At 71.6% G+C, this 115,343-nt stretch carries 89 protein-coding genes (2 of these 89 cut by a window edge); 35 read left to right on the top strand and 54 right to left on the bottom strand.

From position 1 onward, the window contains the following. On the top strand, positions 1-1,539 hold the 3' end of the coding sequence (locus tag ACFYUV_RS06500) for a type ISP restriction/modification enzyme (protein ID WP_387667450.1). The gene continues 1,767 nt to the left of window position 1, outside the view; the window shows 1,539 of its 3,306 coding nt (coding positions 1,768-3,306); the start codon falls outside the window, past its left edge; its stop codon occupies positions 1,537-1,539. 131 nt (positions 1,540-1,670) lie between these two features. Here the strand turns inward: ACFYUV_RS06500 and ACFYUV_RS06495 are convergent, their stop codons facing one another. Continuing rightward, on the bottom strand, positions 1,671-5,846 hold the full coding sequence (locus ACFYUV_RS06495) for a hypothetical protein (RefSeq protein ID WP_387665674.1): 4,176 nt from the start codon (positions 5,844-5,846) through the stop codon (positions 1,671-1,673). 555 nt (positions 5,847-6,401) lie between these two features. Between ACFYUV_RS06495 and ACFYUV_RS06490 the strand changes: the two genes are divergently transcribed. Together ACFYUV_RS06490 and ACFYUV_RS06485 are read left to right on the top strand one after the other, a co-directional pair. Further along, a complete protein-coding gene (locus ACFYUV_RS06490) occupies positions 6,402-6,845 on the top strand; it encodes a hypothetical protein (protein ID WP_387665671.1) in 444 nt (147 codons plus the stop codon). Between the two features lie 56 nt (positions 6,846-6,901). Continuing rightward, a complete protein-coding gene (locus ACFYUV_RS06485; RefSeq protein WP_387665669.1) occupies positions 6,902-11,110 on the top strand; it encodes an NACHT domain-containing protein in 4,209 nt (1,402 codons plus the stop codon). Between the two features lie 1,058 nt (positions 11,111-12,168). Here the strand turns inward: ACFYUV_RS06485 and ACFYUV_RS06480 are convergent. Further along, complete coding sequence (locus ACFYUV_RS06480; RefSeq protein WP_387665667.1) at positions 12,169-13,809, bottom strand: ATP-binding cassette domain-containing protein; 1,641 nt, start codon at positions 13,807-13,809, stop codon at positions 12,169-12,171. Between the two features lie 99 nt (positions 13,810-13,908). Between ACFYUV_RS06480 and ACFYUV_RS06475 the strand changes: the two genes are divergently transcribed. Then, entirely contained in the window at positions 13,909-14,616 is a 708-nt protein-coding gene (locus tag ACFYUV_RS06475) for a TetR/AcrR family transcriptional regulator (RefSeq protein ID WP_387667447.1), read from the top strand. 13 nt (positions 14,617-14,629) lie between these two features. On the opposite strand, the gene ACFYUV_RS06470 is transcribed toward ACFYUV_RS06475, so the two are convergent. From ACFYUV_RS06470 to ACFYUV_RS06450, 5 genes are all read right to left on the bottom strand, one after another. Beyond that, entirely contained in the window at positions 14,630-15,460 is an 831-nt protein-coding gene (locus tag ACFYUV_RS06470) for a BTAD domain-containing putative transcriptional regulator (protein WP_387665664.1), read from the bottom strand. Between the two features lie 176 nt (positions 15,461-15,636). After that, positions 15,637-16,464 carry a TIM barrel protein gene (locus ACFYUV_RS06465; protein WP_387665661.1) on the bottom strand — a complete coding sequence of 276 codons (828 nt, stop codon included), beginning with the start codon at positions 16,462-16,464 and terminating at the stop codon, positions 15,637-15,639. Positions 16,465-16,481: 17 nt separating this feature from the next. Then, positions 16,482-17,303, bottom strand: a complete 822-nt coding sequence (locus ACFYUV_RS06460) for an SDR family NAD(P)-dependent oxidoreductase (protein ID WP_387665659.1) — start codon at positions 17,301-17,303, stop codon at positions 16,482-16,484. Then, a complete protein-coding gene (locus ACFYUV_RS06455; RefSeq protein ID WP_387665656.1) occupies positions 17,293-18,618 on the bottom strand; it encodes an alcohol dehydrogenase catalytic domain-containing protein in 1,326 nt (441 codons plus the stop codon). Before ACFYUV_RS06455 ends, ACFYUV_RS06460 begins: the two co-directional genes overlap by 11 nt. After that, positions 18,615-19,628, bottom strand: coding sequence for an ROK family protein (locus ACFYUV_RS06450; RefSeq protein WP_387665653.1), 1,014 nt, complete (start codon positions 19,626-19,628; stop codon positions 18,615-18,617). Before ACFYUV_RS06450 ends, ACFYUV_RS06455 begins: the two co-directional genes overlap by 4 nt. Positions 19,629-19,973: 345 nt before the next feature. Between ACFYUV_RS06450 and ACFYUV_RS06445 the strand changes: the two genes are divergently transcribed. Both ACFYUV_RS06445 and ACFYUV_RS06440 read left to right on the top strand, forming a co-directional pair. Further along, positions 19,974-21,110, top strand: coding sequence for a sedoheptulose 7-phosphate cyclase (locus tag ACFYUV_RS06445; protein ID WP_387665651.1), 1,137 nt, complete (start codon positions 19,974-19,976; stop codon positions 21,108-21,110). Between the two features lie 105 nt (positions 21,111-21,215). Further along, positions 21,216-21,773: an NUDIX domain-containing protein gene (locus ACFYUV_RS06440; RefSeq protein ID WP_387665648.1), complete on the top strand. Its 558-nt coding sequence runs from the start codon at positions 21,216-21,218 to the stop codon at positions 21,771-21,773. A 63-nt stretch (positions 21,774-21,836) separates the two neighbouring features. On the opposite strand, the gene ACFYUV_RS06435 is transcribed toward ACFYUV_RS06440, so the two are convergent. Beyond that, positions 21,837-22,460 carry a DNA-binding response regulator gene (locus ACFYUV_RS06435; protein WP_387665646.1) on the bottom strand — a complete coding sequence of 208 codons (624 nt, stop codon included), beginning with the start codon at positions 22,458-22,460 and terminating at the stop codon, positions 21,837-21,839. Positions 22,461-22,915: 455 nt separating this feature from the next. On the opposite strand from ACFYUV_RS06435, the gene ACFYUV_RS06430 reads away from it, so the two are divergent. From ACFYUV_RS06430 to ACFYUV_RS06420, 3 genes are all read left to right on the top strand, one after another. Then, on the top strand, positions 22,916-24,397 hold the full coding sequence (locus tag ACFYUV_RS06430) for a DHA2 family efflux MFS transporter permease subunit (protein WP_387665643.1): 1,482 nt from the start codon (positions 22,916-22,918) through the stop codon (positions 24,395-24,397). Then, positions 24,397-25,545, top strand: coding sequence for an ATP-binding cassette domain-containing protein (locus ACFYUV_RS06425; protein WP_387665641.1), 1,149 nt, complete (start codon positions 24,397-24,399; stop codon positions 25,543-25,545). Before ACFYUV_RS06430 ends, ACFYUV_RS06425 begins: the two co-directional genes overlap by 1 nt. Positions 25,546-25,637: 92 nt before the next feature. Further along, positions 25,638-26,474, top strand: coding sequence for a methyltransferase domain-containing protein (locus tag ACFYUV_RS06420; protein ID WP_387665639.1), 837 nt, complete (start codon positions 25,638-25,640; stop codon positions 26,472-26,474). Between the two features lie 51 nt (positions 26,475-26,525). On the opposite strand, the gene galT is transcribed toward ACFYUV_RS06420, so the two are convergent. Further along, on the bottom strand, positions 26,526-27,626 hold the full coding sequence (gene galT / locus ACFYUV_RS06415) for a galactose-1-phosphate uridylyltransferase (protein WP_387665637.1): 1,101 nt from the start codon (positions 27,624-27,626) through the stop codon (positions 26,526-26,528). Then, positions 27,623-28,945 carry a glycosyltransferase gene (locus tag ACFYUV_RS06410; protein ID WP_387665635.1) on the bottom strand — a complete coding sequence of 441 codons (1,323 nt, stop codon included), beginning with the start codon at positions 28,943-28,945 and terminating at the stop codon, positions 27,623-27,625. Before ACFYUV_RS06410 ends, galT begins: the two co-directional genes overlap by 4 nt. 180 nt (positions 28,946-29,125) lie before the next feature. Here ACFYUV_RS06410 and ACFYUV_RS06405 point away from each other — a divergent pair, with 180 nt between their 5' ends. Genes ACFYUV_RS06405 through ACFYUV_RS06390 form a run of 4 tightly spaced genes read left to right on the top strand, consistent with a single transcriptional unit; the run spans position 29,126 to position 33,650 of the window. Further along, positions 29,126-30,430, top strand: coding sequence for a cation:proton antiporter (locus tag ACFYUV_RS06405; protein WP_387665632.1), 1,305 nt, complete (start codon positions 29,126-29,128; stop codon positions 30,428-30,430). 12 nt (positions 30,431-30,442) lie between these two features. Further along, positions 30,443-31,585, top strand: a complete 1,143-nt coding sequence (locus tag ACFYUV_RS06400) for an acyl-CoA dehydrogenase family protein (RefSeq protein WP_387665629.1) — start codon at positions 30,443-30,445, stop codon at positions 31,583-31,585. Next, complete coding sequence (locus tag ACFYUV_RS06395; RefSeq protein WP_387665627.1) at positions 31,582-33,063, top strand: AMP-binding protein; 1,482 nt, start codon at positions 31,582-31,584, stop codon at positions 33,061-33,063. Before ACFYUV_RS06400 ends, ACFYUV_RS06395 begins: the two co-directional genes overlap by 4 nt. Then, the gene (locus tag ACFYUV_RS06390) at positions 33,060-33,650 is read left to right on the top strand and encodes a flavin reductase family protein (RefSeq protein WP_387665624.1); all 591 of its coding nucleotides are present in this window, start codon (positions 33,060-33,062) and stop codon (positions 33,648-33,650) included. Before ACFYUV_RS06395 ends, ACFYUV_RS06390 begins: the two co-directional genes overlap by 4 nt. A gap of 137 nt (positions 33,651-33,787) precedes the next feature. On the opposite strand, the gene ACFYUV_RS06385 is transcribed toward ACFYUV_RS06390, so the two are convergent. Genes ACFYUV_RS06385 through ACFYUV_RS06365 form a run of 5 tightly spaced genes read right to left on the bottom strand, consistent with a single transcriptional unit; the run spans position 33,788 to position 49,987 of the window. Further along, positions 33,788-35,422 carry an NAD(P)/FAD-dependent oxidoreductase gene (locus ACFYUV_RS06385; protein ID WP_387665621.1) on the bottom strand — a complete coding sequence of 545 codons (1,635 nt, stop codon included), beginning with the start codon at positions 35,420-35,422 and terminating at the stop codon, positions 33,788-33,790. A gap of 19 nt (positions 35,423-35,441) precedes the next feature. Continuing rightward, positions 35,442-37,109, bottom strand: coding sequence for an NAD(P)/FAD-dependent oxidoreductase (locus tag ACFYUV_RS06380; RefSeq protein ID WP_387665618.1), 1,668 nt, complete (start codon positions 37,107-37,109; stop codon positions 35,442-35,444). A gap of 31 nt (positions 37,110-37,140) precedes the next feature. Further along, complete coding sequence (locus ACFYUV_RS06375; protein WP_387665616.1) at positions 37,141-38,802, bottom strand: NAD(P)/FAD-dependent oxidoreductase; 1,662 nt, start codon at positions 38,800-38,802, stop codon at positions 37,141-37,143. Next, entirely contained in the window at positions 38,799-43,967 is a 5,169-nt protein-coding gene (locus tag ACFYUV_RS06370; RefSeq protein ID WP_387665613.1) for a type I polyketide synthase, read from the bottom strand. The genes ACFYUV_RS06375 and ACFYUV_RS06370 overlap by 4 nt, the downstream gene beginning before the upstream one ends. Beyond that, positions 43,964-49,987 carry a type I polyketide synthase gene (locus ACFYUV_RS06365; RefSeq protein ID WP_387665610.1) on the bottom strand — a complete coding sequence of 2,008 codons (6,024 nt, stop codon included), beginning with the start codon at positions 49,985-49,987 and terminating at the stop codon, positions 43,964-43,966. Before ACFYUV_RS06365 ends, ACFYUV_RS06370 begins: the two co-directional genes overlap by 4 nt. A gap of 154 nt (positions 49,988-50,141) precedes the next feature. On the opposite strand from ACFYUV_RS06365, the gene ACFYUV_RS06360 reads away from it, so the two are divergent. The 5 genes from ACFYUV_RS06360 to ACFYUV_RS06340 all read left to right on the top strand — a co-directional run bounded on the left by ACFYUV_RS06360 (position 50,142) and on the right by ACFYUV_RS06340 (position 55,450). Next, on the top strand, positions 50,142-50,885 hold the full coding sequence (locus tag ACFYUV_RS06360; RefSeq protein ID WP_387665607.1) for a thioesterase II family protein: 744 nt from the start codon (positions 50,142-50,144) through the stop codon (positions 50,883-50,885). 87 nt (positions 50,886-50,972) lie between these two features. Further along, positions 50,973-51,284: a hypothetical protein gene (locus tag ACFYUV_RS06355; protein WP_387665605.1), complete on the top strand. Its 312-nt coding sequence runs from the start codon at positions 50,973-50,975 to the stop codon at positions 51,282-51,284. A gap of 31 nt (positions 51,285-51,315) precedes the next feature. Further along, positions 51,316-52,656, top strand: a complete 1,341-nt coding sequence (locus tag ACFYUV_RS06350) for an NAD(P)/FAD-dependent oxidoreductase (protein ID WP_387665603.1) — start codon at positions 51,316-51,318, stop codon at positions 52,654-52,656. 707 nt (positions 52,657-53,363) lie between these two features. After that, entirely contained in the window at positions 53,364-54,236 is an 873-nt protein-coding gene (gene blaOXA, locus ACFYUV_RS06345; RefSeq protein ID WP_387665601.1) for a class D beta-lactamase, read from the top strand. Then, positions 54,233-55,450, top strand: coding sequence for an MFS transporter (locus tag ACFYUV_RS06340; protein ID WP_387665599.1), 1,218 nt, complete (start codon positions 54,233-54,235; stop codon positions 55,448-55,450). The genes blaOXA and ACFYUV_RS06340 overlap by 4 nt, the downstream gene beginning before the upstream one ends. A gap of 223 nt (positions 55,451-55,673) precedes the next feature. On the opposite strand, the gene ACFYUV_RS06335 is transcribed toward ACFYUV_RS06340, so the two are convergent. Next, entirely contained in the window at positions 55,674-56,882 is a 1,209-nt protein-coding gene (locus ACFYUV_RS06335; RefSeq protein WP_387665597.1) for a hypothetical protein, read from the bottom strand. A 706-nt stretch (positions 56,883-57,588) separates the two neighbouring features. On the opposite strand from ACFYUV_RS06335, the gene ACFYUV_RS06330 reads away from it, so the two are divergent. After that, the gene (locus ACFYUV_RS06330) at positions 57,589-57,972 is read left to right on the top strand and encodes a recombinase family protein (RefSeq protein WP_387665595.1); all 384 of its coding nucleotides are present in this window, start codon (positions 57,589-57,591) and stop codon (positions 57,970-57,972) included. Positions 57,973-58,102: 130 nt separating this feature from the next. Here the strand turns inward: ACFYUV_RS06330 and ACFYUV_RS06325 are convergent, their stop codons facing one another. From ACFYUV_RS06325 to ACFYUV_RS06315, 3 genes are read right to left on the bottom strand one after another with little or no spacing between them, the layout of a single operon-like run. Then, a complete protein-coding gene (locus ACFYUV_RS06325) occupies positions 58,103-58,762 on the bottom strand; it encodes a response regulator (RefSeq protein WP_387665593.1) in 660 nt (219 codons plus the stop codon). Beyond that, entirely contained in the window at positions 58,759-59,940 is a 1,182-nt protein-coding gene (locus ACFYUV_RS06320; RefSeq protein ID WP_387665591.1) for a sensor histidine kinase, read from the bottom strand. Before ACFYUV_RS06320 ends, ACFYUV_RS06325 begins: the two co-directional genes overlap by 4 nt. Before the next feature lie 7 nt (positions 59,941-59,947). Beyond that, complete coding sequence (locus ACFYUV_RS06315) at positions 59,948-61,423, bottom strand: alpha/beta fold hydrolase (protein ID WP_387667445.1); 1,476 nt, start codon at positions 61,421-61,423, stop codon at positions 59,948-59,950. A 104-nt stretch (positions 61,424-61,527) separates the two neighbouring features. Between ACFYUV_RS06315 and ACFYUV_RS06310 the strand changes: the two genes are divergently transcribed. Further along, complete coding sequence (locus ACFYUV_RS06310; RefSeq protein WP_387665588.1) at positions 61,528-62,367, top strand: isochorismatase family protein; 840 nt, start codon at positions 61,528-61,530, stop codon at positions 62,365-62,367. A 245-nt stretch (positions 62,368-62,612) separates the two neighbouring features. Here ACFYUV_RS06310 and ACFYUV_RS06305 read toward each other — a convergent pair whose 3' ends face one another. From ACFYUV_RS06305 to ACFYUV_RS06270, 8 genes are all read right to left on the bottom strand, one after another. Beyond that, positions 62,613-62,987 (bottom strand): hypothetical protein, encoded by a 375-nt coding sequence (locus ACFYUV_RS06305; protein ID WP_387665585.1) that lies wholly within the window; start codon positions 62,985-62,987, stop codon positions 62,613-62,615. Between the two features lie 227 nt (positions 62,988-63,214). Further along, entirely contained in the window at positions 63,215-63,562 is a 348-nt protein-coding gene (locus ACFYUV_RS06300; RefSeq protein WP_387665582.1) for a peptidase inhibitor family I36 protein, read from the bottom strand. Between the two features lie 254 nt (positions 63,563-63,816). After that, positions 63,817-65,262, bottom strand: coding sequence for a hypothetical protein (locus tag ACFYUV_RS06295; protein WP_387665580.1), 1,446 nt, complete (start codon positions 65,260-65,262; stop codon positions 63,817-63,819). A 36-nt stretch (positions 65,263-65,298) separates the two neighbouring features. Next, positions 65,299-65,985, bottom strand: a complete 687-nt coding sequence (locus ACFYUV_RS06290; protein WP_387665578.1) for a response regulator — start codon at positions 65,983-65,985, stop codon at positions 65,299-65,301. Positions 65,986-65,990: 5 nt separating this feature from the next. Further along, the gene (locus tag ACFYUV_RS06285) at positions 65,991-67,121 is read right to left on the bottom strand and encodes a sensor histidine kinase (protein ID WP_387665576.1); all 1,131 of its coding nucleotides are present in this window, start codon (positions 67,119-67,121) and stop codon (positions 65,991-65,993) included. A 51-nt stretch (positions 67,122-67,172) separates the two neighbouring features. Continuing rightward, on the bottom strand, positions 67,173-67,616 hold the full coding sequence (locus ACFYUV_RS06280; RefSeq protein ID WP_387665574.1) for a hypothetical protein: 444 nt from the start codon (positions 67,614-67,616) through the stop codon (positions 67,173-67,175). Positions 67,617-67,640: 24 nt separating this feature from the next. Continuing rightward, positions 67,641-67,952, bottom strand: a complete 312-nt coding sequence (locus tag ACFYUV_RS06275; RefSeq protein ID WP_387665571.1) for a hypothetical protein — start codon at positions 67,950-67,952, stop codon at positions 67,641-67,643. A 186-nt stretch (positions 67,953-68,138) separates the two neighbouring features. Further along, positions 68,139-69,782, bottom strand: a complete 1,644-nt coding sequence (locus ACFYUV_RS06270; protein WP_387665568.1) for a chitobiase/beta-hexosaminidase C-terminal domain-containing protein — start codon at positions 69,780-69,782, stop codon at positions 68,139-68,141. 294 nt (positions 69,783-70,076) lie between these two features. Here ACFYUV_RS06270 and ACFYUV_RS06265 point away from each other — a divergent pair, with 294 nt between their 5' ends. Then, entirely contained in the window at positions 70,077-70,547 is a 471-nt protein-coding gene (locus tag ACFYUV_RS06265; RefSeq protein ID WP_387665565.1) for a pyridoxamine 5'-phosphate oxidase family protein, read from the top strand. A 57-nt stretch (positions 70,548-70,604) separates the two neighbouring features. Here ACFYUV_RS06265 and ACFYUV_RS06260 read toward each other — a convergent pair whose 3' ends face one another. The 3 genes from ACFYUV_RS06260 to ACFYUV_RS06250 all read right to left on the bottom strand — a co-directional run bounded on the left by ACFYUV_RS06260 (position 70,605) and on the right by ACFYUV_RS06250 (position 72,310). Next, a complete protein-coding gene (locus ACFYUV_RS06260) occupies positions 70,605-70,988 on the bottom strand; it encodes a hypothetical protein (RefSeq protein WP_387665563.1) in 384 nt (127 codons plus the stop codon). 23 nt (positions 70,989-71,011) lie between these two features. After that, positions 71,012-71,173, bottom strand: coding sequence for a hypothetical protein (locus ACFYUV_RS06255; protein WP_387665561.1), 162 nt, complete (start codon positions 71,171-71,173; stop codon positions 71,012-71,014). Positions 71,174-71,302: 129 nt separating this feature from the next. Next, on the bottom strand, positions 71,303-72,310 hold the full coding sequence (locus tag ACFYUV_RS06250; protein ID WP_387665559.1) for a helix-turn-helix transcriptional regulator: 1,008 nt from the start codon (positions 72,308-72,310) through the stop codon (positions 71,303-71,305). Positions 72,311-72,413: 103 nt separating this feature from the next. Between ACFYUV_RS06250 and ACFYUV_RS06245 the strand changes: the two genes are divergently transcribed. Beyond that, complete coding sequence (locus ACFYUV_RS06245; protein WP_387665556.1) at positions 72,414-73,259, top strand: SDR family oxidoreductase; 846 nt, start codon at positions 72,414-72,416, stop codon at positions 73,257-73,259. A gap of 3 nt (positions 73,260-73,262) precedes the next feature. Here ACFYUV_RS06245 and ACFYUV_RS06240 read toward each other — a convergent pair whose 3' ends face one another. The 6 genes from ACFYUV_RS06240 to ACFYUV_RS06215 are packed head-to-tail and all read right to left on the bottom strand — an operon-like array spanning position 73,263 to position 79,772. Beyond that, the gene (locus ACFYUV_RS06240) at positions 73,263-74,630 is read right to left on the bottom strand and encodes a carboxylesterase/lipase family protein (protein ID WP_387665554.1); all 1,368 of its coding nucleotides are present in this window, start codon (positions 74,628-74,630) and stop codon (positions 73,263-73,265) included. Beyond that, complete coding sequence (locus tag ACFYUV_RS06235) at positions 74,615-75,937, bottom strand: M28 family metallopeptidase (RefSeq protein WP_387665552.1); 1,323 nt, start codon at positions 75,935-75,937, stop codon at positions 74,615-74,617. The genes ACFYUV_RS06240 and ACFYUV_RS06235 overlap by 16 nt, the downstream gene beginning before the upstream one ends. Continuing rightward, positions 75,934-76,734 (bottom strand): carbohydrate ABC transporter permease, encoded by an 801-nt coding sequence (locus ACFYUV_RS06230; protein ID WP_387665550.1) that lies wholly within the window; start codon positions 76,732-76,734, stop codon positions 75,934-75,936. Before ACFYUV_RS06230 ends, ACFYUV_RS06235 begins: the two co-directional genes overlap by 4 nt. Then, a complete protein-coding gene (locus ACFYUV_RS06225; protein WP_358298176.1) occupies positions 76,731-77,648 on the bottom strand; it encodes a sugar ABC transporter permease in 918 nt (305 codons plus the stop codon). The genes ACFYUV_RS06230 and ACFYUV_RS06225 overlap by 4 nt, the downstream gene beginning before the upstream one ends. Before the next feature lie 2 nt (positions 77,649-77,650). Further along, complete coding sequence (locus ACFYUV_RS06220) at positions 77,651-78,904, bottom strand: ABC transporter substrate-binding protein (RefSeq protein ID WP_387665547.1); 1,254 nt, start codon at positions 78,902-78,904, stop codon at positions 77,651-77,653. Positions 78,905-78,914: 10 nt separating this feature from the next. Beyond that, entirely contained in the window at positions 78,915-79,772 is an 858-nt protein-coding gene (locus ACFYUV_RS06215) for an alpha/beta hydrolase (RefSeq protein ID WP_387665545.1), read from the bottom strand. Between the two features lie 66 nt (positions 79,773-79,838). On the opposite strand from ACFYUV_RS06215, the gene ACFYUV_RS06210 reads away from it, so the two are divergent. Next, a complete protein-coding gene (locus tag ACFYUV_RS06210) occupies positions 79,839-80,525 on the top strand; it encodes a TetR/AcrR family transcriptional regulator (protein ID WP_387665543.1) in 687 nt (228 codons plus the stop codon). Here ACFYUV_RS06210 and ACFYUV_RS06205 read toward each other — a convergent pair. From ACFYUV_RS06205 to ACFYUV_RS06195, 3 genes are all read right to left on the bottom strand, one after another. Then, positions 80,495-82,393, bottom strand: coding sequence for a hypothetical protein (locus ACFYUV_RS06205; RefSeq protein WP_387665541.1), 1,899 nt, complete (start codon positions 82,391-82,393; stop codon positions 80,495-80,497). The two genes, ACFYUV_RS06210 and ACFYUV_RS06205, sit on opposite strands and share 31 nt — an antisense overlap. Continuing rightward, a complete protein-coding gene (locus tag ACFYUV_RS06200) occupies positions 82,390-83,970 on the bottom strand; it encodes a hypothetical protein (protein WP_358298186.1) in 1,581 nt (526 codons plus the stop codon). The genes ACFYUV_RS06205 and ACFYUV_RS06200 overlap by 4 nt, the downstream gene beginning before the upstream one ends. A gap of 70 nt (positions 83,971-84,040) precedes the next feature. Beyond that, entirely contained in the window at positions 84,041-85,051 is a 1,011-nt protein-coding gene (locus ACFYUV_RS06195) for a LacI family DNA-binding transcriptional regulator (protein WP_387665538.1), read from the bottom strand. A 156-nt stretch (positions 85,052-85,207) separates the two neighbouring features. Here ACFYUV_RS06195 and ACFYUV_RS06190 point away from each other — a divergent pair, with 156 nt between their 5' ends. Genes ACFYUV_RS06190 through ACFYUV_RS06170 form a run of 5 tightly spaced genes read left to right on the top strand, consistent with a single transcriptional unit; the run spans position 85,208 to position 91,764 of the window. Then, positions 85,208-86,497, top strand: a complete 1,290-nt coding sequence (locus ACFYUV_RS06190; protein WP_387665536.1) for an ABC transporter substrate-binding protein — start codon at positions 85,208-85,210, stop codon at positions 86,495-86,497. Continuing rightward, positions 86,497-87,345 (top strand): sugar ABC transporter permease, encoded by an 849-nt coding sequence (locus ACFYUV_RS06185; protein WP_358298191.1) that lies wholly within the window; start codon positions 86,497-86,499, stop codon positions 87,343-87,345. The genes ACFYUV_RS06190 and ACFYUV_RS06185 overlap by 1 nt, the downstream gene beginning before the upstream one ends. Further along, positions 87,342-88,160 (top strand): carbohydrate ABC transporter permease, encoded by an 819-nt coding sequence (locus ACFYUV_RS06180; RefSeq protein ID WP_352365036.1) that lies wholly within the window; start codon positions 87,342-87,344, stop codon positions 88,158-88,160. The genes ACFYUV_RS06185 and ACFYUV_RS06180 overlap by 4 nt, the downstream gene beginning before the upstream one ends. Next, positions 88,157-89,146, top strand: coding sequence for a serine hydrolase domain-containing protein (locus ACFYUV_RS06175; protein ID WP_387665532.1), 990 nt, complete (start codon positions 88,157-88,159; stop codon positions 89,144-89,146). Before ACFYUV_RS06180 ends, ACFYUV_RS06175 begins: the two co-directional genes overlap by 4 nt. Beyond that, a complete protein-coding gene (locus ACFYUV_RS06170; RefSeq protein ID WP_387665529.1) occupies positions 89,143-91,764 on the top strand; it encodes a family 78 glycoside hydrolase catalytic domain in 2,622 nt (873 codons plus the stop codon). The genes ACFYUV_RS06175 and ACFYUV_RS06170 overlap by 4 nt, the downstream gene beginning before the upstream one ends. A 4-nt stretch (positions 91,765-91,768) precedes the next feature. On the opposite strand, the gene ACFYUV_RS06165 is transcribed toward ACFYUV_RS06170, so the two are convergent. The 4 genes from ACFYUV_RS06165 to ACFYUV_RS06150 all read right to left on the bottom strand — a co-directional run bounded on the left by ACFYUV_RS06165 (position 91,769) and on the right by ACFYUV_RS06150 (position 95,750). Beyond that, positions 91,769-93,103 (bottom strand): Dyp-type peroxidase, encoded by a 1,335-nt coding sequence (locus tag ACFYUV_RS06165; protein WP_387665527.1) that lies wholly within the window; start codon positions 93,101-93,103, stop codon positions 91,769-91,771. A gap of 10 nt (positions 93,104-93,113) precedes the next feature. Further along, positions 93,114-94,133, bottom strand: a complete 1,020-nt coding sequence (locus ACFYUV_RS06160; protein WP_387665524.1) for a hypothetical protein — start codon at positions 94,131-94,133, stop codon at positions 93,114-93,116. Positions 94,134-94,159: 26 nt separating this feature from the next. Continuing rightward, positions 94,160-94,693, bottom strand: a complete 534-nt coding sequence (locus ACFYUV_RS06155; RefSeq protein ID WP_387665522.1) for a hypothetical protein — start codon at positions 94,691-94,693, stop codon at positions 94,160-94,162. A 106-nt stretch (positions 94,694-94,799) separates the two neighbouring features. After that, on the bottom strand, positions 94,800-95,750 hold the full coding sequence (locus ACFYUV_RS06150) for an acyl-CoA desaturase (protein ID WP_387665520.1): 951 nt from the start codon (positions 95,748-95,750) through the stop codon (positions 94,800-94,802). Between the two features lie 217 nt (positions 95,751-95,967). Between ACFYUV_RS06150 and ACFYUV_RS06145 the strand changes: the two genes are divergently transcribed. From ACFYUV_RS06145 to ACFYUV_RS06130, 4 genes are read left to right on the top strand one after another with little or no spacing between them, the layout of a single operon-like run. Then, positions 95,968-97,260 carry a cytochrome P450 gene (locus tag ACFYUV_RS06145; protein WP_387665518.1) on the top strand — a complete coding sequence of 431 codons (1,293 nt, stop codon included), beginning with the start codon at positions 95,968-95,970 and terminating at the stop codon, positions 97,258-97,260. Between the two features lie 2 nt (positions 97,261-97,262). After that, complete coding sequence (locus ACFYUV_RS06140; RefSeq protein WP_387665516.1) at positions 97,263-98,840, top strand: peroxidase family protein; 1,578 nt, start codon at positions 97,263-97,265, stop codon at positions 98,838-98,840. Then, positions 98,837-100,981 (top strand): hypothetical protein, encoded by a 2,145-nt coding sequence (locus ACFYUV_RS06135; RefSeq protein WP_387665513.1) that lies wholly within the window; start codon positions 98,837-98,839, stop codon positions 100,979-100,981. The genes ACFYUV_RS06140 and ACFYUV_RS06135 overlap by 4 nt, the downstream gene beginning before the upstream one ends. A 10-nt stretch (positions 100,982-100,991) precedes the next feature. Beyond that, complete coding sequence (locus tag ACFYUV_RS06130) at positions 100,992-101,279, top strand: hypothetical protein (RefSeq protein ID WP_387665510.1); 288 nt, start codon at positions 100,992-100,994, stop codon at positions 101,277-101,279. Positions 101,280-101,289: 10 nt separating this feature from the next. Here ACFYUV_RS06130 and ACFYUV_RS06125 read toward each other — a convergent pair whose 3' ends face one another. The 3 genes from ACFYUV_RS06125 to ACFYUV_RS06115 all read right to left on the bottom strand — a co-directional run bounded on the left by ACFYUV_RS06125 (position 101,290) and on the right by ACFYUV_RS06115 (position 102,624). Continuing rightward, positions 101,290-101,472, bottom strand: coding sequence for a hypothetical protein (locus tag ACFYUV_RS06125; RefSeq protein WP_387665508.1), 183 nt, complete (start codon positions 101,470-101,472; stop codon positions 101,290-101,292). Between the two features lie 82 nt (positions 101,473-101,554). Then, a complete protein-coding gene (locus tag ACFYUV_RS06120) occupies positions 101,555-102,271 on the bottom strand; it encodes a hypothetical protein (protein WP_387665505.1) in 717 nt (238 codons plus the stop codon). Further along, a complete protein-coding gene (locus tag ACFYUV_RS06115; RefSeq protein WP_387665503.1) occupies positions 102,268-102,624 on the bottom strand; it encodes a BlaI/MecI/CopY family transcriptional regulator in 357 nt (118 codons plus the stop codon). Before ACFYUV_RS06115 ends, ACFYUV_RS06120 begins: the two co-directional genes overlap by 4 nt. A gap of 164 nt (positions 102,625-102,788) precedes the next feature. On the opposite strand from ACFYUV_RS06115, the gene ACFYUV_RS06110 reads away from it, so the two are divergent. Both ACFYUV_RS06110 and ACFYUV_RS06105 read left to right on the top strand, forming a co-directional pair. Continuing rightward, a complete protein-coding gene (locus ACFYUV_RS06110; RefSeq protein WP_387665500.1) occupies positions 102,789-103,481 on the top strand; it encodes a DUF899 domain-containing protein in 693 nt (230 codons plus the stop codon). A 29-nt stretch (positions 103,482-103,510) separates the two neighbouring features. Continuing rightward, complete coding sequence (locus ACFYUV_RS06105) at positions 103,511-104,227, top strand: PIG-L deacetylase family protein (protein ID WP_387665498.1); 717 nt, start codon at positions 103,511-103,513, stop codon at positions 104,225-104,227. 117 nt (positions 104,228-104,344) lie between these two features. Here the strand turns inward: ACFYUV_RS06105 and ACFYUV_RS06100 are convergent, their stop codons facing one another. The 8 genes from ACFYUV_RS06100 to ACFYUV_RS06065 form a co-directional block, all read right to left on the bottom strand. Beyond that, positions 104,345-105,019 carry a Crp/Fnr family transcriptional regulator gene (locus ACFYUV_RS06100; protein WP_358298221.1) on the bottom strand — a complete coding sequence of 225 codons (675 nt, stop codon included), beginning with the start codon at positions 105,017-105,019 and terminating at the stop codon, positions 104,345-104,347. A gap of 124 nt (positions 105,020-105,143) precedes the next feature. Then, positions 105,144-106,268, bottom strand: coding sequence for an alpha/beta fold hydrolase (locus ACFYUV_RS06095; protein WP_387665495.1), 1,125 nt, complete (start codon positions 106,266-106,268; stop codon positions 105,144-105,146). A gap of 82 nt (positions 106,269-106,350) precedes the next feature. Beyond that, positions 106,351-107,295: a chlorinating enzyme gene (locus ACFYUV_RS06090; RefSeq protein WP_387665492.1), complete on the bottom strand. Its 945-nt coding sequence runs from the start codon at positions 107,293-107,295 to the stop codon at positions 106,351-106,353. A 3-nt stretch (positions 107,296-107,298) separates the two neighbouring features. Further along, entirely contained in the window at positions 107,299-109,035 is a 1,737-nt protein-coding gene (locus ACFYUV_RS06085) for an amino acid adenylation domain-containing protein (protein WP_387665490.1), read from the bottom strand. Beyond that, complete coding sequence (locus ACFYUV_RS06080; RefSeq protein ID WP_387665487.1) at positions 109,032-109,931, bottom strand: DUF6039 family protein; 900 nt, start codon at positions 109,929-109,931, stop codon at positions 109,032-109,034. The genes ACFYUV_RS06085 and ACFYUV_RS06080 overlap by 4 nt, the downstream gene beginning before the upstream one ends. A gap of 79 nt (positions 109,932-110,010) precedes the next feature. Further along, positions 110,011-111,393: an acyl-CoA carboxylase subunit beta gene (locus tag ACFYUV_RS06075; RefSeq protein WP_387665484.1), complete on the bottom strand. Its 1,383-nt coding sequence runs from the start codon at positions 111,391-111,393 to the stop codon at positions 110,011-110,013. Then, complete coding sequence (locus ACFYUV_RS06070) at positions 111,390-112,583, bottom strand: cytochrome P450 (protein WP_358298233.1); 1,194 nt, start codon at positions 112,581-112,583, stop codon at positions 111,390-111,392. The genes ACFYUV_RS06075 and ACFYUV_RS06070 overlap by 4 nt, the downstream gene beginning before the upstream one ends. A gap of 110 nt (positions 112,584-112,693) precedes the next feature. After that, positions 112,694-114,184: an MFS transporter gene (locus ACFYUV_RS06065; RefSeq protein WP_387665481.1), complete on the bottom strand. Its 1,491-nt coding sequence runs from the start codon at positions 114,182-114,184 to the stop codon at positions 112,694-112,696. 137 nt (positions 114,185-114,321) lie between these two features. Between ACFYUV_RS06065 and ACFYUV_RS06060 the strand changes: the two genes are divergently transcribed. Then, positions 114,322-115,343, top strand: partial view of a class I adenylate-forming enzyme family protein gene (locus ACFYUV_RS06060; RefSeq protein ID WP_387665479.1) — the 5' portion only. The gene runs 289 nt beyond the window's last position; 1,022 of the gene's 1,311 nt are visible here — the first part of the coding sequence; its start codon is at positions 114,322-114,324; its stop codon lies off the right edge, out of view.

Here is a 115,343-nt window from a genome sequence, read left to right as displayed (position 1 = left end):
ACAGCCGATGAGGGATGGATCATCGACCTCTCACCGGAGGGACACCAACCCGACGTGTCGACCCGTGTCTTCCCCGGTGTTCAGCAACCGCTCTGCATCGGAATCTTCGCCCGGTACGGCACGGGCAACCGAGAGACACCCGCGCTGATCAAACACATCAGCCTGGCGGGGCATCGCTCCGAGAAGTTCGCTCGCCTAGCGGGACTGGCCATCGACGGACCTGCATGGGCCGACTGCGCAACCGGTTGGCCGGATCGACTCCAGCCCGTCGAAGGTAAGGAGTGGCGTAGCTACCCGGCGCTCGGAAACCTGATGCCTTGGCAAGCTCCCGGCATCAAACCCAACCGGACATGGGTGTATGACCCGAGCCCCGACACCCTACGAACACGCTGGGAACGCCTGATCAAAGCTCCGGCCAACGACAAAGCCATCCTGTTCAAGGAGAGCGACGCCCGTAAGGTCGACAGCGTCGTACAACAGATCGCCGGTTTCGTCACACACAACGGAACGATCAAGGACGAGGCCGGCCCCTGTCCTGCGCCAGTCCGCGTCAGCTACCGATCCTTCGACCGGCAATGGGTGATCCCAGACAATCGCGTTCATCACCGCCCCAGCCCCGATCTGTGGAGAGTGGCAGGTGACGCCCAGATATTCGTGACCGAACAGCACGCACATACCATCGAGAACGGCCCTGGCCTAGTCTTCACCGCGCACATACCAGACATGGACCACACCAACGGCCGGGGCGGACGAGTACTCCCGCTCTACCGAGATCGCGCTGCCGGCTCACCCAACCTCGCTCCCGGCCTGACACGCCTACTCTCCCACCGTCTCGGCCTTCCCGTCACGGCACCCGACGTGCTGGCATACGTCGCGGCGGTGACCGCGCACGGCAGCTACACGACTCGCTTCGCCCAGGAACTTCGCACCCCGGGCGTCCGGGTACCGCTCACAGCCGACCCAGAGTTGTGGAACCGAGCCGTACGTCTAGGGAAACGCGTCATCTGGCTGCACACCTACGGCGAGCGCTTCGCTGACTCGGCCGAGGGCCGCCCCGCAGGACCCCCAAAACCGGACCCAGCCCACCGTGCAAAGTCACAAGTAGCAATCCCCGGAACAGCTGAAGAGATGCCCGATGACATCTCCTACGACCCCGAGACTGCGACCCTGCACGTCGGCACCGGCCGCATCTCACCCGTCCGCCCTGAGGTGTGGGCGTACGAGGTATCCGGGATGAAGATCGTCAAGAAGTGGTTCGGCTACCGCAAGAAAAACCCCGCAGGCCGAAAGTCTTCGCCCCTCGACAACATCCACAGCGAAGAATGGCCCGCCGAGTTCACCACAGAGCTGCTCCAACTCCTCCACGTACTCACGCTGTGCGTGGAGCTGGAACCCGACCAGACCGACCTACTGGAGAAGATCTGCAACAGCCCGCTCATTCCCGTCGCCGACCTCGAAAGAGCGAGCGTCTTGCCGGTTCCCCTCAGCGCTCGTAAAGCTCCGGCGCCCGAGTCCCCCGAAGCTCCGACCTTGTTGTGATCGCGTCCACTCGAGCTTGCTCGTCCTGGCAACTGCCTAAGCTGATCGCGTGACTTAGGAAGACGCTGCTGTCCCCGAGCGCGTAGGCCGTTCACTGCCATCGGTCTTCTGGAGTTCCCGCCGGTCGCAGTTCAGGAGGGGCTGGCAGCGACGCGGTACCAGCCGGGTGCGGCGGTCTGGATGCCTTCGCCGGGTGTCCAGGACCGCACTTGGGAGCGGGTCAGTCTCCCCGGGTGGTCACCTCCACGGCTGAAGTCTTTGTACACGTCCTTGCCGGTGTTCTCGACCCAGACGAGCGACTTCTGCTCGGCGATGAGCCACCGTTCGAGCCACTCTGCGTCGACAAGGAGTTCGTTCTGGCCAACGTTGACCGAGTGCCGAACGGTCGCGACGAGTTGGCCCGTGTCGTCGGTCCAGCCGTTGCGCCCGTTCCAGTGGAGCTCGCCTGGGGCGAGTCCGAAGAACTCGGGGGCGGGCATGTAGAGGGAGATGGTGTTCTGGTCCCCGGGGGCGTACTCGTACTCGCCGAGGATGCGCCAGGCGGCAGGCTGGGTTGGAACGGTGAGTGGCTCGGTCCATTCATGGCGCATCACGTGGAGCCCCTCTCCGTGGTGGTGGCCGTAAGGAAATTCTCCGATGTACCCATGGTGCATTTCAGGGTTGTTGGCGATGGACTTGCCGAGGAGATCGCGTCCTTCGAGTTCGCTGATGGCGGTAGCAAGGTCTTGGGTCGCGACCAGATGGGTGTAGAGGTGGGTCCAAATGCCTCTGGTGCGCTGCGTGGTGTCGGAGCCGTTGTTCCAGTCGTAGGTGCCAGACAGGACGATGTGGGGGCGGCCTTCGAGGATGGCTTCGTTGACTGCGACGTCTGGGAGGTCGGTGTCGTCGGCGATCCACTCGGCGTCGGTCTTCGCGACGGTGAGTGCCCAGTCGTAAGCGGGTACCCATGGGCGTGGGGTCTGGTCGGCGGGGGCGAACTCGACGATGGTCGGGTCGACTTGCCGGGAGATATGGGTGTGCGGGCCGGGGACGGCGGGCGCCGGCGGGTCCCACCTGTCGGGGGTTTTGGGGGCGTGGTCGGAGACGATGCCGATGAGGCGGTTGAGCGCTATCCACTGGTACTTCTTGCCGATGCGTTCAATCCATGCGGGCTTGGACCGGCCGATGCCGAACTTTCCGACGACGTACCCGTCGAAGGACGCGTGGAGTTGGGGCTGGTACCCGAGGCGGATGACTTCGGTGACTACCCATCGCGCGGCGGCAGGGAGGTCGAGGCCGGGCCGGTCTCGGAGCTCGGGGCTGAGCTGGTAGATGAAGAAGTCGTCGCCGGTGGCCGAGCGGACCAGCTTCGGGTAGTTGCTGGTGTCGTACGCGGCAATGTCTGTGTCGGTGGGCCAGGTGAGGGGCCAATCGCTGGTGTAGGGCGGACGGAACTGGTCGACGGTGACGCCAGCGGGGAGGGCTCCGCGGTTGTTGGCGGCTTCGAGGATGCTGCGGGCGGCATCACGCACGGCGGCGTTCGGGGTGACGGCCGCCGGCACAGAGAAGATGTTTTTCCACACCACCTCGGCCGCAGCAGCCCAGTCGTCTTGGGTGCCGTTCGCAAGGAGGGCCGCGTACGCGGCCTCGCAGGCTCGTTCGACGACCCACTCGTCATCGACCACGGTGAACCGGTCCAGCAGCCCGGCCGCTTGGCCTGGGTGGCGGGTCAGGAGACGGACGGCGGCGATGGCTGCCGGATCCCGGACGCGGCGGTCGCTGGCGCTGGTGGCCCACAGCAGCGCGGTCACCCACAGGCGGGTGGTGTGTTCACCGACGTGGTCCAGCGGCTTCTCCCTCGCCCACCGGATGAGCCGGTCGACTGCCCCACTGGTGCCGTGGGTGATGTGGCACCAGCCGAGCAGAAACGAGTCGCGGGCACCCATGTTCAGGCCGGTGAGGAACTCATGGAGCCAGTCGGCATTCAGGGGGTGATCGGGGCGGGCGGCGAGACGGAACAGCATCGTCAACGCGTCGGAGCACACGTCAGCCCGGCGGAGCGCGTCGACGACGACGTCGCGGGTGGCGTCGGTGATTGAGCTGTCGTTGCGCCATCCGATTCCGGCCACGACGGCTGCCGCGATGGCGTCGTCGTCACCGATTTCAGTGCGGAACTCGGTGAGCTCAAGCCCGAACCGTTCCGCGACCACGACGGACATTGCTTCGAGAAGACCCAGGTCGACCGTGCCACCGAGGCCGATGACTCTGCCGAGACAGCCGCCGAGCTCGGCCGTGATGCCGGCGGTCTCGGTGACGTCGGAGAGGGCGTCGGAGATGATGAGGTGGTGTCCGATGCGTTCGAACGTGATGGCGATGATGTCTGCGCCGAAGGGGCTGCCGTCGGGGACGACGTCCTCTTCGACGAGCCCTTGGGCGATGAGCGCGTCGAGGAGTGACTTCTCGGCACTCCGGTCGGACCAGATCGGTGCCAGCTGGGCTTGGGCCTGGGCACGAGTCAGCAACGGATCGCCGCCGCCGTCGGCGATCGCTGAGGCGAGGGCGTGCATAGCCTGGTGGACGAGGCGGTCGGACGGTGAGGCGTCGATCCGGTCGCTAACGATGTTGTTCGCATTGTCGAGGACCATCCGGGTCAGCTCGTCGAGGCCCATGTTGGCCTGGTCGAGGGACAGCCGGGTGTTGTTCTTGAGCGCTTCGCAGACCAGGCGCAGGTACAGCGGGTTGTCGAACTCGCCGTGGATGGGCGGCGACGTCGGCGGTTCGAGGCCGTAGAACGCGGCGTACTCGCTGACAGCTTCGAACTCGACCCCTTCGAATCCGGTGTGCTCGAACCGCGGCAGGGTGAGTCCGGGTGGGAGGACCTGGCCGACGTAGTGCGTGCGGGCGGTGAGGAGGAGCCGGAGGTTCGGGTACCGGCTGACAGTGGTGATGAGCCGTTCGAGGTTGTCGCGCCACGTGGACCGTGGACGGGTGTCGTTGAGCGCGTCGGTGACGAGGAGGGTCGGGACGCCTGCGACGCGGGCGCTCTCGTCGAGGAGCGCGATGGCTTCCTCGCTGGTGAGGTCGGACGGCATCTTGAGCACGTCGCGCAGGTGGGTCAGCGGGTCACGGTCGGTGAACCAGCGGCCGTGCATCATGACGCTGGGGCGGCCCTGGCCGAGGCGCCGGGCGACCGCGTCGATGGCGAGGTAGGTCTTCCCGATGCCGGCGGCACCAGTCATGAGTGCGACCTGGGCGGCGGCGAGCCGACCGACCGGGCTGATGAGGAGTCCGGTGGCGTCAGTGAGCTTTTCGCTGAGTTCGCGCAGGGCGTCGACGGGTGCTGCGGGGAACGACACCTGGTACTCGGCTTGGAACTGCCGCCAGCTCTGGGTGTCCCAGTTGTGGTCGGGGTACTTGGCGTTCATTGCTGCGGCTTCGACAGCTTCTTGGTCGCTGACGATTATCGACGCCTCGTCGAGCGCTTGAGCAAGGTCGTCTAGTCCAGTGGTCGTGCGCGAGGTGTGCCAGGCGGCTAGCGCGTCAGTGACCTTGGTGGCGGCGTCGAGGGCTGTGCTCAGGTCTGCGGCGAGTACTTCGTCCTTGGCGTTGTGCACGCGGCGAACGGAGTCGTTGACCTGATCGATCTGGTCCCTGACGACCGCCCACCACTCGTCGTCGGAGCAGAGCGCTGCGATGGATCTGGCGGCCGGCACCTCAACGTTCAACTCGGGCATGTACCGGGGCCGGGCGGCGTCTATCGCCTCCTGCAGCCGATCATTCCACCACTGGACGGCGAGGACGTCGGCGTCGAACCAGTACCGGCGCTGGATGCCGGTGGTGTCAAGGCGTTCGAGACGGACGATGATGTTCGTCGCCCACTCAAGCTCAAACTCCACCGTCATGCCGCGGGCGGTGGCCATGGATTTCCAGCCCTCGAGCCAGCCTCCCGGATCGTTGATCTTCTCCAGGAGCGACTTGCCGCGGCCTCCGGTGGGGCCGGTCGGGTCAACCGGGATTGCAATCACGTACTTGGTTAGATTCGGATGCTGGTCAAGGGCAGCCTTGACGGACTTGTCGAGCTGGGCCTTGTCGACGTCGGTGTGGGTGGTCCAGTACTTGGCCTGCCAGCCGTGCTCGGTGCCGCCGGGGAGCGTCCAGTAGCACTCGATGCCACCGTCGCCTCCGGCTCCATGCAGTGAGACGAACTTGGCGTCGGCCGCGGGTGACTCCTGTGCAACCTGTTCGCAGATGAACTGCTCGTACCCGTCGCGTTGCCCACCAGGGCCAAGTGACCGAATCCGCGTGAATTCGATATCGGGGATGTTCACGGGGGGGTGTCCTTCAGAATGCTGCCGGCCGGGGTCGGGAAGAAACGCTACCGGTCTGCCGCGGAATTCGCGGCCGGGCACTGACGCGCCCGGCCCCCTCTACGCTGGCCGTGGTATGACGTCGAGTGCACTCCTGTGACAGTGACCGCGAGCTGGACGCAAGATCTGCGCACAGACCTCTCGGACGTTGCATTTCGGGTCGGATTGATCAAGCTCGTGGTCGGCGCGGCCCTGGTTGGGGTTCGCAAGGCCTCACCAGGCGGGAAACCCGCCTTGCCCCCGGCGCCGGTGGACCGGGTGTGATGATCGGCGTGAACATCTTCTCGGCGGTCGAGCGAACCGACCCGTCCCTGGCCGAACACGGGGACAGCCACTTTCAGTTCATCGACTGTCTGGCAGGCCCATTCTGGGGCCAGGTCGGGACCTGATCGAGGACTGGTTCGCTCGGCTCTGCTCGGACGCCCATGCGGACGTCAGGGGACGGCTGCACTCCAGGAACAACCGGCATTCCAGGGAGCCTTCTTCGAGTTGTACCTGCATGAGTGCCTTCTCCGGATGGGCTACACCGTGACTTGCCATCCGGAAGTCGACGGGATCAATCACCGCCCGGACTTCCGCGCAGAGAAGGACGGCGGCGCGGTCTACGTCGAAACTCGATCAGCGTCGTCCAGCAACGTCGCAGTGGGCGCGGACGCGAGGGTCAACACCCTTTACGCGTCGCTCGACAAGCTCGACAGCCCGAACTTCTTCCTGTGGATCAACGTGGAGAGGCAAGGGGGCGGCCCGCTCCGGGCTCGCCCGCTGCGCTCCACTCCGGCTAGGTGGATCGACGACTGGGCGGGCGAGGTTTCTCTTCCACGCCAGCCATCGCGCTACGCCTTTGCCATGTACGACCACTTGCAGCAGGGTCACGGGGAACTCGACCTCGCCTCGATCCTCGCAGCTGCCGAGCTTTCAGGTCGATCGGGGATGTGGCAAATGAGGCGGAACGGCCACTAAAGTGACCACCTTGGACCGTGCCTAGCGTTGTTTCTGCCGCCGAAATGCGAGACTCCGTGACTCAACTCCCTGAGATCAACTGGCATCAGATCCGCGGCAAGGCGCCGTCAGGGTCGCGTCGTGACGGGTTCGAGGAGCTCGGTAACCAGCTAATGATTTACGGCGGTCTGGTCACGTGGCCGTCCAGCACGACGTTTACCACGTTTGGCAACCCCGACGGGGGACGGGAAGGACGAGGCGAACTGCCTGGCGGCGCGGTCTGGGGATGGCAGGCGAAGTACCTGTTCACGCTTGACGACGACGCTCTCGCGCAGATCGACAAGTCGATTCGCCGCGTCCTGACGACCGAGCCCACTCTTGAGCGATACTACGTGCTCATGCCGTACAACCGGCCCGGCGGTGATACCGCCAAGACGAAGAGCGCGTGGACGAAATGGAACGAGCACGTCAGGAGATGGGAAACCGCCGCCGTATCGGCAGGTAGGACAGTGACGTTCGAATACATCGGCGAGACCCAACTCAACGAGTGCTTGCTCCAGCCGTCGCAAGCGGGGCGACTGCGCTACTGGTTCGATCTGGACGTCTTCTCGAAAGATCGACTCCGCCAGATTGCGGCTCGGGCCGAAGCCGATGCAGGCGGTCGATATAGCCCCGCACTGAACGTGGAACTACCCATCCGCGCCGTCTTCGACGGCCTGGCCCACACCCCTGCGTTCGAACACGACATTCGGAACGCACTGGCTACCCTCCGCAAGGCCCGCGGCATCTATGGCCTGTCGGTGCCCAGAGAACGCCCAGACTTGTTCGAGCCTGCGATCGCGATGCTAAACGAGCGCCTCGATGGCCTCGAAGAGCTAGTTACCGAAGCCGCAAGGCAGGCCCGGCAACCACATGGGGTGCTGCCCGACTTCACCCCAGCGATCGTGGCCATGGAGGCTCCCTCAGCGAGCGTCTCGGACCTGCTCCGGCAGCATTGCCTCAAGGATCGCTATTACACCGACAACGCGGGCAGCCTCTACGGCCAGCTCGCGGCGATTCGATCAGCGGTTGCCGAGCTGAACGAGCTGCGCGCCGGTCGTGCATGGCGTGGCTTCGAGGCAGCAGCCATCCTCCTCACCGGCACGGGCGGCGCGGGAAAGACTCACCTACTGTGCGACCTCGCCAAAACGCGTGCCGCGAACGCCTTACCAACGATCATTGCGCTCGGTGAGCAGTTCGAACACGGTCCCATCGAAGCCGACCTGGGTAGGATCATCGGATTTCAAAACCCGGCAAGCCAGCTACTGACCACCTTTGACGCCGCCTGCCAGGCCATCGGCGAAATCGGCCTAATCGTCATCGACGGGTTGAATGAATCGGCCGACCGGCTGCTGTGGAACAAATACTTGTCCAGCTTCCTCAACGACGTCGCCAAGTACCGTCACATCAGACTTGCCCTCTCCTGTCGCACCGAATTTCTCGCCGACACGTTGTCGGATATATTGCAGGCTCGGCTCCCTGTGTTTCAACACACTGGATTCGAGGAGGTTCCTCGCGACGCAATTCGGCAGTTCCTCGACTGGCACGGCATCGAGCGGCCCTCATTCCCGATGATGGACCCCGAATTCACCAATCCGCTGTTCCTCAAACTCCTCTGCACGGCACTGATGACCAGCGGAAAGCGCCGCTTCCCTCGCACAGGCATCGGAACATCGTGGATCTACGACAGCTTTCTCGACGCGATGGACATTCGACTCTCAGCCGAGGAACGCTGCGACTATGACCGCACCAGCGAGCTCGTCCGCCGCGCCGTCGAGCAAATCGCCGCTGCCATGCACGCCCAAGGTCGCAGGCTGCTCAGGGCGGACGTCGACCGCATCACGTCAGCGCTACTTCCGGACCGTAAATGGAGCCAGAGTCTGCTCAACGGCCTGCTGAAGGAGGCCGTCCTAGCAAACCTCTCGATCGACGGGACCGAGTACATCAGATTCGGATACGAGCGGCTCGGTGACATCGCTCTGGCGAAGCTGATCGCGGCGGACGGCCTTGATGGGGCGAAGGCTGAAGTGAGCCGGCTGGCCGAGCGATGGTTCACCAATGCGGGGGTGTTGCAGGCCCTAGCCGCGGTTCTTCCCGAGGTGTTCGGCGTCGAATTGATCGACATACTGCAGATCTCGACCGCTGAGTATCATCCGGATGCTCATGCCGACTTTCTGCTCAGCCTCGGTTGGCGGAAGCTCGAAGCGGTCAGTGATCGCACTGCGGAGATCGTCATGGAGCTCCAACGCAACCCGGACTTCACCGATGACGCCAACGCCGCCGTGCTGCAGGTTGCCACCGTACCGGGCCATCCGCTCAACGCCGAGTGGCTGCACCGTCAACTCGCCGAGCTCACCCTGCCTGAACGGGACGTAACCTGGTCATACTTTTGTGACCGACAGGACGAGCTCGCCGGTCATCTCCCCGGTTTGATTGATTGGGCGTGGTCGGAGGCCAGCACCGATGCCAACGACGAGACCCGCTATCTCGCGGCACTCGCTCTCTGCTGGACGTTGTCATCCTCTCATCGCCCTACGCGAGACGACGCCACAAAAGGAATCATCGCACTGCTGGAGCCGGCGCCGCATCTCTACGACTCGATTCTGCAAGGCTTTGTCAACGGCGGCGACGACTACATCGAGGAGCGATTGCTGGCTGCCGGCTGCGGTATCGCCCAACGTACCTTGAGCCCGAATACCGCTATCGGCATCGCCAAAGCGGTACTCAACTTCACCCTTGGCCGACGATACTGGCCACAGAATTACCTCAGCCGAGACTATGCACGTCGCGCGATGGACGCTGCATTGGAACACGGCTGGCAGCCCAGTATTGAGGGCCTCGCCACGCGCGTCCACCCGCCGTATGTCTCGGACTGGATCGCGCCGCAACGGTCACCGGCCGAGGTCGAAGAGCTAGCCGGGCCACCGAACTATAGATATAGCGCTATCCACCATCCCGTGATGTCCGACTTCGACGATTTCCGCAAATACGTTGTCGGCTCCCTGGTCCGCAGCTTCAAGCTCGATGACGAGATCGATGCCGATTACCTCGGCACAATCCTATTCGAGCAGGCTCTTGAACTCGGATGGACACCGGAGCGCTTCGGCATCATCGACCGGAACCTTCCGCGAGCCTCCTCGCCGGATGGCAAGAAGCACGATGGATACGCACAGAAGTACCTCTGGATAGCCTTCAACCAACTCGTCGGTCGCATGACCGACCGTTATGGACTCAACCCGAGCCGCCGCGACGACCGGCGAACGCGCTACGAGACGCCCCTTGACATCCACGGCCACGACATCGATCCGACCATGCTGCAACGCCGAGCCGAGAATCGGGTCTACGCGGACACTCCCGCCACCTGGTACGCACCCGTCGCCGCAACCTTCCCAGAGCACCTCGATCCCGAGTGGGTGACCAACGACGAGCACAGCCCGCCGGTCGACCGTCTCCTCATCTGCACGAACGCGGCAGGCATAATCTGGCTGGTGCTGGAGGGCCATTATCAGTGGTCGCAGCCACAGAACCCAGACGACGCGGCCGCGGGCATCCCTCACCACACCATTTGGGCCCAAATCCGCTCATACCTCATCGACGCGACGGACGCCGACGTATGGGCGCAATGGGCCGAAGGTAAAGACTTCTATGGCCGATGGATGCCCGAGTCAGGGAGCCCGTCCGGTCTGCTCCTCGCCGATCACCCGTACAAGTCCGACTGGCCTGACCTGGAAGATCGAAACGGCACCCGCTACGGGGAAATGTCCTTGCCGGGGGGCCTCATTGTCGCGACGACCCGATACGGCGGCGTCAATGACTGGGACCAATCGGCAAGCAAACACCTCTACACATTTCTGCCGTCGACGGCGTTCTGCTCAGCGTTGGGCCTAGAGCGTATCGGCGACTTCCAGTGGGGAAGAGCGGGCACGTTGGCGGTGGAGAGCTTCGCGGCCCGCGGAGTGGGTCCCGACACCGTACATGTCACCGCTGAAGCACTTAGCGCGGCGCTCGCTGCGAGCGGGCAGTGCCTGCTGTGGACAGTTCTAGCGGAGAAGGAGACGACCATGTCCGAATATCAACGGCCCCCCGATGGGGAGCCGTTCTCTCGCAGCTACTCGGCGTCATATCTTTTTGACGGAACCAGCATTCGACTGCTTGACGCCAACGTGCGCACCCTGCACGTTGCTGGAGACAGCTCAAACGAGACTTCTTGGAACTTGCCTAGAGACATACCGCTTGAGCCAGCGTAGGTGAAGCAAACACTCACAGTCGGGGGCTCACGCCACTTAGTCTGATGTGGAACTGCAGTTGAGAGGCTCCACTCATGTGCCGATGAGAACGTTCCTCGACATCCTGCGCCGGGTCGCCCGGCTGCTCCATGGCTGCTCGCACATCTTGACCGTCACCGGACAGCCACCCTTTTTGCGACCACACCCAAAGGGATGAATTGGACATAATATCGACGGTCAAGAACGCATGGTTGCTCGGTGGTTGCTCGCGTGTACACGATACAGCGCGATACACATAGGCACAGGCCGACACTCCGGCCGTGAGGATCCCGCGCACAGCGATACAAAACAACACTCCGCGGCACTGGGCGACATCAAAAAAAACCACTCATAATCCGTGGGTCGTGGGTTCAAGTCCCACCCGCCCTACTCTTCAACACCGCATCCGACCTGGGGTTTCTGCTCTCGTGTGCGGACGGTGTACGCCGGTAGATCATTTAGACCGCCATCGTCAGCTCGGACCCCGGCGACGACCAAGACCAAGACAGAAGGCCTGCACGACCCCGCCCGTCAGCGATGACCTGTTGCAGGGGCAGGTCCCGCCCCAAGCCGCCCCGTCCGGGTTCGACAGGCATTTCCCACCAGCAGATGAAAGATCCGCTGTGGGCCAGGCGTTCGACGGCGGGTGCGTGGGCGCATCTGAACAGGCCGTGCGGCCAGGGAAGGCTCGGCAGCGGCACCAGCCGTATCCCGTTGACGCCGTGCAGCAGACGGCGGCGTTCGGCCGGGTCGGTGCAGCGCTGGGGGTAGAGGGCCGTTTCGTCGGCGGGCAGGCGCACGTCCTGGCGCAGCAGGTCAGCGTTCTGATCCTCGGCGGGGGTGAAGGCCGGGAGTCCGGCACTTCGGGGTCGAAGGTCAGGCCGCCGGCCATGGGCGATGCTCCACGTTCCCAGCCGCCGCTCCGGCGCAGCATCTGCCAGACCTGGCGCTTCTCAGCGCGGGCCGGGAGCGGCGAGCGGGGACGGCGCCGGATCCGCATGGGCGAGCGCGCCCGATGTTCTCCCTGGAGGGCGGGCGGCTCACGAGCCGATGGCCCGCTTCCCGGCGGCCCGGCTCTCGGTCCAGACCGGTTCGTCGCTCTCGTAGATGCTCCCGTCGCCGCCGAAGATGAGGAACCGGTCGAAGTCTGCGGCGAACCAGCGGTCGTGCGTGACGGCCAGGACCGTGCCGGAGAACCCGTTCAGCCCTTGCTGCAGCGCCTCGGCGCTGGCCAGGTCGAGGTTGTCGGTGGGCTCGTCGAGCAGCAGCAGGGTCGCGCCGGACAGTTCGAGCAGCAGGATCTGCAGACGGGCCTGCTGGCCGCCCGAAAGGGTCTCGAACCGCTGGTTGGCGGCCGGGGCCAGCTCGTAGCGGGCGAGAGCGGCCATCGCGTCGTTGAGGATGATCGGGTGCTCGGACATCACCAGCTCGACCGGGGTCCGGCCGTGCAGGGCAGGGTCGGTGTGCGTCTGCACGAACCGGCCCGGCACGACCCTGGCGCCCAGCCGGGCCGAGCCGCTGTGCCGCACCTTCGGCACCGCGCCGTCGGCGGCCTGCTCCAGCAGTTGCAGGAAGTGTGACTTGCCGGTGCCGTTGGAGCCGAGCACGCCGACGCGCTCGCCGTACCAGATCTCGGTGCTGAAGGGCCGCGTCAGGCCGGTGAGTTCCAGGCCATCGCAGATGACCGCGCGCTTGCCGGTGCGGCCGCCGCGCAGGCGCATCCGCACGTTCTGCGGCCTGGGCGGGCGCTCGGGCGGGCCGGCCTCCTCGAAGCGGCTCAGCCTGGTACGCGCGGCGCGGTAGGAGGAGGCCAGCGCGTCGTTGTTGGCTGCGGTCTGCTGCAGGGTGTTGACCATCTGCTTGAGCCTGGCGTGCTCCTCGTTCCAGCGGCGGCGCCGCTCCTCCAGACGGCTGATGCGTTCCTCGCGCGCCTTGGCGTAGCCGGCGAAGCTGCCGCCGTGCGTCCAGACCCCTCGGTCCTCCACGGTGACGATCCGGTCGGCGGCGTTGGCCAGGAGCTGGCGGTCGTGCGAGACCAGCAGCACGGTCTTGGGCGTGGCCTGCAACCGGCTCTCCAGCCACAGCTTGCCGGCCACGTCGAGGTAGTTGTCCGGCTCGTCCAGCAGCAGGACCTCGTCCGGGCCGCGCAGCAGCGCCTCCAGGACGATGCGCTTCTGCTCCCCGCCCGACAGTGTGGTGACCGGACGGTCCTTGACCTCGTCGTAGGACAGGCCCATGGCCTCGGTGGCGCAGACGTCCCAGACCACCTCCATGTCGTAGCCGCCGACGTCGGCATAGTCGGCGGCGGCCTGGGCGTAGGCGAGCTGAGCCGCCTCGTCGTCGCGGGCCGCCATCGCCGCCTCGGCCCGGACCAGGGCCGAGGCGGCGGCGCGGACGCGGTCGGGGGCCACCGACAGCAGCAGGTCGTGCACGCTGCGGTCGTCACGGATGCTGCCGATGAACTGCCGCATCACGCCCAGCCCGCCGGAGGAGACGACGCGGCCGTCGTCCGGCTGCACGTCGCCGGCGATCAGCCGCAACAGGGTGGTCTTGCCCGCGCCGTTCGGCCCGACCAGCCCGGCCTTCGCTCCGTCGCCGACGCGGAACGACACCTCGTGCAGGAGCAGCCGCCCGTCCGGCAGCACGTACGTCAGCCGGTCCACCTCTACATGTCCCGCCACAGCTGGCCCTTCTTGCGCTCGTCACTCTCTGGACCGATGGTCTAGTACAGGATCAGCGATCTGGAGTCCTGTCGTCATATTAGACTTCCGTCCGTGGATATGAGCAAGGCGGGACCGACGACAGGAGGCGCTGGGGGCGTATGGCTGCGGCCGGCCACTCGACCGGGGCGCGAAGGGCCGCCGCTCACCCGCGAGCGGATCATCGCCGAGGCGCTGGCCCTGCTCGACGAGGAGGGCGTCGACCGGCTGACCATGCGCCGGCTCGCCCAGCGGCTCGGCACCGGCTCCACCACCCTGTACTGGCACGTCAAGACCAAGGACGACGTGCTGGACCTGACGCTCGACATGATCTTCGGGGAGATCGAGATCCCCGCACGGGACAACGGCGACTGGCGCGGCGCCGTCATCACGCTTGCCAACCGGTGGCGTGCGGTGCTGCTCAAGCACCCCTGGTCGGCGGTGCTGCTGGGCCGCCCCATGCTCGGACCGAACGTGCTCACCCGCAGCGAGTTCCTGTACTCCACCCTGGTCAAGGCCGGTGTCACCGAACCCCACCTCACCGGCGCCGCCTACAGCCTGTCCAACTACATCATCGGATCGGCGCTGATGCAGGCCACCTGGTCCACCAACGCCGAGCCGGGCGTGCGGCAGGCCGCCGGCGAGCACCTGCGTGCCAACCAGGACAGCTACCCGATTCTCGCCACTCACGGCCCCCTGGTCGCCGGTGACGACTGGGACACCGGCTTCGGCTTCGGCCTCACCTGGCTGCTCGACGGCATCGCGAAGGTCGCCGGCGCCGGCGCGTGAAGCCGCCCGGCGCTCACGACACGCGCGGGACCATCAACTCCTGACGGGCCCGCCAGCCGCGGATGAAGTTGCCGCCGCACATCGGGCACTCCTGGTGCGAGGCCGCCCCCAACCGCCGCCGCCTGGCCGCCGGGACGTCCAGCTCCGGGGAGGAGGCGAGCACGGCCCGCTGCAACTCGCGCAGCCGGTCCGACGGTTCCAGGCCCAGTTCCTCGACCATGGTCCGGCGCAGGCGCTGGTAGGTCTCCAGCGCGTCGAGCGTGCGCCCCATCCGGTACAGGGCCACGATGAAGTGTCCCTGGATGGTCTCGTCCATCGGGTTGCTCCGGCTCAGCGCGGCCAGCTCGCCGAGCAGTTCGGCGTGCAGCCCTAGCTGCAGCCCGATCTCGTTGCGTTCGTGCAGCGTCTTGGTCCTGGTCTCCTCCAGGCGGACCACCTCGCGTTCGAGCGTGTGGCCGATCGGGACGTCCACCAGGGTCGATCCGCGCCACAGCGCCAGCGCCTGGTTGAACAGCCGGAAAGCCTCGGCCGGATCGCCGGCGCGCCTGGCCCGCCCGGTCAGGCGGTCGAAGTCCTCGATGTCGCGCGATCCGGCCGGCACCGAGAGGAGATAACCGCCGTTGGCGGTGACGAGCAGATCCTTCGGACTGCGGGACGCGTTCCGGCCCAGCGCGACGGCCAGCCGTTTGCGCAGTTGCAGGACGTAGGTCTGCAAGGTGGTGCCGGCACTGCGCGGCGGGCGTTCGCCCCACACCTCCTCGATGAGCACGCGAACGGGCACGATATTGTTCGCGTTCAGCGCCAGCACCGCGAATATCTGTCTCGGTTTTCCAGCAGTCGGCACGATATTCACATTGTTTTTACGGGCAATAAGCGGTCCAAGAATCTTGATTTCCAAGGCGAGAATGCCCCCTTGTCCGGTTCATCTCTTACAACTCATCCTGACAGATGGACAAGGGCCTGGCCAGTGATATCCTCATTCGCCGGTCCGGTCATTTTACCGGGTGCGGAATTAATCTCTCACGGGCCCGTTCCGCGGGTCTGATCCGCTGTCGCCAGCCGGTGGCGGGCGGCCGCGGCGCGCGCCCAGGCGAGGTCCGCGGCGATCCGGCCGGCGCGGCCGTCGCGGTAGTCGTTCTCAAGGACGAGCGCCCGGACGGGGTGCCGCTGCGCGCCCAGCGCGGCGAGCGTCTCCTCCAGCCGCGCCGTCCCCATGCCGAGGGCGGGCATGTCACCCACGGCCGGCGGGCCGTCCTTGAGGTGCACCTGGTCGGCGAGTGCCGGGCCCAGCGCCTTGACCAGCCGTGCCGCGTCGAGGCCGACGGTGACCGGGTTGTAGGTGTCCAGGGCGAGGCGGAAGGCCTGGGAGGCGACCTTCTCCACCAGTGCCCGGGCGTCCTCGTCGGCCAGCACGTTCTCGCTGGCCAGCAGCAGGCCGCGGGCGCCCGCCTCGGCAGCGGCCCAGGCCAGCAAGCGCGCCGTGCGCGCGAACGCCCTCGGTCCGTCGATGGCGCTGCGGCGGAAGCTCGGCACCAGGACCAGCGGGACGTGCAGCTCCCGCGCGGTGTCGAGCAGGCGGACCAGCACGCGCCGCACCCGTGACTCAGTCCGGCCGCCGGGCGATGCGGCCAGGCCCAGGTCGTTGAGCACGTTGCCGGCCACGGCCAGGAGGGCGACGCCGGTCGCCGACGACGTCTCCAGCAGCGCGCCGACCCGTCCCGGCGCGTCGGCCCACCCGCCCCGGCCGGGACCGCCGAACTCCAGCTGCACCCCCTCGGCGCCGACCCACGCCGCCAGCCGCAGCGCCTGCTCGCCCGAGCAGGGCAGCCGCCATTCCGCGAGGCCCACGACAGGCCCCTGCCCGTTCACGACCGCCCCCGGCGGCTCGGCGGCGTGGGCCGGGAGGGGGTGGGGGCGCTTCGGGGGGTGGGCTGGGGCGTGGGGCGGCTCTGGGAGCGGGGTGTTCGGGCGTGGGCCGGCCACCAGGTGCCGTCCTCGCCCACCACCAGGCTCTCGCCGTGATATTCGGGTCCCGGCGCGGTGCTCAGCGCCACGGCGAGCCGGGCGAAGGCGGCCGGCCGCATGTAGGAGCCGTAGTCGAAGCCGGGCGCGCGCCGTCTGCGGATGCCGGGCGTGTCGACCATCTCCGCGGGCAGCACCTGCACGATCCGCACCTCGGCGGGGTCCTCCTCCTGCGCCAGCGAATCAAGCAACGCCTTGGCCGCCGCCTTCGTTGCGGCGTAGCCACTGCGTTCCGGCCCCGCGTTGAACGCGACCTCCGAGGAGACCCCCACCATCAGGCCGGGCGCCGCGGCGCGGAGCGCGGGCAGGGTGGCGGCCAGGGTGAGCCAGAGCCCGGTGACGTTCACCTCGAGCTGGTGGCGCCACTCGGCCTCGGCGGTGTCGCAGAACCTGGCCCGCCGCTCGCCGTAGTGGACGGCCGAGAAGCACACCATGTCGAGCCGGCCGGAGCCGAGCCTGTTCAGGCGTTCCCGGGCCTGCCCCGGGTCGGCCAGGTCCACCTGGCACCACTCCCACGCCGCGTCGCGGGGCTCGGTGCGGCTGCAGACGACCACCTGCGCGCCGGCGTCGGACCAGGCCTGGGCGATCGCCCGGCCGATGCCGGTGGATCCGCCGACGACGAGGGCCCGCCGTCCGCGCAGCGGTTCCGCACGGTCAGCTATCATGATCGTTTCCTTCCTGGGGTGCGGAGGCGCCGACGTGGACGGCCAGCTTGATCAGGCGTTCGCCGTCGATCGTGCGGTCGGCGGATCCGGCGAGCGCCCGAAAGTGCCGGACGGCGCCGGCCAGGTCGCTCTCGTGGGTCAGCAGTTCGCGGTACCGTCCGGGGACGGCCCGCAGTTCCCTGACGGCCGTGGTGAGATGGCGGTTGGCCACGCCCCTGTGCCCGAACAGGAGGACGCGGCGGCCGGCGCCGGTGACCGTCTCGTGCACGACGGGCACGGCGGGGATCCCGCCGCAGTTCGCCGCCCGGACGGCGGCCATGTCGACCCCGGGCAGCAGCGGCGTGCGGGCCTCCGGCGGCACCCCGCCCACCAGGTCCACCACCGCCGTGCCCGCGCCCATGGCGAGCACCCGGTCCAGCATGGGGACCGTGGCGTCGCGGGGGGTGGCGAGCAGGACGGCGACCACGTCCCCGGTCCCGGCACGGGTCCGCCTGCCGGCCCCGGCACGGGCACGGCCGCCCGCCCGCGTGCCGGCATCGTCGCCGGCCCACCCACCGGGCGTTCCGGGGCGGCCGAGGTCGTCGGCGAGGATCAGCGCGTCGGCCGGGCTCGCGGCCTGCCTGCTCCAGGCCAGGCCGGCCGCCGTGTGATGCACGTGCACGACGCGCGCCGGGCCCAGCCACCTGCGGGCGGCGCGGACCGCCAGGTGCCCGACCGTCCCGTCCCCGACGACCACCAGCGTCCCTGGAGTGAAGCGGCGCAGGGTCTCCAGCGCGTAGCGGACGACGGCCAGCGGTTCGGCCAGGACGGCGAGCTTCGGCTCGGGGAGTTCGTCCTCCCCCACGGCGAGCACCATCCCGCCCGTCACGGCCGCGGACGGCAGGAGCACCCGCTCCTGGAAGAGCCCGTCCACGTTGTGCCCGAGGAGGAAGGACGGGTCGTGCGGATGGGTCGGGTTGACCAGGACCCGGGTTCCCGGCTCGATGTCCGTGCCGGGACCGGCCCGCACGACCCTGGCCAGCCCCTCGTGCCCGATGACGCACGCGCCGTCGTCGCGCAGGCCGCGCAGCATCTGGATGTCGGTGCCGCACAACCCCGCCACCTCCACAGCCACGCTCAGTTCGCCCGGCCCCGGTTCGGCCGTGACCCGGAGGCCGACGGCGAGCGAGCGTCCCGAGCGGACGATCGCACGATGCCGGCCGATCAGGAAGTCACGGCCGGTCGCCCGGTGGCCGGCGGTCGCGCTGTCCCGGCCGCCCGTGCCGTGCCCGCCGCTCGTGTCGTGCCCGAGGGCCGCGTCGTCCGGGGCCGTCATGAGCGGGCCGTCCGCTCGGCGGCGAGGCCCGCGCCGACCAGTGGATCGGCCTCTCCCTCACGGCACACGAGCAACCGCTCCGCGATCGACTCCGGGGCGAGCGCGCTGGTGAGGTAGATCCCCTGGGCGTTCAGGTGCGCCAGCAGCGCCCGGCGGTAGTGCGCGCCGAGCGCGTGGACGACGCCACCGGTGAACGCGACGACGTCCAACTCGGGGTCGAGGCACAGCGCGGAGCGGACGACGTCCGCGACGGGCCGCGTCGCCGCCCGCAGCAGCTCTTCGGCCACCGGGTCAGCCGCGTCGAGGGCGGCCGGCAGCAACGTCTCGAACGGCCCCGGGCCGTCGAGGGCGCTGCCGCGCCAGGCGTCCGGGTCCCGCTCCCGCAGGACAGCGGCGAGCCGGCGGATACCGGGCCCGGAGGAGTAGGAGGAGACGTGGTCCGGTTGCCCGCAGTCGCAGGCCAGCGTGACCGGGCGGCCGGCGATCGAGGTGGTGGCCGGCAGGTGGCCGATCTCGCCCTGGAGGCCGCAGCCGTCCACCGGGATCTCGCCGCTGCGCCGGTCGAGCGTCCGGCCGGCGATCCCGGTGCTGACGGTGACGAGCAGCAGCTTGCGGCAGCTCGCGCCGACCGGCCCGGCTGCCAGATGCAGCAGCGCCGCCGTCACGTCGTTGACGACGTGCCAGCGGACGTCCGGCCTGGCCCGGGCCAGCGCGCCGGCCAGGTCGAAGGGGCGGGTGCACGAGCCCCACAGCGGGGCGGAGGCGTAGACGATTCCCGAGCGGTGATCCAGGGCGGCGCCGAAGGCCACGCCGGCCACGCCGTCCGCCGGCACGGCCTGGGCCATGGCGGAGACCAGGCGCGCTCGGAGCTCGTCCACCGGCTCGGCGGCTCCGTTGGCCAGACTGGGTGTGGCCACCCGCCGGACGGCGGCCAGCCCGCCCCGCCGGCTCCACGTGGCCCAGCGCAGGTGCGTGCCTCCCACGTCCAGGACCGCGATCGACTGCGACAAGACCGGCTCCCCTACGTCGGCTGATCGGTCCGGCTGACGCTACGGCCGCCCGCTGGAGTACCGGTCGAACCACCGGGCCCGCGCGCCGGCTCCCCGCCCGACGCACCCGCCGCCCCGGAGTTGAGCTGAACTTGAGCAGCGGCGTCGAAACTCGCATCCGACACGGCCGGTTTGCTCGTCGGGACCGGCGCCGACAAGGAATCCGCACGGGCAGACGACTCGGCGGATGGCTGATGAGGGAGCGTCATGCCGGTATCGGCGCAGACTGATCAGATTCCCGAGCAGGGGTTGTTCGCATCCGAAGGGCCGGGTGGGCCATGGTGGCGGCTGAACACCAGGCAGCCCGTGAGCTACGAGGTGCGGCTGCACCCGCGGCTCCTCGACCCCGCAGACCCCACCCTGGCCGACGCGGGCGCCGCCGCCGCACAGCCGGCGGGACGAGAGCGCCGCAGGCTTCTCGTCGTCGAGAGCACCGTGTACGAGCTGTACGGTTACGAGATCTCCCGGTATTTCACCGAGCAGAAGGTGGACTACGAGGTCCTGGTCATCGACGCGCACGAGCGCGTCAAGACGATGGACCTGGTCATGAAGGTGGTCGCGGCCATGGACGGGTTCGGCATCGTCCGGCGCGCGGAGCCGGTCATCGCCTTCGGCGGCGGCGTGCTGACGGACGTGGCGGGGCTGGCCAGCAGCCTCTACCGGCGCTCCACGCCACACGTCCGGGTGCCGACGACGCTGGTGGGCATGATCGACGCGGGGATCGGCGCGAAGACCGGGGTCAACCTCGGCCAGCACAAGAACCGGCTGGGCGCCTACCACCCGGCGGTGACCACGCTGATCGACACGCAGTTCCTGCGCACCCTGGACGAGCGCCACATCGCCAACGGCCTGGCCGAGATCCTCAAGATCGCTCTCATCAAGGACGCCGGGTTGATGGAGCTGCTGGAGAGCGAGGGCGCGCGGCTCATCTCCGAGCGCATGCAGGCCACTGACAGTCTCGACCAGGGGCGGGGCGCCAAGGAGGTGATCCGGCGCGCTATCCAGGGCATGCTGTCGGAGCTCCAGCCGAACCTGTGGGAGCACCGCCTGACCCGGCTCGTGGACTACGGCCACTCCTTCTCCCCTGCCATCGAGATGCGCGCGCTGCCCGAACTGCTGCACGGCGAGGCCGTCTGCGTGGACATGGCGTTCTGCACGGTGCTGGCGCGGCATCGGGGCTGGCTGACCCGGGAACAGCAGGACCGCATCATCCGGCTGATGGGCGAGCTGCGGCTACCCTCCTGGCACCCCGTGTGCACGTCGGCGCTGATCACCCGAGCCCTGCAGGAAACCACGCGGCACCGGGACGGCCGCCAGCGGCTCCCGCTTCCCGTGGGCATCGGCCAGGCGTGCTTCGTGGACGACCTGACCGACACCGAACTGATCGCCGCTCTGGCCGAGCTGCGGGAGCTTGGGCACCTGCGCGAGGACGTCGCCCTCTGACGCCCGCGGGACGGCGGGGGCGGGCGGCTCGTGGCGGATCCGGGAACGCGCCTCGTACAGTGTTGAGGCCGATGATCGCCGTGACGCCGGGAGGTAGTCGTGCGTATGCTCCGTTCGCGTCTGATGTACCGCAACGCGTGGATGTCGGTGCGGGAGGACGACGTCGAGCTGCCGGACGGCTCGGTCGGCCTGTACGGCGTGGTCGACAAACAGGACTTCGCCCTGATCATTCCCGCCGAGAACGACGGTTTCCACATCGTGGAGCAGTTCCGCTACCCCGTCGCCGACCGCTGCTGGGAGTTTCCGCAAGGGTCCTGGCCTGCCCATGCCCCGGGCGAGCCCGGCCCCGGACGGTCGCTGCCGGCGGAGGCGGTCCGCCTGGCCGCCATGGAGCTGCGCGAGGAGACCGGCCTGTCCGCTTCGTCCTTCACCCACCTGGGGCGCGTCCACGCCGCGCACGGCTATTCCAGCCAGGGCTGTCACGTGTTCCTGGCCGAGGGGCTGACCCGGGGCCGGCCGCAGCGTGAGGCCACCGAGGCCGACATGCGGCAGCTCTGGGTGAGCGAGAGCGACCTCGACGACATGGTGGCCACGGGACGCTTCGTCGACGCCATGTCGCTGGCCGCGCTGGCCCTGCTCGGCCGGGCCCGCCGGGCCCGCTGAACCCGCCGCGCCCGGCCGCCGCACCCGCGGTCACCTGGCCGGTGTCCCCGGCCCGCCCGTCTGTCAGCAGGCGTCGAACAGGGCCTCGGACTCGTCCGCGGGCAGCAGCCAGCCCGACTCCTCGGCGATGCGGATCGCGTCCACCCGGTTGCGCGCGTCGAGCTTGGTCACGATGGTGGCCAGGTAGTTGCGCACGGTGCCGATGCTCAGACCGAGGCGCCTGGCCACCTCGCCGGGCTCGGCGCCCGTCGAGATCATCTGCAGGATGTCCGTCTCGCGCTTGGTCAGGGGGTTCGGCTCCGCGTTCAGCACCGCGATGACCAGCTCCTGGTCGACGACCTGCTCGCCGGCGGCTATCGCCTTGATCCCCCGGGCCAGCTCGTCCGTCGAGGAGTCCTTCAGCAAGATTCCTGAGACGTTCACCTTCATCGCCCGCCGCAGCAGCTCGGGCGATTTGTGCGCTGTGACCAGCAGGGCCCGGCAGGCGGGGGTGTGCTTGCGCAGCTGGGTGACGGCGGTGAGGGCCGAGCCGCCGCTCATGTCGGCGTCGATGACGACGACGTCCGGACGGCAGCGCTGAGCGGTGCGCTGCACGCATTCCCACCGATCAGTCTCGCCCACCACGGTGATGTCGGCTTCGAGCTCCAGCACGGCCGCGATGGCGCCGCGAATCAAGCGCGAATCCATTGCCAGCATCACACTGAGCATCTGTCCCCCAAGAGAAATCACTTGAAATTTCGGCAGCGCGTGATTGACAGACAATTATCAAGCCCTGACTCAATGTTAATTCCGACGTCCTCCTCCAGGCCACGGAGCTGCTGACACATAAGGGCCGAGGTATGGCAGTGCAGGGCCGAAGTTTAGTGATCTATTGCGGAGAATATGGAATGTCATACACCGATGTCAACCCTTACATGCACATATTGAGGTCAGCGGGAAATGTTGCGGTCACCGCAAAAACACGACGCACCGGGGACCGAAAGTCGGGATTGCCGCGAATACCGCATTTCCTCGTCCGCGCCCGACCTCCACAGCAAGTGCGTCCGGCCCACCGCGTTACTTGCTCCCAAAAGGCCGCACCAGTACATTGGTCCGCAACCGGATCAACGTTCCAGTGGTAGCTCAATGTTCAAGGAGCTCGTGTGAAGAGTGCGAGGAGCACGGGATCGACGGCGGCCGGCGCGACACGGTGGTGGGTCCTGGCCCTCGCCGGGACGGCCCAGCTGATGGTCGTGCTGGACTCCACGGTGGTCAACATCGCCCTCCCGTCCATGCAGGACGATCTGAAGATGTCCGACGCGACGCGCGGCTGGGTGGTGAGCGCCTACACCCTGGCGTTCGGCGGTCTTCTGCTGATCGGCGGCCGGCTGGCCGACCGCTTCGGGCAACGGCTCGCCTTCGTCGCGGGCCTGCTGGGCTTCGCCGCCGCCTCGGCGCTGGCCGGGCTGGCGCCCAACGCGCCGCTGCTGTTCGCCGGGCGGGCCGCGCAGGGCGCCTTCGCCGCCCTGCTGGCGCCCACCGCGCTGTCCCTCATCACCACGACGTTCACCGAGGCCCGCGAGCGCACCACGGCGTTCGGGGTGTTCGGGGCGCTCACAGGGGTGGGAGCGGCCATCGGGCTGCTGGTCGGCGGGCTGCTCACCCAGTACCTGTCGTGGAACTGGTGCCTGCTGATCAATGTCCCGATCACCGCGCTGGCGCTGGTGCGGGTGCCCGCCGTCATCCCGGCCACCACACCGGTGCGCGGCAGGCCGCTGGACCTGGCCGGGATGGCGCTGAGCATGCTGGGCATGCTGGCGATCGTCTATTCGCTGTCCGAGATGGCCACCCAGGGCTGGTCCAGCCCGCTCGTGCTGGCGTTGCTGGCCGTCGGCCCCCTGCTGCTGGTCGCCTTCATCGCCTGGGAGGCCAGAAGCAGGCATCCCCTCCTGCCGCTGCGCGTGCTGCGCGACAGGACGCGGGCCGGCGCCTTCCTGGCGATCGGGCTGCCGCAGGTCTCGATGTTCGGCTTCTTCCTCTTCCTGACCTACTACCTGCAGCAGATCCTGGGCTACAGCCCGCTGCAGACCGGCCTGGCCTTCCTGCCGCTGTCGCTGGCCATCGGCGTCGGCTCGACGGTGATCACCAAGATGCTCGAACCGAAGCTGAGCCCCCCGGCGCTCATCATCCCGGCCCTGCTCATGATGGCGGCCGGCATCGCGCTGCTCATCGGCGCGGGGCCCGGCGGGTTCTCCGTCTACCTGACGCTGCTGCTGCCCGCCGAGCTGCTCATCGGCCTCGGGCTCGGCTGCGTGATCGCGCCGTCGATCAGCATGGCCACGGCGGGCGTCGGCGCCGACGACGCCGGGGTGGCCTCGGCCACCGTCAACGTGGTGCAGCAGCTCGGCGGCGCGATCGGCATCGCGCTGCTCAACACCGTCGCCACCACCGCGGCCGCCGGTTACCTGGCGACGTCCGGCACGAGCGACGCCCGGGCCCGCGCAGACGCGATCATGCACGGGTTCAGCGTCTCGCTCGCCATCGCGGCCGCGATCGTCGTGGCGACCGCCGTGATCGCCGGCTTCATGCTGCGGTCCCGGGCCACCCTGCCGCTGCCGGAGAGCCGTGAGGAGGAGGTCGCTTAGTGGCCCGTCTGGACGTGGCCGGTCTCACGTACGTACTGCCCGACGGGCGCACGCTTCTGGACAGCGTCTCCTTCCAGCTCGGCCCGGGGATCACGGCCGGGCTGGTCGGTCCCGCCGGGTCCGGCAAGTCCCTGCTGCTGCGGCTGATCGCCCGAGAGCTGCGGCCCGCCGCCGGCCGGATCTCCACCGAGGGGGCGATCGGCTACCTGCCGCAGGAGCGCGGCGCGACGTCCGGGCGCAGACAGGCGGCGCTGGAGACGCTGTTACGCGGGTCGCACGAACTGCTCCTGCTCGACGAGCCCGACGACCACCTCGACGTGAGCGGCAAGGAACGGCTGGAGGACCAGCTGCGCGGCAGCGCCAAGACGGTGCTGCTGGTCTCCCGCGACCGCCAGCTGCTGGCCAACGCGGCCAACCGGATCATCTTCCTGGACCAGGGCCGCCTCGGCACGCACGGCGGCGGCTACGCCACCTACAGCGGCTCCCGGTGCCCCCGGCCGGCGGGCGCGGGTGCCGCCGAGCTCGGCGGCGAGCACGCCTTCACCTGCCGCCGGCTGCGGTTCGCCGGCCTGACTGCCCCTTTCGACCTGCGGGTCCGCTTCGGCGAGCGGGTCGCGCTGCTCGGCTCCGACGACGCGGGCCGGGCTGTCTTCCTGTCGCTCCTGGCCGACCCGCCCGGCCCGGGGCAGGCCGCGGCGCCGTACCGGGGGATCCTCGACGTCCACCCTCGGGCGCGGGCGATGCGCCTCGATCACCGGTGGCCCGGGCCCGGGCTGAAGGGCCGGAGCGTGGCGGGCATCGTGATGGACCAGCGCCGGTGCGGGCGCGAGGAGGCCATGGCCCTGCTGACCCGCTACGGCATCTCCAGGGAGTGGATGCGGCCCTACGAGACGCTGCGCACCGCCCAGCGCCGGGCGCTGCGCATCCTGCTGGCCGAGGTCGAGGGGGTGAACCTGCTCCTGCTGTCCGACCCCACCGGGGACCTGGACGTCCCCGGCGCGGAGACCGTGCAGCACGCCGTCCGCGGCTTTCCCGGCGCCGTGGTCGCCAGCACGTGCGACCGCTGGCTGACCGCGGAGTTCCCGCGCCTGCTGCACTTCTGCGCCGACGGCCGGGTGCGCGAACCCGGGGCCGGCGCCCGGTGCTGACCGCCGCCCCGCGCTCCACCTCGGCTCAAGCCCGCCGCTCTACGTTCACGGTGCACCCAGCCCCCTGCCACGACGCCTGGAAATGAGGAGCCATGAACCGGCAACGCCACGACGAGATCGCGCGCTTCTACGACGACGTCACCGACCCCTACGTCGAAGCGTGGGACGGCAACCTGCACATGGGCTACTGGGAGACGGCGGCGGCGCGGCCGTCCATCGCCGAGGCGACCGACCGCCTCACCGGCGAGGTGCTCGACCGGCTGCGGACGAGCCCCGGCGACCACGTACTCGACGTCGGCTGCGGCATCGGCAAGCCCGCGCTCCGGCTGGCCCAGGAGCGAAAGGTCGACGTCGTGGGCGTGTCGATCAGCGAGCAGCAGATCGAGATCGCCGCCGCGTCGGCGCGGGCCGTCCCGATGCCCACCCAGGTCACCTTCCGCACGGCCGACGCCATGGACCTGCCCTTCCCCGACTCCAGCTTCGACGCCGTCCTGTCCTTGGAGGTGCTCCACCACGTGGCCGACCGCGCCGGGGCGCTGCGCGAGATCGCCAGAGTGGTGCGGCCGGGCGGCTCGGTCGTCATCGCCGACTTCGCGCTGCGTGCCCCGGTGCCCGAGGAGCACCGCGAGCTGGTGGACCGGTTCGCCGCCGCCTGCAACCTGGTGACGCTGACCGAGATCGACGAGTACGTCGCGGAGTTCACCGGGGCGGGGCTGGAACTGGTCGAGGTGACGGACGTGAGCGAGCACGTACGGCCTTCCATGCGCCAGCACGCCGAGGCCATGGTGGCGGCCCGCGACCGCCTCGGCCCCGTCGTCGGGGCCGGCAACCTCGACCTGATGGTGGAGCTCACCGAGCGCTATGCCGAGCTGCCCCAGTTCGGCTACGTCATCCTGCGCGGCGAGGGCCGGCGGACAGCGGCGGCCTGAGGCGGGACGGCGGCGGGCCGCCCGCGGCCCGCCGCCGCGGGCGGCCCGCCGTCACCCCAGCTCGCGCAGCCTGGCCGCGGCCGACTCCGGCGGGATCTCGTTGACGAAGACGTCCATGAGCAGCTCGGAGCCGGCCAGGTGCTTGAGCTTGGCGGGTGTCCTGCGCACCGTGAACAGCTCCAGGTGCAGGGCGAACTCCTCCCGGTCGGAGATCGGTGCCTGGATCCAGGAGGAGATGTAGGGCGCCGGGCCGGCGGCGCCGAACAGCCGGTCGAAGCGGCGCAGCAGGTCGAGGTAGACGCCGGGGAACTCGGCCCGGGCGGCGTCGTCCAGCCCGGTCAGATCAGGCACCCGGCGGCGCGGGTACAGGTGCACCTCGTAGGGCCAGTGCGCGGCGTACGGCACGAACGCCGTCCAGTGCTCGGCCTCGACGACCAGGCGCCTGCCGTCGGACGACTCCTCGGCCACCAGGTCGTCGAAGAGGTTCCGGCCGGTCGCGGACCGGTGCCCGGCCACCGCCGCCAGCACCCGCCGGGTCCGCGGGGTGACGAACGGGTAGGCGTAGATCTGCCCGTGCGGGTGGACCAGGCTCATGCCGGTCTCTTTGCCGCGGTCCTCGAACAGGAACACCTGCTCGACGCCGGGCAGGTGCGACAGCTCGGCGGTGCGGTCGGTCCACACGTCGAGGACGAGCGCGACCTGTTCTGCGGGCAGGTCCGCGAAGGAGCGGTCGTGGTCGGCGCTGAAACACACCACCTCGCAGCGGCCCGCCCCGGGCGCCGCCCGCCACGCCTGGCCGGGCCGGCGCAGCGCGTGCAGGCGCTCGCGGGCGCTTTCTGCGTCGCCGTCGCCGGCCAGGGCCGGGAAGCGGTTCTCGAAGACGGCCACCTCGTAGTCGTCGGCCATGATCTCGCTGTTGCCCTCCGGGGACGGGCACAGCGGGCATTCCTCGGTCGGCGGGTGGTGGGTGCGTCCCTGCCTGTGGGCGGCGATCAGGACCCACTCCTCGCGCAGCGCGTCGTAGCGGATCTCGGTCGTCCTGGCCGGGGCGGTGGCCGGACGCGGGTCCACCGGGTCCCTGACCACGTCGTCGCGGGTGTCGTAGTAGATCAGCTCGCGGCCGTCGGGCAGCTTGGTCGTCGTCTTCCTCATCCGCGCACGCTCCCTTCGGCGGCGGGCCGGGACTGCGGCAGCCCGGCCAGGCTCTCGATCAGCGCGACCGCGCGCCGCGGCCCGTCGTGTCTGCGGTACTCCTCCTGCAACTGGCGGGCGCGGCGGCGGTAGGAGTCCGTGGCGAGCACCGTGCTGACCGCGCGGCGCAGCGCGTCGGCCGACAGGTTGCGGCGGCTGAGCCCGATGCCCACGCCCGCCCAGTCGACGCGGGCCGCGACCTCGTGCTTCTCCTCGGTGGCCGGCGCGACCACGAGCGGGACCCCGTGCGACAGCGCCGTGTTGACCCCGCCGTAGCCGCCGTTGGTGATCATGACGTCCACTCGGGGCAGCAGTTCGAAGTGCGGGACGAACCGCTCCAGCCGCACGTTGGCCGGCAGGGGGCCGAGGTCGAGCGTGTCCGGGGGGACACCCGTGGTCGCCACCACCGTCACGTCCAGGCCGGCCAGCGCCTTGAGGCCCGGCGTCAGCAGCCGGCCGGCGTCGTTGGCCACCGTGCCCTGGGTGAGGTGGACGACCGGGCGGCGCCCGTCCAGCTCGTCCCACCAGGCGGGCGGCTGGAACCCCTGGGGCGGCGGGCCGACGAAGGGCCCGACGAAGTGGGTCTGCGGCAGCATGTCGGTGCGGGGGTACTCGAAGGAGGGCACCGTCCCCATCAGGTACAGGTCGGGTGGGTGGACGATGTTCTCGAACGGGCCGGCGCCGATCGGTCTCAGCCCGGCCCGCGAGCGGGTCACGTCGGCGTCTCTGCGCACCTCCCGCAGGGGTTTCAGCAGCGTGCGGGAGAGCACCTTGAGCGCCCTGTTGCGCAGCCGGCCGGCCGGCGAGGCGGCAGGGGGCAGGCCCAGTCCGAGCGGAGCGGTGTCGCGGCTGCCGAAGATGTAGATGGAGGTGGCCACCCAGGCGATCGGGATGCCGCGCCGCTCGGCGGCGAAGTTGGCGCCGAAGATCGTCTCACCGGAGACGATCACGTCGGCGGGGAACTCGTCCAGGATCTCCAGGATGTCGACCATCTGACCGTAGGCGGCGCGGAAGAAGATGTCGCGGAAGGCCGCGACCATGCTCCGCACGCCGGTCAGCCCCGCGTGGTGCGGGAACGCCTCCTCCCTGGTCCTGCCGCCCCAGTCGTGCCCGCGCGACATGGGCACGAACACGGCCCCGGCGGCCTCGACCTTGGGACGGAAGGCCCGTCCCGTGTACCAGCGCACCTCGTGGCCGGCGCGGACGAGCGCGCGCGCCACCTCCACCATCCCGTTCACGTGACCTTCGCCCGGCGTGGTGGCGACGAGGATCCGTCCCATCGGCTCACGTCCCTTCTCGTCTCGTGGAAGTCCGCGTGTCGTGGAAGTCCACGTCTAGCCCTCGGCGGTGGAACTTCCCTCGAACGGGCCGGCGCCGTTTGACCGGATCTCAAGCGCGATTGCGGACAGTGGCCCCCGAGGCGCCGAACGGCCTCACCTCCCCAACGCCCTGGAGTAGCCGTGCCGAAGGAAAACGCCGAATGGCAGATCATGACGACTGTCGCGGGCATCGGAGTGATCCTGCTGGTCGCGACCATGGTCGTCGTCGTCGTCCGATCAGTGCGGCAGCCGGCGGTGATCGGCGAGATCCTGGCGGGCGTCATCCTGGGGCCCAGTGTGCTGGGGCTGTTCCCCGGGGACCTGACCGGGCTCCTCTTCCCCGCCGAGCTGCGGCCGCAGTTGTCGGTCGTGGCGCAGATCGGGGTCCTGCTCTTCCTGTTCGTCGTCGGCTGGGAGTTCACCCCCGCCACCATCCGCGGCCACCGGCGCAGCACGGGCCTGATCTGGCTGTCGTCGATCGTGACCCCGATGCTGCTCGGCGTGGCGATGGCCTGGCTGCTGTACCCGCGCTACGGCGTCGTGGACGGCCGCCAGGTGGGGCTGCTCGGCTTCACGCTCTACCTCAGCGTGGCCATGTCCGTGACGGCCTTCCCGGTGCTGGCCAGGATCATCTCCGAGTACCGGCTGCAGAGCAGCCGGGTAGGCGTGCTCGCCCTCGCGCTGGCCGCCGCCGACGACGTGTTCGCCTGGTGCGTGCTGGCCGCGGTCGTCGCCCTGGTCACCACCAGCGGCTCGGCGGCGCTCATCTCGGTACTGGCCTGGTCGGTGATCTACGTCGTGGCCATGTTCTGGGTGGTGCGGCCGCTGCTGGCCTGGGCGTTCCAGCGGATGAGCGCGGCCCAGCCGTGGCCGGTCATGGTCACCGCCGCGGGGGTCCTGCTGTCGGCCTACGTGACCTCGGTGATCGGCATCCACGCCATCTTCGGGGCCTTCATGTTCGGTCTGGTGATGCCGCGCTCCCTGGCGCCCGCGCTGCGCGCGGCGGTGCAGGTCCCGCTCGAACGCGTCGGCCAGCTGCTGATGCCGGTCTTCTTCGTGGTCACCGGGCTCTCGGTCGACCTGACGACGATCACCGGGATGACGCTGCTGATCACCGTCGGCATCGTGGTGGCGGCCTGCCTGGGCAAGCTGGGCGGGGTCACCGTGGCCGCCCGGCTCAGCGGGCTCAGCCCCAGCGGCTCACTGGTGCTGGGCCTGCTGATGAACACCCGGGGCCTGACCGAGCTCGTGGTGCTCAACGTCGGTCTCGGGCTGGGCCTGCTCAGCACCGAGCTGTTCAGCGCCATGGTCGTCATGGCCGTGGTCACCACGGCGATGGCCGCCCCGTTGCTCTCCCTGACCCTGCGGTCCTCGGCCGCCGTGTCGTCCCGGCCGGATCTGCGTCAGGACGCCGGTCCGGCGGCGCCGGCCCTGCCCACCCACTGATGGAGACGAGAGATGGTGGACTTCGGTTGGAACGCCGAGCAATCGGCCCGCTACGAGCACCTGCTGACCCGGCTGCGCCAGGTGTGCAAGGACTCGCACACCGAGCACCCCCTGGGGGGCCGGCGACGGCACTGGCGCTGCCTCGGGGAGCTGGGCGTGCTCGGCTCCTGCGTGCCCGCCGAGCACGGCGGGCAGGGGCTCGGTGCGCTCGACACGGCCCGGGTGTTCGAGGCGGCCGGGCGGGGCTGCCGCCACACCGGGCTGGTGTTCGGCGCGAGTGCGCACCTGTTCGCCTGCACGATGCCGATCGCCGAGTTCGGCGGGCCCGGCCTGCGCGCCGGGTTCCTGCCGCGCCTGTGCTCGGGCGAGGCGATCGCCGGCAACGCCATGACCGAGACCGAGGCCGGGTCGGACGTCTCGCGCCTGGCCACGAGCGCCCGCCGGGCGCCGGGCGGCTGGGTGCTCAACGGGAAGAAGTCGTTCGTCAGCAACGGGCCCGTCGCCGACGTGCTGCTCGCCTACGCCACCACCGACCCGCGGGCCGGCTACCTCGGGCAGACCGCCTTCGTTGTGGACGCCGGCTCCCCGGGCGTCCGGCTCGGCCCGACGATGGCGAAGATGGGCCTGGACGACTGCGTGGCCTGCGCGGTCCACTTCGAGGACTGCTTCGTCCCCGACGAGCGGGTGCTGGGCGAGCCGGGGCAGGGCGGCCCGATCTTCCAGCGCTCCATGGAATGGGAGCGGGCCTGCCTGTTCGCTGGTTACCTGGGGCTCGCCGACCGCCTGCTGGACCGGGTCAAGGAGCACGCCCGCGCCCGGCGGCAGTACGGCGCGCCCATCTCGCGGCTGCAGGCCGTCTCCCACCGCATAGCGGACATGGCCACCCAGGTCGAGAGCGCCCGCCTGCTGCTGTACCGCGCGTGCTGGCAACTGGATCGGGGCGAGCCGGCGGACCTGGCGATCGCCATGTCCAAGTTGGCCGTCTCCGAAGGGGTGCTGCACAGCGCCCTGGACGCCGTGAGGCTCTTCGGGGCCCGCGGCTACCTGTCCGAGGACGGCATCGAGGCGGCGCTCCGCGACACCGTGCCCGCAGTGATCTTCTCCGGCACCTCCGACATCCAGCGACAGCTCATCGCGAGGGAACTCCACCTGTGAAACTCCATCGGCTGCTCATCGAAAGCGCGCGGCGCACGCCTGAGGCCGTCGCCGTGCACGACCACGACGGCCCGGTGACCTACCGCGCCCTGGACGAACTGTCCGATCTCTACCTGTCCGCCCTGCGCCGGCGCGGCGTCAGCCGGGGCGATCGCGTCGTCATCTGGACCGGCAAGCACGTCCAGGCGATCGCGGTGATGCAGGCGGTGCTGCGCCTGGGCGCCGTCTACGTCCCGGTCGCCGGCGCCAACCCGGCGGCCCGGGTCGCCAGGATCGTCCGCGACGCCGCGCCCGCGCTGGTCGTCACCGACGAGGACGCTCCCGGACGGCTTCCCGCCGGGCACGGCCTGCCGCTCGTCCCCTGGCCGGAGCTGGTCGCCGGCGGCGACGCCGACGCCGACGCCGGCGGCGGCCGGGGCGGGCTCTCCGCAGGGGGCGACGATCCCGCCTACATCCTTTACACCTCAGGCTCGACCGGCACGCCCAAGGGGGTGTGCCTGAGCCACCGCAACGCGCTCGCGTTCGTCGAGTGGGCGGTGCGGGAAGTCCGGGTGGGGGCCGGTGACCGGCTCTCCAACCATGCGCCGTTCAACTTCGATCTGTCGGTTTTCGATCTGTATGCCGCTTTCGCGACAGGGGCCTCGGTCCACCTCGTACCTCCGGCGAGCGCCTACGCCCCGCACCAGCTCACGGACTTCCTCCACGAGCGCGCCATCACCGTCTGGTACTCCGTCCCCTCCGTCCTGACCCTGATGTGCCGCGAGGGGGGCCTGCTGGACCGGGAGCCGCCGCCGGGGTTGCGCGCCTGCGTCTTCGCCGGAGAGCCGTTCCCCCTGCAGCACGTGCGGGCGCTGCGCAAACACTGGCCCGGCGTCCGGCTGCTCAACTGGTACGGGCCGACGGAGACCAACGTCTGCACCTCCTACGAGGTGAGCGACGCGGACCTGGACCGCGACCGGCCGCTGCCCATCGGGCGCGCCTGCGCCGGGGACACGGTCACGCTGTCGTCCCCGGACGACGACGGAGTCGGGGAGATCGTCGTCGAGGGGCCGACCGTGATGCTGGGCTACTGGGGCGGCGAGAGGTTGACGGGCCCCTATCGGACGGGCGACTTCGGCCGTCTGGACGCCGACGGCGAGCTGAATTACGTCGGGCGGCGCGACCACCTGGTCAAGGTCCGCGGCAACCGGGTCGAGCTGGGCGAGATCGAGACGGCCCTGGGAGGGCTCGGCTCCGTCGCCGAGGTCGCCGTGCTGGCCGCCGGGGAGGGGGATCACGCGCGCCTGTACGCGTTCGTCGTCCCTGCGCCCGGCCGGCGCCCCTCCCTGTTGGAGGTCAAGCGTCACTGCGCGGGGCTGCTGCCCCCCTACATGAACGTCGACCGCCTGCGGCTGCTGGAGACGCTGCCCAGGACCCCGAACGGGAAGACCGATCGAGCTCTGCTGCTGGCCATGACGGAGGAGGGCGGCCCTCGATGAGCGGATGGGAGATGTTGCCGATGGCCCTGGCGGGACCCGAGCCGTGCGCGACGCACGTGTTCCCGATGAACGGCGCCACCCAGGAGCGCGCCGAGGAGCGATTGCCGTCGGTGGACGCCGACACCTTCCGCACGGTCATGGGCTCCTTCGCCAGCGGCGTCTGCGTGGTCACCACCACCGGCGGCGACGGATCACCGCGCGGGTTCACCTGCTCGGCGGTGTGCAGCGTGTCCGCCGACCCGCCGCTGCTGCTGTCGTGCGTGAGCAACAAGAGCGGCACGCTCACCGCCGTGCTGGCCAGGGGCAGGTTCGCGGTGAACATGCTGGACCATCGGGCCAGGCGGGTCTCCCAGGTCTTCGCCTCCCCGGTCCCGGACAAGTTCGACCGGGTGCGCTGGGACCGCGGCCCGGTCAGCGGGATGCCGGTGCTGGCCGACGTCGTCGCCTACGCCGAGTGCGAGCTGGAGCGGGCGGTGACCACGGGCGACCACACGCTGCTGGTGGGCCGGCTGGTCGGCGGAAACCTGCGGTCCCACCGCCACCCCCTGGCCTACTGGCGCGGCGGGTACGCCGAAGTCCTGCGCTGAGGTCCTGCGCTGAGGTCCTGCGCTGAGGTCCTGCGCCGGGCCAGGCGAAAGACGCCGGGCCGGCTCCCTCGGGCAGGGAGCCGGCCCGGCGCGTTTCCGTGCCCTTTTCAGTGCATCGCGTTTCAGTGCATCGCGTTTCAGTGCATCGCGGGAGGCGGCACGTTGGTGAGGTTCTCCTTGGTCATCATCGTCCGGAACTCGGCGGGCGCCACGGTCTTCGACCACAACAGCATGCGCAGCCGTCGCGCCGTGGAGAAGTGGTAGTAACGGGCGTCCGGATCGGCGAACCGGTAGACCGGCGGCACGAACGGCGCCCGGCGCAGCAGTGTGAACAGGCGGCCGGCGCAGGCGCTCGCCGAGCTCGTGCCGGCCTCGACCTCGGCCAGCTCTCCGAGCGCCCGGTCCAGCAGCCCGGGCAGCCCGTCAGGCGGGCGGAACCAGAACGCGTCGTCCCCGAAGCGCTCCACCTCCTCCCAGCGCCCCAGCGCCAGGCACCGGTTGCGGGCGCTCTTGAGCGACAGGGCCGAGAGCATCGACCACAGCAGCCACACCCGCGAGTAGGCGTTCCACAGCCGGAAGTCGGTGGTGGCGGTGCGGGCGCCGGCGAGCAGCCGGTCGTTGAAGTCGACCAGCCGCTCCTGGAACAGCGCCGCGCGCCGCAGCGCCGGTGTCGACCAGTCGTCGCGCCGCGCCGCCTCGACCAGCGCCGGCGCCAGCGCGTGGACCATCTCGGCCGTCATGGTGACGTCGCGTGACAGGAACAGGTCGTTGCGGCTGAAGGTGCGATCGAACAGGAACCACCCCTCGCCGAACGCCGGTCCCGCCGTGCGCTGCCAGACCCGGGCGGCGGTCCACGGCCGGGCGGCGACGGCGTCCTTGAACGAGCGGGCCAGGGTGGGGAAGCGGCGCACCAGCTCGCGGAATGCCTGCTCGGGCTCGCCCGGCAGGTCCGCGTACCGCCCCGGGTCCAGGCTGAGCACCACGCTGGTCAACGGGTTGACCGGGTCCTCGCCGTTGCCGAAGTGGGCCAGCTGGAGCCACCCGCCGGGGAACAGGTGGCTGATCGTGCCCATGGACCAGTCGGTGGCGCTGACGTAGTCCGCCTGCCGCACGCACTGCTCGAACGGCCGCACCCCGTACATGTGCGTGGCCAGCACCCGCGACCGGGAGCGCAGTTTCGGCGCCGCGTCCTCGGCCCCCAGCCGTCGTACCAGCGGGGAGCCCGCGCCGCTGCCGTCCACGACGAACCGGGCGCGGTGCAGGGAGCCGTCGGCCAGCAGCACGTCGGCGCCGCCGGCGCCGACGCGCACGTCCGCGACCGCGGGACGGTGCGGCACGACCACCGCGCCGTAGCGCCGGGCGATCGTCCAGGCGTGCTGGTCGACGTGCGGGCGATACAGGTGCCACTCGGCGTGCTCGCCCGGGACGTTGAACTGCACGGCCTGTTCGGGGACCTGCTGGCGGCCCTCGCTGTGGTGCAGGAAGCCCAGGCTGCGTTTGATCCCGCTGGAGCGCCGGATCTCCGACGGCAGCGCGCTGGTCAGCCCGAAGGCGGCGAGCTCGGGGATGTCGAAGCGGCGGGCGAGAGTGAAGAAGACCTCCGCCGTGTACGGCACCGTCGTCTCCCCGGCGAACTCCTCCTGGCCGGGGGCGGCGTCCACGAGGAGGACGCGCACTCCCTGCTTGGCCAGGATCGCCGCGAGCACGGCGCAGCCCAGGTGGGTGCCGAGGACGGCGACGTCGAATGGGGTGCTGGGAGTTTCCACGGTCATCGCGAGTTGCCTCCGGTGGTCAGAACAGCTTGCGTCCCTTGAGGAAGCGGGACTTCAACGCCGCCTTCCCGGTCTCGATCATGAGCGTGCCCAGCTCGGGGTCGGCCTCGGTCTTCGCCCAGCGCGCCATTTTGAAGAACGTCTTGGGGCCGGGGCTGATGAAACGCACGTCCCGCTCGGCGAAGCCGAAGTGCTTGGGCCAGAAGTCGGCGCGGTGCATCTGGTCGTACAGGTCGTCGGCCGCCTCGCGCGGGCTGAGGTGGCCGGCCTCGACCGCGTCCACCTGTTCGACCATGCTGTCGTAGGCCTTGGCGAAGCCGTCGTTGAAGCCCCAGTAGTGCCCGAGGTGCGGCGCCTTCTCCAGTTCCCTGAAGTGCTTGTCGTCGCCGTCCTGCGCGAACCGGCTGAGCGCACGCTGGATCTGGTAGCAGCCGGCGTTCGCGCCCCAGGCCCAGAAGCGGAACACCGCGGTCCACAGGTCGTACTCGCGCCAGGAGATGAAGGCGGCGTTGACCAGCGAGTCGTTGTAGTCGAACAGCTTCTGCTGCAGGCGCTCGACGAACGCGAAGCGCTCGGCGGAGAAGTCGTCCTCCTTGATCGCGGCCAGCAGCCGCCAGGCCAGCGCGTGCACCGCCTCGGCGGTGTTCGACAGGCCGCGGGAGAACAGCGGGTCGATGAAGCCGGCCGCGTGCGAGAGCAGGAACCAGCGGTCGCCGGCGCAGCGGCTGGAGGAGTACTGCAGCCGCGGCGTGGACACCCACTCGCGCACCGCCTTGGCCCCCTCGAACTGCCGGGCGATGTCGGGGTAGGGCGCGGCGAGCGCGTAGAAGTCCTCCTCGGGGGTCAGGTGCTCGGGCTTGGGATAGGTCCGGGGGTCGACGGTCATGCCCACGCTGCACAGCGGGTTGGTCGACCACTTGTTGTTGTCGAAGGCGATCACCCACGCCCAGCCACGCTCGAACATGTGGTGGACGGTGCCCTCGTACCAGGGGAACGGCGGCCGGTTCTCCTTGCCGTGCCGGAACAGGTCGTCGGTCGGAGTGACGTCGAGCATGTGGTTCCAGACCGAGCGCGAATGGTGCTTGAGCCGGCACGGGTTCTCCCGCAGGCCGAACTTGTCCGCCACCGGGGAACGGAAGCCGCTGGCGTCCACCAGGTAGCGGGCCCGGTACTGCGCGTCCGGGCCGGTGACGGTGACGCCGGAGTCGTCGAAGTCGATCTGCTCGACCCGGAAATTCTGCCTCGCCCGGCAGCCGTACTTGATCGCGACGTGGAACAGGTAGGCGTCGGTGTCCTGGCGGAAGTAGTGTGCGGCCTCGTTGAGCAGGTTCTTCGGCGTGTTGAACTCGTTGGTCTCGCGCGGGTTCTGCGGCTGACCCTCATGGTGCAGCAGGAACCCGAAGTGCCGCTTCACGCCGAACCGCTCCCCGAGCGTCTTCCTGGTCTGCGTGAAGGTGGCCAGCGCCTTGATCTCCGGGACGTCGTAGCGGTCGGCCAGGGCGCGCAGGTAGAGCAGGGTGTAGGGGATCGTGGACTCCCCTACCGCGAACCTGGGGTGCGAGGCGGCGTCCACCAGGAGGACCTTCGCGCCGTGCCGGGCCAGGATCGCGCCCAGCAACGTGCCGGCGATGCCCGATCCCAGGATCGCGACGTCGTAGAAGGTCTTCTCCATGCTGCTGTTTCTCATCGTGGCGATTCCTCTTCTCGGTGGGCGGACGTCAGTGGCGAGGGCTGAGCCGGGTGCGGACCACGCCCGCGATGGCCCCGCGGATGACCGCGCCGATGTGCGGCGGGGCCTGGGTCCTGCCCCAGCGGGCGGCGGCCAGCATCTTGGGCGGCGTGGCGTGGAAGAAGTGGTTGGCCGGGTCACCGAGGTTGAAGACCGGCGGGATGTAGTCGGCGTCCTCGATGTGGTGGAAGACCTTGGCGGCGGCGGCCGACGGGCTCAGCGAGCCGTTCTCCACGGCCAGGCACAGCTCGCGGGTGAGCGGGCCGAACCGGTTGAACTGGTCGCTGATGGGGAACGGGGAGCCAGGATGGTCGCTCTGCTCCAGCTCGCGGAAGAGGCCGTCGTCGCCGGTGCGCAGGAACGCGGTGTGGGCGTTCTCCAGGACCAGCGTGCCCAGCACGGTGCCGATCTTCCAGGTGCGGTAGACGGCGTTCCACAGCTCGTAGTCCCTGAACCCGACGAAGGAGCTGTAGACCAGGTCGTCATGGACGTCGAAGAGGCCCTGCTGCAGCGTCTCGACGTAGGAGAAGCGCTCGGTGGACCAGTCGTCCTCGCGGGCGGCCGCGATCAGCCGCCAGGCCAGGGCGTTGACCACGTCCAGGGTGTTGGTGAGCCCGCGCGAGTACAGGGCGTCGATGAAGCCGGCCGCGTGCGAGGTGAGGCAGAAGCGGTCGCCGACCAGGCGCTTGGCGGAGTACTGCAGCCGGCCGGTCGACACCCACGGGCGGGTGGCGACGGCGTCGGTGAACTGCCAGGCGATCTCGGGGAAGCGCTTGAGGAAGCCGTCGAACTCCCGCTGGGGGTCCGGCTCCTCCTGGGGGAAGCGCCGGGGGTCGAGCGTGAGCCCCACGCTGCACAGCGGGTTGGTCGAGCCGGGGTGGTTGTCGAAGGGGATGACCCAGAGCCAGCCGCCGTCGAAGACGTGGTGGAGCGTGCCGTTGTGCCAGGGGCTGGGCTGGCGGTGCAGCGCTGCCGCCGGGGCCGCGTCGAACGGGCGCACCCCGATCATGTGGGTGAACAGGCTGCGGGAGTGGTGGCGGGCGCGGGTGGGGTTCTCGCGCAGGTCGAAGCGGTCGGCCAGCGGCGAGCGGAAGCCGCCGGCGTCCACCACGTACTTGGCGCGGAAGCGTTCCCCGCCCGCCGCGCGCAGCTCGACCCCGGCGTCGGGGTCGATGTCCACCTCCTCGATACGGGTGCCGGGCCGGGGGTGGGCGCCGTGGCGGACGGCGACGGCGAACAGGTAGGCGTCGGTGTCCTGGCGGTAGAGGTGGGACTCGGTGCGCAGGGCGGTGGGAATCTTGAGCTGGTTGATCTCCTCCGGGTTCTGCGGGCGCCCTTCGCGATGGTAGACGAACCCAAAGTTCTGCTTAATACCGGAATTTCGCGAAATATGACGTTGTATGCCCTTGAAGCTGGCTAATGCCCCGATCTCCGGCACGCGGTAGCGGTCGGCGATGATCCGCGTCATGGCGGAGGTGTAGGGAATGGTCGACTCCCCCACCGCGAATCGCGGATGGGTGCCCTGATCGACCAGCAGCACCTCCACCCCGTTGCGGGCCAGGACGGCGGCGAGCATCGAGCCCGCCATCCCGCTGCCCAGGATCGCCACGTCGTACTGGCCGGACGTCTTGCCGCGCCTGGTCCCTGTCACCTGTCGTCACTCCCAACCTCGGTAGCGGACACATCGAACGCGTGGTGCTGTGCCGCCTGCCGGAGCAGGAGCGTGTCCCACTCGGCGGCGTCGGTGGCGAAGAAGTCCTTGGCCGGGCAGTCGATCCGCAGGTCTCGCCGCACCCGCTTGATCAGCTCCATCACCATCAGCGAGTCGATGCCCAGGTCGAGCAGGCGGAACTCGGTGTCGAGCCGCGACCGCTCCAGGCCGAGGATCTGCGCGAGCTGGTCACGCAGGTAGCCGGAGACGACGGCCGGCCGCTCGTCCGGCGGGCAGCCGCGCAGCTCCTCCAGCACCGGTGCCGCCTCGCCCGCCGGCTCCTCGGCCGCCCGGGCCGCCTCGACCTGCTCCAGCACGGGCTTGGGGCCGCGGATCTCCAGCGTCGCCTTGTAGGTGGGCCAGTCCGCCGCGCACACCACCGGCTGGACCCGGTCCGCCCCCAGCAAGGCGCCCAGCAGCCGGAGCCCCTGCCCGGCGGGCAGCGCCCGCAGCCCGCTGGCGGCCAGAAACGAGCGGACGTCCGCCCCGTACAGCTTGGACGGCAGCTCCCACTGCCCCCAGTCCACGCTCAGACCGGGCAACCCGCGCGCGCGGCGGTCCTGGGCCAGGCCGTCGAGAAAGGCGTTGGCGGCGGCGTAACCGGCCAGGTAGAGAGAGCCCCAGGCGGCAGCTATGGAGGAGAAGCCGAGAAAGAAGTCCAGCTCCGACTCCCGGGTGGCGCGGTGCAGCGCCCACCCGCCCAGCACCTTGGGCCGCCAGACCGCCGCGTAGCCCGCCCGGTCCACCTCGGCGAGAACCTGGGGTCTGGACACGCCGGCCGCGTGGACCACGCCGCGCAGCGGCACGCCGCCGGCCTCCAGGCGGGCCACGGCCGCGCGGACCGCGGCGGCGTCGGCCACGTCCGCCGCCTCGACGGTGACCTCGGCGCCGAGCGCCTCCAGCGCTCGCACCACGGCGATCCGCTCGGTCTGCGCCGCCGTCAGGCCAGGGTCGTCCCAGCGCTCCCGCTCCGGCAGCGCCGTCCGGCCGAGCAGCACCAGCCGCCGAGCGCCGTGCCCGGCCAGCCATCGGGCCACCGTGACGCCGATTCCGCCGAACGCCCCGGTGACCAGGTAGGCCCCGTCGGCGCGGATGGGCGGCGCCGCCTGGAGCCGCTCGGCCGGCAAGGGTCGCCGGACCAGCCGGCACACCAGCGCCCGGGCCTCACGCAGGGCGATCTGGTCCTCCGCGCTGTGCACGAGTGCGTCGAGCAGGCGCCCGGTCCCGTCGGCCGGTCCGGCCGGGTCCAGGTCCACGGCGCCGCCCCACAAGCCCGGATGTTCCAGCGCGATCACCCGGCCCAGCCCCCATAGCCCGGCGGCCGCCGCCCGGTGCTGCCGCCGGCCGGGGGCGGCGGGCACCGCGCCGCGCGTGACCAGGTGCACGGTGACGCCCGGCCGCTCGCGCAGCGCCTGGACGACCTCGACGGCCAGCAGCTCGGCTTGGTCGCGGAAGGCCACCAGCGCGTCCTCGTCGGCCTCGTCCAGGTCGGGCGCGTCGAGCCCGGTGAGGACGACGACCCGGTGCGGCCGCGCCTCGGCGAGCAGCCCCGCCACGCCCACCCCGGGCGCGTGGCGGACCAGCCGCGGGTGTCCGCCTTGCTCGCGCACCTGCTCGGCCAGCCGCTCCGCGACGCCGTGGCCGTCGCGGAACAGGAGCCAGCGCTCGCCGTCGAGGCCGCCCGCCGCGGGCAGGGGCGCCTCCTGCCAGTCCAGCTCGAACACCAGCTCGGCAGGGTCGCGCCAGCGCGCGGCGGCCTGTTCGCCCGGCTGCGCCGTCCGCAGCCCGGTGACCCGGCCGCTCACGCGGCCGCCGGGGGTGCGGAACTCGGCCTCGGCGCTCCGCCTGCGTACTCGCACGCTCGCCACGGGCGGGCCCGGGTCCCAGGCCAGTGTCTCGAATCCGGCCGGCGTGGCCGTCTCCGCGCCGCTCAGCGCCACGGCGGCGGCCACCAGCGGATGACGCTCACCGGCCGGCACCACCACGTCTTCGTCGCCGTCGATCCCGTCGCTCTCCCTGACCGCCCCGCCGTGGAGCACGCCGCGCGCGTGCAGGCGCCAGGGGGCCGACGCCGCCGCCTCGCCGTCGTCGCGGCCCCTCACGGTGAACGCGGCCGGGCCGTCGCCGTCCCGCTCGACCGTGACCTGAAGGGTCTGACCGGCGGCCACCGGCTCGGCCAGCTCCACAGCGGCGGCCCGGTGCCAAACGCCGCCGAACGCATCCGCCGCGGCCTGCCTGGCCAGCTCGACCAGCCGCTCCAGCCCCGCCTCGGCGTCCGCGGCGACCTCATAGGTGGGGAGCGCGACCGGCAGCCGGACGCCGGGGCCCGATGCGCCGGGCCGCCCGCGCATGACCGGGGCGCCCGGCTCCACCTCCGTGAACCAGTGCCGCGTCCGGTCCCACACGTGGGTGGGCAGCGGCACCCGATCGAACCCGGCTCCCCCGTGGACGGCGGCCCAGTCCACCGCGACGCCCCGCAGGTGCAGGGCGCCCAGCGCGGCGATCGTGCGCCGCCGTCCGTCATGGTTCTTGCGCAGGGACGGCAGCCAGAGGCAGCCGGGATCGTCCAGGGCCCGGGCGCCGAGGCCGAGCAGCACCGGCTGCGGGCCGATCTCCAGGAAGGTGCGCAGGCCGTCGCGGTGCAGCCGGCGGATCCCGTCGTGGAAGCGGACCGGCGCGAGCGCGTGCCGCACCCAGTACTCCGGGTCGCGCTGCTCCTCACCCCACTCGTCGCCGGTCACGTTCGACAGCAGCCGGATCTCCGGTTCGTGATGCCTGACGCCTCTGGCCACCGCGCGCAGGTCGTCCAGCATCGGCTTCAGCAGCGGCGAGTGGAAGGCGTGGGACACCTTCAGCAGGCGGTGCTTGACGCCCTCGGCCGCCAGCGCGTCGGTGATCCGGGCGACCTCGCGGGCCGGGCCCGCGATGACGGTGTCGGCGGGGCCGTTGATTGCCGCCACCGAGACCAGCTCCTCGAACCCCTGGATCGCCCGCAGCGCCCGCTCCTCGTCGCAGACCAGGGTCGCCATGACGCCACCCGCGGGCAGGGCCTGCATGAGCCGGCCGCGGGCGGCGACGAGCTCGACCGCGTCGGGCAGACTGAGCACCCCGGCCACGCAAGCCGCGGTGATCTCCCCGACGCTGTGCCCCATGACGACGGCGGGCCGCACCCCCCAGGACATCCACAGCCGCGACAGCGCGTACTCGACGGCGAACAGCGCCGGCTGGGTGTTGCCGGTCAGGTGGATCGGGGAGCCCGCGTCGTCCGGCAGGTCGAGCAGCGCGGCCAACGGCTGGTCGAGCAGCGGGTCCATCAGCTCGGCGACGCGCTCGATCGCCTCCCGGTAGGCCGGCTCGGCGCGCAGATCCTCGCCCATGCGCCCGTACTGCGCGCCCTGGCCGGTGAACAGCCAGGCCAGGCCGCGGTTGCGGTGCGGCGCGAGCGCAACGCCCGTCCAGCCGTCGTCGTGCTCGCCGCGGCCGAACGTCTCCAGCGCCCGCGCCAGCTCCGCGGACGAGTCGCCGACGACGGCCAGCCCCTTGGCCATCCTGCCGCGCCCGCTCTGGCTGGTGCGGCAGACGTCCTCGATCGACCCGGCGCCCGGCGTCCTGAGCCAGGAGGCGTACGCCTTGGCCAGCTCGCGCAGGCTGCCCTCGGTGCGCGCCGACAGCGTCAGCACGCCGTGCTCGCGCCGTGGCCCGGACGCCTGGGCGGGCACCGGACGCGGCGGCGGCTCGGTGACCACGGCGTGGGCGTTGGTCCCGCTGGCGCCGAAGCTGCTGATCCCGCCCGCGCGCACGCCGCCGCGCACCGGCCACGGCCGTCCCTCGTCGGCGACGCGGACGTGCAGCCCTGACCAGTCCACGTTCGGGTTGGGGTCGGTGAAGTGCAGATGCGGCGGGATCTCCCGGTGGTGCAGGGACAGCACCACCTTGAGCAGCCCGGCGACGCCCGCGGCGGCCTCCAGGTGGCCGATGTTCGTCTTGACCGAGCCGACCAGGAGCGGGGCGGCTCGGCTGTGCGCCTGCCCGATGACCGCCTGCAGCGCGCGCAGCTCGATCGGGTCGCCGAGCGCGGTTCCCGTGCCGTGGGCCTCCACGTAGTCGATGTCGGCCGGGGTCAGGCCGGCCTGCTTGAGCGCGTCCCTGATGACGGCCTGCTGGGAGGCCGGATTGGGCACCGTCATGCCGCTGCTGCGCCCGTCGTGCGCGACGGCGGTGCCGCGGACGACCGCCAGTACGTGGTCACGGTCCCGCTCTGCGTCGGAGAGCCGCTTGAGCACCACGATGCCGGCGCCCTCGCCGCGCCCGTACCCGTCGGCGGCGGCGTCGAAGGTCTTGCACCGCCCGTCGGGCGCCAGCCCGCGGAACTTGCTGAGCAGCACGAACGAGTACGGGCTGAGCATGAGGTTGACGCCGCCCGCCAGCGCCATGTCGCACTCGCCGAGCCGCAGCGCCTGGCAGGCGTCGTGCAGCGCCACCAGGGACGACGAGCAGGCGGTGTCCACGACCTGGCTCGGCCCCATCAGCCCGAGGACGAACGAGATCCGGCCGGCGGTGAAGCTGGGCTCGCCCATGAGCTGGTAGGCGTCCACGTCGGCGGGGTCGCCGCGCTCCTGCCGCAGCCGGACGTAGTCGGTGGTGCTCACCCCGAGGAACACGCCGGTGGCGCTGCCGGTGAGGGAGTCCGGCGCGTACCCCGCGTGCTCAAGGGCCTCCCAGGCGACCTCCAGGGCGAGCCGCTGCTGGGGGTCCATGCCGATGGCCTCGCGCGGGGAGATGCCGAAGACCTCGGGCTCGAACCGGTCCACCTGGTCGACGAAACAGCCGTGGCGCACGTAGGTGGTGCCGGGCCGGTCGGGGTCGGGGTCGTACCAGGCCGCCAGGTCGGCGCGGCCGGCGGGGAACTCGCTCACCGCGTCGGTTCCGTCGCTCAGCAGCTTCCAGAACGAGTCGGGCCCGTCGACGCCGCCGGGCAGGCGGCAGCCCGCCCCGACGACGGCGATCGGCTCCGGCGCGGACCCGCCTGCGGCGAGCCTGCCCTCCAGCTGTTCGATCACCCGCAACGCCTCGATGAGCCGGGCGCGAAGGTCGGCCTGTGTCATTCGTCGCTTCCCTTCGACGAGATCGGGTAGTGACCCGAGTCAACGTGCGGCTGCTCAAAGATGGCTTGAACCCCCGCGACCGGGGCCTCGGCCGATCGCAGCCGGGCCGAGGAGCCGGCGAGCACGTCCGCGACCCGGGCGGCGAGCGCGTCGTCGCTCAGCGCGGCGAGCTCGTCCACGGCCTCGTCCACGGTGTCGTCCACGGCCGGTGCCTCGTCCAGGCCGGCGACGATGAACTGGGCGAAGGAGCGGGGGGTGGGGCATTCGAAGAGGACGGTGTTGGGCAGGTCGATGCCGAGCGCCGCCTCGGTGGCGAGCTTGAGCCGCAGCGACAGGACCGAGTCCATGCCCATGTCGAAGAAGCCCTGGTCAGGATCGATGTCGTCGGCCCCGCCGAGCACCTCGGCGACCAGGTCGAGCAGCGGTGGCAGCAGCGCCTCCACCCGCGCCGGCGCGGGCGTGGCCCGGATGCGGCGCAGCAGCGCGGTCTCCACGGGCGGCCCCGGCTCCGATCCGCTGCCGGGCGGCCCGTCTGCACGCGGCCCGGCGGCCGGCGGCGGTGGCGTCTCGACGGCCTCCACCCAGTGCCGCGTGCGCTGCCACGGGTAGGCGGGCAGGGAGAGCACCCGCGGACGGGCAGGAGCCAGCCGCCTCCACTCAAGGCGCGCCCCCCGCACGTGCAGGGCGGCCAGCACATCGAGCGCCTCCGCCCCGCCGTCGGCCCCGACCCCACCGTCGGCTCCGGTGGCGGTTGGGGCTCCTGGATGGGCTGCCTCGCCGGTCAGCCTGACCGCGCACCCGTGCTCACCGAGGTCGAGCACCAGCTCGAACCCGGCGGCGGCGGCCAGGTCGGGGAAGGAGGCGACGCCGCCGGCGCGCGGCGGCGTCCCCTCGGCGAACGCCCGGGCCAGCTCCGCGACGGTGAGCTCACCGGCCGCGAAGGCCGCCAGGTAGGGACCGACGTCCGGAGGCGCAGCCACGGCGGCGGGCACCACGCCCAGCGCCCGCCACAGGCGAACGGCCGCCACGTGCCGAGCCAGCACCTCGATTCCCGCCGGCGACTCCGCCCCGGTCCCCGGCGCCGTCCCCGGCGCTGTCCCCGGCGCTGTCCCCGGCACGTTTCCGGGGGCGGTTCGCGGCGGGTTTCCGGAGGCGGTTCGCGGCGCGGCCACGGTGCGTAGTTCGGTCTCGGTGCGCTCCAGGATGCGCGTCGCGTCGATGCCCGGCAGCCCCCGCGTGACCTCGGCGAACCACTGCCGGCTCGGCGGGCTGGCACGGTGGTGGAACAGGACGGGGCGCTCCTCCCCCGCGGGCACGTGGCCGCGGTGCGGCCCCGCGCCCAGCGCCTCGGCCAGCTCCCGGACGGTCCGTCCCACCACGGCGATCCGGTGCTCGTGGTGGATCCGCCGGGCGACGGAGGTCCAGCACAGGTCCGCGCGGTCCGCCTCCGGCGTGGCGGCCAGCCGCTCGCGCAGCCGCGAGACGGCCTCCTCCAGCGCGGGCGCCGTCCGGGCCGAGACCGCCAGCAGCGCCGGGCCGGTCCCGGCGGCCGTGGACCTCTCGCCGGCGGGCGGCGGCTCCTGGACGAGGACATGGGCATTCGTACCGGTGAACCCGAAGGCGCTCACCCCGGCGACGCGCGTGCCGGACGCCCTCGGCCAGGGCACCCGCTCGGTGGTGACGCGCAACGGGAGCCGGTCCCAGGCGAGCTGCCGCGTCGGCACCTCGCAGTGCAGGTGGGCGGGGATCACCTCGCGGTCGAAGGTGAGCAGGACCTTGATCAGGCCGATGACCCCGGCGGCGGCCTCCAGATGACCGATGTTGGTCTTGACCGACCCGACGAGCAGCGACCGTTCCGCGGTGCCCTCCGGGCGGAGCGCGGCGGCCAGGGCCCGCAGTTCGATGGCGTCGCCGAGCCTGGTTCCGGTGCCGTGCGCCTCCACGTAGCCGACGTCCGCGGCCCGCAGCCCCGCCTGGCGCAGCGCATCGCCGATGACCTCCTCCTGGGCGGCACCGCTGGGCACGGTCAGTCCACCGCTGGCGCCGTCCTGGTTGACCGCGCTGCCGCGGATGAGGCCGAACACGCGGTCGCCGTCGCGCAGCGCGTCGGACAGGCGCTTCAGCACGACCACCCCCGCGCCCTCGCCCCGGCCGTAGCCGTCGGCGGCGTCGTCGAACGTCTTGCACCTGCCGTCCCTGGACAGCGCGCCGCCGGCCGACATGGCACGGAAGATCGTCGGCGTGGCCATCACGTTCGCCCCGCCCGCGACGGCGACCCGGCTCTCGCCCAGCCGCAGGCTCTGGCAGGCCAGGTGCACCGCGGTGAGCGAGGAGGAGCAGGCGGTGTCGACGGCCAGGCTCGGCCCGCGCAGCCCCAGCAGGTACGACAGCCGCCCGGCCGCCCCGGAGAAGGAGTTGCCGGTCCCGTAGTACAGGTCGACCTCGGCGCCGCCGCCCAGCAGGAGCTGCTGGTAGTCGGTGGAGTTGAGGCCGACGAACACCCCCGTGCGGCTGTCGCGCAGCTCTCGCAGGGTGAGGCCGGCGTGTTCGAGTGCCTCCCAGGCGGTCTCCAGGAAAAGCCGCTGCTGCGGGTCCATGCTGCGCGCCTCCCGGGCCGAGACCCGGAAGAAGCCGTGGTCGAAGCCGTCCACCGCGTCGAGGAAGCCGCCGCGCGTGGTGGCGACGGCTCCCTCGGCGAACAGGCGCTCGGCGTCCCAGCGCCCGGGCGGGACGGGGCCGGTCGCGTCCCGGCCGTCGCTCAGCAGGGACCAGAAGGCGTCGCTGTCCTGCGCGCCGGGGACCCGGCAGGCGAACCCGACGACCGCGACGGGGTCATCACCGGTCCACGCCCCATCCGCCGCCTGTGACGCCGTTCCGGACGCGACACCCGACGCGCCGCCCGACGGGCCGGACGTGGTCCTCGCCGTAGCGGTCCGCGGTCCCGCCACCGCGGCGCTCTCCCGTTCCGGTGCCGACGTGGCGGTCGCCGGTTGCGTCGCCGATCGCGACAGGTGCTCGGTCAGCGCGGCGAGGGTGGCGTGGGAGAGTACGTCGGCGGCGTCCAGCGGCCGGCCCGTCACCCGGGTCAGCCCTTCGGCGAGCTCCGCCGCGCCGACCGAGTCGAGTCCCAGCTCGGCCAGCCCGCGCCGTTCGGGGAAGCGCGTGCCTTCGGGGTGGCCGAGCACCCGCGCGAGCAACGCGTGCGCGGCGGCCCGCACGTCCGCCGCCTGTGACGCCGTTCCGGACGCGGCACCGGAGGCCGCCTCGGGGACGGCCTCGGGCCCGGCCACCGGCGCCGTCCCGGAGGCGACACCGGACGGTCCGGGTCCTGGGCCCGCCAGGGCGGGAGAGGGCGCGGACTGCGTTCCCCGCTCCACCCCCGCCAGCCAGTGACGATCGTCGGCCCAGCGCGGCGGCGGCAGGCTCACCGCGCGGACCGGCCCGTTCCAGACCCGGGCCCAGTCGACGGCCACGCCCGCGACGTGCAGCCGTGCCCGCGACCGGGCCAGCATCGCGGGGCCGCTCTCGCCGCGCACCAGCGAGCCCACCACGATCCCGCGCCGGCCGCGTCTGGCCAGCGCGTCGCGGACCGGGCGGGACAGCACCGGATGCGCCCCGATCTCCACGAACGCGGCGTCACGCTCGGCCAGCAGACGATCGATCGCGGGCCAGAACAGAACGGGCCGGCACAGGTTGCGCTCCCAGTACTCGGCGTCCGGCACGCCACCCGACGTCCCCGGATCGACCGTGGACAGGAAGGGGATCGCCGGCGCGGACGCGGCCAGGTCGGCCGTCGCCTGCCTGAGCCGCCGGCCGTAGGGCCGCATCAGAGGCCCGTGCGAGGGGTACTCGACCGACAGGGCGACGGCCCCGACCTTCTCCCGCTGCCAGTCGCGCACGGCCCGTGCGACGTCCTCGGCCGGGCCGCTGACGACGACCGAGCGCGGGCCGTTCACCGCCGCGACCGACACCTCCGGGGCGCGCCGGGCCAGCCACTCCCGGGCGGCGTCGGCGCCCAGGTCGACCGAGGCCATGGCGCCGCTCCCCTTGGCCTGCTCCAGCACCGTGCTGCGCTCGACGATCAGCCGCGCGGCCACCGGCAGCGACAGCGCCCCGGCCACGCACGCCGCCGCGATCTCGCCCATGCTGTGCCCGACGACCGCCGCCGGCCGCACTCCCCAGGAGCTCCACAGCCCGGCCAGGGCGAGCTGGAGCGCGAACAGCGCCGGTTGTCCGGTCGCGGTCGCCTGCAACCGGGCGGGGTCCGGGTCGCGTAGCACGTCCACCACCGACCAGCCGCTGTGCGCGCGTAGTTCGGCGTCGCACTCGTCGAGGATGTCGCGGAAGACGGGATTGTCGTCGTAGACGTCCATGCCGGCCCTCGGCCATTGCGCGCCGTGCCCGGAGAAGGCGTACACCACGGGGGCCTCGGCGAGCCGCGCCGCGCCGGTCATCACCGCGCTGTTCTTGCCGCCGCCGCGGAAGTCCGTCAGCCCGCCGCGCACCTGCGCCGCGTCGGCCCCGACGACGGCCAGCCGGTGCTCGCGGTGGGTACGGCGGGCCGCGGCGGCCGCGGCCGTCCCGTCCAGATCGGCGTCGTCGCGCAGCAGGTCCAGGTAGTCGCCCGCGAGCTCGCGCAGCCCTTCGGCGGTGGAGGCCGAGATCAGCAGCGTCACCGGGCCGGCGGGCGCGGACGGCGACGCCGGCTCGGCGGGGCTCGCCGCGCCGACGACGACGTGCACGTTCGTCCCCGACAGGCCGAAGGAGCTGACGCCCGCCACCCCGGGCCCGCGCAGCGGGACGTTCTCCTTGGGCACCTCAAGCCCGCTGTCGGCCCAGTCGATCATCGGGGTCGGGGTGTCGAAGTGGATCTGCCGCGGCACGACGCGGTGCTGGACCACCAGCAGGGCCTTCAGCAGGCCGGCCACGCCCGCGGTCGCGTCCAGATGCCCGAAGTTGGCCTTGAGCGAGCCGACGAGCAGCCGGTCCCCGGCGGCCCTGCCGCTGCCCAGGACGGCGGCCAGGGCCGACAGTTCCAGCGGATCGCCCAGGGGCGTGCCGGTGCCGTGCGCCTCCACAAAGCCCGGCACGCCGGCGTCCACGCCGGCCGAGGCCAGCGCGGCGCGCAGGAGGTCCTGCTGGGCCACCGCGCTCGGCACGGTCAGGCCCGCGCTGCGCCCGTCGTGGTTGACGGCACTGCCGAGGATGACGCCGTAGATCTGGTCGTGGTCACGCACCGCGTCGGCGTACCGCTTGAGCACCACGACCGCGCACCCCTCGCCGCGGACGATGCCGTCGCCCCGCGCGTCGAACGGCCGGCACCGCCCGCTCGGCGAGAACGCCTGGACCTTGCTCATGAAGATCGACAGCTCCGGCGTCAGCAGCGCGTTGACGCCGCCGGCCAGCGCGGTGTCCACCTCACCGTCGCGCAGAGCGCGGCAGGCCAGATGGACGGCGGTCAGCGAGGAGGAGCAGGCGGTGTTGACCGTCATGCACGGCCCGCGCAGGCCGAAGACGTAGGCGATCCGGCCGGCCGCGAAGCTGAACTCCTTGCCGGTGGCGAAGTGCGGCCCGATCGCCGCGGCGCCTGCGGTCTTGGTGTGCAGCAGGAGGTAGTCGGAGCCGAGCATTCCCAGGTGGACGCTGGTCCGGCTGCCCTCCCACCGCTGCATCGGCACGCCGGCGTCCTCCATCGCCTCGGCGGTCACCTCCAGCAACATCCGCTGCTGCGGGTCCATCTCGGCCGCCTCGCGCGGGGAGATGCCGAAGAAGGCGGCGTCGAACCTGTCGATGTCCGGCAGGAAACCGCCCTGGTCGGAGGTGATCGCGCCCGGCCGTCCGCGATCGGCGTGGTGGAAGCCACTTCCCCAGCGGTCGGCGGGCACCCGCTGCAGGACGTCCTTCCCGTCGCGGAGCGCGCGCCAGAACGCCTGCGGCGTCCGCACCCCGCCGGGGAAGCGGCATCCGACTCCGACCACCGCGACGTCATCGGGTCTCGGCTGCGTCGCGTATCCGGGCATCCGGGCTCCTCTCCGACCGGCGGGCTTCCGGCCGAGTCAGGGATGTTCTTATGCTGAAAGGGAGTGCGCAGATGTCGTTGACCGTCTCCCAGGCCGCTAGGGCGAGACTTGAACGCGCGGCGGCCGTGGGCGCCTGAAGGAAAGGACCACCACGGTGGATCTGCGTGCTGTCTCGAACCCGGCCGCGCCTGTCCCGGCCTCGGCCACGCCCCGGCTGACGCTCTACTGCCTGCCCCACGCGGGCGGGGGCGCCGCCCACTTCCATCGCTGGCGGGCCGTCCTGCCCGACGTCGAAGTCGTCCCGCTGGAACTGCCCGGCCACGGCGGCCGGCTGGCGGAGCCGGTGGTGACGGACCTGGACGAGCTCGTCGAGCTGCTGGTGGGCGAGCTGTCGGCCGCGCCGTTCGCGCTGCTCGGGCACAGCTTCGGGGCGCTGGCCGCCTACGAGCTGGCCAGGCGCGCCCGCGCGGCGGGCAATCCGCCCGCGGTGCTCATCGTCTGCGGGCGCAACGGGCCGGACACCCCGCCGGTCGAGAGCCGTCTGCACACGCTGCCGGACGATGAGCTGCTGGCCCGGCTGCGGCGCCTGGGTGGGATCCCCGACGAGGTGGCCGGGCAGGCGGATCTGCTCCGGCTCTACCTACCCGCGATCCGCGCCGACCTGGCCATGGCGCACGAGCACCGCGGGGCTGCCGGCCCGGCGCTCGACATCCCCGTCGCGGCCTTCGGGGCCAGGGACGACGTGCTGACCGAGCCCCGCCTGCTGGCCGCGTGGGCGCGGCAGACCACCGGGCCGTTCGAGCTGACGCTGCTACCGGGGTCGCATTTCTTCCTGCACGCACCGGCCTTCGTCGCCGCCCTGCGCGACCGGCTTGGGCGGCTGCCGGCCGCCGCGTAGCCCACTGGCAGCCGCGTAGGTCGCCGCGTGGCCTCCCGTGGCCGCCGCCCAAGCAAGACTCCAGCCGGACGTCCGAGCATGGCCGGCATGGAGCAGACACATCCGGACCTTCAGCGGGCGCCGGCCGGCGCCGTCGACCGCTCGCGGATCAACGCCGCGATCACCGATTACGTCAAGGTTCAGTTCCTTGACGAGGCCGAGCCGCTGTCCGAGCTCGACCAGGAGACCCCGCTGCTGGAGTGGGGGATCCTCACCAGCCTGAACACCACCATGCTGCTCAGTTTCATCCGCAGCGAGCTGGGGGTGCCCGTTCCGCTCACCCACATCACCTGGCGGAACTTCCAGAACGTGCGGGCCATCACGGACATGGTCTGCGAACTGTCCGCCCAGAACGCCTGACCCGGGTCGCCTCAAGAGGAAGGAAGAGCACGTGGACGCCGTTTTCGACATCGGCATCATCGGCGGTGGCCCGGGAGGCGCGACGGCCGCCGCGTATCTGGCCAAGGCAGGTCTTTCCGTCGCCGTCTTCGAACGCGAGACGTTCCCCCGGGAGCACGTCGGGGAGTCCCTGGTCCCCGCGACCACTCCGGTGCTGATCGAAACGGGCTGCATGGAGAAGGTCGAGCAGGCGGGATTCCCGCGCAAGTACGGCGCGGCGTGGACCTCGACCGAGCAGCGGGACATCGACCAGATGGGCTTCCGCAACCTGACCAACGGCTTCCGCTCGGCAGAGGTGCTCTTCGCCGAACGCGACCAGTTGGGGGTCGACCGCGACTACACCTTCCACGTCGACCGGGGGCTGTTCGACCAGATCCTGCTGAAGAACGCCGAGAGCCTGGGCGCGAACGTCTTCCAGGGGGTTTCGGTGGGCGAGGTCGACTTCTCCGCGGAGCTGCCGGTCATGCACGTCCGGCTCGGCCGCGTGACCACGCCCGTACCGGTGCGCATGGTGGTGGACGCCAGCGGCCGGCGCACCCACCTCGGCAACCAGCTCAGGACGAAGGTCGTCGACCCGGTCTTCAACCAGTACGCCGTGCACACCTGGTTCGACGGGCTGGACCGCGGCGCGCTGACGGTGAACAAGGAGCAGTCCGACTTCATCTTCATCCACTTCCTGCCCGTGGCCGACACCTGGGTCTGGCAGATCCCCATCACCGACACCATCACCTCGGTCGGTGTGGTGAGCCAGCGCTCGCGCCTGCGCTCCTTCGACGGCGACCGGGAGAAGTTCTTCTGGGGCACCGTCGCCAGCCACCCCGGCCTGCTCGACGTGCTGAAGAACGCCGAGCAGGTCAGGCCGCTGAAGGCCGAGGGCGACTACAGCTACGGCATGAAGCAGATCATCGGCGACCGGCACGTGCTCATCGGCGACGCGGCGCGCTTCGTCGACCCGATCTTCTCCAGCGGCGTGAGCGTGGCGCTCAACAGCGCCCGTCTGGCCTCGCAGGACATCATCGCCGCTGCCGAGGCGGGCGACTTCGGCCGGCACCGGTTCACCACCTACGAGTCCACCCTGCGCCGCGCCATGCGTAACTGGTACGAGTTCATCTCCATGTACTACCGGCTCAACATCCTGTTCACCGCCTTCGTCCAGGACGACCGCTACCGCATCGACGTGCTGAAGATGCTGCAGGGCGACGTGTACGAGGACGAGCCCGAGATCCTCGCCACGATGCGCGAGGTCGTGCGGACCGTGGAGGCGGACCCGCACCACCTCTGGCATCCCTACCTGGGTAACCTCCGGGCCCCCGCCGCGGCGCCCGGATTCTGAGCCGCCCGGGGTCCTGAGCGCGCCCGTGGGCCGCCCCGCGAGCGGCCCGTGACGGCCGTCAGGCGTCGGCGCGGTTCCACCGGCGCTGCTCGCGCAGCGCGCCAGGACGTCGGCTTCCGAATCCACATCACCGTGGGCCCCTACCTGTTGTCGGTCCCGCGCCCTGAATGCCTCGTGACCAAGGGGCGAGGAGTACACGCTGTGGGCGATGTGCAAGCCACCTGCGGACGTGCGAGCCGTCACCGTACAGATCCCCGGCTTCCAACCCGTCCCCGACTTGCCCATCCGATGACATCGCGTGGTGCACGGCGGAGTTTCTGCCTCCATGCGAAAGAAGATCTATGGCGTCACGAAGGTCATTCGTCCCGGGCAGCAATGGATATTCCGGCGTCGCAATGGATGGATCCACGAGCGCAGTATGAGCATCCCACCGAACTGCCCGAACGAGCGTCGTCGGCAGGGGTCCAGCATCTGGGCTTCATTGATCGCAGTCCCACCAACGCCCCTTCAGGGCGAACAGCCCTCGTCACCGAATCGTCGTCAAGATCGCCTTTGTAGCGTCCAGATCCGGTCCGATCCCCCCGCGGGCCCATCTGCCGCTCGCCTCCGTCGGCGGCTTCTCTGCCAGCGGGTATACGGATTCGAATATCGGTCGTCCCGTGATATCGATATTGGACAGTTCAGATGTCGCGTGATCTCCTCTGCGCATGAAGAAGGCAATCCCCCAGGCCCTCCGTTCCGGGCTGGGCGTCATCGTTTTCACCTCACTCCCCCTCATCTGTGCTCCCTCGTACGCGGCCACCGCCTCAGCCGGCGCCGCCACTGTGGCTGTCGAGGTGCGGCCGGGAACGACCGTGCGCGACGACCTGCGTACGGTGTTCGACACGGCCGGGGTGCGGGGCACGTTCGCGCTGCTGGACGTGTCGTCCAGGACGACGACCGTGGTGGACCGGCGGCGCGCGGAGACGCCGATGGTGCCCGCGTCCAGCTTCAAGGTCCCGCACGCGCTCGTCGCGTTGGAGACGGGCGTGGTCAAGACCCCCGACGAGGTGATCCCCTGGGACGGCACGCCGCAGCCGTATCCCGAGTGGGAGAAGGACATGACCATGCGGGAGGCCGTGCGCATCTCCAACGCGGCGGCGTTCCAGGTGATCGCCCGCCGCATCGGCCTCACGCGCGAACGTCAGTGGCTGCACCGGCTTGGCTACGGCAACCAGCAGACCGGGACCGTGGTCGACCGGTTCTGGCTGGACGGCCCGCTGAAGATCTCGGCGGTGGAGCAGACCCGGTTCATGGAACGGCTGGCCACCCAGCGCCTGCCCGCCTCCCGCGCGAACCAGCGTGCCGTCCAGGACCTGATCCTGATGGAGAAGAAGAACGGGTACACCCTGTACGCCAAGTCAGGCTGGCAGAACGCCCCCAACCCCGGCACCGGCTGGTGGACGGGCTGGGTCGAGCGCGGCGGACGCCTGTACACCTTCGCGCTGAACATGGACATCGCCAAGGACGCCGACGCCGCCAAGCGCGCCACGCTCGCCCGTCAACTGCTGTACCGGCTGAACGTCCTGCCCGCGGCGTGATCGTCTCCCCCGCAGACCACGGTGACCGTCGCACGGTCACCGTGGTCGTCACCGTTCAGGCGGCCATCTCGCTGGGCTACTTCGCGGCCATGGCGCACGTCGTCCTGCACCTGCGAGCCGACCTCGGATTGGCCGCCGGAGGGATCGGCCTGGTGCTGGCGCTGCGCAATCTCGTGCAGCACACGCTCTCCCTGCCGGTCGGCGCGCTGGTGGACGTACTCGGCCCGGTACGGATGGGCATTCTGGCGTGCCTGCTGCGCGCGGCCGGGTTCGCCCTGCTGGGCACTGTGTCCAGCCTGCCCTGGCTGATCGTCGCCGTGGTGCTGCTGGGCACGGGCGGGGCGCTGTTCCACCCGGCGGCGCAGTCGCTGCTGGCCGGGCTCGCCGAACGGCGAAGGGCGCGCGGATACGCGGCGTACGCGATGACGTTGCAGGTCGCGGCGGTGGCCGGCCCGGTGCTCGGGCTGGCGCTGCTGAACGTCGGCTACTGGCTGGTGGCATTGACGGCGACAGCGCTGTGGGGCGTGGCGGCGTTCCTGTTCTCACTCCTGCGGCACGTCCCGCGCGTACGGGTGCCGCACGGAGTCGTCTCCGGGGTGCGAACGGTACTGCGGGACCGGGTCTTCATCGGGTTCGCGGCCGTGTCGGCACCCGCCATGCTGCTGACCGACCAGTCGTCGGTGGTCGTACCGCTCGGCGGCGCGGACGCGACAGCGGTCACCGTGTTCTCCTGCGTGCTCGCCATGGTGTCGGCCGCGGTCCAGCCGTGGTGCGCGGTACCCGGGCGCGCCGACCGACCGCACGTGCTGCGCGCGGGACTGCTGTTCGCCGCGGGCGGCCATCTGCTGCTGGCAACCGGCGCGGGCACCGGGCTGCCAGGCCTGGCGCTGGTGGCCGTGCTGCACGGGCTCGCCGACGGGCTGCTACAGCCGGCGGTGTTCCAGACGATCGCCCGGCTCGCCCCGCCGACGCGTTTCGGGGCGTACCTGGGCGTGCAGACGTTCCTGTCGGGCCTGGTCGCGTTCGCCGGCGGCATCGCGGTGGGCGGGTTGTTCGACCGGGGACCAGGCGGCGCGACGGCGGCGCTGGTCATCCTGACGTTGACCGCCTGCGCCGCGGCGGCCTGCGTCCGTCCGCTGCCTGAGCAGGCGATCGTTTTCCCCGGCCGCGCCGAAGAGCTCGGGGACGGTGTCCGCGACGCGACGAGGTCATGACCGGCGGGACCGTCGCCATCGCGCCCATAGCGCCCACCAGACTGGTCGTCTCCGCGCCGTCATCACACCCTGATGGAGTGCTTCCAGGTGTATGGGGCCCGGCGTCGACACCGCGGCGGCATGCTCACTGTCACGGGCATCGCGCTGAACGCCGCCCGGAGCTTGGCGACCGGCACGGCGAAGGTCAGGCGCTGGGCAACCTCGGCCGCCAAGTAGCCGTTCGCTAGCCGGCGTCCCTTCGAGTGACCCAGAGGTTCCCCTGGCTCAGCACCCAGACCTCGTGGGTGCCGGGACGCTGGGACAGCCGCATGCCCAGCCCGACATCCTCCTCCGTATCGGGTAGCTTGATCGGCTCGTGACGCCGGCCGGTGACGTGTTCGAGGGCGGTGTCGTCGAGGGAGGTGAGCCAGACGCCACCCTGCCCATCCGGGGTGAGGTCGGCCTCTCTGTCCGGCAGTGCCACCTTGCCCGTGTGCCATGACCAGGCCGAGCCGTTCCAATGGGCCAGGACCTGCCGCCCGGGCTCCGACTCGTCGCTCGCGTTCCAGGTCCAGTAGGCGGCCACCCAGACGTCATCAGGCCCGGTCGCGACCATGCCGTCGCACGCGAGCCAGGCCCTCGGCTCCCCCTTCGGATGGGGCAGTGCCAGGTCGGGAACGCGCTGCCACCGCCCGCGATCCCATCGTGCGAGCTGGATGCGATGTGCACCCTGGACTCCCGCCGCCCAGAGCGCTCCTCCCTGCCCTCGCGCGAGCACGTCAGCCTCCGCCACCGGTGTGTGGGCGGAGAGCTTCCCCTTGGTCAGCCGAACGGTTCTCCCCCGGGAGTCGATGAACCACGGATCGGTGCCGCTGACGGTCAGCGCCTCGGCCTCCTCCGCCGGGTCCTCCGTTCGGACGGTCCGCGCCTCCCATCCGCTGCCGTTCCATCGAGCCACGCAGGACACGTGGTCATCCTTCTCCAGTCGCGTGCCGTACACCCACAGGCTGCCGTCCTCGGTCACGTCGACCTTGGACAGGTGGTCCGAGCACCTCTGCGGCGGTGCGACCACGTGCCACGTACCCGCGTCGTACCGCCACACCTTCCCCCGGCGCTCGGTGTCGGTCGTGACCAGGCACCCCTGCTCCTTGTCCAGATAGGGCTTCACCGGCACCTCGGCCGTGCCGACCACCCATACCGTCCCGTCCCGCTTGACCGCCAGGTCGTTGGGAAACCCGTCCTTGACGGCCTTGGCGAGCTGCCAGTCATCGATGTGATCGGTGTAGGCGGTCTTCTCCGGCCCCGTGGGCGGCAGCTGGCCGTCACAGATGGGGGTGGATGTCGGCTTGGCCAGGACGGTCGGGGACGGTGGGGCCGCCGCCGGCGTGGCCGAGCAGCCGCAGAGGAGGATCGACACCACTGCCAGCACGGCCGCACGCAAGGATCCGGGCATCGGGCCACCCTACGCCCAAGATGGACATCTTCACACGGCCTCCATCGAGCCGCCCGCGCCTTCGCCGAGTCCGGCGCCGCGGTCCCCCTCGCCGACATCAACGAGACCTCGACATGATCCGCCACCTGGAGCTGGAGGTCGTCGCCGGTCCGCCACAGTGTCCGGCGCGGCGAGGGCGGGCCGCTGGTCGGTGAAGCTCCGCCTTCAGCCTCTGCGGCTGCTCATATGGCGATCATCGAGAAGACGGCCAGGCCATGAGCCTCGCACCCGTCCCGCTCAACGACCCGCACGATGCCCTCCCGCTGGTATCCGGCCTTCTCGGCAACGGGGGTGGACCCGCAACGGAACGGGATCGCACGTTAAGCCGGTTCGGGGAGGTCAGGAGGGGTGTGCAGAGCGGGTCACCGGAGAGCGTCAGCGTGCGTTCCGGTTCCAGCGCCGCCCAGATGTGATCTTGGTCTTGGGGTCGGATCGCCCGGTGGGGCGGTGTCCGGTGCTGGTGATCTCCGTGTCCGGAAGCCTCGGTAACGGACAGGATCGGTCAGGGCTCGTTCGCGCCTCGATCACACCCTGTGGCGTGTCCGGAACTCAGTCCGGAACCAATGTTACGAAACCGCCGTCACGCAGCCGGGTTGCAGTACGTCATTGGGTTCATGACCGTGCCTGTGACCCTCGCCTGGAGTGTCTGCGGGCTGGGGACACGCTGGTGGTGTGGCGGCTGGACCGGCTGGGGCGGTCGCTGCGGCATCTGGTGGAGACCGTCAACGCCCTGTCCGAGCGCGGGGTGGCATTCGCGTCCCTGCACGAGGGGATCGATACCAGCACCAGCACTGGCCGCCTGGTCTTCCACATCTTCGCGGCGCTCGCCGAGTTTGAGCGCGAACTCATCGCCGAGCGGGCGGCGATCGGCCGGCAGGCAGCGCGAGTGCGCGGCCGAGTGGGCGGCAGGCCCGCCAAGCTGCCGGCCGAGCAGGTCCGCCTGGCCCGGGCGCAGTACGCCCCCCAGGGCGTCACCGTGGCTGAGATCGCCCGGGCGTTGGGAGTCGGCCGTGGCACCATCTACCGGGCGCTGCAGCAGGCGCCTTCCTGATCCAGGTGTCCCGCGACATGCAACCTTGAGCATGTGTCATCGAAGTCTGAGCGATGCATCGATCGAGGGTGCAGTTGTCCTGTTGGGATCGATCCGTCTTGCGTTGATCGAGCGAATGGCACTGCTCCGGTCACGGTAGGTCTGCCCAGGTGATGAGTCCGTGCCGGTGGGCGTAGAGGGCTGCCTGCACGCGGGTCCGTAGTCCGAGCTTGGCGAGGATCCGCTCGATGTGGACCTTGACCGTGCCGGGCGAGATGACCAGGGCCTGGGCGATCTCGGCGTTGCTGTTTCCGGCGGCCAGGTGGCGCAGTACGTCGGTCTCGCGTGGCGTCAGCGTGCTCATGTCGTCGGTGGCCGGGCGCGGGGAGGTTGCCGCGAAGCGGTGCAGCAGGCGGGGAGTCACCTGTGGGTCCACCAGCCCCTGGCCCTCGTGGGCGACCCGTACCGCATCGAGGATCAGGTTAGGGTCGCTCTCCTTCAGCAAGAACCCGACCGCGCCCGCCTGCAGCGCGCCGAACAGGTATTCGTCCAGGTCGAACGTGGTCAGGGCGACCACGGCCGGTGCGGGGGCGAGGGCCAGAAGGTCACGGATCGCGGTCAGCCCGTCCATGCGCGGCATGCGGATGTCGGTGAGGACCACGTCGGGCCGGTGCCGCCGGGCCATCTCGACGACCTGGAGTCCGTCCGCCGCCACCGCCACGACCTCCAGATCCGGTTCGGAGGACAGGAGTAGGCGCAGGCCCTCCCGGGTTGGCGCCTGGTCGTCGGCGACGATCACGCGTATGCTCACCGGCGGCCCCCTGGCGTGCCGTGGTTGTCTGCGGTCTCTGGCTCGAGGTGGCCCGCAACCATGTGGGTGTCGTCGATCGTGTTCGGTTGGTTTCCCATGTCGTGAGTCCCGTTCAGGGGCAGACGAGCGGTGACTCGCCAGCCGCGCGGAGCTCGTGGCCCCACGGTGAGCGTGCCGCCGAGCATCGCCGCCCGCTCTCGCATGCCGCGCACTCCGCTCCCCGCCGGTACGGCCGATTGGCCGGGCACCGCCTGCCCATCGTCCTCAACCACGATGGCCACAACCTGGCTGTCCCTGTCGACCCGTACGGCGGCCTGCGAGACCCCGGCGTGCCGCATCACGTTGGTCAGTGACTCTTGCACGATCCGGTAGGCCGCGTGCCGTACCCGCAAGGGCACCCCCTCGCGCAGGGAGTCGCCCTCCAGCCGCACACGCAGTCCCTGACGCGACAGGCGGACGGCCAGCGACCCGAGATCGGTGCCGGCGTCTTCGTCGCGGAGCAAGCCGAGTAGCCGCCGGGTTTCCGCGAGCGCGGTGCCGGAGATCTCGGCGATCGTCTCCAGGGCCCGCTCGGCGTCCGCAGGGGTGCCCCGCCGAGCTCCCACGGCCTGGATCCTGATCGCGCTGAGATGGTGGCCCACCACGTCGTGCACCTCTCGGGCGATCCGGGCGCGCTCCTGGGCCCGCTCGACCAGGGCGAGTTGCCGGGCCCGGTCGTGCTGCAGGCGCAGGGCGTGGCCGAGCGCGACCGGGGCGAGCCCTGCGGCCACCGCCGTGATCAGCTGAGAGGGGTATGTCGGAGTCCCGACCAGCATGAGGTCGAGCAGGACGAGCCAGCAGGTCGCAGCGATCGCGGGCAGCAGCCGTCCTCGGTCACGGTGGTAGGCGGCCGAGCTGAACGCCGCGACCGTCACCCAGGCGCCGACCTGCGGCTGGCTCAGAACGATCGCGAGCAGGACGGACGCACCCGAGGCCAGGGCCGCGGTCAGCGGAAGACGGCGACGCACGGTCAGCGGCGCACACACCGTGCAGACCAGTACCCCCCACAGGGGGGTGAAACCGTCCTGGTCGGCCATGGCGGCGGTCAGCAGCGGCACCGCCAATGTCAGCAGCGCCGTCGCCGCCGCCAGCACGGCGTCCTGGGCGAGTATGGGCAGCGCCCGCCAAGCTCCGATCACGGTCAGTTCACCCCCGGGGGATCTTAGCCACCAGGTCACCGGGGCAGCGCGCCCCGGGCGGGGGCAGGGTCCCAGCGGTCAGGTAGTCGTGGACGTACTGGCGCAGGCAGGTGGCGCCCAGCCCAGACGCGCTCTGCATGAGGTAGGCGGCGTGCCCGTCACCGTGCCTGACCACGCGTGCCCCGGACAGTTGCGCGGCCATGTGCTCGGCGGCGAGGTTCGGAGTGTTGTCGTCGGTGTCGCCGATGGAGATCAGCACCGGCGGCACACCTTGCGCCCGCAGCGGGTGCGGCGGGTAGGAGGGGGCCTTCCCCATGCCGAGGCAGCGGGCGAGCTGGTAGCGGCCCTGGATCCAGCCGATCCGCGGCGCGGCCGCGCGCAGGCGCGATTCGATGGTCAGGAAGCTGCGGTATCCGGGCACCTGAGGCATGAAGTCGTGGCACATCAGCGCACTGTGGGGGTATCCGGGGCCGTCGGCGGCAGGGGGCAGCAGGTTCGCCAGGGCTGTGGCGTCGCCGTCAGAAGCCTTGCGCAGTGCTGCGGCCAGCCTTGGCCAGGCGGGCGGGGTGAGTCCCTCCCGCACCGCGACGAGGAACTCACGCTCGTCCAACGTCCGTCCTGCCGCCGGTAGAGGGGTACGGCGGGCGCGGGCGAGTAGGTCGTCGAACACCTCGATCGCGTCGTGGTCCAGCGCGCACCCGGCCCTGCACCAGTCGCGGAAGCGGCTGAGCTGTCGCTCCTCGGTGAGCGCGTTGTGCAACAGCCATCTCTTCAGTGATGTCTGGGTGTGGTCGGCGACGCCGTCCAGCACCATCCGGGCGACCTTCTTGGGGAATAACTCCAGGTAGGCCTGCCCGAACACGGTGCCGTAGGAGTTGCCGAGATAACGTAGTTTCGGTTCGCCGAGCGCGGCACGCAGCGCCTCCAGATCATGGGCCGCTTGCCAGGAGGTCAGTCCCGCGTAGGCGGTGCCCATGGCTGTGCGGCAAGAGGCGTCGTAAGCGGCGTTCGCCTGGGCGTGCGCGCGCCAGCTCTCCTCGCCGGGCCGCAGGATCAGCCCAGTGAGGCCGGGGGGCGGCGTGGCGCACTCCACGATCGAGGTGCTGCCTCGGCTGACCGCGCTCCTCGCATTGATCAGGACCACATCGAACCAGGTGGTCAACTCCGATACCACCGCGGGCATGGACCGCACATCCTGAATGGTCGCCCCGCCACCGCCGGTGTTGACCACCAGCGAGCCGAGGCTTCGCGACGGGTCACGCGCGGGCATCCTCGCGAGGTCCACCTGGGTCTTCGGGCCGCCGGGTCGCTTCCAGTCGATCGGTACGCTCAGTTTGGCGCATTCGATGCCGTCCCCGCACTCAGCCCATCTCAGGACCTGGACCGGAACTGGGGGCTCAGCCCTCAGGGCCCGGGCCGGAGCTTGCGGCGTGGCGGCCATGGTCACGCCGAAGACAAGAGCGGCCAGCGCTCTGCTCAACATTTTCACGGGTCGAGCATTGCCCTGACCGGCATGCCCGAGCATCTGCCATCCGGCATATTTCCGGGGCGACGTCCGTACGGCAGGCAGCGAGCTCGTTCCCTTCGATGGGGAGTTCGCCCGTGTCGTTTCCGTCTTCCTCTTGTGGAGGCCGAATCCTCCTCGCAACATCCGCCAGCTCGTTCGCGCTGTGGCCGGACTGTGCAAGCCACTGCACACGGAAGTGCTCGAAACCATCGGCCGTGAGCTGCGGGGCGAAGAGAAGCAGAAGATCTCGCGGGTCATCGGAGCGGTGGACTGGGATCGGATCAGCGACGTCTCGGCGGACTCCTACCTTCACCTGTATGAGCACTTCCTTGAGGCCTACGACGCCGACCTCCGTAAGGCGGCTTCGCAGCCGACGACGTCGTGGCCGTGGACCCGGCGATGGGCACGGGAACCTCTGCTCAACATCGCCAACAGCGTGGCTCGGACTGTGGATGAGGAGGAAGGCAAAGGACCAGAAGCTCTACGTCGCCGACACCCTGGACAGCCCCTTTGGCGACACGCACCTTGACCTGGGCTCGATGTACGAGCCGATCGTGCGGTCTCGCCGTGAATCCAACCGAGTCAAGCGCGAGAGACGGCACGCAGCTGCTCGACTTCAAAGCCACCGGGCTCGGCAGGGCGCTCACTCCGCCTCCAAGAGCGGTTTCGAGGGCTTGACCGAGGAAGGCGAGACGCTGTCCGCCTGGCTGAAGGCGCGTGACGTCACCGACCTCGATGTCGTCGGCATCGCGACCGACCACTGCGTCAAGGCCACCGCGCTGGACGGAGCGCGCGCGGGCTTCACGGTTCAGGTCCTGCTCGACTACACCGCCGACGTCGCCGACGACACCACGCGCACCGCGTTGGACGAGCTGCGCCGGGCCGGTGTCGCGCTGAGCGGCGAGCCTGTCGTCGCCTGAGCACGCCGGCCCGGCGTGCTCGTCGGCGGCCTGCGGATCCAGTCCACGCAGGAGTACTGCCCCACGGGCGGGGACGGCCACGGGTCGATTGGCGACCATCCGGAGTCGAGCCGCTCGCACCGACTCTGCGGACGATCTGAGTGACCCGTGGCCATCGCCGCGACCAGGCACAGCATCACGTCGGCCGTGGACCGTCCCCCGAGTGGTGAAGGCCGTGGCGTCAGTCGGTCACATGAGTCGCGTGGTCAATCACACGGTCCGCGTCGAGCGGCGCGGACGACGAAGCCGAAGTCGTCGGCGACCTGGCCCGGGGCGAGCTCTTGGCGTGCACCGCCGTAGCCGAACCAGTTGTAGAAGCACCAGGGGTCGTTGCTGTAGTTGGCCGCCCGGACGATGGGCGGGATGATGTCGGCCTCGTCGTCGTAGAGGACCCTGAGGTTGTCGTCCACGTCGTAGGCGCAGACGCCCAGCACGGGCGGGCAGGCGAAGTCGGCTGCGGCTGGTGCTGCGGCTGGCTGAGCGGACGCGGCGGCCGGTTGTGCGATGCCGGCGGCCAGGGCGAGGGTCAGGGCGCCGGCCAGGGGCGCGAAGGTGGCCGCAGTACGGCGGGTGATGTTCAAGGCGGATGACCTCCTCAGGTCATGGGGGAAGGCGTTCACCCCTGCAAGGGGGGCGGACCGGGCGGCGGGACCTCGGCGCGCCGGTGGTGGGACAGGGCGCGGCAGCGGGTGGGCCGGCGGGCCGGCGGTGTGGGCAGCGGCGCGTTCGCGCGCCAGAGAACGGGGTGACCTCAGTTCGCGCGACCCAGCGCGTGGCGTCAGGCCGCACCCCTTGGCCGGACGGCGGGTCACCGCCAAGCGGCGATGGGAGGATCGAGGAAGGGAGTGTTACCACCGGCCGGGACGAACCCGACAGGCCGGCTGGAGCAGCCGGGGTCGAGGTACAGCAGCCGGGAGAATCGGGTGTTGTTGACGGCCGATTCCGCATGAGCCTCGGGCGTGACAATGCACGGACGCGAGCCGGAGACGGGGCGGACGACCTGCCGCTCGCCTTCGAATTCGGGCTCGGTCCAGAAGCAGACCGCATCGTCGGGGCAGCGCGGGTCAGCAGCGTGAAGGGCGCGGGCTGCGGCGGGCGCGGCGGTGGCGAGGGTGGCGCCGGCGGCCAGGACCGCAAGCAGGGCGAGGGAACGCATGGGGATCTCCTGTCGGTGGTGGGACTCCGCTATCTCATTACCCTCACTCTCCGTGTTCTTTAACATACTCACAGTGAGTAACTTGTCGCCGCCGTGACTCCGAGGAGCACTCGTCTGGAAGCCGCATTCAGCGGTGGATCGCGCGGGCACGTCGTGATCTCCCGAGTCCGCCGGCCGGCGGCTGGCCGCCCGGATTCGCACGATCCCGGGCGTGCGCGGCGTCGAGATCCTGATCTTCCTGTCCATCTTCAAGGTCAGATACCCGTGGCCGCCCGGACTGGCGCGCCGGGAGCCGGCCCACCCGTAGACGGCCGGATCGTACGGGCAGCGGAGCGGCCGATGCGAAGCCCGGCGAGGGCGATGAGCAGCATCGCGACCGAGCACCAGGCCGCCCAGTCGCCCAGGCCGGCGTAGACGGTCGAGGCGCCCTGCTGCGGCACCGCCGCGAACACCGTGGTCATGCCGGGCCTGCCGCTGCGGCCTTCGGCCAGCACCCGTCCCCGGGTGTCGCTCACCGTGAGCAGGCCCTGGCGGGCCGCGCGCGCCACCGACAACCCGCTCTCCACCCCGCGGACCACCGCCATGCGGCTGTGCAGCCAGGCATCGTCGTCGAAGTCCCAGGCGGGGGCGAGCAGCATCGTCGCGCCGGCCTGGCGGTACTGCCGTACCAGCCAGGGGAAGTCCAGGTCCTTGCAGACGATCAGGCCCGTCGTGGTCGGGCCGAGCAGGGTCAGCGCGCGTCCGGGCGTGAACTCCGACTCCAGCCCGGGAATCATGTGGTGTTTGTCGTAGCGGGCCCCGGACGGGTAGGCCAGCGCGCTGTTGGTCCGGGTGGCGCCGGCGCCGAGCGCGACGCCCGCGACGACCGTCACGCCCGGCCTGGCCAGCGGCAGGCGGGCGGTGGCCGCGTCGAACGTCTTCTCCGGCAGCACCGCGATCTCGGCGCCGCGGGCGGCGGCCGCGTCGACCGCCCGGCGGTAGCGCCGGAGCAGGTCGCGCCCCTGCGGGGAGTCCAGTGCCACGGTGTCGCTCGGGTCGTCGGTGGAGATCAGCGCGACCTCGCGGCGCTGCCCGCCGTCCTGGCCGGTGCCGAGCCGCGCGAAGCCGTACGCCAGGGCCAGCGCCACCATCGCGCCCGCGGTCACCGCGACGGAGAGCCGGCGGGTCGCGCCCGGCGCGAGAAGCGCGGCCACGGCGGCGGGCACGAGCAGGAGCAGGAAGGTGATCCCCCAGACGCCGGCGACGGAGGCCGTCTGCAGGACGGGTAACACGTCGGCCTGCGTATAGGCCAGGCTCCACCAGGCGCCGTGCGGTCCGGCCAGCGCCATCAGGTACTCGACGCCGACCCACGATGCCGGTACGGCGAGCACGGCCGACAGCGTCCGCCGCCTGGCCAGCAGCGAACGGTGCAGCAGCACGCCGAGGCCGTACAGCAGCGCCGGCCCGGCGAGCAGGCCGGCCGCCACCGGGACGGGCGTCTCCAGCGTCGCGGTGAAGTACGGCCACCACTGCAACTGCCCGCCGAGCCAGGCGAGGGCGCCCGCGGCGAAGGCCGCGCCTCCCCCCACGCGGGGGGCGGCGAGCAGCACGGGCAAGGGGGCCAGCCACGTCACCCAGGCCACGGGGTGCGGGCCGGTGCCGAAGTGCAGCAGGACGGCCGAGGCGAGGGCCGCGGCGAGCGCGATCAGGACACGTTTCATGACGACGATGCTGCTCGCGGCCGCCCTGGTGGCGCGTCAGTCGTGAGTGTGATCTCCGATGTCACTCTCACCGGCGACCACGAGGCCGCATTCGTAGGCGAACACCGCCGCCTGCACCCGGTCCCGCAGGTCCAGCTTGGTCAGGATGCGGCTGACGTGCGTCTTGACCGTGTGCTCGGTGACCACGAGCGCGGCGGCGATCTCGGCGTTGGACAGCCCGCGGGCGACCAGCCTGAGCGTTTCGCGCTCCCGCTCGGTGAGCGCCGCCAGCCGTCCCGCCAGCCGCGGCATCGGGCCGTGAGCCGGCCTTCTGACCAGGTCCTCCAGCAGCCTGCGGGTGGCGGCGGGGGCCAGCAACGCCTCGCCGGCGGCCACGGTGCGCACCGCGTGCGCCAGCTCGTCGCGGCGGATGTCCTTGAGCAGGAAGCCGCTGGCGCCCGCGCGGACGGCGTCGTAGACGTACTCGTCCAGGTCGAACATGGTCAGGACGAGCACCTTGGCGGCGGTGGTCGCGCAGATCTCCCTGGTGGCCTCGATGCCGTTCCTGCCCGGCATCCGCACGTCCATCAGGACCACATCCGGACGCAGCCGCCCGGCCAGCGCGATCGCCTCGTCGCCGTCCGCCGCCTCGCCCACCACCAGCATGTCCGGCTGAGCGCCGAGGATCAGGCCGAACCCGGCGCGGAAGAGATCCTGGTCGTCGGCGATGAGCACGCGCAGCATGCGCGCTATTCAAGCGGAAGGACGGCTCTGACGAGGAATCCCCCGTCCTGTCCCGGTCCCGCGGCGAGCGTCCCGCCGTAGGCGGTCGCCCGTTCCCGCATGCCGATCAGGCCGTAGCCGCCGCCGTCGCGACGTGGGCCGCCGCCGTCGTCGGCGATCTCGACCACCAGTTCCCGCGCGGTCCAGCGCAGGTGCAGCCGTACGTTGCGCACCCCGGCGTGTTTGCGCACGTTGGTGAGGGCTTCCTGGACGATCCGGTAGACGGCGGCCTCCAGGCTGCCCGATGTCCGCCGCCGCTCGCCCTCCACGGTCATGACCACGTCCAGGCCGCTGCGTCCGGCCAGTGAGGCGAGTCCGGCCAGGCTCGGCTGGGCGGGCCCGAGGTCCTCCCCCGCCGGGCCGTCCGACGCGCGCAGCGCGGTGAGCAGGCCGCGCAGCTCGGTGAGCGCTCCCCTGCCGGTGTCGGCGATCGCGTCGAAGACGGCCTCGGCCCTGGGCGCGTCGCTCCGTACGACCACAGGCCCGGCCTCGGCCTGGACGACCATCAGCCCGACGGCGTGCGTGATGATGTCGTGCATGTCACGAGCGATCCGCGCTCGCTCCTCCGCCACCGCGGCGATGTGCTGCTGTTCGCGGCGACGGGCCCGTTCGGCCAGTTCCGCGGCACGTGAGCGGTTCGCGCGGGCGCTGGTGCCCAGCGCGTAGGCGGCCACGAAGGCGGTGCCGATCAGGCGGAAGATCTCGCTGTCCTCCCCGGGCAGCGCCAGGGAGAAGCCGACGATGACGGCGATCGCCGGGATCGCGGCCAGGCGCTTCCACGTGGGACTGAGGTCGGCGATGGTGTACACGGCGACCAGTGGCCCGAACGGGAGGAACGGCTTCTCCCATAAGACCATGACGGTCATCGCGGCGCCGACGAGCAGCGCCACGGCCATGGGCGCGCGCCTGCGCCAGTGGACGGGCGCGGAGGCGAGCGCGCCCAGGGCGACGATCCACCACGCCTTCGGACTCGGCACCAGCAGCGGACCGAGGGTGGCCGCGGTGGTGACCGCCGCGATCGCGACGTCGCCCCTACGACCGGAGAGCCTGGCGGTCCAGAGCCTCAGAACCCCGCCGGCGCGCCCCACGCTGGTCATCCGCTCCTCCGAGGGTGTCGCTGCCGGCATGCGGAAACCGGGTCGGGCGGGTCAGCCGCGCTTGGTGCGCCAGCGGGAGGTGCGGAAGCCGTCGGAGCGCTCCAGGAGGTAGGTCAGCCTGGCGGCCGTCTGGCGTACGCCGTCGTCGTGGCGGTGTCGTTTGTCGGGGGCGAGGCGGGAGCGCAGGTCGAGGATGTGGGCCAGCTCGCCGGCGACCTCCGAGACCAGCCGGTAGCGGATGCCGAAGGAGTGCAGGTCGCCGTGCACGTCGTCGACCAGGTCCTCGTCCACCTGTCGCTGGAGCGGTTTGAGCTTGGTGAGCAGCTGGGCGTCCATGCCGGCCACGGGCGCCCTGCGGCGGGTGTCGTCGGCCGGCACCGCCACCAGGGCGCGGATCCGGACGAATGCCAGCGCCCGCTCGGTGTCCGGGGTGGAGGGGTGTTCGGCGAGGTCCAGCAGGCGCCGCAGGGTCTCCTGCGTTTTGTCGTCGAACATGAGGACAAGTCTATGCACTCCAGCTCAGGCGCTCTCCTGTGTCCGGATGGCCCGGCGAAGGCCGTCAGGGATGGAACACGGGCGGACGGGCGGCGGTGCACTGGTGGAGGGCGTTCGCACGACCACCGCGCGAGCCGCCCGGTCGCGCAACGCCACCCAGAGCACGCCGGGCAGCCCGACGGCGAGAACGACCAGGCCGAAGCGTCCGGTCACCAGCCCCGCGAGGAGCAGGGCGGCCAGGGCGAACGGCCAGTACGGCCGGCGTCCGGCGGCCCTCTGCGACTGCTGCACGACGTCGCTCGGCTGCGCCGGGACCAGGCTGACGACGTCGTGCATGACCACGTCACGGCCGGGCGCGGTGGTGCGGCCAGAAACCCACGATGGGGAATCCGCCGGTCCTGGGTCCCCGTTACCTGCGCCGGGCGATGGAGAGGTCCGCGCCGGAGCGGCGGGCCGTCAGGCTTTCCGAGGGAGCCCCGTCATCGACCGGGTCCGGCCGATGGTCGATGACGGGGCGAGGTGCTACTTCAGCACGTCCGCGGCGACGGGCGACTGGTTGCCCTGCGCGTCGACCGCGACGACCTCCGCGCGGTACCTGGCGCCGTCGCGCTGGACCGGGACCGGAATGTCCATGGAGGCGGCGGCGGGCACCACGTCGAAGCGGTTGGCGACCTTGGTGGTGAGCACCTCGGCGCCGTTGTCGGCGCGGGTGACGCGCACCTTGTAGTGGTACACCAGCTCGTCGTCCTGGGCCTGTTGGATGCGCAGCGCGAGCCGGCCATCCTTGCCGGTCCGGGCCGTCAGCGGGCGCGGGGACGTCCAGGCCGGGGCCGTGCGGTTGCGGTTGGCGTCGGTGTAGGTGAAGTTCTGCACGACCTGGGCGTCGGCGCCGGCCGTCCTGATCTCCCAGGACCTGCCGGCCAGCGTCCCGTCGCTCTGGAACGGGGGCTTCCAGTTCGCCGACCACTTCCCGCCGGTGTAGATGTCGTGGAGGTCGGCGTTGAGGTTGATGCGGTTGACGACGGTACGGCCTCGGTAGACCTCGACGGCCAGCCCCTGGGCGGTGGGGGTCTCGAAGCGGTTGGCCAGCTGCCCTTCCGCGTCGAGCATCTGGTACCCGTGGTCGATCTCGATGTAGGACGAGCTGCCGTCGTTGACCGCGGTGAAGTTCTTCTGGTGGATCGAGCGCGGGTCGTTCACGTTCAGGTGCGAATGGCCCGAGAAGTAGACGGCGCGCGGAAACTTCGACAGATCCTCGGTCAGGCGCGGGTTGCTGGTCTGCTGGCCGTCCATCACGGTGCCCGGAGCCGGCCGGTGCCCCTGGACGATGATCGGCAGGTCGCGGTAGGCGGGGTCCGCGGAGATCTGCCCGAGTTGGTCACGCAGCCAGGTGGCCTGGGCCGCGGAGTAGTTCTCGGTGTTGACGGTGATCAGCGGAATGCCCTTGATGTCCGTGCGGTAGTACCCGTCGCCGGAGTCGGGGAACCACTCCTTGGGGTAGCCCGCACGGAGCTCGGCCAGGGTCGCGTCATGGTTTCCGTACGACATGAACACCTGGGTGGCGTTCATGCCCTTGCGCGCGAGGTTCTCCTTGAAGATGCGGGCGGTCAACTGGTGGTCCTTGCCGCGGCCGTCCCAGTTGTCGTTGATCATGTCGCCGTTGGAGAGGATGGCGTCCGGGGTGCCCAGAACCGACGCGATGGTGTCGAAGTAGGACGACCAGCGGTGGCGGTCGGCTTCGTAGTCGCCGATGTGAACGTCCGAGACGATCATCATGCGGGCGATTGGCTGCTCCCCCTCGCGAATGAGGTACCCCTCGGACTTGACGGCGCCGGGCTGGTTGCCCTTGAAGGCGCGTGCCGTCAGATTCGTGTCCTCGGTGATGCGGATGGGCTTGCCGGCGAAGGTCGGGCTGCTCTTGGTGGGAATGCTGCCGTCGGTGGTGTACCGGATCGTCTCGCCCTGCCTGGCCCGCAGCTCGACGGACACCGCCTGCTCGTAGCGACCGCCGTCGACACTGAAGGCCGGGGCCTGCGGCGTCCCGCCCGGGGCGGCCGACGCGCTCTGTGCCAGCGGGAAGAGCCCCAGACCGATGCCGACCGAGACGGCTGCGATGTGGCGCCAGGCGGCCGGTTCTCGGCGGACGGTGAAGTCGGCATGTCGCATGTGGTGCTCCCCGATCTTGTCGCGGCGCGCTGGGCGCCACGACACGTGCTTCAAAAGTGAACGACTTGAACCTGGAGCACCAAGATGTACGGAACCGGCGACCTGCATGAAGTTCGCGCGACCTGCAAGGTAAGAACTGAGCACCCCTCACCGGGAGAGCGGCACGATCGCCGTCCTGCCTGGTCAGGGGTGGTTCCCGGGCGGTTACTCGGTGCCTTTGAAGTGCCGTCTTCCGCAGGGTCTTCGCGGCGGCGCAAGATGCCCTGGTCACCCAAGTCGTAAGGAGTGCCGTCGATGACCACGTCGTTCGCCGAGATCGAGAGCGAGTTCAACACCTTTATCGGTGCCATCCGGTACGCCACGATGGTCACCGTCGACGCCGAGAACCGTCCCCGCACCCGCATCCTCATCCCCGTCTGGGAGAACGTGGACGGGCGGCCGCGCGGGTGGCTGGCCACCTACCGGACGCCGGTCAAGGCCGCCCACCTGGCGGGCAATCCGCACACCTCCTTCTCCTACTGGAAGCCCGGCAACAGCTCGGTCGCCATCGACGCCACGGCCGCCTGGGTCGACGACCTGGCGACCAAGCGCCGCGTCTGGGACCTCTACCGGGCGACCAGCCCGCGCGGGGCCGGTTACGACCTCGGGGCCTTCTGGCGGTCGCCCGCCGACCCCGCGCTGCACGTCCTCCGCCTCGAACCCTGGCGCGTCCAGGTGATCCGCGGCACCGATCTCCGCAGCCGCATCTGGACGCCGCCGGAATGACCCGGCCGCGGAAGGCCGCGGGTGGGGCCCCGGCTGACAGGGCCGCCCGCTCACCGGTCAGTCCTCGTCGGGGAAGACCAGTTCGTCGCGGGTCGCCACGAGTTCGGCGGGCGGCGGCTTGATGTCGATCGGGTCGCCCCAGCCGGAGAGCCGCACGTCGGCGGTCGTGACTCGGCGGTCCTTGTCGTTCCAGAGGGAGTCGGGCTCGTCATAGCGCGTCTGGCACCTGCGGACGAGCTGGTCGGCGCCGAGCCACAGCCGCCACTTCACGGGCAATTTGCGGTAGCTCGCGTACGGTCCTGTGGGCTTCTGAAGGTCGGCCACCCACAGGCGCGGGTTCAGCCTGAACAGTGCGCCGATGGTGGTGCTGCCCTCGTAGAGGGTGGTGCGGGTGCCGTCGTAGACGCCGGCGGGCCTCTTGGCCGTGGTGGTGGCCAGCACGTGCCGGAGGGTGGCGGGATCGCTCAGCCTGATCTTCCCGCCCGAACCCCGTCATGACCGAGGAGCTGCCGTTTCAGCGCCTCGACCGGCCCGGGACGGGTGACCGCTTCGGCCCGCGGGCCGAAGACCGAGATCGAGGCCGTCAGCACCAGAGCCGCCCCGATCGTCCATCGCCCCTTGCTCATACGCTCCCCGCTCGGTCGCATGCCGTCCGGAACGGAGGGCGTGGAAGATGATCGCGCAGGAAGATCTCAACGCCGTCACGACGGACGCCCGCGCCCGGCGTCAGGCCGCCGCGTCGTGGGCGGCGGACCTCAGCGCGGGTCCGCAGCGTGGGCGAAGGCCGCGGACCGGTCCCGGAGCAGGGCGGCGAGCTCGGGAGAGTCGACCACCTCGAAGGGCCATCGCAGCCAGAGCAGGCCGCCGGCGAGCACCTCAAGGCGTACGTCCGCGATCCGCCAGTGTGTCGCCGGCTGGCCGGTGGCGGTGGTCGTCGGGGCGAAGTCGGTGGCGAAGCCGCCCATGTACGCCTGCACCTGCTCGATCGGGGCGTGGATGAGGATCGTCGCCGTGTGCCGGCGGGGCGGAGCGCCGAGCCGGCTGGTGACGAACGCGACCGGGTCGCCCCCGGGGACCTCTTCGGGCTCGAAGCGCACGCCCGTCGCCGACGCCGCCGTGATCCGGTCGACGCGCAGCACCCGCCAGCCGCGGTCGAGGTCGCGGCAGACGAGGAACCACCGGGTCTGCCGGGGCACCAGGGCGGCGGGCTCGACGTGGCACGGGGACTCCCGTCCGGTGTCGGCGCCCTCGGTGCTCATCACGCGCAGCCGGACCCGCTCGGCGTCCCGGCACGCCAGCGCCAGGACCGCCAGCACGCCGGCGTTCAGCGGCGCCGGATAGGCGCCGGCCACGGCGTTCGGCGTGCTGCCGAAGGCGACCGAGGAGCGCAGCGCCCGCACCCGCCGGCGCACCGCCGGAGGCATCACCTGCTCCATCTTGGCCAGGGCGGTGAGCGCCACCTCGCCGCCGCCGGCCGCGCCGCCGGCGGCCGACGAGGCGAGGGCGGCGGCCACGGCGAGCGCCTCGTCCGGAGTGAACACCAGGGGCGGCAGGTCGCTGCCCGTGGACAGCCGGTAGCCGCCGTCGGGGCCGCGGCGCGCCTCGACGTGGTAGCCGAGGCGCCGCAGCCGCTCGACGTCCCGCCGGAGGGTGCGGCCGTCGACGCCGAGGCGGCCGGCGAGCTCGCCGCCGCTCCAGGACCGGCGGGCCTGCAGCAGCTCCAGCAGGCGCAGCGCCCGCCCGGTCGTGGTCTGGTCCGGCATACCCGCCGAGCCTAGTAGAAGTGGACAGGAAATGACCTAAAAGCTCCCTAGGTTGGAGTTCGGGCCGGATGGACCGGCACCGTTTCCCCTGAGGTGAGTCATCTTGAGCATCCTTGTCACCGGCGCGACCGGCGCCGTCGGCCGTCACCTCGTCACGACGCTGCTCGCCCGCGGCGCCGCCGTGCGCGCGCTGAGCCGCAAGCCCGATGACGCGGGCCTGCCGGCCGGGGTCGAGGTCGTGGCCGGCGACCTGGCCGACGCCGCCACGCTCGGGCCGGAGGTGTTCGCCGGCGTCGATCGTGCCTTCGTCTTCCCCGCCGAGGGGGTGGAGGCGTTCGTCGCCGCGGCCACCGCCCGCGGCGTCCACCGCTTCACCGTGTTGTCCTCCCTCGCCGCCGCGAAGGAGTTCCGGCGCGACCACGGCTCGGCGAGCCAGCTCCACCACACGGCGGTCGAGTCCGCCGTGACCTCCCGCGCCGACGCCTGGACGATCCTGCGTCCCGGCACGTTCGCCGGCAACCTGCTCTCCTGGGCCTGGCAGATCCGCTCCGGCGCACCGATCCGGGCGCCCTACCTCGCGTCGGCGCAGGCCCCGATCCACGAGTACGACATCGCCGAGGCCGCCGCCGAGACCCTGCTCTCCGACGATCACCTGGGAACGGCGATCCCGCTCACCGGCCCGCAGGCCCTGACCCGCGCCGAGCAGGTGGCGATCATCGGCGAGACCCTGGGCGTGGACATCCTGCTGGTGGAGATCACGCCGGCGGAGTTCCGCGCGGAGACCGGGCGGTTCATTCCCGAGCCTGTGCTGAAGATGCTGCTCGACTACTGGCACGACACCCTCACCGTCCCCGACGTGCCGCGTCCGGTTACCGCGGTGACCGGACGGCCGGGCCGCACGCTCGCGGAGTGGGTCGCCGACCACCGCGCGGACTTCACGGCCGGCTGACCCTCACGCCGGCGGTGCGGGATCGTCGAAGATCATGGTGTGGCCGAGCGGCCAGCCGGGGTCGCCGGTGCGGGCGAAGCGCACCCAGGCGGCGTGCATCGCGTCGGCCAGCACCTGCGGCGCGCCCGGTCCCGCCGTGCGGGCGACGCCGGGCGCGTCCAGCACGTCGAAGACGAAGGGCAGGTCGAGGTTGTGCACCGCGCCCACGCGTCCGCCGCCGGCCGGGCTCTCGACCGGCGACTCCCAGCGGAACTCGTAGCCGTAGGCGGGCCTGGCCTCGCGGATCCAGCACGTCTCGCGGGTGAACAGGTGCCGGGTGACGGCGCGCCCGACCCGCTCGGCGGGGGTGAGGCCGGGTTCGTCCACCTGGACGCCGAGGTGGTCGAGCGCCGCCCGCGCGGCGGCCTCGTCGAGCCCGGCGGCCATGCAACTGACGAACACGTCGGCCTCCTGGGACGTGCAGCCGACCAGCAGCGGAAGGCGCCCGCCCGCGCCCGCGCGCAGGGCGTCCAGCGGGACGGCCGGGATCAGGTCGCCGTCGACAACCGGCTTGACCGGCACCGAGTCGTTCAGCCCGCCGGAGCCGCCGGTCAGCGGCGGCGGCTGTGCGGCGACGAGCGCCTCGGGGGGCAGCGCGGCGAAGGACGACCTGGTCGGGGCGATCCCGAGGCGGGCGGCCAGTGCCCTGGCGTGGTCGCGCGCCTCCTGCTCGCCGGCGACCAGGGTGGCCGAGCCGCTCATCACGATCGCGCGCCGGAACAGCCCTTCGGCGCGCGGCATGGTGAGCAGGGTCGCGACGGCCGCGGCGCCCGCCGACTGCCCGGCGACCGTCACGTTGCCGGGGTCGCCGCCGAAGGCCGCGATGTTGTCGCGCACCCACTCCAGCGCGGCCAGCCAGTCGAGCACCCCCCGGTTGAGCGGGGCGTCGTCCAGGGCGAGGAAGCCCTCGAAGCCGAGCCGGTAGTTGACGGCCACGCACACCACGCCGTCGCGGGCGAAGCGGTGGCCCTGGTGCCAGGCGGCCCCGTTGCCGCCGATGGAGAACGCGCCGCCGTGGATCCAGACCAGGACGGGCAGCCCCGTCTCGCCGGCGCCGGGGGTGCGCACGTCGAGGTTGAGGCAGTCCTCGCCGGTCTCGAAGACGTCGGGCGCGTACAGGCCGATGTCCGCGCCGGCCGCCTGCGGGGCGGCGGGGCCGCGCGTGACGGCGGGCCGCACGCCGTCCCACGGCGGCGGCGGGACGGGCGCGCCGAAGCGGTGCTCGCCGAAGGGCGGGGCGGCGTACGGCACGCCGAGGAAGGCGAGCCCGCCCTCCTCGGCCCTGCCCTCGACCAGCCCGGACGTGGTACGGACGATCATGCGCGACGCCATCCGGCCGTCCCTTCGACGATTCTCACGGCCGCCCGGGTGAGCGGTTCGAGGCCGTCCTCGTACACCTTGTCGAGGGTGTCGGCCGAGTCGAACAGGTACATGGGGGCCGACAGGAAGTGCACCAGCGGCACCCCTTCGGGGTGGAAGAAGGCCCCGTCGGTGGGCGGCATCGGGGAGAAGGCGTCCGGCGGCAGCACGAACGAGCGTCTCAGGTCCTCCGCGACGAGGGCCGCCGCCACCAGGCTCTCCAGCTCCGGCTTCCGGGTGGTGAACCACCAGCCGGGTTCGGGGTCGCCGGTGGGGACCAGCTCGCCGTCCACGGCCACGCACCGGCGGGCGGCGTGCTCCAGGTGGAGCTGGAGCACGACGTCGCCGAGCAGGCCGCGGTGCTCTTCGATGAAGGCCCGGGTGCCGGCGGCGTGCGCCATGTGCCCCGCGGTCAGCAGGAAGAGCAGGTTGTGCGGCCGGTCCCGCTCGGGCACGGCCGCCCAGTACCGGGCGGCGGCCAGCACCAGCGCGATCCCCGAGGCGTCCTCGACGGCCGAGGCCCAGGGCGCGTCGTGGTGCGAGCCGATGATCACCCACTGGTCGGAGCGGCCGGGCAGCGTGCCGATCACGTTGTTCGAGAGGGCCGGGCCGGTCTCCGACTCGACGGTGAGCGTGCCCGTGCAGGGGCCCGCGTCGACCAGGTCGAGCACCCGCCGCGAGTCGCCGCCCGACAACCAGACGGCCGGCAGGTCGCGGTGCACGGCGTCGTAGGGCACGTAGTAGTCGCGGGTCTCCCACGGCACCCCGGTCAGCGCGCCGGCGAACGCGGCGGCGCCGCCGTCGATCACGCCCTGGAGCACGTCGAGGTAGTCGAGCTGGAACGGCAGCGTCTGGACCAGGTCGTCGAAGACGCCCTCGGGGTCGTGCACGGCCGTCGCCAGGTCCCTGACGTAGGACTGCGGCAGCTCGGTGAAGGCGTACTCGGGCACGACGATCGCGCCCGGCACGACCTCGCGGCTGACCGGCGCGGTCACGGTCGCCTTCGGCGTGGTGTACGGCAGCGCGGACGCCGCCACCCGCACGACCGTCGACGGGTCGGCGTCCAGGCGCACCACCAGGGACGCCGTCACCGGCCGCCAGACGGGCAGCTCGACCGGCGTGAGCCGTACGTCGCGCAGCCCGAAGCCGGCGAGGCGCCCGGCGGCCCACGCGGCGGTCCAGTCGTCGGCCGGGTAGCCGGGCCGCCGGACGCCGCGCGCGGTGACGGTCTCGATCCACTCCATCATCCGGGCGGCGCCGGGGATCAGGTCCGGGATCATCGTTTCACGCCTCCGAAGGTGAGCCCCGCCACGTAGTAGCGCTGCAGCGCGACCATGAGAATGAACGGCGGCACGGCGGTGACCAGCGCCGCGGTGGTGGTCAGGTGGTAGGTGACGCCGACCTCGCTCTGGAAGTTGGCCAGCCCCACCGGCAGCGGCCACAGCTCCTGCTCGTTGGCCACGATCAGCGGCCACAGCAGGTTGTCCCACTGCGCCAGGAAGTGCACCAGGAACAGGGTGATGAGCGCGGGCCGCAGCAGCGGCACGGCGATGCGCGCGAAGATGCGGAACTCCCCCGCGCCGTCGACCCGCGCGGCCAGCAGCAGCTCCTTCGGGATGCCGAGGGCGAACTGGCGCACCAGGAAGACGCCGAACGCGCTGATCATGCCCGGCACCATCATGCCCTGGAACGTGTTGACCCAGCCGAGCTCCTTCACGATGAGGAAGACCGGGATGACCATGACCATCGGGGTGAGCCCGAGCGTGCCGACCACCAGCGCGAACAGGACGCGGCGGCCGGGGAAGGACAGGTGGGCCATCGCGTGCCCGGCGGCGGCCGAGAAGAGCACGTCCAGGACGCCGGTGCCGACGCACAGGATCAGGCTGTTGCGCAGGTACGTGGGCAGGTTGCCCGCGCCGAACAGCACCCCGATGTTCTCGGGCAGGTGGAAGCCGTTGAAGACCAGCCCGCGCAGGTCGGTGTCGTCCGGCGCCGAGGCGACGACGACCATGGCGTAGACCGGCAGCAGCATGAACCCGACCGCGACGATCAGCCAGACGGCGCGCAGCACTCTCATTCGTCGCCGCCCTTCAGGAACGCGAACTGCAGCGCCGAGACGATCACCATGGCGACGAGCAGCACCATGCCCATGGCGGCGGCGTAGCCCATGTGCTCGTAGGGGAAGGCGTTGGCCCAGATGTAGTACGGCAGCACCTGGGTGGCGTCGGCGGGCCCGCCGCCGGTGAGCAGGAAGGCGGGCACGAACGCCTGCATCGATCCGGCGACCGAGATGACCAGGACGAACAGCAGCGTCCTGCGCAGCAGCGGAAGCGTGATGCGGGTGAACGTGGTGACCGGCCCCGAGCCGTCGATGGCGGCGGCCTCGTACACCTCGCCGGGCAGCGCCTGCAGGCCGGCGGTCAGGATGATCACGAACAGCCCCATGCTCTTCCAGACGACCATCACGACCAGGGCCCAGATGGCCAGGCCGGAGCTGGTCAGCCAGGACTGCGGGGGGATCCCGGCCAGGCCGAGGAGGGTGTTGGCCAGGCCGCGGTCGGAGTAGATGATCACCCAGACCATGGACGTGGCGGCGAGCGGCATCACGGCCGGGATCATGACGAGCGCCCTGAGCCAGCGGTTGAGCCGTCCTGGCCTGCTCAGCGGCACGGCCACCAGCAGGGCCAGCACGATCGTCGGGACGACCGTGCAGACCGTGTAGACGACGGTGATCCACGCCGAGTTGAGGAAGCCGGGGTCGGCGAACATGCGCTCGTAGTTGGCCAGGCCGATCCAGTTGGGCGTCCCGGCCATCTCGTAGTCGGTGAAGCTGAGATAGATCGCGGACAGGAACGGGACCAGCCAGAACACCACGAAGAACACGGCCACCGGCAGGGTCAGCGCCACGCCCGCCGTGGCCTGGGGCCGGGCCCTGACCCTGCCGAGCACGCTCACCGGGCCGTGCGGACGGGCTCCGACTCCGCCGAGCACGCTCACAGGACCGGTCGCACGGTGGCGTCGAAGGTCGCCGCGGCCTGGGCCGGGGTCGCCTTGCCGTGGGCGACGGAGTCCACGGCGCCGGACGCGGCCTTGGCCAGTTCGAGCGCGCCGGGGATGATCGGGCCGAAGTCGACGTGCGGCAGGCTGCCGGCGACGATCTCCATGATCTCGGACTTGCCGCGCGGCCCGGCCTCGCGCCAGCCCTTGGTCGGGATGATGATGCCGTTGTCGAGGTTGGCGGCCACCGACGGGGCGCCCTGGAGGTAGTTGACCAGGTGCCAGGCGGTGAACTGGTTGGGCGAGTCCTTGGCCACGCCCCAGCCCCACGTGTAGGCGGGGACGACGGACGGCCCGCCGTCCCAGGTGGGCATGGGGGCGACGCCGTACTGCTTGCCGAAGGTGAGCTTGTCCTTGCCCAGCTTCTCCAGCGCGGGGCCGAGGAAGGCGCCGCTGACGACCATGGCCGCCTGGCCGGAGTAGAACAGGCCGAGCGCGCCCAGCGGGTTGGAGAGCTTGGGGTTGCCGATGCCCGACATGTACGTCAGGGCGGCGATGCCCTGCTCGGTGGCCAGCGACGCCTTGCCGCCGCCCGCCGCGACGAGCTCGCCGCCCTTGCCGCGGACGAGGGCGGTCAGCGTCATGAGGGCCCACTGCGGATCGCCGTAGAGCCACTGCAGGCCGACCCGCGCCCGGTCGGCCGAGGTCAGCTTGGCGCTGTACTCGGCGACCTCCTCCCAGGTCGCCGGGGGCTTGTCGGGGTCGAGCCCGGCCTGCTCGAACCGGTCCTTGCGGTAGTAGAGCAGGCAGGGGTTGAAGTCGATGGGCACGCCGTAGGGCACGTCCTGGTAGGTGAGCGGGGCAGTCGTGCCCGGCTCGTAGTTCGCCAGGGGCAGGGCCTTGGTGTCGACGGGGGCGAGCCGCTGCTTCTTGGCGTGGGCGGGGAAGCTCCAGTGGCCGATCTTGAAGACGTCGGGCGGGGCGCCGCCGCTGAAGGCGGTCAGCAGTTTGGCGTCGAGCTGGCCCACGGGCAGGTAGAGCAGCTTGACGTCCACCTTGAACTCGGCGATGTAGCGGTGCACGAGCTCCTGGAACTGCTGGCCGGTGTCCTGCGAGCCGTGCAGCCAGACGGTGACCTCGCCGTGCGGCCCGGCGGCCGCGGCCTGCTGCCGGGGCTGGTCCTTGCCGCATCCGGCGAGCAGGGTGAGCGCGCCGGCGGCGAGGAGCCCACGCCGCGTCAGATCCGCCATGGTGGTTCTCCTAGGTGAGGTTCTTGAGCGCCTGGTTCTGCCAGGCGGTGTTGGTGGGGAGCTCGGGGGCGCCGCCGGCGAACGCCCCGCGGGCCTGGGCGTCGGCCTGGAGCCGGTACCTCAGCCAGGCGGTCACGTAGCCGAGGAAGCCCCCGCCGGTGTTCTGGATGTCGTTGTGTCCCGCGCCCTTGAGCAGCGCCCGGCCCGCTCCGGCGGTGGCCTGGTCGTAGTAGCCCTGCACGGTCGCGGCCGAGGAGATCAGCCAGTCGTCGGCGCCGCTGAGGAAGAGCACCGGGCAGGTCAGGGCGGCCACCGAGAACTCGTCCCCGGGGCTGGCCATCCACTGCGCGGGCACGGCGATCGGCACGACGGTCTTGATCAGCCCGGCGGAGTGGTTGGCCGCGTTGACGACCCCGCCCGCGCCCTGGGAGTGGCCGACGGCGCCGACCTGGGCGGTGTTCAGCTTGCCGTGGAAGACGCTGGCGGGGTCGGCGTCCAGGCCCACGAGGTGCTGGGCGGCGGCGAGGATCTCGGCGCCGGTGCCCGTGGTGGTGTCGGTGGAGGCGACCACCGCGAAGCCCCAGGAGGCCAGGTGGTTGAGCAGCCCCGGATAGTTGTCGGGGGTGGCCCACGAGCCGTTGCCCCACGTGACGATCGGGTGGGTGACGCCGCCCGCGCCGAGGTTCGAGGGGTAGTAGAGCCGGTGGCCGCCCGAGGTGCCGGTGGCGACCGGCCACGGACCCGTCGCCTTGTAGATGGTCTCGATGGTGGAGGCGGCGTCGGCCGCGGTGGTCCACGACAGGAATCCGGCCGACATGAGGCCGAGCGCCCCTGCCCGCAACGCCTGCCGACGAGTGATGTTCTCCATGGTCACCTCGTGGGATATTTGGAGACGTGAACGTCTCCTAAGAGAGGGAAGTACGATCGGTGAGCGATGTCAAGAGATGAACAGAAGGAAGTTCCGGCGGTTCGGCCGCTTCCCCGGGGCCGGCACGGGCTCTCCCCCGACACGGTGCGCGAGTCGCAGCGCGACCGCCTCGTGGAGGCCATGCTCCGGCTGGTCGCCAGGCGCGGCTACGCCGCCACGAGCGTGCCCGACGTGATCGCCGCCGCGCGGGTCTCACGCAACGCCTTCTACGCCCAGTTCGCCGACAAGGAGGCGTGCTTCCTCGCCGGCTGCGAGCGCGACCTGCCCGAGATGATCGACTCGATCCGGGCGGCCGCGTCGGAGGCGGGCGACCGCTGGCGCACGGCGCTGCGGCTGGGCCTGGCCGCCTACCTGCGGTGGTGGCAGGAGCGCCCGGAGTACGCGCAGGCGTACTTCGTGGAGTTGCCGAGGGCGGGCGAGCGGGCCGTCGAGCAGCGTGACACCGCCTACCGGCCCTTCCTGGACATGCTGGCGGCGCTGGCCGCGCGGGCCAGGCTGGAGGACCCCTCGCTGCCGCCGCTGCGCGCCGCGATCCCCCGGCTGATCGTCTACGGCACCACCGAGTTCATCGCCTCGGAGGTGCGCGCGGGCCGCGCCGCCACGCTGACGTCGTCGGCGGGCGACCTCTACCACTACACGGTCGCCCTGCTCGCCGGCCCCGATCACGGCATCGGGACCACCCCTTCCGCCTGAACCCGCCACCCCTCGGGGAAGCAGCCCGAGGCCGCCATGTGGGCGACGGCGGCCAGCAGGCCGCCGTTGCCCGGCAGGTAGAGGGGCAGCAGGCCGGGCCACTGGTGGTTGTGGCCGCTGGGCAGGTACGTGTTCTTCGGGGCGTCCATCAGCAGCGCGTCCACGGCGGTGCCGGGCTCGCCGAGCCGGGCCGCGCACATGGCGAGCATCGGGAAGTCCCAGCCCCAGGCGCTGTCCCAGTCCCAGTCGGCGAGCACGTCGTGCAGGGTGGCCCGCATGGTCTCGGGGTCGATCAGCGGGGTGGGCGGCACGAACCCGAGCGCGCCGGTCATCGAGGGATGGTCGGTCCTGACCGTGTACGGCTCCACGCCGATGGCCGTGTACACGCCGTCGCGCACCAGCGGCCGGGCCAGGCCGTCCAGCACCCGCGCCCACTCCGGGTCGGGATCGAGGCCGAGCAGGCCCCGCCACCGCTGGGCCGTCGCCAGCCCCCACCACCAGTAGGCCAGCTCGAACGCGGGGTCGCGCACCGTCCTCCTGGACTCGTGGTAGGACTCCTGCGCCGGCACCAGCGGCGGCCCCAGGTGCCCGCCGGCCGCGAAGGACGCCATGAACTCGGCCGTCTCGAACACCAGGTCCCGGTACTCCTCCAGCGCCCCCGGACGGATCCGGCGGAGCAGCTCGGCGAAGGAGATCAGGTGCGGCTGCTGCCAGACGATGAAGGCGCCGATCTCGCTCGGGCTCTCCCTGCCCTCCGGCCCCACCTGCTTGGGCCAGCGGGCGCCGCGGAACCCCTGCCGCGCGGCCGTGGCCCTGGCCCGCGGCAGGATCGAGCGGTACCACGGCAGGCTCCGCTCCAGCAGCTCCGGCCGCCCCCACAGGGCGAAGTGGGCGGCGTGCCACCAGTGCATCTCCAGGTGGAACTTGCCGCTCCAGGAGTTGACGGCCAGCCCGGTCTCCTGCGGCGGGGTGGTGCCCGCGCAGTTGACCGCGGTGAGGTACTGCGAGAGCACGACCCGGCGTTCGAGCTCGGGCGCCCGCGGGTCGGCGCTGCCCTCGAAGCTGACCGCGCCGCCGCGCGTCCAGAACCGCTCCCAGTGGGCGGCGGCGGCCGTACGGACCTGGGAGAAGGACGGCAGGCCGGCGCCGACGGGGTGCCGGGCGAACTCGACGACGAGCTCCAGCTCCTCGCCCTCGATCAGGTACACGTGGGGGGCGGGCGAGGTGAACCGCGCCGCCCCCGTCCACTCGGCGGCCACGTGGTAGCCGTCCTGGTCCAGGACGCGGGTGAAGTCGCAGCGCGAGCCGCGCCGCGCGCACGTGGTCGTGTGCCGGTCGGGGCTGTCCCAGTCGGCGGTGGTGTGCCAGCCGTCGCTGGCGTAGGGAAAGGCGATCTTGATGTCCGTGCCGCCGGTGACGCGTACGGCCAGCAGGTCGCGCTCGGGATGACAGACCGTCTCCACCTCGTGCGGCCGGCCGCCCAGCTCGAAGGAGCTGGACAGCGTGCCGGTCCACAGGTCGAGGATCTGCGCCGACCGGCCGAGCGGGGCGTCCTCGCCGGCGTCGAGGCCGATCCGGCCGAGGTGCAGGCGGTGCGGGTTGACGTGCAGCCAGCCGCCCGCCTCGGTGGCCGGATACAGGTCGGGGTAGCCGACGCCGTCGTAGTCGGTGAGCGCGTCCTCCAGCACGTGGCCCTTGGGGTTGGGCATCGTGTGCCAGCCCCACTGCGCCTGCGTGCCGAGCGGCGCGAACGTCTGGAGCCCGGTGGCGTCGGCGGTGAAGGCGAACTCGCCGTTGCCGACGGTGAGCGGGCACCCGGCGTCGGCGACGTTGTGCCGGCGCACGAGTGCCCTTCGGTCTATGCTCACGCACACCCCGGCGTGCCGGAGGCGCGCTGCTGGCGCATGGTCGTCACGTCGCCCGCGACGGCCGACTGGGCCATCGGGCCGAGGTCGAGCACGACGTCGGTGAAGGCGAGCGACGCCTTGCGCATCACCGGCAGGTCGATCGCCTCGGCGCCGAACTGCGGCGAGAACAGCGTCTTGGGCGCGGCGATGGGCGCGATGACGGGCAGCAGGTGCTGGTTGTACGGCGTGCCCTCGCCGCCGAAGCTGCAGTGGTGCGGCACGGTGGCCAGGTCGGCCGCCGACAGGCCCTTGAGGATCGCGGTGCGCCGCACGTCCCAGTACTCGATGTGGCCCTTGACCAGCTCGCGCAGCGGCGTGCTCTCGCTGACGGGGACCCACAGCAGCTCGGTGAGGGTGGGGCTGGCGACGAGCTGCTTGCCCGGCAGGCCGTTCGGCCTGGCGACCGCGTCGTAGCGCTTGGCGCCGAGGTGTTCGAGCACGACGACGGAGGAGACCTTGCCCTGGTCGTACTCGGCGTCGAGCTGGGCGGCGAGCTGACCGGCGCCGCCCTCGCGGACGTCGGGACCGGTCAGGTGCTGGTAGAGGTGGCCGGTGACGAACGCGAACTGCACGGTCCGCGGACGGCACTCCACCGGCAGCGTCGACAGGTAACGGGCCATCTCGATCATGGTGAGCGGGCCGTTGTCCCACACCGGGCTCATGCCGTCGGTGTGGCTCTCCACGACGATCTTCTGGGCGCTGCCGCCGGGCAGCGTGGCGAGCAGGGTGCGGGTCGTCGTCGGCGTCCAGGCGGCGTTCACCGTCAGCGACGCCTGGACCGGCTGTCCGGCGGCCAGCGCGTCCTTGATCTGCTTGCCCTGGTCGGCGCCGACGTACGCGCCGGGCACGCCGTACGGCAGGCCCTCGTAGGGGGCGTACATGTCCTTGATCTGGGCGTGCGGGAGCTGGCTGACCTCGATCACGCCCAGCGCGCCCGCGGCGGCGGCCGCCTTGAGGTCGGCGTCGGCCGCGGCCGGGGCCTCCATCGACTCCGAGCCGAGCAGGTTGATCGTCATGCCCGGGTCGTACATGGAGTAGCCGAGAGTGGGCGGATAGAACAGCAGGTTGGGCACGCTGGTCCAGGGCAGGTCCCGGACGACGATCTTCCCGGCGGCGTTGGCGGCGGTGATGTTCGTCCCCGCGGCCAGGTGCACGAGCGGCGCCGAGACGCCGCCCGCGCCGGTGGAGGAGGAGAACGGCACGGGCGCCGCGACCTGCACGGACGTGCCGCCGACGGTCAGCCCGGTGCCGAGGTTGTCCCAGCGGTCGATGGCGTAGGGCAGGGAGGAGAGCTGGAGGCCGGGGATGGCCGCCATCTCCTCCTCCAGCCAGTCGACGTAGCCGGCGTGCGCGGCCGAGCCGGTCGGCCTGGGCCCGAACGTTCCCTGCCGGGTGGCCAGGGCGCTCAGCCGGGCCTCGGAGGCGAACGCGGCCGGGTCCACCCTGACCGGGCAGACCGTGGCGGACGCCTGGGCCAGGGCCGGTTGCGCGGGCGCGACCAGCGGGAGGAGAAGGGCGAGGAGAGCGAGTCGTCTCACGTGGGGGGTCCTTCCATCGAATCGTTTTAATGCATGGCCCGCGACAGTCCCCCGAGGCGCGGCCGAGTTCTCAGCGGCGGGGCGGTCCGGTGGTCCCGCGGACGATCAGCGTGGGCGACACCGACGACGCCACCGACCGGGTGCGTCCTTCGATGCGCTCGACGAGCAGGCGCGCGGCGGTCGCCCCGATCACCCGTCCGTCCTGGTCGACGCTGGTGAGCGAGATGCGCTTGAGCGAGGCGATGCCGATGTTGTCGTAACCGGCGACGGAGAGGTCCTCCGGCACCGACAGGCCGGCCTCGTCGGCGGCGCGCAGGACGCCGAGCGCCGCGATGTCGGCCCCGGCGAAGATCGCGGTGGGCCGGTCGTCGCGGGCGAGCAGTTCCCGCGCGCCCTCGTAGCCGCCCTCCTCGGTGAAGGAGGTGGCCAGCACGTCGTCGGCGAGCCCGTGGGCGCGCATCGCCTGGCGGTAGCCTTCGGCGCGCACCATGTGCGGCAGTCCCTGGGCGCGGGCCCGCTCCAGGTGGGTGATGTGCGCGATGCGGGTGTGCCCGAGCCCGACCAGGTGGTCGACCACGAGCCGGGCCCCCATCACGTCGTCGTCGACGACCGCGTCGTGGCCCGCGGCGCCGCCGTGCCTGCCCACCACGACGACCGGGACGGCCGCCGCGATGGCGGCGAGTTCGGCGTCCGTCATGACCGGCGAGATCAGGATGAGCCCGTCCATGCTCCGGTCGATCATGGCGTCGGTCATCCTGGCCTGCGTCTTGGGCTCGATGCCGCCGGGCCCGAGCAGCACCTGGTACTCGGTGTCGCCCAGCCGGCCGGTGATGCCCTCGATGATGTCGGGGAAGAACGGGTTGCGGGTGTCGGAGAGCATGACGCCGAGGGTGTAGGTGCGTCCACGCAGGGCGCGGGCCGCGGCGTGCGGGCGGTAGCCCAGCTCGTCGATGGCCTGCCGCACCTTGGCCTGCATCTCCGCGCTCACGCCGTACGCGCCGCGCACCACCTTCGACACGGCGGCCGTGGAGACCCCGGCCCGCCTGGCCACGTCGGCGATCGTCACCCGTCCGCTCGTCACACGCCATCCTTTTGGGTTCTCGTAGAACGAACTACACACTTTGCTGGAAGCAGAGGCTAGCCCGCCACCACTGCTCAGGTCCACCCCTTGACGGAGGTTTCGATCTTGCCGTAGAACGTTCTACACATTCTCCCCCTCATGAACAGGAGCACGAGCGTGAGAGCACCAACTCGTCCGCTCGGCGCGGCGATAGGCGCCGTCCTCGCCCTGTCCCTCTCCGGCTGCGGATCCTCCGCCCCCGAGGGGACCGGTCAGGTGAAGCTGACCCTCTGGCACAACAGCGCGGACCCGGCGCCGCTGCTGGAGATGTACAAGAAGTTCGAGAAGCAGTCCGGCCACAAGATCGAGCTCGTGTCCATCCCGTCCGACGGTTTCGAGGACACCACCCAGACCAAGTGGGCCACCGGCGAGCGCCCGGACGTCCTGGAGTACCACGCGACGGTGAGCGGCCTGCTCGCCCTCAACCCGGCCGAGAACCTGCGCGACCTGACCGGCGAGGCGTACATCGCCCGGTCCGGCGACCTCTACCAGGCCGCCGGGGCCGTGGGCGGCAAGGTCTACGCTGCCATCACCGGCTTCCCCCAGGTCTTCGGCCTCTACTACAACAAGAAGGTCTTCACCAAGGCCGGGCTGACCCCGCCGGCGAACTTCACCGAGCTGGCCGCCGCCTGCCCCAAGCTCAAGGCCGCCGGCGTCACGCCGGTCTTCGAGTCGGGCGGCTCGATCTGGCCCGTGCAGATCCTGCCCATCCTCTACCTGGCCGGCGCCAACCAGGCCAACGCCTACGGCAAGGCCATCGCCGGCCACACCAGCACGCTGGCCGACCCCGGCTCGCCCTTCGTCGCCGGGCTGACCGCCTACGCCAAGCTGAAGGCCGACGGCTGCTTCAACAAGGACATCGTCACCGCCAAGTTCGAGGACTCGATGAAGGCCCTGGTGACCGGCGAGGCCGCCATGGTCGCCCAGCACTCCGACATGCTCCCGGCCCTGCTCGCGGCCGCCGGCGGCGACCAGAAGACCGTGGACGAGTCCGTCGGCTTCGTCGGCCTGTCCAGCGACAAGCCGCTGGTGACCTACGCGCCCGGCCCGATCGGCACGTTCTACCTGCCCAAGACCGGTGATCCGGCGCGGGAGAAGGCCGCGCTCGACTTCGTGCGCTTCATGACCGGCCCGGCCTACGCCGAGTACGTCGCCGCGGCCAAGACCTTCCCGGTGCTCAAGGGCGTGCCCGATCCGCAGGGCGTCTCCTCCGTGCTGCAGGACGTCAAGAAGGCGTACGACACCGGCGCCGTCATCGCCTTCAACTCCGACATCCCCGGCATGGGCGGGCTGGCCCAGCTCATGTCCGAGCTGATCGCCGGCCAGAAGGACCCGCAGAAGGCGGCGACCCAGCTCCAGGGCCAGGTCGAGCAGGCGGCCAAGGCGGCAGGGCTGCCCGGATGGTGATGCGGAACAGGGCGGCCTGGCTGCCGTGGGCGCTGCCCGCGATCGTGCTGGTCACGGTCTTCTTCGTCGCCCCGTTCCTGCTCAACGTGCGGTTCGCGTTCTCCTCCTGGACGAGCTTCCGGGCCGAGATCACCTGGAACGGGCTGGAGAACGTCCGCACGCTGATCGACCAGGACCTGCTGGCCAACGCGGTCACCGTGACCGTGCTGTACGCGATCCTGTGCATGGCGATCCAGAACACCGTCAGCCTCACCCTGGCCCTGGCCCTCCAGCGGACCAGCGGCATCAACACCGTCTTCCGCTCGGCGTTCTTCCTGCCGACGCTCATCTCGCCGCTGGCCGCCGGGTACATCTGGCGCGGGCTGCTGGCCCCCGACGGGGCGATCAACTCCTTCCTCGGCATCGAGTGGGCGTGGCTGGGCGAACCGTCCACCGCGCTGGTGGTGGTCGCCTTCATCGACGCGTGGAAGTGGAGCGGGCTGATCACCCTGGTCTACATCGCGGGCCTCAACTCCATCCCGAAGTCGCTGCTGGAGTCGGCGACCGTGGACGGCGCCGGCCCGTGGACCCGGCTGCGGCGGGTGGTGTTCCCGATGCTCGCCCCCGCGCTGACCTTCAACGTGGCCGTCACGCTGGTGGGCGCGCTCAGCGCGTACGACGTGATCGCCGCCACCACCGGCGGCGGCCCCGGCGACCACACGCGGGCCCTGAACGTGGTGATGCGCCAGCAATGGGGCCAGGGCTTCTTCGGCTCGGCCAGCGCGCTGGGCTTCACCGTGACGCTGCTGGTGATCGCGACGGCCGTGCCCCTGGTGTGGTGGCTGCGGCGCAGGGAGGTGACGGGATGAGAGCGGCGCTGAAGTACGCGGCGCTGACGATCTTCGCGGTCCCGTGGGTGCTCGTGCCCGTCTGGCTGGTGGTCGTCAACTCCTTCAAGCCCGCGGGCGAGGCCGCCGAGCTGGGCCTCGGCCTGCCCAGGACGTGGGCGATCGCCGAGAACTACGGCATCGTGCTCGACCGGGGCGGCTACCTGACCGGGCTGCTCAACAGCCTCAAGGTGACCGTCCCGATCGTGATCGCGGTGGTGCTGCTCGGCGCGGCGGCGGCGTGGGCGTTCGGGCGCAGCCGGTCGCGGTGGCTGCAGGCCGCCTACTTCGTGATGGGGTTGTCGATCCTGCTGCCGCCGTCCATCATCCCGACCGTCTACCTGCTGCGCGCCCTGTCGCTGGACGGCGGCTCGCTCGGCTACGTGCTGACGATGACCGGCTGCCGCCTGGGCGTGGTGATCTTCCTGGCCACCGGGTTCGTCCGGGCGTTCCCGCCGGACCTGGAGCAGGCCGCGGCCATCGACGGCGCCTCGCGTCCGCAGGTGTTCGTGCGCATCCTGCTGCCCCTGCTGCGGCCGGTGCTGTTCGTCGGCGGCGTGATCCTGATCATCAACGTCTGGAACGACTTCTTCTTCGCCCTCTTCCTGCTCCAGGGCAGCGCGAACGCCACGCTGCCGCTGAGCCTGTTCCAGTTCGCCTCCGGCACTCTGCAGAGCCTGAACTGGAACCTCGTCTTCGCCCACGTCCTGCTCACCACGCTGCCCCTGGTGGCGGTGTACGCCGTCGCGCAGAAGCGCGTCCTGGCCGGCCTCACGGAAGGTGCACTGAAGGGATGACCACGCACGACATCGCGCTCGACTGGGTCAGGCGCGAGATCAAGGAGGGGCGGCTGCCGTGCGCGGTGTTCGGCGCCGCGACCTCCGACGGGATCCAGGTGCTGGAGGCGTTCGGCACCCACGACGGCCGCGGGACCAGGACCGACGACCACTTCGCGCTGTTCTCGGTGACCAAGCCGCTGATGGGCCTGCTGGCCCTGCGCCAGGTCGAGCGCGGGCTGCTGTCGCTGCGCCGCCCGCTGCGGGACGTGCTGCCGAACTTCGCCCGGCCCGACGTGACGCTCTGGCACCTGCTGACCCACACCGGCGGCATCGCCGAGCAGACGCTGACGCCCGACGACCTGGTGGAGCACCTCCTCACCGCGCCGTCGCTGTTCGAGGCGGGCACCCTCAGCCACTACTCCAACCTGGCCTTCGCCGGGATCGCGGAGATGGTCCGCGACGTCACCGGCCGCGACGTGGCCGAGCTGGTCGACTCCGACCTGAACGCGCTGGTGCCGGGCGGCGGGCGGATCACCTTCGACCCGGCGTGCGAGGCGGCCGAGGTGCACGGCCTCGAACTGCTCGGGCCCGGCTTCGACTTCGACGCGTTCGTCCGGCTCCGCCATCCGGCGGGCGCGCTGTTCTCCCGCGCCGAGGACCTGCTGGCGCTGGGCGGGGCGCTGCTGCGCGGCGACCGCGCGCTGATCCATCCGACCACCCTGGCCGCCATGACGACCCCGCAGACGACGGGCCTGGTCAAGCTGCAGCCCGACCCGGTCAACGCCGGGCAGGACTGGGGGCTCACCTGGAACCTGCGCCACTCGGCCCCCGGGCTGCTGGAACGGCGGCTGTACGGGCACGGCGGCGCCTCGGGCTGCCAGTGGTGGATGTACCCGGAGCAGGACGCGTGCTTCGTGCTGCTGATCAACGTGATGGCGCCGAGCCTGTCCGGCGTCGACGTCGACGGCCTGCACAACGCCTTCACCACCGGGCTCGATGCGTGAACCGGGACTCGGGGGTGCTCGACGTGCAGGTCTCGGGCGCGCAGACGCCCTACATCCGGCCGGCTCCGCCCGGTGCGCGGGCGGGCCTGACGTGCGGTCTGGCGGATCCGGTGGGCGTGGACGAGCCGTCGCCCCGCCTGTCGTGGGACGCCCGGACGGCCGCGGCGGCCACCGTGGTGCTGTCCGCGGACGGGCGCGAGGTGTGGCGGTCCTCCGTGCCCGCCGGATCGCACGGCGTGGACGTGCCGGACGAGCTGCTGACGCCGCTGACGCCGTACGCGTGGGAGGTGGAGGGGCTGGCGGCGGGGGCGTTCACCACGGGCCTGCGGGCGCGCGGCGCATGGGACGCCCCCTGGCTGCCGGGCGATCCCGAGGCCGGGGTGAGCCTGCGCGGGACGTTCGCCTGGCGACCCGCCCCGGGCCGCGCCTGGCTGGCCGCCACCGCGCTCGGCGTCTACCGGGCGCTGCTCAACGGCGCGCGGCTGGGCGAGGAGGAGCTGGCCCCCGGCTGGACCGACTACGGCCACCGCACGCGCTACCGGCTGCTGGAGCTCACGGACCTGCTGGTGCCCGGCGAGAACGAGCTGGAGCTGTGGCTGGCTCCCGGCTGGTACGCCGGTCACGTCGCCGGCGGCGGCCCGCGCCGCTACGGTGACCGGCCCGCCGTCAGCGCCCAGGTGCTCGTACGGGACGACGACGGCCCGCGCCGCGTGTTCGCCACGGACGCCGCCTGGACCCGGCGGGACCTCGGCCGCCCGCGCGCCGACCTGGTGATGGGCGAGACCGTCCAGGCGCCCGCCGTGGGGACCGGCCCGGCCGGGACGACCGCCGCGCCGGAGATCCTGGTGGAGGCCGACCCCGCTCCCCCGGTCCGGGTGATCGGCACGGTGCCCGCCGTGTCGGTGACCGAGCCCGCGCCGGGCGTGCAGGTGGCCGACTTCGGGCGGAACGTCGTCGGTCGCGTCCGGCTGCGCGTGGACGCGCCGGGGCCCGTGCGGATCGTCGTCCGGCACGGGGAGGAGCTGACCGCGACCGGGCGGCTCTACACCGACAACCTGCGCACCGCCGACCAGCGTGACGAGTTCGTCCTCGACGCCGGATCACACGTCGTGGAGCCCGCCTTCACCCTGCACGGGTTCCGCTACGCGGAGGTCACCGGCTGGCCGGGCGCGCTGAGGCCGGACGACCTGGAGGCGGTGCTGCTGTCGTCCGCGCTCGCCGTCACCGGCTCGCTGACCGTGAGCGATCCCGCCGTGCGGCAGCTCGTCGCCAACATCGGCGCGTCGGCGGACGGCAACCTGGTCAGCGTGCCGACCGACTGCCCCCAGCGCGACGAGCGGACCGGCTGGACGGCCGACATCTCGGTGTTCGGCTCGACGCTCAGCTTCCTGCGGCACACGCAGGCGTTCCTGTCCGGCTGGGTGACGACGCTGATCGACGGGCAGCGGGCCGACGGCGCCGTCCCGCACGTCGCGCCGGTGCTGCCCGAGTACGGTTACGACTCCCCCGTCTGGTCCGACGCGCTGGTCGAGGTGCCGTGGCTGCTGTGGCGGCGCTACGGCGACGACCGCACGTTGCGCCGCGCGTACGACCCGATGCGGCGGTGGGCCGCCTACTGCCTGGCGCAGTCCGACGACGGCCTCAGGCCGGGCCGGGCGCTGGGCGACTGGCTGGCCCCCGGCACGGTGGAGACGCCCAGAAGCCTCATCGCCACCGCCGCGCTGGCCCGCAGCCTCCGCCTGATCGCGCACGCGGCCGCCGTGCTCGGCGAGCCGCACGCCCCCGAGTACGACGAGGCCGCCGCCCGCGTGTCGGACGCCTTCCGCCGGGCCTTCCTCGACGGCCCGAGGCTGCGCACGCAGACGCAGACCGGTTACGCCGTCGCCCTGGCCTGGGATCTCGTCCGGCCGGAGGACCGCGCCGCGGCGGCGCGGGCGCTGGCCGAGCTGGTCCGCGCCGACGGGCACCGGCTCATGACGGGCTTCGTCGGCACCCCCCTGCTGCTGCCCGTGTTGTCGGAGACCGGCCACCACGACCTGGCATGCCGGATCTTCAACCAGGAGGGTTACCCGTCGTGGCGCTACCAGCTCCGCGCCGGGGCGACGACCATGTGGGAACGCTGGGACGCCTGGCACCACCGGTACGGCCTGCAGACGCCGTCCATGAACTCCTTCAACCACTACGCCTACGGCTGCGTGGGCGACTGGCTGTTCCGGCACGTCGCCGGCCTGGGCGACGACCCGCGCGGGACGGGCGGCGGGTTCGGCGAGCTGCTGCTGCGTCCGGGGCCCGTCCCGCTGCTGCGGCAGGCGCACGCCCGCTACGCGAGCGCGTCGGGGGCCGTCGAGTCGGGCTGGCGGGCCGGGCCCGACGGGGTGCAGTTCACCTTCGCCGTCCCGGAGGGCGTGACCGCCCGCGCGGTGCTGCCCGTACGCGGCGCCTGGGACGGGATGACCGTCAACGGCACCTTCCTCATGGGCCTGAACGAGCAGCTTCCGACCACCAGGCTGGCCGACGGCGGCTGCGCCCTCGACCTGCCGCCGGGCCGCTGGTCGTTCACGGCCCCCGCCGCCGCCACGTCCCACCTGCTCCAGGAGTGGGACGACCTGGGCCGGTGAACGTTCAGCCGGCGAGGTCGCCGAGCCAGCGCAGGGCGGTCAGGCTCGGCATGAAGCCGTACTCGCCGCCGCGGGTGACGACGAACCGGGGCAGGGACTCCAGGCGCCGCCGTACGGGACGCCGGGGGACGGTGAAGTCGCCGGAGCCGTCGGCGGAGCCGGTCAGGGGATCCCTGGCCGGGCCCCCGCCGAAGAAGACGCCGTCGTTCAGCCATTCGGTCTGGACGAACTCGAACTGCCGCCCGAGATGGGCTCCGACGAAGGCGAACATCAGCCCCCGGTCGGCGCCGTCGTCGTCCAGGACGCCGTCGGGCAGCGGCGGCCCGTAGACCGTGCCGCGCCTGATCATGCGGTGCAGCCTCGGGACGCCGGCCACCGCCGCGTCCCTGGGGTTGGCCCGGCGGATGTGGCAGCCGCCGGGAGTGGTGAAGCCGGCGGGGTCGTCCTGCCGGTACAGGAAGGCGCTGCGGCGGGCGGCGTCGGCGCCGAGGGCGGGGTCGTCGTGCAGCGGGCTGAGCGCCAGCGGCGCGCCGCTGCGCCAGCGACCCATGATCTTCGCGGCCAGCAACTCCTCGTCCTGCGGATCGGTGGCGTTGTCCCTGAGGTAGCGACGGAACAGCGCGACCCGCTGGTGCAGCTTGCGGATGGCCACGTAGGTGCCGTTGCGCCCCAGCTCGTCGGGCTGGGGTGCCTGGACGCCACCCAGCTCGTCGGGCCGGCCGAGCACGAACTCGCCTGCCTTGAGCGGCGTCTCCAGGGGGTTGGACCCGGCGATGCCGCTGCCCTCGACGGCGGGATGGCTGACGCCGTCGCGGTAGCCGAAGGGCTCGGTCTCGGTGGGCAGGGCGTGGCAGTTCTGCCGCCAGACGGCCGTCACGCCCGGCAGTGCGTCGTAGGCGGGGCGGGCGCGTTCGATCGCGGCCTGCAGGCGCGCGTTGTCGGGCGCGAGCGCCGCCAGCACCACGTGCACGTCCGGGGTGCCGAGCGGACGCTCCCAGCGGTCGGGTCCGCTGTCCCCGGTGTCCCCCAGGGCGGCGGCGCGGGCGGCCATGCCCTGCCGGAACTCCCACGCGAACGTGTCCAGCGAGGCCTGCGGCACGCCGAGGGCCTTCAGCCCCTGGTAGGTGAGCGCGACGCTGACCCACGTCTCCCCCAGCGGGCTCACCGGGTCGGCCGCGGAGGTCACCACGGCGCTCACTCGCCGCATCAGCTCCCGGCCCTGGGCGCGGTCGTCGATGCGGAACAGCAGGTACGTCGCCGCGTACGGGGTCGGCCGCGCGCTGAGCACCCCGCGTTGGATGTCGTCCAGGTCGAGCGTGGCCGGAGTGTGTTCGTTCACCGGATGCCGCTCACGTGGCTCTGACGAGGTTGTTCCAGAAGGCGCGCAGGCTCTCGTCCACGCCGAACAGCGAGCTGAAGATCGTGGAGTCGGCGAGGATCACGTCCCCGGCCCGGTCGCCGCGCGGGGGCAGCCACAGGAACATGTTGAACTCGGTGTTCCCGGCCTCGACGAACGGGTGCGTCGGCCGGGTCAGGTCGATCGGCTGCCGGCCCAGCACCCGGACGGCGTCCGGGTCGTCGGTGGTCACGGCGTAGTGGGGCAGGTGCATGTGGAAGTTGAAGTGGGACACCCCTTCGAGCCACCCCTTGGCGTCCAGGTCCCTGGCGATGGTCAGCGGGGCGTTCTGCCCGGTTCCCATCACGGCGGGACGCAGCCCGTACCGGTTCTCCACCGGCACCCCCAGGCCCGCCATCAGCGACCGGGTGTACCCGCCGAACCGCTGCTGGCGGGGCACGAGCGCGTCGCCGTGGTGGTGGTACTCGACGTCGCGGACCGCCAGGTCGCCGGTCGCGCCGACGTCATGGTGCGGCCCGAGGGCCAGGCAGGTCCCTTCGCGGGTGAGGAAGTCGCGCACCGCCTCGATCTCGGCGGCCGTGGCCTCCTGTGCCGTGATCATGTGGTCCAGCCCCCACACGAACAGGGTGTCGGTGTCGGCCAGCACCCGCTCGTCCAGCGGGGTGTGGAACCCGGCCTGGTCGACGCGCTGGTACACCGGCACCGGGTACCCGGTGACCTCGTGGACGAACCGCTGGAAGGGCAGCCAGCCCCAGAAGAACAGTTCCAGGCCGCCCGCGATGCCCTGCTGGAAGCGCATGGGGTCGGACCACTGCGGGTCCTCGTAGGCCGGCCACTGCACGCGGCGCACCTCGGTCATCGTGGAGAACCGGTTGTCCAGCCCGGTGACGTCCCGGCCGGCCTCGGCCGGATAGCTCCACGCGACGTAGATGCTCACCCGCCGCCGGCCGGGGGCGTACGGGCGCGGCACGTGGTCCTGGTTGTAGGTGCGCGCCGTCTTCGGCTCACTCATCTGATCTCCCGCGCCGTCCTGGGCCGTCACTGCAACTGGTCGAGCATGTCCGACAGAGCGCTCTTGATCCGCAGCGCCTTCTTGATCTCGTCGGCGGTGACGTACGGGTACTCGCCGTACTCGATGAAGCTGGGGCAGTGATGCTCGCGGACGAACCGGACGAACGCCTCGGGGTTGGTCTTCCAGTCCTCGGGGAAACCTTCGAGGTTCTCGAAGACCGTGTTCACCCCCGCCCTGGTGAACAGCGCGATGGCGTCTTCGGTGTACTTGTCGAAGTCGGTGTCGAAGATCCCCTGGTACATGAAGCGGGTGTCGTCGTCGAACAGCACCCAGCGCAGATAGTGCAGTTTCAGGGGAGCCAGCAGGCCGGGGTCGTCCCGCAGCGCCTCGGCGAGCGTGTCGCCGTAGCCCCGGATGGCGTCGGCCCGGCCGGGCTTGACCCGGGCGATGACGGTGAATCCGTAACAGGCGGGGCCGCGCGGGAAGACGGGGCCGTACTTGCCCTGCTCCAGGTGATCGGTCTCCTTCGGGATGACGACCGCCTGCGGCGTGATCTCCATGACCGTCCTCTCCGACGTGGTGCTCGTGGGAGGAAGGCTGAAGCGACCTGACTGGCTCCATCGTCCCATACGGAGGTGGCGCGTCGCGGTATCCCGGCCGCCCGTGTCAGCCCGAGGAGCCGGGGACGCGCTCGGCGCGGCGGGAGGTGAGGCGATCGGGGGCCGGCCAGCGCACGGCGTGGGCCCAGCCCGCCCGCTCGAACCAGCGGATCAGCCGCGCGCTCGGGTCGAGCTGGCCCTTGAGCACGCCGTGCCGGGCGCAGGTGGGGTCGACGTGGTGCCAGTTGTGCCAGCCCTCGCCGAGCGTCAGCATCGCCACCCACCACACGTTGGACGACCGGTCCCTGGTGCGGAACGGGCGGTCGCCGAAGGTGTGGGCGATCGAGTTCACCGACCAGGTGACGTGGTGCACGACGGCGTAGCGGACCAGGCCGCCCCACAGGAGCCCGCTCCACGCGCCCGCCCAGGACATCGACCAGAGCCCGCCGGCCGCGGCCGGAAGCGCGAACGACAGCAGCACGACCGCCGGGTAGGCGGCGTCGAAACGGCGCACGTCCGCATCGGCCAGCAGGTCGGGCACCCAGTGGCGGCGGCTGGAGCGCCGGCGGGCCGTGTAGAACCAGCCGACGTGGGCGTGCAGCATGCCGCGCAGCAGGGCCGGGCCGCTGTCGCCGTAGCGCCACGGCGAGTGCGGGTCGCCCTCGCGGTCGGCGTACTTGTGGTGGCGGCGGTGCTCGGCGGCCCACAGGGTGAGGGGGCCCTCGACGGCCATGCCGCCGGCCAGCATGAGCGCGATCCGCAGCGCCCGGTTGGCCCTGAAGGCGCGGTGGGTGAACAGGCGGTGGTAGCCGATGGCGATGCCGAAGATGCTCACCAGGTACATCACGACCGCGATGGCCAGGTCGCGCGGGCCGATGCCCCAGCCCCAGGCCGCCGGCACCGCGAGGGCCAGCAGCAGCACGGGCAGGACGACCAGGACGACCAGATAGGCGGTGCGGCGGCCGGTGGTGACCGTCACCGTCTCCGCCGTGCCCGGCTGCGGCAGGGGTGACGTCACGTTTCCTCCCATGAGCGGTACGGGTCGATCAGGCTCCTTATTCAATGACCAGGCCCATGGACTGCGGCAATGTCCTGACAGTGACGGAGTAATTACCGTGAGGCACCAAAACAATGCACTCGATTGTCATGAAGAAAGGGTGTGACGCCTCCCTAGATTGTGATTGCGCAAAGTGATCATCCCTGTGCGCTCCGATATCAGGCGGAAGGTCCACGGAATGGGTGCTGTCGATCAGGCGACCACGGGCGGCTATCTGGAGAGGTACGACCAGGCGCTGGCTGAAGACCCGATATCGGCGTTCGGCCTGGTCCGGGAGTGGATGCGGACCGACTGGCGGAGCCTGTTCGCCGAGCTGCGCGAGCGGCGTCCGGTCTTCGTCACGCCCGCCTTCACGGTCGTCACCCGCTTCGCCGACGTGATCGAGGTGCTCGCCCACGAGCAGGTCTTCTCCGTACGCGCCTTCGGTCCCCGCCTCGACGCCGCGCTGGGCGCCCCGTTCATGCTGGGCCGGGACGCCACGCCGATGAACTGGCGGGAGAAGGGCCTGATGCAGCTCATGCTCGCCCCGGAGGACGCGGCCGGCGTGCGCGAGCTGACCGGCCGCCTGGCCGACGAGCTGCTCGACGCCGCCGAGCCGGGCGGGCGGCTGGAGGCGGTCGAAGGGCTGTTCCGCCCGGTCGCCCTCGGCGTGTGCGCGCGGTATTTCGGCGTTCCCGGCCCCGCCCCGCGGACCCTGGGCCACTGGACGCGGGCCATCGTCGCCGACGGCTTCGCCAACTTCCTCGGCGACCCCGAGCTCCAGGCGGCGTCCGTCAAGGCGGGCGCCGAGCTGGTCGGGTACCTGCGTGACCTGCTCGCCGAGCACCGGGCCACGCTGCGCGCCGGCCGGGACCTGCCCGACGACGTCTTCGCCCGCCTGGTCCGGGCGTCCCTGCCCGCCGTCCCCGACGACCGCATCGTGATCAACATGGCCGGGCTGCCGCTGGGCTTCGTGGAGAGCGCGCCGGGGGCCATGGCCGAGGCGGTCGAGCAGCTCCTGCTGCGCCCGCGGGTGCTGGCCGAGGCCACGGCCGTCGCGGGCGATCCCGAGAGGTTCGACCCGTACGTCTGGGAGGCGCTGCGGTTCAGCCCGTTCTTCAAGCTGCTTCCCCGGCTGTGCGAGCGCGACCACGTGCTGGCCGCCGGCACGCCGCGCAGCACGGTGATCCCGGCGGGCACGTTCGTGCTCGCGGCGCCGGCCTCCGCCATGTTCGACGCGGCCGTGGTGCCGGATCCCGGCGAGTTCCGCCTCGACCGTCCCCGTCACCATCGGCTGTTCTTCGGCTCGGGTCATCACGCCTGCCTGGGCGTGCACGTGGCCGAAGTGGTGATCGCCGAGACCGTGCGCCGGCTGCTGCTGCGTCCGGGCGTGCGGCTGCTGCCGCCGCCGCAGGGCCGGGTGGAGCGGTCACTCGGGATCTTCCCCGACGCCTTCGCGCTCGGGCTCGGCGCCGGCGTCCGGGAAGGCTGACGATGGCGAGCCGAGCACGCAGCATCGCCACGGACGGCCTGTCCAACCGGCTCAGGTTCCTGGCCCTGACCCACGGCCGGCCCCTCTGGGACCTGCTGCAGAGCAGCCGTCCGGTGCGGCGCCGGATCAACGCCTCGCTGATCGACCACGCGATCCGCGAGATGCCGCCGCGCCCCGAGCCGCTGAGCACCATGGCCGACTACACCTCGTGGGCCTCCCTGACCGACCGCACCTACAGCGGCAGGCACCTGCCTCCGGTCGCCGTCGCCGAAGATCGGCTGCCCACGCCGGAGCGAGCCGCCGACCTGTTCGCCCGCGGCGAGTCCATGATCCCGTGCCCGCGTTCCACGGTGCTCTTCGCGTACTTCGCCCAGTGGTTCACCGACGGCTTCCTGCGCGGCGACGTCAACGTCCCGCGCGACCCGCGCAAGAACAGCTCCAACCATCACATCGACCTCAACCAGGTGTACGGCCTCGACGAGGCCGCGACGGCCGCGCTGCGCGCCTTCGACGGCGGGCTGCTCAAGAGCCAGTCGCTCGGCGGCGGCGAGTTCCCGCCCTACCTGTGCGCGAACGGCAAGATCAAGCCGGAGTTCGCCCCGCTGCGCGTCATCCGCTTCGACCAGCTCTCCGACGCCCGGCGCGACACGCTGTTCGCCACCGGCAGCGACCGGGGCAACGGCCAGATCGGCTTCACCATGCTGACGGTGCTGTTCCTGCGCGAGCACAACAGGGTGGCGCGGCTGCTGGCCCGGGAGAATCCGCGCTGGGACGACGAACGGCTGTTCCAGACCGCCCGTAACGTCCTCATCGTGCTGCTGATCAAACTGGTCGTCGAGGAGTACATCAACCACATCACCCCCTACCACTTCCGGTTCGCCCTCGACCCGTGGCTGTCCACGCGGCTCGACCGCGCGGCCTGGCACCGGCAGAACTGGGCCTCCGTGGAGTTCAACCTCGTCTACCGCTGGCACAGCCTGGTCCCGTCCCGCCTGTCGGTGGCCGGGCGGGAGCTGCCGATGGCCGAGACCTTCTTCGCCGGCTCGCTGCTCCCCGAACCCGGGCTCGGGCGGCTGTTCGAGGACGCCTCCCGCCAGCGCGCCGGGCGTATCGGCCTGTTCAACACCGACCCGGTGCTGCGCGAGATCGACGTGGCCAGCCTCGCCGACTCGCGGGTGCTGGGCCTGGCCCCGTACAACGGCTACCGCGAGCACTGCCGCTTCCCCCGGGTGCGCGCCTTCGAGCAGATCACCGGCGACCGGCGGGTCAGCGGCGCGCTGCGCGACCTCTACCGCGACGTCGACGACGTCGACCTGTACGTCGGGCTGTTCGCCGAGGAGCCCGGCTCCCCCGACGCGATCCTGCCGCCACTGCTGACCAAGATCATCGCCATCGACGCCTTCTCCCAGGCGCTCACCAACCCGCTGCTGGCGCCGCGGATCTTCAACGCCGCCACGTTCTCCCCCCAGGGCCTGCGGGTCATCGCGGCCACGCGCACGCTGTCGGACGTGCTGCGCCGCAACACGCCCGAGGACCCGGCCCCCCGCTTCGTCAGCATGTCCCGGCGGGCCCGGCCGTGACCGGCGACGACGATCCGGCCGCCGGGACCCTGCGCGCCCTGGCCCGGGAGCTGGTGGACGTCGCGGTCGCCATCCACGGCGCGGCGTCGCACGCCACGGCCGCGCTGACCGACGACGCGCTGCTGCGCGCCGTGCCGCGCGCCCCCTCGGCGGCCCGGCCCGCCTATCGGGCGCTGCTGCGGGCCACGACGAACGGCCGGGGCCTCGGCTACTCGTTCGCCGGGGGCCGGCTGGCGACCGCGGCCGCCAAGGCCGGCGCCCTGCTGGGGGCCGAGAGCCTGGCCGTACGGGTGCTGGCCACGTCGTTGCGGTTGCGCGTGGCGGCGGTGGCGGTCGCCCATCCCGAGCTGACCGAGGACCCCATGCTCGCCCGGCTCATCGAGGCGGCCGCCGCCGACCGCGACGTGGAGGCCGTCCGGGCCCTGCGCGCCCTGCTCAAGGACCGTGGCGCGGTGCGCGCGCTGAGCCAGCTCGCGCCGGTCTTCGGCGAGGTCCTGGCACTGCGCGCGCTGCTGGACGAGAACCCGCTCAACGACGCCGCCGCCTGGCTCATCGCGACGGGGAGGGGCTTCGCCACCGCCGATCCGCTCCTCGGGCTGAGCAACAGGGCGATCGCCGTCCTCGACGTCGGGGAGGGCGCCGCGCGCCGGGTCGAGCTGAGCGCGGCCGAGTCCGCCCGGCTGTGCGCGCGCGGCTCGCTGCTCGGCTTCCTGTCCAACATCAGCACGATCGGCACCACCGGGCGGGCCCTCCTCCAGAGCGTCGAGGGGCCGGACGGCGTGATCCGGCACGTCCTGCACGCGCCGGGCATGCGCCTCGGGCGTCCCGACGGCGAGTCGCCCCAGGACCTGCTCGGCGCGTTCAGCAGCGCCGTGCTGGCCGCCAGCCCCTACAGCCGCGCCCTGGCACAGGCCGTCGCCGACTACGGGCCGCCGCCGGGCGCCGAACTGGCGCTCGTCGGGCACAGCGCGGGCGGGGCGGCGATCATGAACCTGGCCCAGGACCCCGCCTTCTGCGCCCGGCACACGGTCACGCACGCCGTCGCCGTCGGCTCGCCCGTCGACTTCAAACGCCCCGCCGACCCGCGCACCTGGGTGGCCAGCGTCACCAACCAGCACGACATCATCCCCACCCTCGACGGGCAGGGCGCCGGCACCTGCTTCGACCTGCACCCCGACTGGTACGTGGTGGACTACAGCGATTCCACCCACATGTTCCCGCAGTGCCACAGCATCGAGCGCTACCTCGCCAACCTCACCGACGACCTGCCCGAGGCCCGCGACGTCATCGAGCAGCGGCTCGCCCCGTACCGGGGGCGGGTCGTGCGCTCGCAGGCGTACCTGCTGTTCGATCGTCCGCCCGCGCCGGAGCGGTCGCCCATCCCTGCCGTGTCGATCGACAGGCCCGAAGGGGTCGTCGAGCTGCCGATCATTTGCCGCGACGGCGAGGCGCTCACGGCCTGCTTCGCCGTCAGCCCGGCGGCGGTGGCGGGGCTGCTGGAGGGCACGGGGCTCGGTCCCGTCGTACGGGTGGCGGGGCGGGCGCTGGTCGTCGTGCACGCCGCCCGGAACCGGCGCACCGGCGTGGGCGACTACGCGGAGCTGCAGGTCGGCGTCGTCGTGCCGGGGCCGTTCCGGTCGCCGGAGCCCGGCCCGCCGTGGCGGGGCCTCGCTCTTCCCGACCTGCTGCGGGCCGCGGACGTGCGCCGCTCCGGCGCCTTCCTCGTCGGCTCCGCGGTCGACAGCGCGGTCGTCCAGGCCCTGGGCGCGCGGCTGTGGGGCGGCGAGACGTACCTGACGGCTGTGGAGCTGCGGCTCAGCGCGCGGTCCGCGCATCTCGCCGCCGACCGGATCCTCACCCTGCGCGGGCGGCTCGGTCCCGGCCTGCCGCTGAACGATCCCGGCCTGGTCGGCTACGCCCGGGAGGCCGGCGCGGTGCTGCGGTCCCACGTACGCGCCCGCGGGCGGGCCCGGCTGCACGCGGCGCCGTCGTTGCGGCTGGCCGTCGAGCCGGGGTCGGCCCACCCGCTGGCCGGTCGGCTGCGCGAGCTGGGCCTCGACGGAGCCCGCCCGCTGCTGTGCCTGTCGGCCACCACCCGCCGGACGCTCCGGGACGCCGCCGTCCCGGTGCCGACGGGCTGACGGAGGAGCCATGCCCACCCGGATCGCCGCGATCGTCGCGCACGCCGAAGTCCTTCGCGCGGACGCCCGCGCCCTCGCCGCCTGCGCCGAGCGGCTGCGCGCCGTCGAGGCGGGTCTGAAGGCGGGCGACGGGACGCCCGCCTGGTTGCGCTCGGCGGTGACCGCCCATCTGGCGGCGTGCGTGACCGCCGCCGCCGATCTGGAGGCGTCCGCCCGCCACCTGCTCCGCTACGCGGCCGAGGCGGGCGCCGAGCACACCGGGCACACGCGGCCCGGTCGCGACGAGCCCGGCCGGTAGCGGCGCGGGGTCAGCCGTCGGCCCGGGGCTCCGGCTGCTGTCCGGGGTCGGGCGTGGCCGCCGCCCGCTCGCGCGCGGCCCGGGCTTCGGCGGCCTTGGCCCGCCCTTCGGCGCGCACCAGGTGGACGACGCCGACGATGAAGGCTCCGCCGACCACGACGGGAGGCGCGAGAGCGGCCACGATCTCGTACACAGGGACACCTCTTTCCGGGCGGGCTGCCCAGGATACGCAGAACCTCCAAGCCTTGGCGGTGCCGATGTCAGGACCAGGGCCGCTAGAGGGCGAAGCAGACCAGCGGCGCGATCAGCACCGCAAGCGGCCCGCTCAGCTGCAGGACGGCCGCCGAGTAGGCCGCCGCCGACACCCAGCGGGGCCGGCCGCGCCCGTCGAGCAGGCGCTCCAGCCGTTCCACCACACCGGCGTCGGCCAGGGCGAACGTGGCCGCCCCCGGCGCCGCGCCACCGGCCGCCATGCGTACCAGGGCCCGCGCCAGAGGCAGCTCTCCGTGCACGCGGCGGGCGTGGTCGTCGGCGATCGTCTCCAGCAGCACGGCCACCGGCAGCACGTAGGCGTCGTAGGCCGGATGGTGGTCGGCCACCACGTCGACCAGCAGGCGCTGCCGCCGCCGCTCGCGAAGGGTCTTGGCCGTGGCCCGCGCCGTGTGCACGGCCAGCCAGTTCAGCAGGCCCGCCGACCAGGCCAGGGCCAGCAGGTGCAGCGGGCCGAGGCCGTCCAGCCCGTGGCCGCTGAGGATCTGCCGCAGCAGCGTGTGCATGCCGTGCGGGAACACCGCCGCCAGTGGCGCGACCGCGGCCACCAGCCCGAGGCCGACCGCGCCCAGGCCCGCGCCCAGCCCGATGGCCTGCCAGAGCGCCAGCGCCGCCCGCGGGCAACGATATGACCAGGCCGCCCCGGCCAGCGCGCGGGCGACGCGGCCGCCCAGCGTCACCGGCGGCAGCGCCACCCCGGCGGCGACGAACCAGGCGATCACCGCGCCGGTCCGTCCTGCTCCTCCAGCGCCTCGCGCAGCGCCGCGGCCACCTCGGGGGGCACCGTGCCGACGAACCGCTGCACGGCCGCCACCACGTCGCCGGCCTCCGCCAGCGCCGCGCGCATGGCTTCGGCGACGAAGGCGTCCTTGCCCGCGGTGGCCTTGTAGAGGTGGGCCCGGCCGACGCGCTCGCGGGCGACCATGCCCTTGTTCGCCAGGCGCATCAGCACGGTCAGCACCGTCGTGACGGCGGGCTGGGAGGGCAGGCCGGCCGCGAGGTCGTGGGCGAACATGCCCTGAGGATGCCGCCACAGGGCTTCCATGATCGACCGTTCGAGATTGCCGAGTTGCATCCGCGCCTCCTGCCGGGTTCTACCCGAGGTAGAAGGCTACCGCCCGGACGTGCTCAGGGGCCCGTGCGGACGGGCTCGGCGGGATGCGGGCCCGCCGATGAGTTTCGCGTCCGCGGCGGGTCTGTCCCTGTGCATCGCAGGCCGCGACCGAACAGTGAGGGACCATGAGCGCGAACGCACTACCGCCCGTCGTCGACGCCGAGACCTGGCGGCTCCGCCTCGACGAGCTGCGGGCCAGGGAGAAGGCCGCCACCCGTGAGCTCGACGCCATCGCCGCCCAGCGCCGTCGCCTGCCGATGGTGCGCATGCCCGACTACGTCCTGGAGGGCGAGGACGGGCCGGTCCGGCTGGCGGACGTCTTCGAAGGCAGGCGGCAGCTGATCGTCTACAACCACATGTGGTTCCCCGGCAAGGAGTGGCAGTGCCCGGGGTGCACGGGGTTCACCGCGCAGTTCACCCGCCTGGAGTTCCTGGACGACTACGACGCCCGGTTCGTCGTCGTCACCCAGGGCCCGATCGAGGAGGCCCTGGCCTACCGGCGGCGGGTCGGCAACCGGATGACCTGGTACTCGACGGCCGGCAGCCCGTTCGGGGCCGACGTCGGCGCGCCGCCCGGCGCGGGCTTCGCCGTGAACGTGTTCCTGCGCGACGGCGACGCGGTTTACCGCACCTGGCACACCGACGGCCGGGGCACCGAGCAGCTCACGCACACCTTCGCGCTGATCGACCTGCTGCCGTACGGGCGGCAGGAGGAGTGGCAGGACTCCCCCGACGGCTGGCCGCGCTCGCCGGCCTACAGCCGCTGGCCATCCTCTCAGGACATCGCCCGCCGCTACGGGCCGGACGATCAGGTTTAGCGATCTTCCGTCATGTCAGGGGGAATGACATGACGGACGACTTACAGCCCATGCCCGATGACTGGACGAGAGCACTGGCCGTCGTGGCCCACCCCGACGACATGGAGTTCGGCAGCGCCGGCGCCGTGGCCGCCTGGACCGGGGCCGGCAAGCAGGTCGGTTACCTCCTGCTCACCCGCGGCGAGGCGGGCATCGACTCGATGCCGCCGGACCAGGCGCGCAAGGTGCGGGAGGAGGAGCAGCGGGCGAGCGCCGCCATCGTCGGCGTCTCGTCGGTCGAGTTCCTCGACCATCCCGACGGCGGGATCGAGCACTCCCCCCGGCTCCGGCACGACCTGGTGGCGGCGCTGCGCCGGCACCGGCCCGAGCTGGTGATCACCTTCAACCACCACGACTTCACCTTCACCGGGAAGTGGAACAGCCCCGACCACCGCGTCACCGGCCGGGCCGTGCTGGACGCGGTCCTCGACGCGGGCAACCGCTGGATCCTGCCCGACGCGGGGGCCGAGCCGTGGGGCGGCGTCAAGTACGTGGCGATCGCCGGTTCCGTGCGGCCGACGCACGCGGTGGACGTGACCGGGCACCTGGACGCGGCGCTGGCCTCGGTCGAGGCGCACGCGGCGTACCTGTCGGCGCTGGGGGTGCCGCCGGGCGGGGCCCGGGTGCCGCTGGAGGGGTTCGTGAACGCCGCGGGTCAGCGGTTCGGCGGCCGTCCGGCGGTGCCGTTCGAGCTGGTCTCCTGCTGAACGCCGCCCGGCCCGGCCCGCCGCGCGCGGACCGGGCCGGGGGCGGCTCGCCGGCCGTCAGCCGACCTCGTCGGCCGTCAGTTGACCTCGTCGGCCGTCAGTTGACCCCGCCGGTCGTCAGTTGACCTCGTCGACGTACTCGGCCAGGCGTTCCTCGTCCACGACCAGGTACGGGTCCGAGGTGGGCAGGACCAGGCCGGCGTCCTTGAATCGTTTGAGGAAGAATCCGACGCGCGACCGGGTGGTGCCGACCATGCCGGAGAGTTCTTCCTGGGTGATGCGTTCCTCGATGGCCCGCACATTCGGGGCACGGCGCTTACCGATCTTTCTGGATAAGCGCAGCAGAACGGAGGCCAGACGCTGCTCGCTGTCCATCGTGACCATTGTCGCGATCACTTCCTGCTGTTCCCGCAGGCGTAGCGCGAGATAGTCGATGAATCCGTCCATGAGTTCGTTCTCGGCCATGGCGGCGCGGAATCGGGCGGCCGGGATGCGGCGCACCCAGGTGGTCCGCATGGCGGTGGCCGTCTCGCTGCGCTCGGCCCCGAGCAGGGAGGACTCGCCGAAGATGTCGCCGGCGGTGAAGATCGAGAGCAGGCATTCCTTGCCGCAGCGCGCGTACATCTGGGTCTTGACCTGACCGCTCTCGATCACGTAGATGTTGCTGTCGCGCTGGCCGCAGTTGTAGATGTTGGTGCGTCTCGGCACCCGGATCGAGCAGGCGCCCGACGTTTCCTGCGAGATGAAGGAGCGGAGCCCGGCTCTCAGTTGCGCAGCGTCCGATGACTTCATTTACCCCGCCCCTCGGAATTCATTTCATGTCGTCGTTGCCCCTACCCATCAATCGACTGATTAACAAGGCGCCCCATAATTCTCTGATATGTCCGGAGAATTACCTGGAAGCGGATTTCGGCTGTTATCGGGCGGCTGCGGAGTCAATAAAGTCCCGGGCCATATCCATCAACTCCGGGTCACCTTTGAACAGCGAGATGTGGTCGCCGTGCGCCCGCAGATGCAGGACGGCGTCCGGCAGCGCCGCCGCCACCGCCTTCGAGCCCGCCGGGTGGGCGGTCTCGTCGTCGTGACTGGAGACCACCAGGACGGGCCGGTCGATCCCGGCCAGCCAGGGGCTCACGTCCGTCGTCATGATCTCGCCGTTCAGGCGGCAGTAGCGGTGCAGCAGCTCGGGCGTCGCGTACGGGTAGACCACCAGGTGCGCCAGGTCGGGCGGCACCGAGGAGAGCATCGTCTGGCAGAGCACGGGATGGATGGCGGCGGCCCGGTCGGGGCCGGCCGCGGCCATCTCCATGAGCCCCACCAGGTTCTGCTGGTGGTGGGTCCGGTCGGCGCCCTTCACGGCGGCGAAGTCGCCGTGCCACAGGCTGAGCGAACCGACGCGACCGGGATCGAGGTGCGCGGCGGCCAGGCCGATGACGGCCCCGCCGCACAGGCACATCAGGTGCGCCCGCCGGACGCCGAAATGGTCCATGACCGCGAAGAGGTCACCGGCCTGCGCCGGCACCCCCGCGTCCGGCTCCGCCGAGCGGTCCGGCACGAACAACGCGCGGGTCTCCCAGGTGAGGACGTGATGGGTGCGGGACAGGAACCGCATCCACTGCTCGCACAGGCGGGCCGGCATGCCGCAGGCGGCCACGATCACGACGGCCGGGGCCTGCGGGTCGCCGGCCGCGTAGGCGGGCAGCGGCGGGCCGCCATCCGCCGGCACGACCTCCTCGCGCGTGCACAACCCCTCGAAGCCGTCCCGGGCCGCGCCGTCCACGACCTCGTCGACGGCGGCCGGCGGCAGGTCCTCGCCCATGCCGTCATGGAGCGCGAGATGGTCGCTGACCAGGCGTTCGAAGGTGTCGAGCGAGTCGTGGTCGGTCAGGGCGAACTCCGGTGCGCCCAGCCGTCGGGTCACACGGCCCAGGAGGGAGGCGAGGCCGGGCGGGCCGGCCAGGCGCACCGGATGCCGCAGGACGTCCACCAGCGGCCGCGCGTCCTGCACGGCCCGGGTCAGACGTCTCAGTTCGGCGGCCACGAGATGATCACCGCATTCCGTGGATCGTCAGAGGGCGCGCGGGTCGCCGCGCGCCGCGGGCTTCGCGAGGTCACGGCGGGCCTCATCGGGTGGTGAAGGGGTGGCCGGTGGTGGTGGCCGTGGCGATCCGGTTGTGCGGGTTGGTGTTCTGCCCGGTGACCAGGACGGCGCCGTACCGGTCGAGGCTGACCCGGCCGCCGTACTCCTCGATCTCGTCGGTGTCCGGGTAGACGTCCACCTTGGTCGGGACGTACCGGGCGGCGAACCCCAGGCGCATCTCGTCGGTCAGGCCCTTGTGCGGCAGCGAGGCGTGCATGAGCGTCGACCAGAACAGGATGGCCTCGCCCGGCCTCATCACCATGGAGACGGCCTGCGACTCGTCGGGCTTCCAGTCGGGGTCGATCTGCAGGTCGCGGTAGTCGTAGCCGAAGAAGCCGCGCCGGACGCCGTCCTTGTCCTCCTGGTTGATCTTGTTGGGGTCGTAGTGCATGCGCTTCGTCTCGTCGTAGAACATCGTCTCGTGGGTGCCGGGGATGAACTGCAGGCACCCGGTGTCCTCGTTCGCCTCGGTGAAGGCGGTCCAGACGGTGATCGTGCCGCCGAACTCCTCCGCCTGCGGCCAGACGATCTGCGGCTTGCCGGAGGCGTTGGCGAAGGTGTCGGCCTGGTGCCAGTCGGTGCCCTCGTCCCCGGGGTACTTGGGGAAGAACTCGGTGCGCCAGCAGAGCACGTCCGGGCCGAGCACGCTGACCACGCGGTCCACGATCTGCGGCCGGCTGATGTGGTCGGCCAGGAAGGGCGAGTCCAGGTGCCGGTCGTAGTTGGAGATGTTGGTGTTGCCCGAGGCGGCGTCGTCGCGGTAGACGGCGTTGCTGCGGTCCATGAGACGCATGCGCTCGCGTCGCCAGTTCTGGCGCATCTCGTCGATCTCGTAGACCTTGAACGGGCCGAAGTAGCCCTGGGTGTGGAAGCTCTTCAGCTCCTCGGGGGTCATCGAGTGCTCGCCCCGGACGGTGGTCTCGTGCATGGTCTATCCCCTCACGGTCAGTCGTTCCTCGACGCAGGAGGCCAGGGCGGCGACCGACGCCTCCTCCTCCAGCTCGCGTCCCGTCAGCTCCAGCCCGAAGCGCTCGTTCACCTGGGCGATGATGCGGGTCATCGCCAGCGAGGTCGCGCCCAGGTCGAACAGGTCCACCCGGGGTGGCACCTCGTCGCGTTCGAGCACGTCCTCGGCGATGCGCTGCACGACCTTGGCGGCCGACGATGCCTGCGCGGACCTGGCCAGAGCGGCGCGGTCCGCCTTTCCCTGCGGCGTCATGGGGATCTCCGACACGATGTGGTAGGTGGACGGGCGGGCGTGCGCCGGCAACCGGCTCGCGGCCCGCTCGGTGAGCTGGTCGATCAGGTCCGGCCCCGGATCGCCGTCCGGCACGACGAAGGCCAGCAGCCGGACGTCGCCCTCGCCGTAGTCGCGGTGGGCCACCACCGCGTGGGCGACCCCCGGATGGCCGAGCAGGCACAGCTCGATCTCCCTGGGCTCCAGGCGGAACCCGCGGACCTTGATCTGGTCGTCGGACCGCCCGAGGTAGGCGTACTCGCCGCCGGGCAGGCGGGTGACGACGTCGCCGGAGTCGTAGCGGCGGCCGCCGTCCGGCGCGACCCTGAACCGCTCGGCGGTCAGCTCGGGCCGGTCCAGGTAGCCGCGGGCGAGCCCTGGGCCCGAGACGTGCAGGTTCCCCGTGGTCGCCGGGCGGCCGTGCTCGTCGAGCACGTCGAGGCGCAGGTCCGGGATGGGCACGCCGATCGGGCTCAGCTCGGGATGGCCGAGGTCGGCCGCGCGGACGCGGCGGTAGGTCACGTGGACGGTGGTCTCGGTGATGCCGTACATGTTGACGAGCTGCGGGTGCTCGTCGCCGTAGCGGTCGATCCACGGGGCCAGCAGCTCGACGTCCAGCCGCTCGCCGCCGAAGACGATCCGGCGCAGCCGGTACGGCGACGGCTCCTCCTGCCGGGCGTCGGCCGCCACCAGGTGCCGGAACGCGGAGGGCGTCTGGTTCAGCACGGTGACGCCCTCCGCCACCAGCAGCCGGCGCAGCGACTCTGGCGACCTGGCCACGTCCGCCGGGACGATCACCAGCCGGCCGCCGTACAGCAGCGCGCCCCAGAGCTCCCACACCGAGAAGTCGAAGCTGACGGAGTGGAAGAGCGTCCAGACGTCGTCGTCGCCGAAGCCGAACCACTGCTCGGTCCGCTCCAGCAGGCGCACGACGTTGCGGTGCTCGACCAGCACCCCCTTGGGCGCGCCGGTCGAGCCCGAGGTGTAGATGACGTAGGCCAGGTCCTCGTCGCGGGCCGTGGCCGCGGGGCGTCCCTCGGGCGGCTCGGCGTCGGCGAGCACGACCTCGCCGGGCAGGACGCCGCCGAGCCGGCCGGCCACCCCTGACGTCGTGACGACCGTGCGGACCCCGCTGTCCTCCAGCAGGTACGCGATCCGCCCCGCCGGGTAGCCGGGGTCGATCGGCACGTACGCGCCGCCCGCCTTGAGTATCGCGAGCAGCCCCGCCACCAGGTCGATGCCGCGGTCCGCGCACAGCCCCACCAGCGCGCCGGGGCCGGTCCCCGCGGCCTGGAGCAGGCAGGCCAGCCGGTCGGCGCGGGCGTCCAGGTCTCCGTAGGTGATCTCCTCGGCGCCGCAGGTCACGGCGATCCGGTCGGGGGCCTTCGCGGCGCGCTCGGCGAAGATCTCGTGCAGGCAGCGGCCGATCATGTCGCGTACATCCCCCAGTGGTGCGGGGTGAGGCCGGTGTCGTGCATGCTGCCGGGCACGAACATCCTGGCCCAGGTGCCGCCGCCGCGCTCGGGCGCGATGCGCTGCTGGAAGTACAGGTCCCGCACCTTCTCGTCCTTCACGTGCAGCGCCAGGACCTTGTAGTAGGTGCTCAGCGACTTCATGTGGATCAGCCAGTGGATGCGGTCGGCCGCGCCGAAGGCCTCCTCGTAGACGAAGACGGTGGCCTCGCCGGGCAGGTTCTCGTTGATGGACTCGGCGGCCTCGCGGGCGAACGTGCGCCCCTCGGACCGGAAGTCGTAGTCGAGCTGGGCGGTCCGGTGCAGCAGCAGGCCGCAGTTGCCCGAGTGGACGAGCTGCTCGTAGGGCTGCGGCACCTGCTCGCGGGCGCCGGGCAGCCCGGTGATCTCGCCCTGCTGCAGGTAGACCGTGGACTGCTTCTCGCGCTCGCCGTCGACCGCGGTCCCGTACATGCCCCAGAACTGGGGCAGCAGCACGGTCTCGGTCATGCTGCCGTCGACGAAGATCTCGTCCCAGCCGCTGTCGGCGGTGTTGTCGCGGTACTCGCCGTCGGAGGTGCCCATGTGCACCATCTGCTCGTAGGCGTGCAGCGAGCTGAGGTGGATCAGCCAGTGCAGCCGGTCCTTGGTCCCGAACGTCTCCTCGTACACGAAGACGCTGGCGACGCCCACCTGCTTGGCGGTCACCATCTCGGCCATCATGCGGGCGAACTTGCGCCCCTTGGCGTGGGCGCCGTTCCTGACCTGCGCGGTCCGCTCGACGATCACGCCGGCGGTGGCCGAGTTGATCAGATCCGCCGCGGGCACCGAGGTCTGCTGCTCGGCCGGCGGGATGACGGGATTCGGGTTGGTCATCGTTCCACTCCGTCTGTCGGCTTGTTCGTCACGCTAATGAGGGCCCGCCGTGCTGCCTGCTCAATAGTGAGCAGGGGCTTCACAGCGGGATGTTGGTGTGGTCGCCGCGCAGCGGCACGGCCTTGAGCAGGGCCTCGGCGAGCCGCCGCCGGGTGCCGGCGGGCTCGATCACCTCGTCCACGACGCCGATCTCCACGGCCTTGCCGACGCCGCCGGCCTCGCGTTCGTGCTCGGCGACGAGCCGGCGGCGCAGCTCCTCGCGCCCGTCCCGCGGGCCGTCGCGCAGCTTCCTGCGGTGCAGGATGTCCACGGCGGCCTCGGCGCCCATGACGGCCACCTCGGCGGTGGGCCAGGCGTAGACCGCGGAGGCGCCCAGGGCGCGGGAGTTCATGGCGACGTACGCGCCGCCGTAGGACTTGCGCAGCACGAGCGTCACCCGGGGCACGACGGCCTCGGCGAAGGCGTGCAGCAGCTTGGCGCCGCGCCGGACCACGCCGTCCCACTCCTGCCGGACGCCGGGCAGGTAGCCGGGCACGTCCACGAGCACGACGAGCGGCACGCCCAGCGAGTCGCACATGCGGACGAACCGCGCGGCCTTCTCGGCCGCCGCCGCGTCGAGGCAGCCCCCCTTGCGCAGCGGGTTGTTGGCGATGACGCCGACGGTCCTGCCGGTCAGCCGGCCGAGCGTGGTGACGAGGTTGGGCGCCCACTTCGGGTGCAGCTCCTCGCCGGGGCCGTCGAGCAGCCGGGCGACGATCGGGTGCACGTCGTAGGCGCGCCTGGCGCGTTCGGGGAGCAGGCCGCCGAGCTCGGGGTCGTCGCGGGCCTCCCAGGGGCGCAGCTCGCCCTGGCCGCCGAGCAGGGTGGTGATCCGGCGGGCGGCGGCGACGGCGCCCTCGTCGTCCGGGGTGGTGAGGTGGGCCAGGCCGCTGCGCCTGCTGTGCGGGTCGGGGCCGCCGAGCCGTTCCATGTCGACGTCCTCGCCGGTGACCTTGCGGACGACGTCCGGGCCGGTGACGAAGACGCGCCCGCTCTCGCTCATGATCACCACGTCGGTGAGCGCCGGTCCGTAGGCCGCGCCGCCGGCGGCCGGGCCGAGCACGACGGAGATCTGCGGGACGGCGCCGGAGGCCCGGACCATCGCGGCGAACACCTGGCCGACGCCGTCGAGCGCGGTGACGCCCTCGCCCAGCCGGGCGCCGCCGGAGTGCCAGAGGCCGACGACGGGCGCCCGCTCCCGGACCCCGAGGTCGATGGCCCGGACGATGCGGGCGCAGCCCTCGGCGCCCATCGCGCCGCCCATCCGGCCGGGGTCGGTGGCGTAGGCGACGGCCGGTCCGCCGCCGATGCAGCCGCGGGCGGCGAGCACACCGCAGCCGTCGTCGTCGTCCTCGCCGGGCAGCGGCCGGACGGTCCCGGGGTCGAGGAGCGCGCGGACCCGGTCCCGCGGGTCGCGGTTCATCCCCAGGTCACCGGGAGGGCGTGCACGCCGTACACGAACATGTCGGAGCGGAAGGGCACCTCCTCCAGCGGCACCGCGAGGCGCAGCCCCGGGAGCCGGGCGAACAGCGTGGACCAGGCGATCTCCAGCTGGGCGCGGGCCAGGAGCTGGCCCATGCACTGGTGGATGCCGAAGCCGAAGGACAGGTGCTCCTGCCGGTCGGCGAGGTCGCCGAAGCGGCCGAAGTCCAGCCGGTCCGGGTCGGCCCACACCTCCTCGTCGCGGTTGGCCGCGGCCAGCACGACGACCACGCCCTCGCCCTTCCTGATCAGCTTGCCGCCGACCTCGACGTCTGCGGTGGCCGCGCGGCGGGCGCCGTAGTCGATGACGGTCTGGTGGCGGATGATCTCCTCGATGGCGGCGGGCAGCGCCTCGGGACGTTCGCGCAGCTCGGCCAGGCGTTCGGGGTTCTCCAGCAGCGCCACGGTGCCCACGCCGATCTGGTTGGCGATGGTCTCGTAGCCGGCCACCATCAGCAGCGTGGCGATGCCGACGACCTCCTCCCGGCTGACCTTGGCCGCCTCGCGGTGGGCGCCGAGCCGGCTGAGCAGGTCGTCGGCCGGCCGCTGCTCGCGCTCGGCGACCAGCCGCTCCAGGTAGTGGCGCAGGTCCTCGCGGACCTTCATGCGCTGCTCGGGCTCCACGTTGCGGTCGCCGATGACCTTGGTGGTCTCGTGGAAGTAGTCGCGGTCCTCGTACGGCACCCCGAGCAGCTCGGTGATGACCTGGGAGGGCAGCGGCAGGGCCAGCGTCTGGACCAGGTCGGCCGGCGGGCCCTGGGCGGCCATCTCGTCCACGAGCGCCTCGGTGATGCGCCGGATGGCCGGGCGCAGCGCCTCGACCCGCCTGCGGTTGAACTCCGGCAGCAGCAGGCGGCGCAGCCGCGAGTGGTCGGGCGGGTCCATCCTGATGAAGGTGCCCGGCCCCGGCGGCTGCGAGGTGAGCCGGGCCGGGAAGCCGGGGGTGGCGAAGTCGGAGCTGAACCGGGCGTCGCCGAGCACGGCGCGGGCGTCCTCGTACCGCGTCACCAGCCAGACCTCGCTCCCGTCGAAGTCCAGCCGGACGCGCGTGATGGGCCGCCCCGCCTGCAGGTCCCGGTATTCGGACGGCGGATCCAGCGGGCACGTCCTGGGGATGGGGTAGGAGTCCATGCCAGCAGCCTCGCCTCGGTGGCCGCGTCCGTCTGCTCAACTGTGAGCAGGCGCGTGCGGACATGGCGATGGCGGGGCCGCGCACGGCCCCGCCACCCGGTGCTCCGGGGTCACGCCCTGGCGGCACGCCCCTGGTTGGGCGCGGCCTTCTGGTCGGCCTTGCCCGCCTTCGACCTGCCCATCGACATGTCGCGCAGCGGCACCTCCTTGAGGAAGAGGCTGGCCACCAGGCCGATGCCGACCGCGATCGCGCAGGCCAGGAACAGGTCGCCCAGCGCGTCGGCGAGCACCGCCGGTGCGACGCCCTCGCCGCCCTGACCGGCGACGCCGAGCCGGGACGACATGATCGAGCCGAGGATCGCCAGCGAGACCGGCCCGGCGATCATCCGCCAGAACTGGATCTGGCTGGTGCCGACGCCCACCTGCTCCATCGGGATCGCGCTCTGCGTGACGGCCGTGGCCATCGGGAACGCGATGCCGATGCCGACGCCGATGAGCACCATGGCGACGATCGGCAGGCCCTGCCCGCTGTCCGGCCCGACGGCCGACAGGATCAGCAGCCCGGCGACGATGGCGGCCATGGCGAACACGCCGAGCAGCCGGTAGCGCGGCATGGCCGTCATCGCCTTGCCGGCGATCGGGGCCATGAGCATCAGGCCGAGCATCATCGGGATCAGCAGCGTGCCGGAGTGGGTCGCGCTGACGCCGAGCACGCCCTGGTAGAGCAGCGGCACGTAGAAGGCCGTGCCCATCATGGCGAACGCGGAGAAGAAGGCCACCACGGCCATGACGGACACCTGGTTGCTCCGGAACAGCGCGAACGGCACCAGCGGGTTCTTGGCCACCCGCGTCTCGACGAAGTAGAACGCCACCAGTAGCACGGCGCCGCCGATCAGCAGGGCCAGCACCTCGGGCGAGGTCCAGGCGTGCCGGTCGCCGGTGAGCGTGAGCCCGATCAGGATCGGGACGAGCCCGGCCACGAGCGTGACGACGCCGGCGAAGTCGATGTCGCGCCAGCTCGCGCCGCTGCGCACGAACGGGACGCCGATCAGCACGGCGCCGATCGCGAGCAGCCCGATGGGCACGTTGACGTAGAAGACCCAGCGCCAGCTCCAGTTGTCGGTGATGAACCCGCCGAGCGGCGGCCCGATCACCATGCTGAGGCCGGAGAAGCCGAAGAAGACGCCCTGCATCTGGGTGCGGCGCTCCGGCGTGTAGACGTCGGCGAGCAGCGTGAAGACGTTGGCCATCAGCACGCCGCCGAACAGCCCCGCCAGCCCTCGCGCGCCGACGAGCTGGGGCATCGTCTGGGCCGCGCCGCACAACCACGACGCCACCAGGAAGCCCGCCAGGCCGACGAGCAGCACCGGTTTGCGGCCGAACATGTCGCCGAGCTTCCCGGCGATCGGCACGACGACGGCGGCCGCGACGGCGTAGGAGACCCCCACCCACGCGTACAGCGACAGGCCGTGCAGGTCGGCGGCGATCCGGGGCATCGCCGCCCCCACCACCGAGACGTCGATCGACGCCAGCGCCAGGGCCAGGAGTGCGCCGATGGTGGCGAACAGCTGGCCGCGCGTACTCGAACCGGTTTGGTTCATGTCATCGCCTCCCTTGTTCTTGGCAGCCGTCCCACTTCTTCGCGGACCCATGCCGACTCCAGCCCACACGAAAGCGCCCCGCGGGTCTGCTCAACACTGAGCATCCGGGGAGCGCCCGGCTTCCTACCATCGGCCGCATGACGACGAACCCGGCAGAACTGGTCAGCGCCCGTCGGGGCGATCATGTGGCACTCGTCGTGGACGGCGAGCGCGAGCTGCGGGTGGCCGACTGGACCGCCCGGTCGGAGGAGCTGGCCGCCCGGCTGGCCCCGGTCAGGACGGCGCTGCGGCACGACGACTGGATCGGGCACGCGGTCGCCGCGGTGGCCGTGCACCTGGCCGGCGGCACCGTGCTCGGGCTGCCGCCCGCGCTGCCGGAGGAGGAGGTCCGCGCCCGGCTGGCCGAGTGCGGGGTGAGCCAGGTGCTGCCCGGCCCGCTGGGCGACGCGGCGGGCGCCCGGGACGACGACGTCGCCGAGATCCTCTACACCTCGGGCACGACCGGCCGTCCCAAGGCCGTGGCGGTCCCCGTCGCGAACCTCACCTACGGCCACGAGGGCCGCGGGAAGCTGTTCACCGGCGTGGACGGGGTGCTGGCCGCCGTCCCGCTGGGCACGAACGCCGGGCACAGCGCGCTGATGACGGCGATGACCGCCCCGGCGACCACGCACGTGCTGACCGACCTCGGGCCGGAGAACGTGGCCCGCATGCTGGAGAAGCTGCGGGTGCCGATGGCGATCGTCCCGCCGTCCACCGCGACCCGGATGGTGGCGCACGGCTGGCACGAGCGGTACGACCTGTCCGGCCTGCGGGCGCTCATGCTGGGCTCGGCGCCGGTGCCGATGGCCACGGTGGCCCGGCTCATGCGGGCGCTGCCGGGCGTGCGGATCGTCATCGGCTACGGCTCGACGGAGTCGGCCCCCGCCTTCGTGCACCGCCCGGTGGAGACGCCGCCCACGCCGGACGACGAGGGGCTGCTGGGCCGCCCGAGCGCGGGCACCGAGGTGCGGGTCACCGACGCGGGCGAGATCTGCCTGCGCTCGGCCGCCCCCCGCCGCTGGTACCTGACCGACGCCGCCGCCGACGAGCGCACCTTCCGCGACGGCTGGACCCACATGGGCGACCTGGGCGAGCTGGACGGGGAGGGCCGGCTGCGCTT

It is taken from the genome of Nonomuraea sp. NPDC003560, from assembly GCF_042878785.1.
Classification (GTDB): Bacteria; Actinomycetota; Actinomycetes; order Streptosporangiales; family Streptosporangiaceae; genus Nonomuraea.
This window is presented reverse-complemented; position numbering and strand designations above follow the sequence as displayed.

Excerpts from the sequence above, each read along its gene's own strand:
- ACFYUV_RS06280 (WP_387665574.1), bottom strand. The coding sequence starts at position 67,616 with ATGTTCGACGACAAAACGCAGGAGACCCTGCGGCGCCTGCTGGACCTC.
- ACFYUV_RS06295 (WP_387665580.1), bottom strand. The coding sequence starts at position 65,262 with ATGAAACGTGTCCTGATCGCGCTCGCCGCGGCCCTCGCCTCGGCCGTC.
- ACFYUV_RS06380 (WP_387665618.1), bottom strand. The coding sequence starts at position 37,109 with ATGAGAAACAGCAGCATGGAGAAGACCTTCTACGACGTCGCGATCCTG.
- ACFYUV_RS06180 (WP_352365036.1), top strand. The coding sequence starts at position 87,342 with ATGAGAGCGGCGCTGAAGTACGCGGCGCTGACGATCTTCGCGGTCCCG.
- ACFYUV_RS06285 (WP_387665576.1), bottom strand. The coding sequence starts at position 67,121 with ATGACCAGCGTGGGGCGCGCCGGCGGGGTTCTGAGGCTCTGGACCGCC.
- ACFYUV_RS06215 (WP_387665545.1), bottom strand. The coding sequence starts at position 79,772 with ATGGAGAACATCACTCGTCGGCAGGCGTTGCGGGCAGGGGCGCTCGGC.
- ACFYUV_RS06220 (WP_387665547.1), bottom strand. The coding sequence starts at position 78,904 with ATGGCGGATCTGACGCGGCGTGGGCTCCTCGCCGCCGGCGCGCTCACC.
- ACFYUV_RS06085 (WP_387665490.1), bottom strand. The coding sequence starts at position 109,035 with ATGATCGGCCGCTGCCTGCACGAGATCTTCGCCGAGCGCGCCGCGAAG.
- ACFYUV_RS06385 (WP_387665621.1), bottom strand. The coding sequence starts at position 35,422 with ATGACCGTGGAAACTCCCAGCACCCCATTCGACGTCGCCGTCCTCGGC.
- ACFYUV_RS06065 (WP_387665481.1), bottom strand. The coding sequence starts at position 114,184 with ATGAACCAAACCGGTTCGAGTACGCGCGGCCAGCTGTTCGCCACCATC.
- ACFYUV_RS06080 (WP_387665487.1), bottom strand. The coding sequence starts at position 109,931 with ATGACCAACCCGAATCCCGTCATCCCGCCGGCCGAGCAGCAGACCTCG.
- ACFYUV_RS06290 (WP_387665578.1), bottom strand. The coding sequence starts at position 65,985 with ATGCTGCGCGTGCTCATCGCCGACGACCAGGATCTCTTCCGCGCCGGG.
- ACFYUV_RS06235 (WP_387665552.1), bottom strand. The coding sequence starts at position 75,937 with ATGATCCCGGACCTGATCCCCGGCGCCGCCCGGATGATGGAGTGGATC.
- ACFYUV_RS06100 (WP_358298221.1), bottom strand. The coding sequence starts at position 105,019 with ATGAAGTCATCGGACGCTGCGCAACTGAGAGCCGGGCTCCGCTCCTTC.
- ACFYUV_RS06490 (WP_387665671.1), top strand. The coding sequence starts at position 6,402 with ATGGGCTACACCGTGACTTGCCATCCGGAAGTCGACGGGATCAATCAC.
- ACFYUV_RS06475 (WP_387667447.1), top strand. The coding sequence starts at position 13,909 with ATGAGCAAGGCGGGACCGACGACAGGAGGCGCTGGGGGCGTATGGCTG.
- ACFYUV_RS06455 (WP_387665656.1), bottom strand. The coding sequence starts at position 18,618 with ATGACGGCCCCGGACGACGCGGCCCTCGGGCACGACACGAGCGGCGGG.
- ACFYUV_RS06390 (WP_387665624.1), top strand. The coding sequence starts at position 33,060 with ATGAGCGGATGGGAGATGTTGCCGATGGCCCTGGCGGGACCCGAGCCG.
- ACFYUV_RS06240 (WP_387665554.1), bottom strand. The coding sequence starts at position 74,630 with ATGGCGTCGCGCATGATCGTCCGTACCACGTCCGGGCTGGTCGAGGGC.
- blaOXA (WP_387665601.1), top strand. The coding sequence starts at position 53,364 with ATGAAGAAGGCAATCCCCCAGGCCCTCCGTTCCGGGCTGGGCGTCATC.
- ACFYUV_RS06315 (WP_387667445.1), bottom strand. The coding sequence starts at position 61,423 with ATGTTGAGCAGAGCGCTGGCCGCTCTTGTCTTCGGCGTGACCATGGCC.
- ACFYUV_RS06070 (WP_358298233.1), bottom strand. The coding sequence starts at position 112,583 with ATGGACTCCTACCCCATCCCCAGGACGTGCCCGCTGGATCCGCCGTCC.
- ACFYUV_RS06400 (WP_387665629.1), top strand. The coding sequence starts at position 30,443 with ATGGTGGACTTCGGTTGGAACGCCGAGCAATCGGCCCGCTACGAGCAC.
- ACFYUV_RS06370 (WP_387665613.1), bottom strand. The coding sequence starts at position 43,967 with ATGACACAGGCCGACCTTCGCGCCCGGCTCATCGAGGCGTTGCGGGTG.
- ACFYUV_RS06090 (WP_387665492.1), bottom strand. The coding sequence starts at position 107,295 with ATGCACGAGACCACCGTCCGGGGCGAGCACTCGATGACCCCCGAGGAG.
- ACFYUV_RS06335 (WP_387665597.1), bottom strand. The coding sequence starts at position 56,882 with ATGCCCGGATCCTTGCGTGCGGCCGTGCTGGCAGTGGTGTCGATCCTC.
- ACFYUV_RS06145 (WP_387665518.1), top strand. The coding sequence starts at position 95,968 with ATGGGTGCTGTCGATCAGGCGACCACGGGCGGCTATCTGGAGAGGTAC.
- ACFYUV_RS06210 (WP_387665543.1), top strand. The coding sequence starts at position 79,839 with ATGTCAAGAGATGAACAGAAGGAAGTTCCGGCGGTTCGGCCGCTTCCC.
- ACFYUV_RS06355 (WP_387665605.1), top strand. The coding sequence starts at position 50,973 with ATGGAGCAGACACATCCGGACCTTCAGCGGGCGCCGGCCGGCGCCGTC.
- ACFYUV_RS06410 (WP_387665635.1), bottom strand. The coding sequence starts at position 28,945 with ATGGGACGGATCCTCGTCGCCACCACGCCGGGCGAAGGTCACGTGAAC.
- ACFYUV_RS06255 (WP_387665561.1), bottom strand. The coding sequence starts at position 71,173 with ATGAGCAAGGGGCGATGGACGATCGGGGCGGCTCTGGTGCTGACGGCC.
- ACFYUV_RS06460 (WP_387665659.1), bottom strand. The coding sequence starts at position 17,303 with ATGATAGCTGACCGTGCGGAACCGCTGCGCGGACGGCGGGCCCTCGTC.
- ACFYUV_RS06440 (WP_387665648.1), top strand. The coding sequence starts at position 21,216 with ATGCTCCGTTCGCGTCTGATGTACCGCAACGCGTGGATGTCGGTGCGG.
- ACFYUV_RS06265 (WP_387665565.1), top strand. The coding sequence starts at position 70,077 with ATGACCACGTCGTTCGCCGAGATCGAGAGCGAGTTCAACACCTTTATC.
- galT (WP_387665637.1), bottom strand. The coding sequence starts at position 27,626 with ATGAGGAAGACGACGACCAAGCTGCCCGACGGCCGCGAGCTGATCTAC.
- ACFYUV_RS06130 (WP_387665510.1), top strand. The coding sequence starts at position 100,992 with ATGCCCACCCGGATCGCCGCGATCGTCGCGCACGCCGAAGTCCTTCGC.
- ACFYUV_RS06115 (WP_387665503.1), bottom strand. The coding sequence starts at position 102,624 with ATGCAACTCGGCAATCTCGAACGGTCGATCATGGAAGCCCTGTGGCGG.
- ACFYUV_RS06300 (WP_387665582.1), bottom strand. The coding sequence starts at position 63,562 with ATGCGTTCCCTCGCCCTGCTTGCGGTCCTGGCCGCCGGCGCCACCCTC.
- ACFYUV_RS06185 (WP_358298191.1), top strand. The coding sequence starts at position 86,497 with ATGCGGAACAGGGCGGCCTGGCTGCCGTGGGCGCTGCCCGCGATCGTG.
- ACFYUV_RS06310 (WP_387665588.1), top strand. The coding sequence starts at position 61,528 with ATGGGGAGTTCGCCCGTGTCGTTTCCGTCTTCCTCTTGTGGAGGCCGA.
- ACFYUV_RS06175 (WP_387665532.1), top strand. The coding sequence starts at position 88,157 with ATGACCACGCACGACATCGCGCTCGACTGGGTCAGGCGCGAGATCAAG.
- ACFYUV_RS06435 (WP_387665646.1), bottom strand. The coding sequence starts at position 22,460 with ATGGATTCGCGCTTGATTCGCGGCGCCATCGCGGCCGTGCTGGAGCTC.
- ACFYUV_RS06250 (WP_387665559.1), bottom strand. The coding sequence starts at position 72,310 with ATGCCGGACCAGACCACGACCGGGCGGGCGCTGCGCCTGCTGGAGCTG.
- ACFYUV_RS06270 (WP_387665568.1), bottom strand. The coding sequence starts at position 69,782 with ATGCGACATGCCGACTTCACCGTCCGCCGAGAACCGGCCGCCTGGCGC.
- ACFYUV_RS06155 (WP_387665522.1), bottom strand. The coding sequence starts at position 94,693 with ATGGAGATCACGCCGCAGGCGGTCGTCATCCCGAAGGAGACCGATCAC.
- ACFYUV_RS06230 (WP_387665550.1), bottom strand. The coding sequence starts at position 76,734 with ATGAGAGTGCTGCGCGCCGTCTGGCTGATCGTCGCGGTCGGGTTCATG.
- ACFYUV_RS06105 (WP_387665498.1), top strand. The coding sequence starts at position 103,511 with ATGACGGACGACTTACAGCCCATGCCCGATGACTGGACGAGAGCACTG.
- ACFYUV_RS06365 (WP_387665610.1), bottom strand. The coding sequence starts at position 49,987 with ATGCCCGGATACGCGACGCAGCCGAGACCCGATGACGTCGCGGTGGTC.
- ACFYUV_RS06160 (WP_387665524.1), bottom strand. The coding sequence starts at position 94,133 with ATGAGTGAGCCGAAGACGGCGCGCACCTACAACCAGGACCACGTGCCG.
- ACFYUV_RS06420 (WP_387665639.1), top strand. The coding sequence starts at position 25,638 with ATGAACCGGCAACGCCACGACGAGATCGCGCGCTTCTACGACGACGTC.
- ACFYUV_RS06140 (WP_387665516.1), top strand. The coding sequence starts at position 97,263 with ATGGCGAGCCGAGCACGCAGCATCGCCACGGACGGCCTGTCCAACCGG.
- ACFYUV_RS06075 (WP_387665484.1), bottom strand. The coding sequence starts at position 111,393 with ATGAACCGCGACCCGCGGGACCGGGTCCGCGCGCTCCTCGACCCCGGG.
- ACFYUV_RS06110 (WP_387665500.1), top strand. The coding sequence starts at position 102,789 with ATGAGCGCGAACGCACTACCGCCCGTCGTCGACGCCGAGACCTGGCGG.
- ACFYUV_RS06275 (WP_387665571.1), bottom strand. The coding sequence starts at position 67,952 with ATGCACGACGTCGTCAGCCTGGTCCCGGCGCAGCCGAGCGACGTCGTG.